Origin of the sequence: Marivita sp. S0852 (assembly GCF_046591575.1) — a bacterium.
GTDB lineage: Bacteria > Pseudomonadota > Alphaproteobacteria > Rhodobacterales > Rhodobacteraceae > Marivita.
In genome coordinates, this window is sequence record NZ_JBIQWA010000001.1 from 1 (window position 1) to 113,563 (window position 113,563).

Genomic DNA, 113,563 nt, shown 5'->3' on the forward strand with positions numbered 1-113,563 from the left:
ACGCGTTGAAAGACAAAGGGATACGCGCCTGTATCCGTGGCCGAAAGCAGCGCACGACGAAGGTGAAATATGACAAGCGCCGATACAAACGGCGCAACCGCATCGAGATCATGTTTGGCAGGCTCAAAGATTGGCGGCGCGTGGCGACACGCTATGACCGCTGTCCCAAGGTCTTCCTCTCAGACATCGCCCTCGCTGCAACGGTCATCTACTGGTTATGTATTCTGACCCTAGGCTATATTGGGGCAATACTGTGAACAAGCGCTTGACAGGGTGTGCATGCAGAAACGCCATTTCGTGCATGCTTATGACACATCTACAAAAACAGGTTAATGGCGATCCCTGAAGGACTCGAACCCTCAACCTGCTGATTAGAAGTCAGCTGCTCTATCCAGTTGAGCTAAGGGACCGCTGGGCTTTATGTGCAGACTTTCGCGCGTCAGGGCAAGAGAGGGTCAGAGCGATCGGGTCATAAAAACGCTATATGGGTCTTCGACGTAGTCTCCGAACGGCGGGCATTCGACGAAACCGTGGCGTTCATAGAGACGGCGTGCAGGTGCAAATGCGTCATCGGAGCCGGTTTCAAGGCTGACCCGGGACATTCCCATAGACCGGGCAGCGTTCAGCATATGTTCCAAGAGCGCATTGCCGATACCCCGCCCGCGTGCCTGGGATATTGTGTGCATCGACTTCAGCTCTGCATGGTCGTGCTGCAAGGGTTTGATTGCCCCCATTCCAAGGGTTTTTTCGTCTGCCTTGAGCACGAACAGGGACGCGTCGGACGCAAACAGGTCGTCTGCCCGCATTGCGTGACAGCTTTCTTCGGGTGTTTCCGAGGCCATTGCTTGAACGTGGCGGGTGATCAGGTCCAACACGTCTTGCGTCGGCTGCGCCACGCGCTCGATCCGGTAGGTCACTAATGCGTCCATGCACCTTTGCGATCAACGGCAAAGTTTTCGGCATAGCCGCGGGGCCGGATATTGGGTTTGCGCTTATTGGGCGCGAACTGGACCACCGTGATGCCGTGTTCCTTGGCATAGGCTTTTGCGGCGTCAAGCGTGTCGAATGTCAGTTGCACCTGGGTTTGTGTGTCCGATGACGAGGTCCATCCCATCAACGGATCGATTTCCCGCGCGGTGCGGGGCGCAAATTCAAGCACCCAGTGTTTTGTCTTGGCGGTGCCGGAAGACATCGCCGTTTTGGAAGGCTGATAAATTCGTGCAAGCATGTCGGTCACCTGATCCATCGTTGGTGCAGATATGCGTAAAAACATGCGCTCGTGCAAGCGTTTCAGCGGCTTTGAATTGTCGCATGTCTGTCAGGTTTTAGTGCAAGCAGGGAACCAGGTGCTCCGAGCCGCGGGGAGCGAGGGGTGGGTGTGTGCGACCCGAACTTCCATGGTTCCAACTGCTTGCCTCTGAAAGCTACCCCTTAAATACAACTTTGGGAAACGAAAAAGGCGGCTTGCCTGACTTTCTGCCCGCGCCCCGAGACAGCGCGCAGTGTAAGGTTTTGTTTACAGTCACCTTTTTTGTGTCATTGACGGCAGTGCGACAAAGGTTGCAATCGGCGTGAATAATCCCCATTTTCACAGTCCCCCGGTCAGGGTGAGGCAGATTTGCCCATTCTGCGATTCTTTGTGGTGGTTTATGTCCGATATTGCCGTTCTTCACTCTCCTGCCCCTGATGTCCGCAGTCGCGAAAAACTGGAAGGCGGCATTCGCTTTCGCATGGCGACCGATTTTGAACCGGCGGGCGATCAACCGACTGCCATCAAAGAGCTTTCTGCCGGTGTCATTCAGGGCGAACGCGATCAAGTGCTGCTTGGAGCGACCGGGACGGGCAAGACCTTTACGATGGCCAAGATCATCGAGGAAACGCAGCGACCTGCAATCATCCTTGCACCCAACAAAACGCTCGCCGCGCAATTATACGGCGAGTTCAAGGGGTTCTTTCCGGACAATGCGGTCGAATACTTCGTAAGCTACTACGATTATTATCAGCCAGAGGCATATGTGCCGCGGTCTGACACTTATATTGAAAAAGAATCGCAAATTAACGAACAGATTGACCGCATGCGGCACTCGGCGACGCGCGCGCTGCTGGAACGCGATGATGTGATCATCGTGGCGTCGGTGTCGTGCATATACGGCATCGGGTCTGTGGAAACCTATGGGGCGATGACGCAGGATTTGCATGTTGGCAAAGACTATGATCAGCGCAAAGTGATGGCCGATCTGGTGGCGCAGCAATATCGGCGCAACGATCAGGCCTTTCAGCGCGGTGCCTTCCGTGTGCGGGGTGACAGCCTTGAGATTTTTCCGGCCCACCTGGAAGACCGCGCCTGGAAGCTGAGCTTTTTTGGTGAAGAGCTTGAGAGCATCACCGAATTTGACCCGCTTACCGGCGAAAAGACCGGTAGTTTCGAGCGCATCCGCGTCTACGCCAATTCGCATTATGTCACTCCGAAACCAACAATGCAGCAAGCCATGATCGGCATCAAAAAAGAGCTGCGCACACGGCTTGATCAGCTGGTGGCCGAGGGCAAACTGCTCGAAGCGCAACGGCTGGAGCAGCGCACGAATTTCGATCTTGAGATGCTTGAGGCAACCGGTGTCTGCAATGGCATCGAAAACTACAGCCGCTATTTGACCGGGCGCGCCCCAGGCGAGCCGCCGCCCACCCTGTTCGAGTTCATTCCGGATCATGCCATTGTTTTCGCGGATGAAAGCCATGTGTCTGTGCCGCAAATCGGCGGCATGTATAAAGGTGACTACCGGCGCAAGTTTACATTGGCCGAACACGGGTTCCGCCTTCCGTCCTGCATGGACAACCGGCCTCTCAAGTTCGAGGAATGGGACGCGATGCGCCCGCAATCCGTGTTTGTGTCCGCGACCCCTGCCAAATGGGAAATCGAACAAACTGGGGGGGTGTTTACAGAACAGGTGATCCGTCCAACCGGATTGCTGGATCCCGAGGTCGAAATCCGACCGGTCGACATGCAGGTTGACGATCTTCTTGATGAGATCCGCAAGGTGACAGCCGATGGATACCGGACATTGGTGACAACGCTGACCAAACGAATGGCAGAAGACCTGACCGAATACCTGCATGAACAGGGCATCAAAGTGCGGTATATGCATTCTGATATCGATACGATCGAACGCATAGAAATCCTGCGCGATCTGCGGCTGGGCGCGTTTGACGTGCTGATCGGCATCAACCTGTTGCGAGAGGGTCTGGACATTCCGGAATGCGGTTTGGTGGCCATTCTTGATGCGGATAAAGAGGGTTTTCTGCGGTCAGAAACATCGCTTGTCCAAACCATCGGACGGGCCGCACGAAACGCCGACGGTCGGGTCATCATGTATGCGGATCGGATCACCGGGTCGATGGAACGGGCCTTGGCCGAAACCAACCGGCGCCGTGACAAGCAGATTGCCTATAACGAAAAGCACGGAATAACCCCGGAAACGGTCAAAAAGAACGTCGAGGATATTTTGGCCGGGCTTTACAAGGGGGATGCGGATATGAGCCGTGTCACCACCAAGATTGACACCAAACATTCCGGGTCCAATCTGGCAGCGGTGCTGGATGGTCTGCGCACAGATATGCGCAAAGCTGCCGAAAATCTGGAGTTCGAAGAAGCCGCCCGGCTTAGAGACGAGGTGAAACGTCTTGAAGCTGTTGATCTGGCCATCGCAAACGATCCATTGGCGCGCCAGTCGGCTGTTGATGCCGCCGCCGAAGCGGCGGTCGCGTCTTCGGGACGATCAACAGCAGGGCGTCCGGGCCAGCGGGGCGGGAATGTGAAACGGCGCAAGAAGCGGTAGGCGTAAAATGTCTCAATCAAAGGAGATCGTTGCGCATTCACCATTTGGCATCTTTGTTGCTACAATACCGACAGCCTCATGAAAATTACGCCCTGAAGCCAAAGTTTCGACCCTTTTGGAGGTGATCAGATCACGACATCACCAAAAGGAGTTTTTCTAGAATGTGGAAACGAACGAGCGGAGTGCTAAGCCTTCTGGTTTTGGCAGGCTGTATGCAGCCTCCGCATGAGCCAGCGATGCCTATCGACGGGAGTAGAAGCGACGGAATGGTTGTGTCTCAAATGACGCACAATCCCAACCTGGGGTATCGACCTGATTATTCCCAGCTGCGAAATTCCGCAAAGCAAGCTTGCATGCGCTGGGGTTTCAGAAGCGCTGCACCCTTTGGCACGCCGCAGCAATTTTGCGATCAATATGGTCAGAATGGGCGGTGCGACGCGGTCCTGATAACACAAAAACACCAGTGCAGTGTTTAACGGAAGACAATGAAATCTTTTCGCATCAGACTAACGGTGGAGGGCAAAACGTCCACCACCCTCAATTTTCCGTAGCATCGAAAATCAACTCACAGGCACCGATGGAATTCCATGCGAAACCAGGATTCAAAAATTAAACAAACGGGACAAAGGGCACACCGCATGCGCCCATTGTCAGGAAAGCCATTACAAAAATCCAGACGCGCATCAAAACCTCCCTAGGTTAAGCGGGTCTGGCCGATCTATCGACAAGTTAGTTAGAAGTCGAACAACTCGTCCAGGAAGCCGCTACGTTTTTTCCTTTTGTGGTAGCGACGGTCGTCATATCCGCGCGATGGTTCTGCCTGTGGGGGCGGTGGAGGTGAAGCGTAGGATTCACTGCGTTCGATAATCTTGTCCAGTTCTCCCCGGTCGAGCCAGACGCCACGGCATTGCGGACAATAGTCGATTTCGACGCCTGATCGTTCGGCAATAACAAGTGCGGTTCCATCGATCGGGCATTTCATAAGACGTCTCCTGTATGTCGTCGTTTAAACTGTTGGAGTTAAAAACATAATAACTGGATATTGGTTTACACCCCCCGAACGTCCGATTTCGTCTGCTCTGCCCGCCTGTCGTGACTGGCCAGCCAGACACAGCACTCTAGATCATCGGTATGCGTAGTAGTTGTTTCGCCCTGTTCCTGCTCTCTGGCCCGGCTGCCGCTTGGGAATTCACACCGTATCCGATCTGCACATTGTTCCATCAAGGCGCAGAAATGGCCGTAGCTGTGACCTATGATGCGCGCGTGCCAGAATACAAAATCCGGCTGTCGCGGGAAGAGGGTTGGCCGGATGGCCCGGTATTCGCGCTACGTTTCGAAGGCGCGCGCAATCTGACGATTTCAACGGATCGCCACATGATTGACCCTCAGGATACGCGCAATCTGGTTGTTCGGGATCGGGGATTCGGGAATGTCCTGAACGGGTTGCAATTCAACACCCGCGCCGTGGCCAGCATTGGGGGGTTGGACATACCGGTGTCTTTGGTCGGAGCGGCCCCAACGGTGCGGGCCTTTCGGGCCTGCCCGCTGGACAATCTGGTCGAGGCCCATTTGAGGTAAGTCCCCCTGGGATATCGCCGCCTTGCCCATTGGTGTCACGCCGACATAGAAACCCATATGATCCAGCTTCCCATCGACGCGGTGCTTCCCGCCTTGATCGACCATTTGCGCACCACCGGCCGGGCGGTTTTGCAGGCACCACCAGGTGCGGGCAAGACGACGCGTGTTCCGCTGGCGATGTTGGACGCCGGGATGACGGATCAGAGGATCGTAATGCTAGAGCCCCGTCGCCTTGCCGCCCGCGCCGCGGCCCATCGCATGGCCCAAACCCTGAACGAACCGGTCGGCGTGCGCGTCGGATACAGGGTTCGCGGCGATACAAACGTATCCCGCGATACGCGGATCGAGGTGGTGACAGAGGGTATTCTGACCCGCATGATCCAGTCCGATCCGGAATTGACCGGCATTGGGGCCATCATATTCGACGAATTTCACGAACGGTCATTGAACGCGGATCTGGGATTGGCGCTGTGTCTGGAAATCGCGGATGCCCTGCGCGACGATTTGCTGTTGCTGGTCATGTCGGCCACGCTTGACGCGGACCCCGTTGCCGATCTGATGAAAGCCCCCATCGTGACGTCCGAAGGCCGCAGTTTTCCGGTGGAAACACGTTGGTTAAAGGCACCTTTGGCCAAAACCAAGCGCTTTGAAGACGCGATGTCCGATCTCATCGGCACCGCGATCCGCGAAACCGAAGGCGGTCTTTTGGCATTTCTGCCCGGAGAAGGGGAAATCCGGCGGGTTCAGTCAGCTTTGGACGGGAAATTGCCTACGGACATCCAAATTCGCCCGCTGTTTGGCGCGCTGCCCTTCAAGGCACAGCAGGACGCCATCCAACCTGAACGCAACGGGCGAAAACTGGTTCTGGCCACTGCTATTGCCGAAACATCCCTGACCATCGAGGACATCCGCTGCGTTGTGGATGGAGGTCTCGCGCGGCGCGCACGGTTTGACCCCGGCTCTGGTATGTCACGCCTGATCACCGAAAAGGTCACCAAAGCAGAAGCCACCCAACGCGCGGGTCGCGCCGGCCGGGTCGCACGTGGCGTCGCGTACAAGCTGTGGAGCAAAGGTGAAGACGGGGCCTTGCGCGCCTTTCCCCCTGCCGAAATTGAGGCGGCAGACCTTGCACAACTGGCGTTAGAGCTTGCTTTGTGGGGCGCATCCGCCGGTGATCTGCCGTTTCTTACGCCACCTCCGGACGCCGCATTGACCGAGGCGCAAGCCTTGTTGCGGCTGCTTGGTGCCTTGGATGACAAAAACCGGATCACCGATCATGGGCGGCATCTGGCCAGGCTTCCGCTGCATCCGCGGTTGGCGCATATGCTGGTGCGTGCCGGACCGCCAGCCGCGCGGCTGGCTGCGCTGTTGGCAGACCGCGATCCGGTCCAGGGGAGCGGTGTGGATCTGGGCTTGCGACTGGAGGCCTTGCATGATCCGAAGAAGTTTTTGGCAACCCGTCACGCCACCGTTCACCGTGCTGCGCTTGACCGCATACGGGCAGATGCAAAACGGCTTCAAAAATCTGCCAAAGCCGCACAGATTGACGGGCTAGGTGCCGCAGAGATGGCTGCATTGGCCTATCCCGACAGAATTGGCCTGCGCCGCAAAGGCGATGCCGCCCGGTTTCAGCTATCGGGCGGCAAAGGGGCCGTTATGGACGATGGGGATGCACTGGCCGGGGCGCGCCTGATCGTAGCAACCGATCTTGACGGCAACCCCAGAGAGGCGCGCATTCGGCAGGCGATCCAGATTTCGGAGGGCGCGCTTCGTAGCCTGTTCGACACCCGGATTGTTTGGGAGCAAAGTTGCGTCTGGTCCCGGCGCGAGCGTCGCGTTCTTTCGCTGCAGCAAGAAAAACTGGGAGCCATCGCGCTGGATCAACGGCTTTGGAAAGACGCGCCGTCTGAAAAGGTTGCGGCTGCGATGCTGGAGGGCGTGCGCGATTTGGGCCTGCAGCCCGCCATGTCAGATGCGGCCCGCCGGTTTATTGCCCGCGTGACCCTTGCGCGGGATGCGGGCCTTGATGTTCCGGACATGTCGGACAATGCGCTGATGGACACGGCGGACACATGGCTGCTGCCCCATCTCTCAGATGTGCGCACCGCCGAGGCCTGGAAACGATTTGACCTTTTGCCGCCTCTGCGTGCGATGCTGGATTGGGGGCAAATGCAGGCTTTGGATCACACCGTTCCCGGCACGTTCAAAACCCCGCTGGGCCGCGATATTCCAATTGATTACTCTGGCGACCATCCCGAGATTGCGCTGCGCCTGCAGGAAATGTTCGGTCAAAAGACACATCCAATGGTGGGAAAGACGCCTTTGCGCGTGACGCTTCTGTCCCCAGCGCAACGCCCCGTTCAAACCACGCTGGATCTGCCGGGTTTCTGGGCCGGGTCTTATGCCGACGTCCGCAAAGACATGCGCGCCGCCTACCCCAAACACCCTTGGCCAGAAGACCCCACCGATGCAGACCCGACCCTGCGCGCCAAATGACGCAAATCTTGATGAAAACATGAGCGGAGCGTTCAATATCCTGGGTTTGTTTGCCCTGCGGTTTTTCGCAAGTTGGTCTAAAATACTGCATGAAAGCTAAACACAGAGCTTTGCTCCCAACAGGACCGGACCGGCCCTCTTGCCGCATGGCGCGGAACACCGTACATCGCCCCTATGTTAGATGATGCTGACGACATTCACCCACTGTTCTACGGTGCCCCCAAAACCACCGAATTCAAAAAGCTGCGCAAGCGCATTATCCAGAATGTGCGCGAAGCGATCGAGCAGTACGGGATGGTTGACCGCGACACCGCGACACCGCCCAAATGGCTGGTCTGTCTGTCCGGCGGCAAAGACAGCTACACGCTTTTGGCTGTGCTTTACGAATTGAAATGGCGCGGTTTGCTACCTGTCGATCTTCTTGCGTGCAATCTTGATCAGGGGCAGCCGGGGTTCCCGGCCACAGTGCTGCCGGAATTTCTTGAGAAAATGGGCGTTCCGCACCGCATCGAATATCAGGATACCTATTCGATCGTCATGGACAAGATCCCGCAGGGCCGGACTTTTTGCGCTCTGTGTTCACGGTTGCGTCGCGGTAATCTTTACCGGATTGCCCGCGAAGAAGGATGCAGCGCTGTTGTGCTAGGCCATCACCGCGATGACATTCTTGAAACCTTTTTCATGAACTTGTTCCACGGAGGCCGGCTTGCCACGATGCCGCCAAAACTGGTTAACGAAGACGGCGATCTGTTTCTCTATCGTCCATTGGCGCATGTGGCCGAAGCCGATTGCGAAAAATTCGCAACCGCAATGAAATACCCCATCATTCCGTGTGATTTATGTGGCAGTCAGGACGGATTGCAGCGCCAACAGGTTAAGGCCATTCTTGACGCCTGGGAAAAGAACAGCCCGGGCCGACGCCAAGTCATGTTCCGGGCGCTGACCAATGCGCGGCCTTCTCATCTTCTTGATCACAAGCTTTTTGATTTCGCAGGTCTGGAAACGATCCCGTTGGATGTTTCGTCAAATTCTACGGATATTCCCAAACTGGATTAAACGCATTCTTTCCCTTTGTGCCCGACATTCACCAAAAGTGCTTTCGGGATGTCGTTGGAATGAAGCTGACACCAGATATCAAGACAATGCAGCGTGCCGTGCAACGCGGCCTGCTCGGCCCACATATGCTGGCCTTTTTACCCGCGATTTGTCTGGCCGCATATTGGGCCGGCGGGGAAATGCTCTTGCTTGCGTGTGCGCTATTTACCCCGCTTTTTTACGCAATCACCGGGGGATTTGCACGCACGACCAGCCCGACCAAAACAGATCCACCTGCCAAGCCGGGATTGGCTGATGTCGCACAGGATTTTCTGGAAACAGCCCTGCAAACCGGCCAGACGACGGCGTGTTTTCAAATCAGGGTCACAGGTTTGCAAGACCTTGCGCAAAGCTTGGGCGACAGCGCCGCGGCCGACGCAAAAAAACAGCTGGTGGCGCGTGTGACATCAATTTTACGTGAAAACGACCATGTTTTTCCAAACGGCGAAACCCGGTTAACGGTTCTGATTGCACCGGGATACCGTCTTCAGCTGGATCAACTTTTGGACATCACCAAACGGATCAGAAAAGCGGCAGAGGAACCTTTGTCCATATCGGGAACCACGCAACATGTTTTTGTGGCGATTGGGGTCGCTTCCTCATTGACTTTCGGTCGAAACGCCACCGGCGAAAACTGGGTCGACAGCGCGACCCAAGCAATGAACGATGCCAGCTCTCATGGGGTGTCGGCGACCCGGGTTTGGTCAGAAAAACTGTCTCGCCAACATGACACGCGACACGCATTGCGCAAAGACCTGGTGACCGCTTTCGATCAGGGCCAGATTCAGGCTTATTTTCAACCCCAGCTCAGTGTCCGGACCGGTTTGGTGTCGGGAATGGAGGCTCTGGTCCGCTGGGAACATCCGGACGATGGCGTTCTGGAGCCTGCATCGTTTCTGCAGGCTCTACAGGACAGTGGTTATATGGACAGGTTGGGACTGATCATGCTCAGGCAAAGCCTGACCGCACTTCGGCAGTGGGATGACGACGGCTGGGCCGTGCCGACCATTGGCGTGAATTTCTCTGCAACGGAACTGCGGAACCCAAGCCTGATTGACCAAATCGCCTGGGAACTCGACAAATTCGGTTTGGCCCCTGCACGGCTTGCCGTTGAAGTCCTTGAAACGGTTTTTTCAAGCGAAACAGATGACATAATTCGACGCAATCTGCAGGCTTTGGCCGACCTGGGATGCCGAATTGATCTTGATGATTACGGCACCGGTCATGCGTCGATTACAACGCTCAGACATTTCCCAATCCAGCGCATCAAGATTGACCGGCTGTTTCTGCGCAACGCGGACACGATACCAGAGCAAAAGCAGATGCTATGCGCGATCCTGAAAATGGCAGAACAGCTTGGACTTGAAACCCTCGCAGAAGGTGTGGAAACGCTGGGCGAACACAGTGTTTTGCAAGATCTGGAGTGTCAGTATGCTCAGGGTTTTCTGTTTTGCGATCCAAAATGTGCGCGGGATATTTCAGATTGGCTTGCTCATCATCATGCAACCCACGCAACTCAACCAGCACCGACACTTCGTCGTATCAATTAAAAGGCCCAAGCGCATCACGCATGGTCAAAACTCACTGAACAAATGCCGCATTCGCCTTTGTTTGCCGTGTTTCCGCTTGACCTTCATGCACTGTGCCTGTTGAACGCTGCGGTAATCCAAAAGCACAGGTGGCGGTTCCCGATGGATGATCAAAACAAGAACCTTCTTATCGCGACAGCGCTAAGCTTTGCGGTCATACTTGGGTGGTTTGTTTTGTTTCCGCCACCAGACCCGGCGCTTGACCCCGAAACATCGCTGCCGCCCGCCACCGAAGCCACGTCGCCGGCGATTGCGACAACTCCGGAAGCGGCGGCAACCGGGGCAACGGGAACCGGCGCAGTGCCAGAGGCCCAGGAAGTGGCCGACGCGCCCCGCGTCCCGATCCAGACCGACCGTCTGACCGGCTCTATCTCGTTGTCGGGGGGGCGAATCGATGATCTTTCGTTGAAAGATTATCGCATCACACTGGATGAAGACGCGGACATCGTACATTTGTTGAACCCGGTAGGTTCAGACAATCCGCATTACGCGGTTTTCGGCTGGGCCCCGGGTGGCGGGCTCACCCTCGATGATGTGCCCAGCGTGATGACCGATTGGTCGCTGGAAAGCGGGGACACCCTTACGCCGTCATCCCCGATCACACTGCGCTGGGACAGCCCGGCGGGTGCTGTGTTCCGGCGGACAATCGAAGTCGACGAAGACTTCATGTTCACGGTGACACAATCTGTTGAAAACACAGGGTCGAACGCCCTGACTGTCGCGCCATACGGGCTTATCGCGCGGCACGGCGAACCCATGGATCTCAAGAATTTCTTTATCTTGCACGAAGGTGTTGTGGCGATGGCCGACGGCACTTTGGCAGAGATCGACTATGACGAAATGCCCGATTTTGCGGTTGTTCCGTCAGAAGGTGCCCGCGCCGAGGTCACACAGGTTGCCGAAAGTGGCTGGATCGGGTTCACCGATCATTACTGGATGACAACGGTCATTCCACAGAATGGCACGCCGTTCCGCCAGGTTGCCAAATATAATGAGATCAGCGACATCTATCAGACCGAAGCGGTGCAGCCGACGATCACAATTGCAGCGGGCCAGTCGCAGGAGGTGACCACGCAGTTGTTTGCGGGTGCCAAGGAATGGGAAACCATCCGGGACTACGAGAATGACGGTGTCGACCGTTTTATCGATTCAATTGACTGGGGCTGGTTCTTTTTCCTCACAAAGCCGATTTTCTGGCTGCTGCATCACCTGAACCTTCTGATCGGCAACATGGGCTGGGCCATTATTGGCCTCACGCTGATCATCAAGGCCGCGCTGTTCCCGTTGGCGTATAAATCATATGTGTCGATGGCGAAGATGAAAGAACTCCAGCCGGAGATGGAGAAAATCAAAGAGCGCGCTGGCGACGACCGTCAGAAGCTTCAGCAAGAAATGATGGAGATGTATAAGAAGGAAAAAGTGAACCCGGCCTCAGGATGTTTGCCAATCCTTCTGCAGATCCCGATCTTTTTCTCGCTTTACAAGGTGATTTTTGTCACGCTGGAACTGCGTCATGCGCCGTGGCTTGGACCGTTTCAGGATCTGTCCGCGCCCGATCCGACCTCTATCTTTAACCTGTTTGGGGCCTTTCCATGGGATGCCCCAACACCCGGGTCACTTCTGGCGTTGATCTTTATCGGTATCCTGCCCTTGTTGCTGGGCATTTCGATGTGGGTGCAGCAAAAGCTGAACCCGGCCCCCACGGACCCGACACAGGCAATGATTTTTGCATGGTTGCCCTGGGTGTTCATGTTCATGCTTGGCGGGTTTGCGAGCGGGCTGGTGGTCTATTGGATTGCGAACAACACGATCACATTCACCCAGCAATATCTGATCATGCGGTCACAGGGCTATAAACCGGATGTGTTTGGAAACATAAAATCAAGCATAAAACGCGGCCCCAAGTCAGATCAGAAATGAAAATTCACCGCACCGACATATGGCGGGCTCCGACAGATAGCCTGGGTTGGACCCCGCTTGCGGCGGTGGTGCAATCCGCTGGCATGTTTGGTAGATCGTGGTGGGCTGTGCCTGTAAATTCTCAAAAAGATAAACCCATTCGGTACCTGGCGGCGTCGCACCATCAGCAGGTGAGGTGACTCGTGTCTGACATGCGCCTTCCCTTTCCGCTCGCTGACGAACCTGACACCGTGGAACGCGAAGTTGGGCGCAAGCTTTTTGCCGGAGAGGTCGATTTCCTCAAAGGTGTTGTGGCCATGGATGGTCTGCCGCCGGATGATCGCATCGAAGTCTGTTTCGCGGGCCGATCCAATGTGGGAAAATCGTCGCTTATAAACGCGGTGACAGGGCGCAAAGCGTTGGCCCGGGCCTCAAATACGCCGGGGCGGACGCAGGAAATCAACTATTTTACATTGGGCGATGACCGCTATGTCGTTGACCTGCCCGGGTATGGCTATGCGAACGCGCCGGTGAAGATTGTTGAAAAATGGCAGTCGCTGCTCAAACATTATCTGTCCGGCCGGGCAAGCCTCCGCCGCGCCTTTGTGCTGATCGACAGCCGCCACGGGATCAAACCCGTGGACGAAGAAATCATGACCCTTCTCGACAAAAGTGCGGTGACATTTCAGGTCGTTCTGACCAAAGCCGACAAGATCAAGCCGGCCCAGCACGACACGCTGTTGCAGCAGGTGCGCGAAAAACTGTCAAAGCATCCGGCCGCCTATCCGGAACTGGTTCTGACCAGCAGCGAAAAAGGTGAGGGCATCCCGACGCTGCGCAGTATCATCGCGTCTATCACCTAGGCTTAGCATCTGAAACGGCTTGTCTTGGCCATCGGCTTGGACCACACAAAGGTAACGTCAGGCCGTGGTCTGACATGGATATAAGAGAACATGAAATCCCAGGATATGGACCAAAATTGGATCGCGACCGCCCGCACCCTGTCTGAGGCGCTTCCCTATATGCAACGCTATGCCGGGGCTGTGGTGGTGGTGAAGTTTGGCGGCAATGCCATGGGCGATGACGCCGCAATGGCGGAATTTGCGCGCGATATCGTGCTGATGCGACAGGTCGGGATCAATCCGGTTGTGGTGCATGGCGGCGGCCCGATGATCAACGACATGCTGAAACGGCTTGAGATCAATTCCACCTTTGTACGGGGCAAACGGGTCACCGACAAACAGACCGTCGAGGTCGTTGAGATGGTGCTGACCGGTTTAGTTAACAAACGTATCGTTCAAGCCATCATGAATGAGGGCGGACGCGCGGTTGGGCTTTCGGGCAAAGACGACAACCTGATGGTCTGCGAAGCGGATGATCCCGAATTGGGCTTTGTCGGCCGACCGGTCAAGATGAACGCCCAGGTTTTGCGCGACCTGTTTGATGCCGGGATCATTCCGGTGGTGGCCCCGGTGTCGACCGGCACTCAGCCCAATGAAACCTATAACGTCAACGGGGATACGGCCGCCGGTGCCATTGCCGGCGCGCTGGAGGCGGACCGGCTGTTGCTGTTGACAGATGTCAGCGGTGTCAAGGACGCGGATGGCAAGGTTGTGACAGCGATGACACCGGAAGACGTAAAACAGATGATTGCGGATGGAACGATTGCCGGTGGTATGATCCCCAAAACCGAGACCGCCTTGAAAGCGATTGAACAGGGGGTGCGCGCGGTTGTTATTCTGGACGGTCGTGTGCGGAATGCCTGTTTGCTTGAACTTTTCACAGAGCATGGCGCGGGTTCCTTGATCCGTCCACTGCGGTGACACTCTCTGAGATTGATACGGCGGCGCGTGATCTTGGCTTGGCTGTGCGTGGCGCGTTTCACCCGGACGCGGATGATCATGCTCCCAAGGGTGCGCAAACCGTGGTGATGTTGGGGCCTGACGAGCCGGGTTTTTGGGCTCTTTTTCAAGCCTCGCCCGAATATGCCGACGGTGCGGATCACCCGCTGGATCGTTGGTCCAAACGGGTCACGACCACGCTCGCAGCACCCTGGAAGGCGACAGCGCTGTTTCCATATGACGGCCCGCCCTACGCGCCATTTTTACGGTGGGCGGAAAAAACCGGCACGCATTGGCCGTCGCCGGTTGGACTGCTTGTTCACGCGACAGCAGGTCTTTTTGTCAGCTTCCGGTCTGCCATTGCCCTGCCACAGCGACTGAAGCTGTCTGACAGCTCTGTGAACCCCTGTTTAAGCTGTGAAGATCAACCCTGCAGAACGGCATGTCCTGTCGGGGCGTTGGTGCCTGGCAAGGACTATGATGTTCCAGCATGTGTGGCGCACATAAAAAGCCCGGCAGGTGCCGATTGTCGAAACGGCTGTCTTGTGCGGCGGTCCTGTCCTGTCTCAAAGTGCTTTGGGCGTGTGCCGGAACAATCTGCTTTTCACATGCGCGCGTTTTTGGGAGACTGAGCAAACCTTTTGGGAAAGGCCCCACGCTTTTGAAACGATTGATCCTCATGCGACACGCGAAATCAGATTGGTCCACCAGTGGGGATGATCACAGCAGACCTTTGAATGCCCGCGGCATGAAAAGCGCTGTAGCGATGGGTGATTGGGTGCGTCAGCACAATTGGGTGCCAGAACAAGCCTTGTGTTCGTCCGCCACGCGCACGCGCCAAACATTGGACCTACTGGGGTTTGACGACCTCCAGACACGGTTCGAACGCGGTCTGTATTTGGCAGAAGCGCGCGACATGATCGGCTGTCTTCAAACGGCACAGGCAGACACGGTGCTTATGGTTGGCCACAATCACGGGATTGCGGACTGCGCGCATCAGCTGGTCGCTGACTGGCCAGACCACCCCCGGTTTGCCGATTACCCGACCTGCGCCACTTGTCTGATCAGCTTTGACATCGCAGACTGGTCCGATGCCGCACCAGGGCTTGGGCGGTGTACGGAATTTGCAATACCGCGCGAGGTTATCGCGGCCGCACAAAAGTAAACCTGCGCAAAAAACCCGGGACATAAGCCCGGGTTTTTCGTTTTGCCCTGCAGCCGGGTTATTTCAGGTCAGTGACCCAAAATCTGGCTCAGGAACAATTTTGTGCGTTCGTTCTGAGGATTGTTGAAGAACTCTTCCGGTTCATTTTGCTCAACAATCTGACCTGCATCCATAAAGATGACGCGATTTGCGACTTGACGGGCAAATCCCATCTCGTGCGTCACGCAGATCATCGTCATGCCTTCTTCGGCAAGCTCGACCATGGTATCCAGAACTTCCTTGATCATTTCAGGATCAAGCGCTGATGTTGGTTCGTCAAACAACATGATGCGCGGACGCATGCAAAGTGACCGCGCGATTGCAACGCGTTGCTGCTGACCGCCTGACAACTGGCCGGGATATTTATTGGCCTGATCAGGGATTTTCACCTTGGTGAGAAAGTGCATCGCGACTTCCTCGGCTTCTTTCTTTGGAGTTTTACGCACCCAGATTGGAGCCAGGGTGCAGTTTTCAAGGATCGTCAGATGCGGAAACAGGTTAAAGTGCTGAAAGCACATGCCCACCTCTGACCGGATCTTGTCGATGTTCTTGACGTCCGAGGAGAGCAATGTGCCATCCACCGTAATCGACCCTTTTTGGTGCTCTTCCAACGCATTGATGCAGCGGATCAGGGTAGATTTCCCGGACCCGGACGGCCCCGCGATGACGATCCGTTCGCCCTGATAGACGGTCAGATCAATGTCGCGAAGAACGTGAAACGCGCCATACCACTTGTTCATGTTTACGATTTGAATTGCCACCTCGTCAGAGACAGCCATCTGTTGGGCTTGATCGGCCATGGATTTCACTCCTTATCTGTGATCGGTGGCGAGCTGCCGCTCGAGCCACTGCGAGTATTTTGAGATGCTGAAGCAGACGATAAAGAACATCAGGACAGCAAAGCCCCACAGTTCCCAATAGACGCCGTTCCATTCGGTGGAGGCAAGGATCGGCCCGCGGATCATGCCGACAAGGTCGAACATCGAGATCACCGACACCAGCGTGGTGTCCTTGAACAGCCCCACCGCGACGTTGACGATCCCCGGAATAGAGATCTTGAGCGCTTGCGGCATGATGATCAGGCGGGTCGCCTGTGCATAATCAAGCCCGAGCGAGTCAGCGGCCTCGTATTGTCCTCGCGGCAGTGCTGCCAAACCACCCCGGATCACCTCGGCGATATAGGCCGATGCAAACATGGTGATCATGATGATCACCCTCAGGATAAGGTCAAATGACGTGCCGGGAGGCAGGAAATAGGCCAAAACCACATTCGCCACGAAAAGCAACGTGATCAAAGGCACGCCGCGGATGAATTCGATGAAGACGATACAGATCCACTTGATGATCAGCATGTCCGACTGCCGCCCTAGCGCCAGCAAAATCCCGATAGGCAAGGACAGCGACACACAGACGGTGCCCAGGATCATGTTGAGCATGAAGCCGCCCATATCCCGCGACGCGACAGGCTCTAGCGCCATCAGGCCAGGGGCAGCACCGGTGATAAACCCACCGATCCACCATGTGATGATTGTCACCACAACGCCTGCGCCAAGCCCCAATGCAAAGCTTTGACGGTCCAGTTGTTTGAAAGCTGAGTATCCCGCAACAAACCCGATCAATGCCACGATCGGAATCAGGATGCTGCCGCCCCAGATCAGCCAGAAGGCGATAAAGGGATAAAGGCCGGTAAAGATCAGAAGTTTACGCGGCGCTTTTGGATACAGCACCGGAGCAAGGGCCACGATCAGCATGAAAAACGCAACCGTTGGACGCCAATACTGATCAGAGGGGTATTTGAACCCGAACAAAAGCTGGTTCCATCGCTCGGTCAAAACCGAGAAACAGGCTCCCGTCATGCCGTCCAGCATTTCACGGCACTCGGCCAGCGAGCTTGTTGTCCAAATCCCGTTTGCGAACCAGGGCCAGGCTCCGGACACGATCTTATAGATGAAATACAGCGACAGAATGGTCAGCGCTGTGTTGAACCACCCCGAGAACAGGTTTTCACGCATCCATTTGATCACCCCGGCCTCGGATGCTGGCGGAGCCTGTTCGGGGATCATGGTGTCGCGCACGAAGGCGACGGTTTGAGCATGTGTGTCACTCATGATTTGCGCTCCTTTGGACCGACCATCTCAGCGCTCCTTCAGCTTAACAGCGTTGTTGTAGACATTCATGAACGCCGAAATCAGAAGCGAAATCGTCAGGTAGAACACCATCAACAGGACGACACATTCAATCGCGCGCCCGGTCTGATTGAGCGTGATCCCCCCCAAGGTTCCGGTCAGGTCCATATAGCCAACCGCAATCGCAAGGGACGAGTTTTTGGTCAAATTGAGATATTGCGAGATAAGCGGCGGGATGATCACGCGAAGCGCCTGAGGCAACACGACAAGGTTCATAATTCGGTTCGGACGCAGACCCAGAGACGCCGCCGCCTCGGTCTGACCTTTGCTGACGGCGAGAATCCCCGCACGGACGTTTTCGGCAATAAACGCAGCGGTATAGATGGACAGGGCAAACCAAAGGGCAATCAGCGAATTCCGCATGAAAATCCCGCCCTGAAAGTTGAAGCCCCTCAGTTCAGGATATTCCAGCCCGATGGGGCGACCCAGAATGAAGTACGCCAAAATCGCAGGAATAAAGAAAAGCCCCAGCGACGGCAAAAAGGTTGGGATCAGTTCTCCCCGGTCGTACAGGGCCTTTTTGGCATAATTGCGCAGTGCAAAAATACCGGCGATGGAGGCCAGAAACACAGCAATGACAAGTCCAGAACCCGGGCCAAAAACAGGGGCCGGAGCGTAAAAGCCGCGTCCGGTAAAAGCGAACGCGTCCAGAACCATAGAGGCTTCGGGCGTGTCACCGCGGAAATCCCGTGGCTGCGGAAGCACCGCAACAAAGACCGCCATGATGATCAGAATCCAGATCAGAACTGGAACATTTCGGAAAATCTCGACATAGATCGACATCAACTGACGCACGAGCCAGTTGTTGCTGAGGCGCAGAACCCCCACGATCACGCCGATGATTGTTGCCATGATACACCCCAGAAGAGCGACCAGCAGCGTGTTCAGCACGCCCACCATCGACGCCTGCCAATGTGACGATTGGCTGGTATAGGGGATCAGTGTTTGATTGATGTCGTAACCTGCGGGTTCGCCAAGAAACTGGTAAGAAATGTTAAGACCAGCCGCCGCAAGGTTTTGCACAAGGTTCATGCCAAGATACGCCATGGCCAGAACCAGAAGAAGCAGTGCTATGAATTGGAATGTATATGACCGATATCGTGTGTCGTTGAGCAGCATAGATAGCTGGAACGACCGCGATGGCGGGTCAGAATATGTCGACATAAGTCTATCCCTGTGTACCTGAATCCAGATGGCGGCACTTTGCGTGCTCTGTTGCCTGATCCGAAGGCTTGTTCGTTGGTTAGAAAAAGGGCGCGGAGTGTTCCGCGCCCTTTTCTAGATCTAGATTTTAGCGGAAGGGCGGGCTGTAAAGCAGGCCACCTTCGGTCCACTGCGCGTTCAGGCCACGCGCCAGACCGATCGGTGTGTTCTCACCGATGTTCTTTTCAAACAGCTCGCCATAGTTGCCGCCAGCGGCAATCGCACGCACGGCCCAGTCAGCGTCAAGGCCAAGCATCTCGCCAAGGGTGCCTTCGGTGCCGAGCAAACGGTTGATTTCCGGGTTGCTACCGGCAGCGGCAGACATTTCTGCGATATTGGCAGAGGTCACGCCCAGCTCTTCTGCTGCAATCAGCGCGTTCAAAACCCAGCGGTTGATATCCGCCCAGTCACTGTCGCCATGACGCACAAGCGGTCCCAGTGGCTCTTTCGAGATGATCTCGGGCAGAACAACGTGGTCGCCCGGGTTTTCGAATGCCGCGCGTGTTGCGGCAAGGCCGGATGCGTCTGTTGTGTAAACATCGCACGCACCTTCAAGATAAAGCGGCTGCGCTTCGGCGTTTGTTTCGATCGGAACCGGCTCATACGAAATGTTGTTCGCACGGAAGAAATCCGCCAGATTCAGTTCGGTTGTCGTTCCTGTCTGGATGCAGACTGTCGCGCCATCCAGTTCCTTGGCGGACGAAACGCCCAGCTCTTTGGGAACCATGAAACCCTGACCGTCGTAATAGTTAATCCCGACAAATTCGAATTTCAGGTCAACATCGCGCGAAAATGTCCAGGTGGTGTTGCGCGCAAGCAGGTCAATTTCGCCAGACGCAAGCGCGGTAAAGCGGGTTTTGCCGGTTGTCGGTACAAATTCAACGGCGTTCGGGTCGCCAAGCACGGCAGCGGCCACGGCGCGGCAGACACCAACGTCAAAGCCTTCCCATTCCCCGTTCGCGTTTGGAGCTGCAAATCCGACGAGACCGGTTGTCACGCCGCAGTTCAGCTTGCCGCGCGCTTTCACGTCGTCAAGTGTGGCGGCCGACGCTACACCAGCCGATAGGCCAGCGGCGGTCATCGCGCCAAGAATTGCAATCTTTTTCATTTTTACCTCTTCCTGTTAGCCCGCGCTTTTGGGCGCAGTTTCTGACAGGCGTATTTACGCCCATGCGACTAAGGTAGGCGCTACCCTACCAAAAGTGTAGGCAATTTTTTGGGGATTCAGGCAAGTAGGTCAAGCAAAATAGGACATATACCTGCCCAAGACCCAAAGTTTCCTTGGCGTCACGTCAAACTTTCATCGCCAATCAAACGCATAAAATGATCGGCATGCAAGAAAGCCGCTTTCTTATGTTCGGCCATTTTCTGGGCTTCTTCATCGATGCCCCATTGTTCTTCTTGCCAAATCTCATCCAGTCGCGACACGGTCCACAGGTCGTCGACGGGAAAACTTGCAAGCTTGGCGGCAAAGCCGATGATCAATGAGCCGCTGATGGACACAAGATCGTGAAAGGCGGCCAGTTCAAAATTTGACATATCATGAACCCGGGCGCGCAGTGTGGTCAACGCCTCTGGCGACTGAGCGACATGGATCACGCCGGTTCGCGGCTCAAGCCGCGCTGACAACTTGTCTTCCGCCCAGTCCAGCAAGGGGTTCCATTGCTGTGCCTGTCGCAACACCAATTCTTTTGGTTGCGCCGCGCGATAACACAGCAGATCGCTGTCCGCATAATCCGCCAGCATGTCCGCCACCTCGGCGTGTTGCACAACCACCTTGTCAATCGCGGCATTGGCCGTGCGCGTAAACGGCATTGTTTTTGGGTCGATCAGGTCGACCTGCGCATCGAATTCGGCGGCAATCCGGGCGCCAAGTGCTCTGGACGGCACCGACAGAACGGCTTTGGCCGGGGTGCGGACAGGTCGGCCATCCAGCAACACGCCAAACCCGTCATCGGTTGCGGTTGTCTCGGCGGTCTTCCAGAAACGTTTCGGGGCCCATTCGCTCATGTCAGGCGCTCCATCCAGGTGGCAAGAGTGGTTGCAAGGTCGGCGACCGTATCCACGATTGCGTCGGCGTCCGAAAGACCCGATTTTGGCTGATATCCCCAACTGACGCCCAACGTCTGAACCCCGGTCGCGCGCTCCATGGACATGTCATAACTGGTGTCGCCGATCATGATGGGACACTTATTCAAGATCTTCGAACGGGTCCGCCGGGACATCGCGGGCATCCCATTGCACAAACTCCCATGTCCGCTCCATATGCTCTGGAAGCGGCGCCGTGATCGAAAGCTTGGCACCTGTCACCGGGTGTTTGAGAGAGATCGAGCGCGCGTGCAGATGCAGCTTTCGGCTTATCGCGCCACCCAGCATCGCCCCCCAGCCATCGCCGAGGTTTTCCTGACCGGACCCGCCATATTTCCCGTCACCGATGATGGGATGGCCAATTTCGGACATATGGGCACGCAGCTGATGCGTGCGTCCGGTGATGGGAACCATGGCAACCCAGGCAGCGCGTTTGCCCAGGGCGCTCAGGACCGCATAATCCGTTGTGGCGTGCTTTGCGCCTTCGGTTGTTGCAACATCTCGCGGATGCACAGCACGCATCTTTTCGTTTTCGCCACCAGATCCGTGACCGGGTGCTTTAACAAGGCCAAACTTGATTGTGCCCATTTGCGGCATCGGAACGCCCGCCACGGCCGCCCAATAGATCTTTCGCGTTTCCCGCGCCCGAAACGCTTCGGTCAGGGCCCCAGCAACCGCGCGGGTCCGCGCAAGCAGCAAAACGCCGGATGTGTCCTTGTCCAACCGGTGCACAAGGCGCGGTTTCTCGTCATAGCCAAACGTCAGAGCTTCGGCCAACCCGTCCACATGGCGCGTCTGTTTGCTGCCGCCCTGGGTTGGCAAACCCGGGGGTTTGTTCAACGCGATGATGTGGTCATCCCGGTACAGGATCAACGCTTTCATCATCGCCGCATCCTTGTCCGACACGGTTGGCTTTGGCCGGGATTGCACATCGCCCGGTTCCGGCAAGGGAGGAATGCGCACATCCTGACCGGTGGCCAGACGGGTGTTGGCTTTGACACGCCCGCCATCGACACGCAGTTCGCCTTTGCGGCACATCTTTTCGATACGCCCCTGCCCCAAATGCGGGAAAAGCCGTTTGAGCCAGCGATCCAGCCTTTGATCGGCATCGCCCGGACCAACAATGATATTCTGAACCCGGCTCATGCAAACACACTCCTTGCCGCCAAAAGGCCTAAGGCCAATGCGCCGACCGATAAAACCACAGACGCCACGACATAAAGAGACGCGAAGCCAATCTGACCGCGTTCGATCAATGTCATGGTCTCAAGCGAAAACGCCGAAAATGTTGTAAACCCGCCCAGGACACCCGTCATGACAAAAGGCGACAGCGGGGTTAGTCCGCGATGCGCCGCGGCGACCACAAACGCCCCCATCAGGAACGATCCGATCACGTTGACGCTTAGAACAGCGATGGGAAACTCTCCATGTCCGAACATCCGCACAACGGCCACCCCGGCCAAAAACCGAAGGCAGGCCCCGATGGCACCGCCAAGCGCAACAAGAGACAGGGTGGTCAACATGCGCGGTCTGTCGCGCGCGCAGCATAAAGAGTCAAGTTTGGCGCTTGGACCTGAGCTTGGCAAAGTAATCGACACGCTTTTTCAGATCCCGTTCAAACCCGCGTTCCACCGGTGCGTAAAAAGCGGCGCGGTCCATATCTTCGGGGAAATAATCCTGCCCGGAAAACCCGTCTTCGGCATCGTGATCATAGGCATAGCCTGATCCGTATCCCTGATCTTTCATCAGCTGCGTTGGCGCATTCAGAATGTGTTTTGGGGGCGCAAGCGATCCGGTCTTTTTCGCCGCAGAGCGCGCGGCCTTGTAGGCGACATAGGTTGCATTCGACTTGGGCGCGAGCGCGAGATACACCAAGGCTTGGGCAAGCGCCAATTCGCCTTCCGGGCTGCCCAGGCGTTCAAATGTGTCCCAGCCTTGCAAACACATCGCCTGCGCCTGTGGGTCGGCAAGGCCAATATCCTCGACCGCCATGCGGGTGATGCGCCGCGCAAGATAACGCGGGTCTTCTCCGGCATCCAGCATGCGCGCGAACCAGTAAAGCGCGGCGTCCGGATCTGAGCCGCGCACCGATTTGTGCAGCGCAGAGATCAGGTTGTAATGCGAATCGCCCGATTTGTCATAATGCACCGCGCGTTTCATCAGGCGCTGCGCCAAGGCGGCGCTGTTCAACGGCGCATCAACGGTCCAGGCCATCACCTGCTCGATCAGGTTGAGCAAGGCGCGTCCGTCGCCGTCTGCCATCTCCAACAGATTTTCCCGCGCGGCACCATCCAGCGGCAGGCTGCGCCCCAACTCCACTTCGGCCCTTTGAGCGAGCCGTTCCAGATCACTCAGCGCCAGCCGCTCCAGCACAAGCACCTGCGCCCGGCTCAGCAACGCGGCATTCAATTCAAAAGATGGGTTTTCGGTCGTCGCCCCCACCAACAGGATGGTGCCATCCTCCATATGCGGCAGAAACCCGTCTTGCTGGGCTTTGTTGAAACGATGGATTTCATCGACGAAAAGCAACGTCCCCTGCCCGCTTTTTCGCCGCAGCTTTGCCGCTTCGAACACTTTGCGCAGTTCTGGAACACCGGAGAAAATCGCGCTGATTTGGACAAAGTGCAAATCGGTCTCGTCCGCCAGAAGCCGCGCAAGCGTTGTCTTTCCAACACCCGGCGGACCCCAGAAAATCACCGATCCAAGACTGCCCGCCTTGAGCATGACCGTCAGCGGCGCGTCTGGGCCAATCACCTGGCTTTGGCCGATCACCTCGGACACGCTTTGCGGGCGCAACCGGTCTGCCAGTGGGCGTGGCACGCTGTCTGCCGCAGTATCGGTGTCAAACAGATCCGCCACGCATCACGCCCTGAACCGCAGGATCAGGCGTTGTCCGCCCCGTTCTGCCTCAATCGCAACATTGGGTGCCGCGGCACGCAGCGCAGGCCCCACATCGCCGGGCCCTTCTACGACAAAGCGGTCAATGCGGCGCAGGATATCCCCCCGCCGCAAACCAACCCGCTGCCCGAACCGGCCCGGATCTAAAACAACCACACCCTCAAGGTTCAGTGGCAAGCCCAGCTCTGACAGGACCGCCGGATTGATCCGTGCAACGGTCATCCCGGTCAGGACCTCCCGGTCATCCAAAACGCGGGCGTCGCGTGGAGGGTCTTCGGGCGGCAAGATAAGCGACACTGTCACAACGGTTTCGGCCCCGTTCCGCAAAAACGCCATTTCGACATCACGCCCGGGTCCTTGAACCGACATGCGAAACAGCATTTCAGCCGGTGTGTTGACAGGATGGCCCGCCACCGTGACCACAACATCCCCAACCCGCAGCCCCGCCTGCAACAACGGGCTGGCCGGATGAAACGCCGTCAGAACCACACCTTCGGGGCGCGATAGGCCCAGACCGTCCAACAGCCCGGCGTCCACGGACTGACCGGTTGCCCCGGCCCAGGGACGTTCGAACGCTGTTTTCCCCTGCCGTGCCTGATCCAGAAACTGGGCCACCAACGCAGCCGGAATTGCAAACCCGATCCCGTTTGAGCCGCCAGAGCGGGTCAGGATGGAGGTGTTGATCCCGATAAGCCGTCCCGCCACGTCAATCAAAGCCCCACCCGAGTTGCCCGGATTGATCGGAGCATCCGTCTGGATGAAATATCCGCGCGCATTGCCTGCCGCCGCTCCGGACCGCGCCAGCCCGGATACGATACCCGATGACACCGTTTGTCCAACGCCAAACGGATTGCCAATTGCCAACACCAGTTCTCCAACCTCGACCGTATCGCTGTCGCGCAGATCAAGATGTGGCATGTCTTCGGCTTCGATCTTGAGGATCGCGAGATCGCTTTCCTCGTCACCGATCAAAACCCGTGCTTCATATTCGCGCCTGTCGTTCAAAACGACCCTGATCTGATCCGCCTGACCCACGACATGGTAATTGGAAACGACAAACCCATCTGCCGAAACAATGACCCCTGAACCCAACGAATTCTGGACGCGCGGGCGCGAGGTACCGAAATCCCGGAACAGGTTTCCAAAGAACGGGTCATCCTGAAACGGGCTGCGCGATTGCACAACGCGACGCGCATAAATGTTCACAACAGCCGGTGTGGCCTCTTTCACCAGCGGGACAAACGACAAACTGATATCCGCCCGAGACGTCGGAACCCGCACGTCACCCTCGGCGCGACCCGCATCCGCAGCGAAAGACAGAGCCAAAATGGTCAATGAAAGGTAGCAAAGTTTCAACATGCCCCGCATATGTCCGGCACAACCGGTTTTTGCAAGTCAACGATGTCGAGAAGTGGCAGCCCGTAGGGGGCTTTCACAATCTCCTGAAATCAATGCCTTAGCAAAAGTGGGACACTTCGTTCCTTCTAAGTAAATTCAGGGAAATTCGGGAAAAGCGTCCCACCATTTCAATGGCTTAGGGGGTGCGATTCCGAACAACCGACGAGAGAATCGGAGTGGGAGCTTGTCAGTGGCATTTGGTCAATCGCGAAGATCGTTTGACCACCAAGATCCAAGTACGCCAAGACGAGAAAGGGGCCAGTCGCGGCTATGCAACTGACCCCCTGGACCCTGAGACGTGGCATTCGCCACTTCGCTTTGTCCCGCCACCACACGGAACAGCATGACAACCCACATGAAAAGCAATCACATGAGTAGAAATACTGCAAATGAGACGCAATTGCAATATGAGATCATGCGTCAAACGGCTGACTTGCGCGAGATTAATGCAGCACTCGTGCGCCTGAGGCCGAAAAGCAAGAAGCCCATCGAAGATAAATGGACCACGCAACCGGCGCTGACCGGGGATGCGTTTCTGGCAACCTTGAAGCCGGGCGAGAACGTAGGCATTCGCCTTGGTGAACCGTCCCTGACCGCCTTTGGCTACCAAGGCGGACTCGACCTCGACGTGAGGAAGACCGAAGCCAAGGCTGAGGCATTCGCGGCATTGCTACGGCACTGCCCGAACGCGATGGAACTGCCGAGCGTCATTTCCGGCAGTGGTGGGGACTCCCGTCAAATCCATTTCTTCACGCCCGTACCCTTGGACTCCTGGACCATTGCCAAGGGCGACGGCTGGGAACTCGCTGTGAAGGGCACGGGGACTCAGCTTGTGGCGCCGGGCAGCATTCATCCCGACACGGGGCAGCCCTATCGCTGGGAACGCCGCTTCGATCTTGGACTTTGGGAATTGATTGGTGCGCCCGTGGTGGACGTGTCGCTGTTGCAGAGACCGGAACGCATGGCACCGGCTGCACCCGCTGACCCTGTGCCCCTGGACCGGCTGGAAGCGGCGTTGCGCGGTATTGACCCCAAGGAACTTCACGGCGACGAATGGCGCAACGTGGGCATGGCGCTCTGCTACGAGACCGGCGGCAGTGAAGCCGGGTTCCGGGCCTTCGATGCGTGGTCGCAGCGTGACCCCGAACGCTACAAGGGTGAACGCGATACCCGTTCCCAGTGACGTTCTTTCGGCAAGAGCAACAGGGGCGAACGGATCAAGGGTGCCACGATCCTTTTTATGGAACGGGAAGCCTACGCCCGCGCGATAATTGCCAGCTGGGAGGAAGAACTGGAAGACCTGCCCGAACCCTTCGAAGACCTCTTGGGCGAAGATGAACCAACCCTGAATGACCGTTACGCAATGGTGCGTGTCGGCAAGGACGTGCAGATTGTGGACCGGCACGCCGATGGGCTGTCGCTCATTTCTGTGCGTGCGTTCCGAGACCTTCACGCCTTCCAAGGGCGCGGCGATAAATGGATCAAGTCGGAAAAGCGCACCACCTTCGAAGGGGGACTGACCTTCGATCCGTCCGGCCGCGTTCACAAGGACCAGCTGAACCTCTGGAAAGGCTTCGCGATTGAGCCGAATGAGACCGGCAACTGCGACCTGATCCTGAGCCATATCCGAGACGTTTGGGGGTCCGGTGATGCAGCGCATTTCGATTACATCGTGTCATGGTTGGCAGACATTGTGCAGAACCCGGCGAAGAAGCCGCGTGTGGCGCTGGTGTTGAAGGGCGGCAAAGGGGCGGGCAAAGACTCGCTGGTGGACCTGATGCGCCGGATCGTCGGGCCGCGCCACTACGCCTTGGCGAATTCGCCAGACGTGCTGACCTCGAATTTCAATGGCCTCTATGACACGGCGCTGTTGATCCATGCCGAGGAAGCGAGTTGGGGCGGCGACAAGAAAGCCAAGGGCATTCTGCAATCGCTCATTACGAATGACACGATCCGCATTGAACGCAAGAACGTGGACGCGGTGCAAATCCCGTCTTTTCACCGGGTCATTTTCAGCACGAACGAAGACTGGGCCGTGCCTGCGACTGCGGATGAAAGGCGCTATGCCGTGTTTAACGTGTCGGATCACAGGATCGGGGACCACGACTATTTCGATGCGCTGCACCGGCAGATCAAGGCGACGGGACAGCGGCCTTCATGGCCTTCCTCATGGCTTGGAAAACGCCAGACGGCATCAGGATCGGCAAGCCCCCTCAGACGCGCGGACTCCTTGACCAGAAACTTGCCGGGCTTCGCAATGTGGAAGCGTGGTGGTTCGAGAAACTGTGTGCCGGTTTCACGGGCAGCGAAGAATTCGGGGATGACAGCGAATGGCGCAGTGGGCCGCTGAAAATCACCAAGACCGACCTTCACAGCGACTATTGCAACTGGATGCACAGGCAGAGGCACCACGGGGATACCAAAGGGCGGGAAGCCTTCGCGACGGCGCTGAACGCAATGTGTCCCATGATGCGAAGCACGCGACCCAGAAGGGCGGGGGCCGAAGGGGCAAGCCGTCAACGCGCATACAGCATCCCGCAACTGGATGAATGTCGCAGGGCCTTCGCCGGATACATGCAATCGGATGAGGCGCATTTCAGTTGGAGTGAAGACAATGGCTGAGTTTGGTGGTCCAGGTTCGGCTTGCGCTGGTCCATGTGCTGGTCCACGTTCGGAAGCCCGTAACCCATTGAAAATACTGGGGTGGCCCAGGTGGTCCGGGTGGAAAACTCAGAGTAAGACACTTGGGACGCGTGGAAGCACTGCCGACCGCTGCATCCCAATCCAACGAAAAGTTCCAGAGAGACTCAACGTGGACCACCTGGACCACCCGTTGAAATCATTGAGCTTTTCGGACTCGCCAACGTGGACCGAACGTGGACCGCACCTGGACCATCCTCGCTCCGTCACTCAACCGCATCATGCATCCTGTCGCATCATGGCTTCCAAGGGTCCTTCCCAAGGGGGACCGGCAGCGGGGGGCGCTGACCCCGATTCTTCACGCTTTGCAGAATTTTTGAAATGGGGCAACCATGCTGACCTATCAAGATGACGATTTCGAAGACCTGCTTGGCGACGAAGAAACCGATGACCCGCCTTCCGAGGCGATCCCTGGGCTTGCCACGGAATCCGAGATGGCGCAGCTGCTGGGCATCACGGCGAACCGGGTGCGCACCCTCGCACGCGACGGGATGCTGCATCGCCCTGTCCGGGGCCGCTATGACGTGCGGGCCTCGCTCAAGACCTATATTGGAGATTTGCGCGACAAGGCGTCCCGGCTTGGCTATGCGGGCGGCAAGCAGTCCAGCAACTCCCAACTGAGTGCGGAAAAGCTGCGCCTCACCAAAGCTCAGGTCGATGAACGCGAGATCAAGAACGCTGCGGCGCGGGGTGAGTTGATCCCTGCCCAAAAGGTTCGCACCGCCTGGACCTCATACACCATCGCCTTGCGTCAAGCAGTGCTGGCAGCCGCGCCGCGCGTCGCCACGCAAGCCGGACTGGACCGGGCCGCAGCCGCGACCCTGGACGCGGAATTGCGCCTTGCCCTTGAACAGATTGCCGATAAAAGGACCGTGAACGATGGCTGACCTCGCACAAATCGAGCGGGAAGCGTGGGCGTCGCTGCGTCCCCCTGCCAAGATCCGCCTGTCCGAATGGGTCGAAAAGAACGTGGTCCTGCCCGCCTCGATCGCAGCGGCACCGGGTCTCATGCGGCTTTTCCCGTATCAGCGCGAGATGGCCGACTCGATGGGGGACCCGGCGGTGGAGCGGGTTTCCGTCCTCAAGTCGGCGCGCATCGGGTATTCGCAATTGCTAACCGCGCTCATGGCGCATCATGTCGTGAACGACCCCGCTTCGGTCTTAGCCGTGCTTCCGACCGATTCCGATGCGAAATACCTCATGACATCTGTCATTGAACCGACCTTCGCTGCGTCCCCATCCCTCGCATCCGCCCTCGAAGCCGACACGAGGGGCCGCGACACGATGCTGTCTCGCCACTATCCCGGCGGCACGCTCGCGCTCATTCCCGCCTCGACACCGCGCGCCCTTCGCGCCCGGACTGCCCGAGTCATTCTCATGGACGAATTGGACGCATGGGAACTGGACGCGCGCGGAGAGGGAGACCCAGTCACATTGGCTGAAAAGCGCAGCTTTACGTTCTCTGACAGGAAGATCGTCGCAGGCTCGACCCCCGTTGATGAGGACACGAGTCATATCATGCGGATGTATAATCGAAGCGACATGCGCTTGTGGGAATGCCCCTGTCAGCATTGCGGCGAGTATCACCCCATCGAATGGAAGGACATTCGGTGGCAGCCGGATCGTCCCGAGACTGCGGCCTGGGCCTGCCCGTCCTGCGGTTCGAATACGGAAGACCGCGAGAAGGCACCGATGCTGACCGCCGGCCGCTGGCGCGCAACCCGTCCCGAGGTTCGGGGGGCATCACGGTTACAAGATCAACGCCCTTTCATCGCTCCTGCCCAACGCCGCTTGGCCGCTCTTGGCGGCTGAATTCGTGGAGGCGAAGCGGGGCGGGCCGGTGACGCTCAAGCCATGGGTCAACACGGTCCTAGGCGTGGCGCGGCGAAGGCGACGACCTCGACCCGGCGGCACTCGCCAAGCTGCAACGCCCCCACAACCTTCAATCCATCCTTCCTAAGATTGTCTGTCTGACTGCGGGTGCGGATATTCAGGGGGACCGCATTGAGCTTTCGACTTGCGGATGGGACCGGGACGGCAACTGCCGAGTCCTTGCGCATGAGATCGTATGGGGCGAACCGCTGGAAGATGCGACATGGCTTGAACTCGACCAGCTGTTGACGCGCCGCTTCAAGCATCCGAACGGGGGTGAACTCAGAGTCGACGCCGCTGTGATCGACTCGGGCAACTGGTCCGATGCGGTCTATGCGTTCTGCCGACCTCGCACGTCGCGCCGCGTGATCGCGGGCAAAGGTATGCCGGGCATGGGTAAGCCCTACCTCGCATGGGGGGCGTCGCGCCAGACGAAGCTAGCCTTGATCGGGACTGAGGCAATCAAGCTGCACCTGCACCAGCGGCTTAGGAGCGGGGAGACCGTGACGTACTCCGATGAACTGGGGCCGGACTATCTGGACCAGATTGCAGCCGAAAAGCTGATTACGAAGTATCGTCGCGGGCATCCGGTGCGCCAATGGGACAAGATATCGGGGAGGCGCAATGAAGCGCTTGATACGCTAGTTTATGCGACGGCTGCGCGGAGGCTGGTGGCCTTGAACCTTGATGCTCGTGAAGCCGAACTGGCATCGCCCGGTGCCCCAAAAAAAGCGCCCGTTGTGGTCAAAAGTCGGTGGCTCGGAAATTAGCTTCAACCGCCAGCGAGATAACAACTCCTTGCCCACTCGTTAGCGAACTCAGCAGCTGCACGTTCTTGATTAGAGTGTGATCGCCACGCGGGACGAGAATATGCATCTCGCACAATCTGTTCGATCAATTCACCCGCTGCACGATCAGAAGCGTTCCTTGCCCCAGCAATCAATAGGTGCATGGGGTGTTGATCTTGTCGCTTCAACATGACGTCTTGCGCTATAGTATGCATTGCGGCGCATGTTTCGTTTGCCAATAGAGGCGGGGCAGACAGCGCAACAGCGAGAGCAAGAATTGTTCTCATGAAACATCCTCCAAGATCGTCTGTCCTTATATGAACTGGAAAACTGTGGAGGAAATTTGACGTTCAAGCGGCTGCCGCGTCACCCTGATCGAAAAGAACATCGGCGCGAAGAACAAGGGCCATGTGTGCGGCGCTTTGCGCCGTGTCGAAGGTGGGACTTCCAAAGTCCCAGAGCGGGCCGCGTCGCCAGTCACCGAAGCGTAGCGCCGCCCGGAAGCAAGCCGAACCCTCCTGAATAATCATCGGATACACAAGGGGGTTTCCCATAGGTTTTCCGACCCAAAGTATTTCTGGAATCATTTCCCGTTTTCCTGTCATAAACTGCCCGCCCGGTGGCGACGAAATAAGATATTTCCAATTTCGTCAACGCATGAAAAACGCGAAAAAGGTTCTATCCCATTTCGCATGACTTTCTGCTTTACTGTGGTGTTCAATGCAAGACGCATGGCGGCGAAACTGCCTTCATCCATTCCACAAATTCGGGCGGCGTCATTTCGCCGTGCCCCTGCATTTTCATAAAGTCGCGAACGACGGCGAAGGCGACCCGCGCATCTCGTGTTTGCGCCATAGACTCGGTGAACAGGTTCCCAGCCATTTGGCGGCGTTCCTCGACCGGCCAAGGAACGTTTGGGTCTTTTTCGAAGTGAATCAATGCTTTCATGGTTTCTTCCCTCAAGGTTCTATGGTGGATGGGGGCGGGCAAACGTTTGGCCCTGAAAACCCGCCCCCGATGCGCCGGGGGAGAACAACCCGGCCGCTTTGGCGACCGGACGCCCCGTCCGGCGAATCTTAAGGTGCCGTATTTCCACCCATTGTTTCAAGAAGTTTCGTGAATTAGTTTCCAAATACAACCGCAATATATTTCACAATAAATGTGAAACTATAACCAAGAGAAAACGAGGTAATTTCGCCACATAGAGTTTCACATTAAACGAGTATGAGACAAGAAATAGGCGCTCAGATTATTCCTAAATAGAAATCCACGAATCGGGAATACCGCCATGACCGCCGAAACAATCGAAATTGAACCTGTCCCTTTTGCTTATCCCCAGTGCGGGCCATTGCTGCGAAAGAAAGACGTTGCGAACTGCATCGCAGCGGCGGGAGTTCCGTTGGACCTCGCACGGGGCCGCGCTCAGACCTACGCCCGCAAAGGGCTGATCTTCACACGGGAACGCGGGGAAAACGGCTGGGACTCGCGCCTCTATGAATTCCACGACGCCGCAACGGCTATTGTCCTGTCGGCACTCCATGACGCGGGCATTTCGGACTCGGACGTGACCGCACGGGCGGCGGAAGCCTGTTACGCCTGGAACCCGGATGCGGCGTCGCGGGATGCGAAATACAAGCGCGACGGTGGGCACCTTCCGCCCCATCCCATCACGCGGGCCGTTGTCGGAACCGCCTTCGGTGGCGAAAGCTGGATTTTCAACCTTGATGTGTGGCGCTGCGCGCAGACCGAAGAACGCCTGATCTGCGCGGACCTGTTGCGGTGGGGCGATGAATACCAGCCGTTCCCGAACCCGCCGGAAGGCTTCCTGCCCATGTGCGCGGTTTCCATGACGCTGGACCACCTGCTTGCGCCGGTGGCGCGGCTGCTGCGGCCGGAAGGGCTGCACTGATGGGTCTCTTGGATATTTTCAAACGCCGCGACGAAGGGCCGAAGGCTGTCCGGTCCTATGAAGCTGCAACAGGCGTCCAGCGGCGCTTTGGTGGCGGGTCGCAGTCCTTTGGGCCTTGGGCCGCTGAGGCATCCGCAGCGCGGGAACCTGTGCAGCGCCGCGCCCGTCATTTTGCCGCCAACAACCCCCTCGCACATTCGGGCGTGACCGCCTGGACCACGGCTGCGGTAGGGGCGGGCATTACGGCAACGTCGCAGCACCCGAACCCGGAAACCCGCAAGCGCCTGGACGCGGCTTTCAAAGCGTGGACTCGCCGCGCTGATCTGGAAGAACTGACGGACTTCAACGGGCTGCAAGCCGCTGCGGTGCGTTCTGAGCGTATCGACGGCGAAGCCCTGTTCCGGTGGGTCGGGGACCAGCTGCAAGCGATCCCGGCGGAAATGCTGGATATGGCAATGACCCGCGACCTCGCGGGCGGTGCGCTTATCGCGAACGGAGTCGAACTGGACACCTTCGGAAGGCGCGTTGCCTATTGGGTGAATCCCGCGAAACCGTCCGACCAATTCCCGACCTACGCGCAGCCAATCCGCATTCCTGCGGAAGACGTGCTGCATGTCTATCGTCCGACCGGGCCGGGGGCGGTGCGTGGCGTGTCTGCATTGGCGAATGTCCTGCTGCGCCTTTCCGAACTGGATGGCCTTGAGGATGCGCTGCAAACGAATGCCAAGGTCGCGGCGCTGCTGTCTGTGATTCTGACCAATGAAAACGCGATGGACGATGGCAGCGACGAACCGTTCGCAGAAGGGCAGAGCCTCGAACCCGGCGCAATGTTCAAGATCCCCGGCGGATGGAAAGTCAACACGACGGCGCCGCAGCAAACGCAGCAAGTGGCGGAATTCCTGTCGCACATGACCCGCACCATCGCGGCGGGCCTAGACGTGCCGGAACATCTGCTGACGGGTGATCTGCGGCAGGCGAACTATTCCAGCCTTCGCGCGGCGCTGGTCAGCTTCCGCCAGAACGTCGAAGCCTACCAATTTCACACGCTGGTTCCGCAACTGCTGAACCCCGTCTGGCGGCGCGTGATGACCAATGCCGTTCTGTCCGGTGAAATCGACGCGGCGTTGAATGACGACCTGTTCGCCGTCGAATGGATTCCGCCCGCGCAGCCGTGGGTGGACCCGCTTAAAGACGCGGAAGCCACGCTGAAACTCATGGGCGCCGGTCTCATGTCGCGCCGTCAGGCGGTGGCAAGCCTTGGCTACTCTATTGACGAACTGGACTCGGAAATCGCCGTAGACCGCGACCGCAAAACCGCGCTGAACCTCACCTTTGGAGAATCCGACAATGACAACGCTTGAACTGCTGACCCGGCATATGCCGGTCACGGCACACGGCGGCGCGTCCGAAGGGCCGCTGACCATCACGGCAACCGTGGCAACAGCAACGCCCGTCCGGCGACGTGACCAGCGCGGCGCTTATCTGGAAGTCCTGGACCCGGCCGCGCTGGATCTCGGAACCCTCGATGTGCCGTTGCTGGACTCCCATGACCGGCACCGTGCAACCGCAACCATCGGACGCGCCCGCAACTTCCGGCTGGAAGACGGGGCCGTGGTCGCGGACCTCACATTCAGCACCGCGCAGGACGTGTCCCCCATCGTGGACCGCGTGCGCGACGGCACCCTGACCAGTTTCAGCGTCGGTTACAGCGTCGCCGCGTGGCGCGATGGCGTCACCGAAGGCACCCGAACCCGAACCGCGACGACATGGACCATCCAAGAGGTTTCGCTTGTCGCAATCCCCGCAGACCCAAATGCCAAAAAGCGAGGTAAGAGCATGGCACTTGATGAAACCAACGACCGGGCAGAACTGGTCGAAAACCTGCGCACGGCATGCGGCCTGTCAGAAGACTGGGCAACCCGCATGGCTGACGCCGAGATGACCGACGAAGAAATCCGCGAGTCGGCGCGTGAAGAAATGCTGAAACGCAGCACCGATGCGCCGCGCATTCGTGTTCACGTTTCCAGCGAAGATCCGGCAACGATCCGCACCCGGCAGGCTGACGCAGTCGCCTTCCGCATGGCGGGTGGCGAATTGCCGGAAGCGTCCCGTGATTTTGTGAACATGACGCTGCGCGACATGGCGCTGGACTCGCTGCAGCGCGCAGGTGAAGCGACCCGTGGTCTTTCGACGGATGAAATCTTCACCCGCGCGGCGCATGGCACGTCCGACTTCCCGCTGGTGGTCAGCAACGCAATGGGCAAGGTCGCGCTGGACAGCTACCGCGCCGCAGAGTCGCCGCTGAAACGTCTGGCACGGCAACGCACCCTTCCCAACTTCAAGCCGTCGCAATCCATTCGCCTGGGCGAGATGGGCCGTCTGGAAGAAATGTCCGAACAGGGTGAATTCACCCATACCAGCCGCGCGGAAACCGGCGAGTCCATGTCGCTCAAGACCTTTGGTCGCGCCATTTCGGTTTCGCGCAAGCTGCTGATTGACGACGATTTGAACATGCTGGGGGATATGACCTCTGCCATTGGTCAGGCTGCGGCGCAAACCGAAGCGGACGAACTGGTCTCGATCCTGACCAGCAACCCGAACATGGCTGACGGCAACCCTGTCTTCTACGCCGCGCGGGGCAATCTCGCAGGCGCGTGTACCTCGATCGGCAGTGCTGGTGTCCTTGGAGCACTGGACTCCGCACGGCAGGCAATGCGCAAGACCAAGGGGTTGGACGGCAAAACCATCGTAGACGCCAAGCCTCGCTTCCTGCTGGTCGGGCCAGACTATGAGACCGCAGCCGAACAGCTGCTGGCGGAAATCTATCCGGCGAAGATTGAAGACACGAATCCCTTCGCGTCGCGCCTGCAACTGATCGTGGAATCGCGTCTTGAAGACTCGAACGATTGGTGGCTGTTTGCTGATCCGGAAAGGGTTCCGGCGCTGCAATTCGCCTATCTGCAATCCGCGCAGGGCGTCCAGATTCAACGCAAGGAAGCATGGACCACGCTTGGCATGGAATACCGGGCATTCCTCGACTTCGGCTGCGGCTGGACCGACTGGCGCGGCGCATACAAGAACCCCGGTGACAGCTGATGGCTACCTTGGCCGAACGGCTTGGCGAAGGCGAAAATGCCCTCCACGACCTGCTGCTAGGGCAACAGGCCGTGGAGGTTCGCGACAGCAACGGCGAGTCCGTTCGCTTTACCCCAACAAAGCGCGAAGAACTGCGCCGGTATATCCGCGAACTCACTGATGAAATCGCAGGCGCTCAGAAGCGCGCCCGCATGATCCAATTCCAGACGTGCAAAGGAGCCTGATCCAATGGCAACAAACTTCATTCAACGTGGGGACAACCTGACCATTCCCGCCCCCGCAACCGTGACAAGCGGCGCACCGGTCATTGCCGGTGAAATCGTCGGCATTGCGCTTGGCGATGCTGCAAGCGGCGCTTTCGTGGACGTGGCAACATCCGGCGTATTCGAAATCGCCAAGGTTGCAGCTGATGACGTGGCGCTTGGCGACGTGATAAATTGGGACGATTCCGTGGAACTCGCCACGATCACTGCAACCGACAACACGAAACTGGGCGTCGCCGTTGCTGCGGCCGGCACCGGCACGGGTGCGGTCAACGTGCGTCTGTCAGGCTTCTGATACAATGGCTGTCGCTTCCAATGATACCGGTGTTCTGCCTTTGCCCTGCAAACGGATGCTGTCTCGCATGGAGGCGGCAGCCTATTGCGGTATCAGCCCGACGACCTTTGACAAGCTGGTATCGGACAGGCTCATGCCCGCAGCAAAACGCATCTATTCGAGGAACCTGTGGGACGTTCGCCAAATCGATTCCGCAATCGAAGACTTGCCGGGCGGCGCAGAAGATGCCCGTCTCGAAACCTCTGAGGATTGGTAATGACAGAGGGAGATTCGATGCGAATGAAATTGAAATACGTAGTGGAGGATACCGACCGGCACGGCAACTTGCGCCTCTACTACCGGCGGAACGGACGCAAAGTGCACCTTCGAGGTCCAGTCGGTTCGCCGGAGTTTCTGACGGACTACCGGCGTGCAGCCGCAGGACCGAAGGCACCGCGAAAGAAGTCAGCGCCAAAAGCTGGCATTCTGCGCGCGGGCACGCTGCATTGGCTTTGCGCTCAATACTACAAGTCAGCGATGTTCGCAGAACTTGGCGCTGGAACACAAAAAACGAGACGCTCAATCCTCGAACGGTTTTGCGCTCGAAAAGGCGACGGGGAAAAGCGTTTCGCGGACCTGACACCGCGCGCCATTCGTAAGGTGCGAGACGAGATGCTGCACATCCCCGAGGCGGCAAACACGCTCATAAAGACGCTTCGCCAACTGTATCGCTTCGCCGTAAACTATGACCACTGCGAAACGAACCCCGCGACAGGCGTTGAGCTACTGCGGTCGAAATCCGAAGGGTATCACTCCTGGACGCTGGACGAGATCGAAGCCTTCGAACAGAAACACCCTGTCGGCACAACTGCGCGCCTCGCGCTTGCCCTCGCCCTCTATACCGGGCAACGCCGTTCTGACCTTGTTCTGTTCGGCAGGCAACACGTCCGCGATGGGTGGCTGATCTTCACGCAACAGAAGAACAAGAGCCGGAATCCTGTGAAACTTGAACTGCCAATCATACCCGAGTTGCAGCGCATCATTGATGCCAGCCCGACCGGCGATCTGGCGTTTCTGGTGAACGGTTACGGGCGCCCATACACAAGCGCGGGATTCGGGAATCGGTTTCGAGCGTGGGCTGATGAAGCCGAATTGAAACATTGCAGTGTCCACGGCCTGCGCAAGGCTGCGGCGGCAAGACTCGCGGAGCTTGGCTGCACGGAATTCGAGATCATGGCGATCACCGGGCACCAGACCTCGAAAGAAGTCACGCGATACACCAAAGGCGCGAACCAACGTGTCCGCGCTGAGGCGGCAATGAAGAAGATGGGAGGACAGAACTAGAACGAAAGTGTCTCACTTTTGTCCCCCGTGATAGCGGGTGGGACAAAACCGTGTTTTAAGGCGCTGGTTTTTCAAGAAGAAAAAAGCAAGTGGCAGCCCGTAGGGGAATCGAACCCCTCTTTCCAGGTTGAAAACCTGGCGTCCTAACCGATAGACGAACGGGCCATGCTCTGGCGTGGGGTGTATCTAGGCAAACCAGCGTGGCCTTGCAAGCGGAAATTTGGCCCGCAGCATTGTTTTTTTGAGCCATGGTTTCAGCGCTAAATCCGGGTAAAATGCCAAATTTCTCTGACACTTACCGATCTAAAGCGGCGTGACGGGTGCTGCGTCCTCTAACCGAAGCTGAACCGTGCGGCGTCCTCCCCATTCATTTATTTCCAATCGACCGGCCAGATGGAATCGCGCGCCGCCGTGTTGCTCCAACGCCGGTCCAATTGGGCCATCGAACGCCCCAAAGCAAATGGCGTCGATCCGCGCGCCCACACCATCGCCAAAGCTCAGCTTGAGATGTGACTGCCCGACGCGTTTGGCAAAGCCGATCTGAACGTCGGGAAACACAAATCGCGGCGCTGCCGCGCCCGCGCCGAACGGGCCTGCCGCATCCAATTGTTCGATCAATTCAGGTGTCGCAGCACCGGGCATCAACGGGCCATCCACACGCAGATCAGATGCCCCAAGTTGATCTGCCCCCTGTTTGGCAAGAAGTTCAGAAAGCCGCGCCATGGCGGGTTCAAGCTGATCGCGTGACACTGACAGCCCGGCCGCCATCTTGTGCCCGCCACCTTTTTGCAAAAGCCCTTCTGCCACCAGCTTTTGGATGGACGCTCCCAGATCAATGCCGCTGACCGACCGTCCCGAACCCTTGCCATTGTCGCCCTCAAAACCGATTACAAGACACGGGCGGTTGGTCCGTTCTTTCAAACGCGAGGCAACGATGCCGACCACGCCGGGATGCCACCCGTCACCGGCAGCCCAGACCAGAGGCGCGTCAAGGCCGCGATTTTCGGCCTGTTCAAGCGCCTGCGCGCGCACCGCTTCCTCGATCTCCCGCCGTTCTGTGTTCAACGCATCAAGCCGGTCGGCAATTGATTTGGCCTCGTTCGGGTCGGTACAGGCCAGCAACCGCGCGCCAAGATCTGCCTTTCCAATGCGCCCGCCTGCATTGACCCGAGGCCCCAGGACAAAGCCCAGATGATAGGATTTAGGGGCCGTATCCAGACGCCCCACATCCGATAGCGCAACCAGACCGGGGCGCGCGCGCTGCGCCATCACCTTGAGTCCCTGGCGCACCAGCGCACGGTTCACACCCGTCAACGGCGCAACATCCGCAACCGTCGCCAGCGCAACCAGATCCAGCAAACGCATCAAATCCGGCCCGGCCTGCCCGGCCACGCGCAATTGGCGACCGGCTTCGACCAAGGTCAGAAAAACCACACCAGCCGCGCAGAGATGACCCAGATCACCCGTTTCGTCCTGACGGTTCGGATTGACCACGGCACAGGCATCGGGCAGTGTTTCTCCCCCCAAATGATGATCCAGAACAATCACATCCGCGCCAACGGCCGCGGCAATCGGGCCATGCGACAGGGTTCCGCAATCCACGCAAATGATCAGGTCGTGATCCCGGGCAAGCGACTGCATCGCGGCGTCATTCGGGCCATAACCTTCGTCAATTCGGTCAGGCACATAAAGCGTCGCAGTCCGGTCCATGTGGCGCAACCAGTCCAGCAACAAGGCAGCCGACGCACCACCATCCACATCATAATCCGCAAAAATCGCAATCTTTTCTCGCCGCGACACGGCCGACAGCACCCGTTTCGCCGCCTGCTCCATGTCTCGAAGGCTGCGCGGGTCCGGCAACAGCGCGCGAAGGGTGGGTTCAAGATATGTCTGAACATCGTCCGCCGGAACGCCAAGCCGGGCAAGTGTCTGGCACAGCGCCGGAGGCAGACCGGTTTGCTGCACCATCGCTTCGGCATGTCGGGTCGTCTCGGCCGAGGGACCGCGCCAACGCCGCCCCGTGAGGGACCGATCAACGCCCAGATAGCCCGTCACAGGCGACCCATCACTGTGTCGGATTGCGGTAGGTCATGCGCCGCACAGAGCCGGTTTTCGAGCGCATCAGCAAAGTCTCGGTTGTGTAAAATCCGATCTCGCGCTTGATACCGGCCAATAATGATCCCCCGGTGACCCCTGTCGCTGCAAAGATAACGTCTTCGGTGACCATATCGTCACGCGTGTAGATCTTGTCCAGGTCCGTGATCCCTGCCTTGGCAGCGCGGCCTTTTTCATCGTCGTTCCGGAACACCAGGCGGCCCTGAATCTGGCCCCCCATACATTTGAGCGCCGCCGCCGCCAGCACGCCTTCGGGCGCACCTCCGGTGCCCATATACATGTCGATCCCGGTTTGCGAAGGCTCCGCGCAATGCATGACCCCGGCCACATCACCATCGGTGATCAGGCGGATTGCGGCACCGGTCGACCGGATTTCGGCAATCATCTCTTCGTGGCGCGGGCGTTCAAGCACACAGACCGTGATATCGCGTTCCCGACAGCCTTTGACCTTGGCCAAAGCGGCAACCCGTTCGCGGGGCGACATGTCGAGGGTCACAAGATCCGGGGCAAATCCCGGACCGATCGCCAGCTTTTCCATATACACATCCGGAGCATGAAGCATCGAGCCACGCGGCCCCATTGCAATCACCGTCAACGCGTTTGGCATGTCTTTCGCAGTCAGCGTTGTGCCTTCCAGAGGGTCCAGGGCGATGTCGACACCCGGCCCGTTGCCGCTTCCGACTTCTTCGCCGATATACAACATCGGCGCTTCGTCACGCTCTCCCTCGCCGATAACCACAACACCGGCAATGTCCAGCAGGTTCAGCTGTTCGCGCATCGCGTTCACCGCGGCTTGGTCTGCAGCCTTTTCGTCGCCGCGACCAATCAGATCGACGGTTGCAATTGCGGCCTGCTCGGCCACGCGCGCCAGTCCAAGGGACAACATGCGGTCGTTGAAATCAGAGCGCGTGGTCATAAAAGTCTCCAGTCAGAATATGGTCATGCCTTCGGCGTGTTAAGCGCCGGCCCCTGCGCTGGCAAGGATGGTTGCGCTACCGCTGTCAGAGCTGTTCGATTCGCAGCGCCACCGGATCGCCCTCAACCACGCCTGTGCCGACCATCGCCGACAGCGCATTGTCCAGTGCAGCGCGGGTGGTTTTGTGCGTCACGATCAAGACAGGCGCGGTGTCCTGATCATGGCTGCGCTGGCGCATCCGGTTGATCGACACACCCGCCTCGCCCAGCACCGCGGCCACTTTGGCAAGCGCCCCCGGCTTATCAAGCAGCAAAAGCCGCAGATAATAAGGGGCAGGAGTGGCGGTCTTTGCCGCATCCGCCTGGACCAGAGTGCTGGACGGCTGCCCAAATGTCGTCACCCGCGTTCCGCGCGCGATATCAATTACATCGCCAAGAACCGCACTGGCTGTCGGGCCTTCGCCCGCTCCGGCCCCACGCATCACGATCTGCCCGACTTGGTCGCCCTCGACCACAACCATGTTGGTCCCGCCATCCAACTGCCCCAAAGGCGATGTCGCAGGCACCAGGCATGGCGACATCCGTTGTTCAAGCCCGCGCCCCGTGAGTTGGCAAACACCAAGAAGCTTGACCTTGTAGCCCATATCGGCGGCTTGCCGGATGTCTTCGATGCTGACCCGGCCGATACCTTCAAGCTCTACCGCGTCAAACGCAACCTGCGTGCCAAACGCAATCGACGCCAAAAGCGCCAGCTTGTGACCGGCATCGATACCGCCTACGTCCAGCTCTGGATCAGCCTCAAGATATCCCAGCGCATCTGCTTCTGCGAAAGCTTCCTCATAGGTCAGACCAGCTGATTCCATTCTGGTCAGGATGTAATTACAGGTGCCATTCATGACACCCATGATCCGTTCGATATCATTGCCCGCCAGCCCTTCGGTCAGCGCCTTGACGATGGGAATTCCCCCGGCCACCGCCGCTTCAAAGCGCAATACCGCGCCAGATGTCTCGGCATCTTGAGCCAGCGCCTGACCGTGATGGGCCAAAAGCGCCTTGTTGGCCGACACCACATCTTTGCCCGCACGCAATGCGGCTTCGGTTGCGGCTTTGGCCGGGCCATCGCTGCCGCCCATCAATTCAACAAACACGTCGACGTCGTCACGCTGTGCCAAAGCGACCGGATCGTCTTCCCAGGCGTAACTGTCCAACGGCACGCCGCGATCCTTGACGCGGCTGCGCGCGCAAACGGCCGAAATCGCAATGGGCCGACCGCCGCGCGCTTCGAGCAACGCGGCTTTCTGGCGAACAATCTTGACAACGCCCGCACCAACGGTGCCCAGACCTGCAATTCCAAGACGCAGAGGTTCAGTCATCGAGAGCATTCCTTTTCGAAATCCAGCGTGGTTTTGCCCGCAATAGCGCCTTGGCGTAGCGCCTGCAACGGGGCCTGTCAGGGTTGTTGAACCCCGTCCTCCATCCGCTCTCGGGTGTCACGATCAATCACCGCAGGCCGCAACCCTTCGGCGCGCCTGCGCAGATCATCGGCACGCGCTTGCAAAGCCGCGTCCTCGGTATCGGGCAATTTCGGGTCTTCGGCGGACAAAAGTGCTTCAAACGGAAGCAACTCGGGATATTCGGCGTCGGAATTACCCTTTGCGAGCGCTGCGTCCACGTCCGGAAACTGCGCACATGCGCTGACTGTAACACCCAATACGATCCACACGCGCCACATCGAACTGCTCCTACCGAGACAGCCCCGTCATGACGCAGCTGTCGGGATCACGCAAGCACGGGCTTGATTTGAACGCTTGTTCAGTTACGCTCTGGACATGGCACGCACAGCAGGATCTCATTCGGATATCACGGGTCCGCGCGTCCGCGAGACGGCGCTGAAACTGTTTGCACAACATGGCTATGCCGCTGTTTCCATGCGCCAGATCGCCAAGGATGTCGGCGTGCAGGCAGGCGCGCTTTACAATTACACGCCTGACAAACAGTCTTTGCTGTTTACCCTGCTCAAAGGCCACATGGACGACCTGTTGGACGCTCGATCCCGGCAGCACCAAAGCAGCGATGCGCACGCGCGGCTCGAAGCGTTCACGCGATTTCACATCCGGTTTCATCTGGAGCGACCAGAGGCAGTTTTTATCTCGTATATGGAACTGCGCAATTTGACGGCCGAGAACTTTGAAGTGATCGAGGGATTACGGCGGCAGTATGAACGCGAATTGGAAACAATCCTGCAATCGGGGCGCACGAAAGGTGTATTCGATGTGCAAGACACAAAAATCGCCACGCTGGCAATCATCGCAATGTTGACCGGTGTGAACACCTGGTATCGCAGTGGCGGGCGGTTGTCTCAGGATCAGGTGGAAATGATCTACTGGGACATGGTACGCAAAACAGTAACCTAGCTGCGGTCTCTCACCCTTGGCCTGTGCCAGTTATCTGTCTTGTGTGATATGCACATACGGTCGAACCCAACCTGTGCACAAGTAGCGACCCGCGCGGTTGCACAAATGGGGATGGTGCGGGCGGTGGGACTCGAACCCACACGGCGCTAAGGCCTTCGGATTTTAAGTCCGATATGTCTACCATTCCATCACGCCCGCATTGCTGTATCCCTAAACGGCGAAAAGCCTGAAAACAATGCACGGAAACCGGCAATTTTTCGTTAACGCAAAAGCGGTGTCAAAGGTCTTCGCCATCCGGCTCTGTGATCAACGCGCGTTCGCCCAACCAGGGGTTCAGCGAAACGGCTTCTTTCAGAACACGCTGCGCCTCTGCATCGCGGCCCAAAGCGATCAAGGTCATCGCCTTGCCCGTTAGCGCGCCGGTGTGCCGGGGGTTCAGTTCAAGTGTTCGGTCCACGTCAGGCAGCACCGCTTCGAAATCGCCACGCAGAAAATTCACAAACGCGCGTTGATTGTACCCTTCGGCGTAGAACGGACAATAGGACACAAGCTTGTCCAAACGATCCGTGGCGCGCAGGTAATCGCCCACCCGCAAGGCGCGCATCCCTTCATCCAGCATCGACTGCGACGGCTCATCCGGCGCATCAAGCCAAAGCTCCCACATTTGCCGCGAAAAGGTGCGGGCGACCATTTCGTTCGGTGCCTGCTGAACCTGGCTGTATAGCTGATCCAAAGCGTCAGTATGATCGGGTGCAACCGGGCACCCATCCGCCGCCGCGATCTGGGCGGCACATATAGCGGGGATCAAAAGTGCATATCGCATGACAGCACTTCGCCACGCCACAAGCACCGGGTCAAGTCACAGTCGCGAAAGCATCTTCCTTGACCGCCTGCATCGCCACATAGGTGGATGTGGCCGCGATATGGGGCAAGGTCGAAATTTTGTCAGCAAGCACTTGTCGGTATTCCCGCATATTTGCGGTGCGGACCTTGAGCAGATAGTCAAAGTTGCCAGCTATAAGATGCGCCTGTTCGATCTCTGGAATTTTCGCAATCGCCTCGTTAAAGGCAGCAATCGCCGTTTCACGGGTATGGGTCAGTTTGACCTCGACAAAAGCGATATGATCCAGACCTAAACGGATCGGATCAAGCATGGCGCGATATCCTTGAATTGCGCCAGCCTCCTCAAGCCGCCGAAGCCGGGCCTGGGTTGGTGATTTCGACAACCCGATCCGTTTTGACAGGTCAACGATCGAGATGCGCCCATCCCGTGCCATTTCCTGCAGGATCGCGCGGTCGAATCTGTCAAGCTCTGAAATGTCCATTTCGCCCGCCTTTCGCACATAAATCAGATCATTCTAACTGCATATCGCAAAATATCCGTCCCTATAACTGTAATTTTCGCGATACTGAAGGCTATCTGACTGGAGATTGCCATGACTCGTGACACGCCCCTTGGTTTCCGCACTGCGATTGACGCCAATACATATGCAGACGAACAAAATGTCCTTGCCGAACTGCGCGCGACGGCTGCTTTGTCTGGATCAGATCGCACACAGATCACCCAACACGCCGCACAGCTGGTCACAGACATTCGCAACGATGCCCGCCCCGGTCTGATGGAGGTATTCCTCAGCGAATACGGCCTGTCCACCGATGAAGGCATTGCGTTGATGTGTCTTGCCGAGGCGTTGTTACGGGTGCCAGACGCGGCAACGATTGATGCTTTGATCGAGGATAAGATCGCACCCTCCAATTGGGCCAGGCATCTGGGCGAAAGCACGTCGCCGTTGGTGAATGCGTCCACCTGGGCGCTGATGCTGACGGGGAAGGTCTTGCAGGACGACACGCCGGGTCCGGTTGGCCACCTGCGCGGAGCGATCAAGCGACTGGGAGAACCGGTCATCCGCACGGCCGTGGGCCGCGCAATGAAAGAGATGGGCGCGCAATTTGTGCTGGGAGAAACGATCAAATCCGCCATGACGCGCGCCGCCAAGATGGAAGCGCAGGGATATACCTATTCCTACGACATGCTTGGCGAAGCGGCTCGGACCGACGCCGACGCACGGCGCTACCACCTGTCCTATTCGCGCGCGATCAGCGCAATCGCAGACTCCGCGACATCCCAGGACATCCGCGACAATCCCGGCATATCGGTAAAACTTTCGGCGCTGCATCCGCGGTACGAAGATATGCAGCACCAGACGGTCATGGAAGAAGTTGTGCCGCGCCTGCGCACCCTGGCACAGTTGGCACGCTCCGCCGGTATCGGGCTGAACGTGGACGCCGAGGAGGCCGACCGTCTGTCTGTTTCGCTGGACGTGATCGAAGCCGTCCTGTCCGAACCATCGCTGAAGGGCTGGGACGGCTTTGGTGTTGTGGTGCAGGCCTACGGGCAACGTGCGGGGTATGTGATCGACTGGCTGTATGAACTGGCCGACCGCCTTGACCGAAAAATCATGGTGCGCCTTGTGAAAGGAGCCTATTGGGATACGGAAATCAAACAGGCACAGGTCGCCGGTTTGCCGTGCTTTCCGGTCTTCACCGCCAAGCATCACACTGACATCAGCTATATCGCCAACGCACGCAAACTGCTTGGCATGACCAATCGGATTTACCCGCAATTCGCAACGCATAACGCACACACGGTCGCGGCCATCCTTCATATGGCGGAAGACCGGTCCTCATTCGAATTCCAGCGCCTGCACGGCATGGGCGAAGCGTTGCATGACATCGTCAAAGACGCAGAGCACACCCGCTGCCGCATCTATGCACCTGTTGGCGCACATCGCGATCTGTTGGCCTATCTGGTACGCCGCTTGCTGGAAAACGGGGCCAATAGTTCCTTTGTGAACCAGATCGTTGACACTGATGTTCCCGCCGAACACGTCGCCGCCGACCCATTCGATATTGATGACACGCCCGGGCTTTTGACCGGTCCGCAACTCTTTGAACCAGAGCGCCGCAACTCAAAAGGCTGGGATCTTGCAGATCGCCCGACACGCGCCGCACTTGAACAGGCGCGTGCGCCGTTTGCGCAGCATCAGTGGCAGGCACAGCCGCTGATTGCCGCTGATCAAACTCCTGGCCCACGCGACAACATCCCCAATCCGGCGCGCCCCAAAGACACCGTGGGCACGGTTGCTTGGTCAAATCCCGACACCGTCCGCCTTGCGTGTGACGCAGCCAAGACATGGGATGCCCCCGCCAGGGACCGCGCACAGGTTTTGAACCGGGCCGCGGACCTTTATGAGCAGACATACGGAGAACTGTTTGCCCTGCTGGCACGAGAGGCCGGGAAAACCCATATGGATGCCATCGCAGAGCTGCGCGAAGCCGTAGATTTTTTGCGCTACTATGCCGCCCGCGCAGAAGGCGCGCCGCCCTGTGGCGTGTTTGCGTGTATCAGCCCCTGGAATTTCCCATTGGCCATTTTCACCGGCCAAATCGCAGCCGCTTTGGCAACGGGCAACGCGGTCGTGGCCAAACCGGCCGAGCAAACACCGTTAATTGCTTACCGCGCCACCCAGCTGTTGCATGACGCCGGTGTGCCGATATCAGCACTTCAACTGTTGCCCGGTGCCGGCGACGTCGGTGCCGCGCTGACCGCCCATTCCGCCGTCACGGGCGTGGCGTTTACCGGGTCGACCGAAACCGCCCAGATCATCCATCACAGCATTGCGAAACACCTGGCCCCGGGTACGCCCTTTATCGCCGAGACCGGTGGCCTGAACGCGATGATTGTCGACAGCACGGCGCTGCCGGAACAGGCGGTTCAAGCGATTGTCGAATCAGCCTTCCAATCCGCCGGACAGCGTTGCTCCGCATTGCGTTGTCTTTACGTCCAAGACGACATTGCACCAGATTTCATCAAAATGCTGACCGGCGCAATGGACGCGTTGGTGCTTGATGATCCGTGGACCTATGGCACGGATGTGGGCCCCGCAATCGACACCACCGCGCGGGACGGGATCATCGCCTACATTGATGCCGCCGAAGCCGAAGGGCGCGTCCTGCACCGGCTTGCTGTGCCTGAGGCCGGGACATTTGTTCCTCCGACACTGATCAAAGTGACCGGCATCGCCGATATGGAGCGCGAGATTTTTGGACCGGTCCTGCATGTTGCCACGTTCAAAGCGCATAATATCGACGCGGTGATCGACGCCATCAATGCCACGGGATACGGGCTGACCTTTGGCCTGCAAACTCGGATTGACGACCGGGTTCAGCATGTTTCCGACCGTATCGAGGCCGGAAATATCTATGTGAACCGCAACCAGATCGGGGCCATCGTTGGCAGCCAACCCTTCGGAGGAGAGGGTCTTTCCGGCACCGGCCCCAAGGCAGGCGGACCGCATTATCTTGATCGCTTTCGCCTGCACGACCCCCAGTTGACACCCGAGGATTGGGACGGTGCCGACACGTTGGATCGTCTGAAGACAGCTTTGGCCCAAATGCCCCCCGCCGCAGAGGTGCAAGCACATAGCTTGCCAGGACCCACCGGTGAGTCAAACGTTCTGACAACATCGTCCCGCGACCCAATTCTATGTCTTGGGCCGGGACTGGCCGCTGCAAAGGCGCAGGCACAGTCCGTCCAAAATCTGGGAGGCCGCGCGGTTGTTGCCGAAGGCGCTATTGACGCAGAGTGGCTTGTCACTCTGGATGTCAGCGCTGTGATCTGGTGGGGCAATCCACAAGAGGGACGGACCTATCGCAACGCGCTTGCACGTCGTCGCGGTCCAATCCTCCCAATGATTACCGGCTTGCCCGATATCGGACATGCCGTACGGGAACGCCACGTCTGTGTGGACACCACGGCATCGGGCGGAAATGCCCAACTCTTGAGCGGCGTGTCTTGACGCGCCCCTCAATCGCAACAACTGTCGCGTCATGTTTCCAATTCGCGATCACAATCCATCGGGCCGCATACCCTATGTCACCTATGCCCTGATTGTCGCGAATGTTGGCATCTTTCTTAGCTATTGGACGCTGATGCAGGATGACCGCGCGATCATGCGGTTTTACTTTGATTGGGCGCTGATCCCTGCACTGGTGAGTGACGGGCAAGGCTGGACCGGGTTCTTTACCTCGCTGTTTTTGCATGGCGGATGGATGCATTTGCTGGGAAACATGCTGTTCCTGTTCATTTTCGGGGACAACATGGAAGACAAGATGGGGCATCTTGGCTTTGCAGTTTTCTACCTCATCGCCGGAATTGGGGCCGGGCTGGTCCACTACATTGCTGCGCCGGGGTCTCCGGTGCCGACTGTGGGCGCGTCCGGGGCGATTGCCGGCGTTATGGGGGGGTATCTCTTGCTTTTTCCCAAAGCAAAGGTTGATATTCTGATCATCATTGTTGTGTTCTTCAAGATTTTCCCGATCCCCGCCTTTATCATGTTGGGACTTTGGTTTGCGATGCAGGTCTTTGGCGGGTTCGGGTCCGCAGCGGACGAGGCCGGCGTCGCATATTGGGCGCATGTCGGTGGGTTTGTGATTGGTCTTGGACTGACAATTCCAGTGTGGCTCAGGCTGGGTGCGATACGCTTTTGGAACCGCACCGACGGCCACCCGGCGCATCCTGCGGCAAAGTACAGAGTGTCACGCTCTCGGATTCCGGTGGTCAAACGCAAATGACACGCCCGGTGAAAATCACCTGCCATTGTGGCGCAGTTGAGTTGGAGGCCTACCCCAGCGACCGGCTTGAGAACGCGGCGCGGTGCGATTGTTCGTTTTGCAAGCGGCGGGGCACGCCCACGCTGTCGGTGCCGCTGAACCAGCTTCGGATCATAAAGGGTGCCGAAAATCTGAGCATCTACAGCTTTGGCACGCATACAGCCAAGCATCATTTTTGCAAGACATGCGGGATTTACACGCATCATCAACGCCGATCTAACCCAAATGAATACGGTATAAACATGGGTGCGATCGAGGGCGTGAACCCAAGCGATTACGAGCCAATCCGTTGGCATGACGGTATAAACCACCCCTCAGATCAATGATCCCGACAGCGTTACGCGCCAATTCCTAAGAAACCGCAAACCCGCATGATTGCACGGCATCAAACGCCCGTGTATCTGTGCGTCAAACCCAAGTTGTGAAGGACGAAAAGCATGGCTGCCTATCAATATGTTTACCACATGGAAGGTGTCTCCAAGACCTATCCTGGCGGTAAGAAGTGCTTTGAAAACATCCGCCTAAGCTTTCTTCCCGGTGTGAAAATCGGTGTCGTCGGCGTTAACGGTGCGGGTAAATCGACGCTGATGAAAATCATGGCAGGTCTGGACACCGATTTCTCGGGCGAAGCCTGGGCGGCTGAGGGTGCCAAAGTCGGTTATCTGCCGCAGGAGCCGCAACTGGATGGCGCGCTTAACGTGCGTGAAAATGTTATGCTGGGCGTGGCCGAGAAAAAGGCCAAACTTGACCGGTTCAACGAACTGGCAATGAACTATTCGGACGAAACCGCCGACGAAATGGCTGCGTTGCAGGACGAAATTGACGCCAACAACCTTTGGGATCTGGACAGCCAGATTGACGTCGCGATGGAGGCCTTGCGCTGTCCTCCAGATGAGGCGGATGTCAACTCTTTGTCAGGTGGCGAAAAGCGCCGCGTGGCGCTGTGCAAGCTGTTGCTGGAAGCGCCGGACATGCTGCTTTTGGACGAACCGACCAACCACCTGGACGCCGAGACCATTGCGTGGTTGCAGAACCATCTTATTGAATACAAAGGCACAATCCTGGTCGTGACCCATGACCGGTATTTCCTGGATGACATCACTGGCTGGATTCTTGAACTCGACCGGGGGCGTGGCATTCCATATGAAGGCAACTACTCCGCGTGGCTTGAGCAGAAGGCCAAACGGCTGGAGCAGGAAGCCCGCGAAGACAAGGCCAAGCAAAAGACGCTGGAGCGCGAGCTGGAATGGATGCGGCAGGGCCAGAAGGCGCGACAGGCCAAATCCAAAGCGCGTATCCAGGCCTATGAGGAAATGGCAGGCCAGTCCGAGCGCGAGAAACTCGGGCGTGCCCAGATTATTATTCCCAATGGTCAACGGCTTGGGTCAAAGGTGATCGAGGTTAATGGCTTGAAGAAAGCCATGGGGGACAAGCTGTTGATCGAGGATTTGTCCTTTAGCCTGCCACCGGGCGGCATTGTCGGCGTGATCGGCCCCAACGGTGCGGGTAAATCGACACTTTTCAAGATGTTGACGGGACAAGAAGAACCTGACGAAGGGTCCGTTTCGTACGGTGACACCGTACAACTCGCTTATGTTGACCAGTCACGCGATGATCTTGAGACGAATGCCACGGTGTGGGAGTCCATTTCCGGCGGTGCCGAGGTTATTGAACTGGGTGATGCGCAGATGAATTCGCGCGCGTATTGTTCGGCCTTCAATTTCAAAGGCGGGGACCAGCAAAAGAAGGTTGGTCAATTGTCCGGCGGGGAACGCAATCGCGTTCACATGGCACGACTTTTGAAAGAGGGCGGAAATGTCCTTTTGCTTGACGAACCGACCAATGATCTGGATGTGGAAACGCTTCGCGCCCTGGAAGACGCCATCGCGGATTTCGCGGGCTGCGCGGTGGTCATCTCTCACGACCGGTTCTTTCTGGACCGGCTGTGTACGCATATTCTTGCGTTTGAAGGCGAAGCGCATGTGGAATGGTTCGAGGGCAATTTCGAAGACTACGAAGAAGACAAGAAACGCCGTCTTGGAGATGCGGCGCTGAATCCGACGCGGGTCAAGTTCAAGAAATTCGTGCGGTAAATGCCCAGTCCTTGGCCGTCGCCTCAATGCATGGGTGCGGCTGTCAAGGATGTGGCTGCACACGGGGCCGTTGCCTGGCCAGCGTAAAGATCTGTGATACCCGACGCGCGTCATGGACCGCCCACATTGGCGAAAACGCAAAAACCAGCGGTTTTGCCATAAATCTGCCGCTTGTGGCGTTTATTGGTGGCGGTAAGCCTTATTGAAACGGGTAAAGCCAGATCCGGTAGTCATCCACGAGCTTTTGCGCATGATCAATTTGCTGCGGCGTCATTTTTTTGATCACCTCCTCAACCGAGAGGGCCGCGTCGGGGTCACCGCCGATGGTAGAGAGTTGGTACCACAAAAACGCCCGCACCAGATCGGGCGCGGGCAAACCAAGCCCCGTTTCATAATACCAACCAATGCCGGATTGCGCCCCGGCATGACCTTTCATCGCGGCGCGCAGATACCAATCAAAGGCGCGGACGTAATCCTGTTCCACCCCGAGGCCAAGCGCATACATGACACCGATCAGTTCCTCGGCCTCGGCATTGCCAGACCGAGCGGCAGGCCAAAGCGCCTCGCGAGCCTCTTCAAAGCGGCCGTCTTCCATCAGATCGCGCGCATCTTCGATATCGGCAAGCGCCGGGGTGGTGATCAGGGCAAGAACGGCAATCGTACGAAGAAACATCATATGGGTTTGCTCTTTGCATGTAGCGTGGCCGCGCCTGCTGCGATTGCGCAGCCCATCACGGCAGAGGATTTCATTGCTTTCGATGCGGATCAGGCGCGGATCGGTCAACTGCTTTTTTATGACAAGGTCTTAAGCGGAAACCAGAACATTTCCTGTGCCACCTGTCACCATCATGATTTGGGTGGCACAGATGGTCTGTCATTGGGGATCGGTGAAGGCGGTGTCGGCCTCGGACCGGACCGCACGCCAGGCGATGGCCGGGACAGAATTCGCAAGCGTATCCCACGCAACGCCCCCGCGCTTTGGAACCTTGGACACAAAGACATCCGCGTGATGTTTCATGATGGCCGTCTTGTACCGTCTGACATGTATGGCAACGGTTTTGACAGCCCGGCCGAGGAATGGCTGCCGCAAGGGCTTGGATCATTGCTGGCCGCACAAGCGTTGTTTCCGATGACCGCACCGTTTGAGATGGCCGGCAATGTGGGCGAAAACGAGATTGCCGGCGCGGTGAACAATCGGGTTGATCTGGCCTGGCCGATCATCGCCAAACGGGTGCGCACAATCCCGGCCTATGGCGAGATGTTTGTTCAGGCGTTTGACCATATCGACCGGCCCGAGGAGGTGACGATTGTCGAGATCGGCAATGCTCTGGCTGCGTTTATTGGAACGGAATGGGCGAATTACGACAGTCCTTATGATGATTTCCTGGTGAACGGCACGCCCCTGCCCGCCGCGGCAGAACGCGGGCGGCAGCTTTTCTTTGGGGCTGCGAATTGTGTGCAATGCCACAATGGCCCCTTGTTCACTGATCAGGACTTTCATGCCGTCGCCCTGCCCGCCTTCGGCCCGGGACGCACGCGAAAATGGGACCCGCTGCCACGCGATGTGGGCCGGATGGGGGCGACAGATGATCTGGAAGATGCCTACAGGTTCCGCACGCCATCGCTGCGCAACGTGACGTTGACGGCCCCTTACGGGCATAACGGGGCCTATGCCAACCTGCGCGATATGGTGCGTCATATGGCAGATCCGCTGACGTCACGGAACAGCTGGACACCAGAGCTTGCCGGATTGCCGGATGTGCCCTGGCTGGACGATTTGGATTTCATCATTCAGGCGGATGCGCTTGAGATGCGGCGTCAGGCGGCGTTTCTGGATGTGCGTCCGGTGGCCCTGTCCGATGCAGAAATTGATGACATCGTTGCATTCCTGCAAAGCCTGACCGGCAAAACCGCCCTGTCGCGCCCGATGGGACGGCCAAACACCGTACCAAGCGGTTTGCCTGTGGATTGACCGGCACCTACGGAAGCCCCTGTGACTGGTCACCAGCCCCTTAAGAGGCTTTCAGAAACTCCCGGATCACCGGCTGTTTGGCGGGCTTGTTTGCCAAGGTTTGCAAAAGCTCTGCCAATTCCGGTTCACTCACGCGCTTGGCGGCACCCTTGGCGCTGAACCATTTGCGTTTGCGTTCAGATCTTTCTTTCCAATTGCGTTTCAGACGTTCCACAATCATCGGGTAGACGTCCACTTCGCACATCACCGACAGCCCTTTAGCCATCTTTTTCTTGTAGGTGTACTGACCGATGATTTCATGACCGATATAGCCCAGCGCGCCCGCCTCTTCGAGAGCTTCAATCTCTGCTGCGGCCCAGGGTTTTTTGCCATTCATCGTCCAGCCCTTGGGCATAATCCACCGCCCGGTGTCGCGTGACGTGACCATCAAAACCTGAAATTTTCCACTCTTGGTCCAGCGCATGGGAAGCGCCGCAATCTGTTTGCCAATTTCTGCCATTACTACTGCACAATGTTTTGTTTTTATTACTGCTATTCATACTACATAGAGCACATGACCGAGTTCTGCAAATACGGCTCTTGCGAAAGTTGCGGCTTTTAAGCGGAGTCGACGCCAAAACTATCAATACTTTGACGCAAATTGTCATTTTTGGTGCGTTTTACTGCATCGGCTGGCCGGTTTTAGCGCATGTGCCCAACCAACCGGTCACACGGTCGCGCGACGGTCGGATCGCGGGTGGCAGTTCCTGCAGGGTTTCGTCCAGCACATCGGTGCTGATCACCGCCACTTCACAGGAGTAATCAGCAAAGGTGCCATTTGGGTTGTCGGTTTTCCACTCCTGAAAATCCTGCGCCTCGAACGCAAGCGCGGCCCCGCCGCCCAGTACGGGAACCGCGACCAGCATGCGGCGCAGGCGGGCCTTTGCTTTGGTCTTGGACACCGCTTTTGCCATCTCTTTGCGGTGCTTGGCTGCAGTGGCGGCGGCATGGGTGGTCAAGGTGGCAACCTGCGCGGACAGGGTCAACGCCTGTGCCGCCAAGGCAACCGTACTGACCGCAAGCGCCGCGCAAAGCCATACGAGCACAAGCGTCGATCTGAAAAACCTGAACATACCACTCATTCCGCGCCTGTGTCCTCTGCCCGTGTCCGACGATCTTATCCGTCGGATCGTTTTATGAAATCTTACAACAGGACGACATTGCTGGCCAATCCCACGCCTGCCCGGGTTGGATCTATGGTCGTGAGCAGGGTGAAAAAGCGCTAAAATGCGCGCGTTGAAGATTTGGGTTGACCAATCCTACTTTTACGCGCGTAAACTTAGGGGCAAGAATCCGGGGTTACACGACATCACACAACCGCAGACACGTCGATCAGAAAGCCAGGTTATGAACACGAACAAGGTCAGAAACATGGAAGAGTTCGCCGCACTCAGCGGGATCTCCCGACCGACATTGTCGAAGTATTTTCACGACCCCGACAGTGTACGCCCGTCGACCCGTGATCGGATTGAGAAGGCTTTGTCACAGCACGATTACCGGCCGAACATCTATGCGGTGAACCAGAACCGGCGCATGACCAAGAACATTGGGATCATCGTGCCGTATCTTGCCGATCCGTTCTTTGCCGAAATTGCCCGCAATCTGGAACGGAAGGTGATTGATGCCGGGTATTCGCCCGTGTTGTTCAGCGCGCATGGAGACCGCAACCAGGAAAACGAAATTCTTGATACGCTTCGGTTGCAAAAACCTGCGGGTGTCTTGCTGGCACCGCTTGGGCGGATTTCGGATCGGGCGCATATCGAGACGTTCTGTTCGGACGTCCCAACCGTCTTGTTCGACAGCAATCTAGAGGGGCTGGGCGACGCGTTTGTTGGATCGGACAATTTCAGTTTTGTGTCTCAAAGCGTCAGCTATCTGCAATCCACCGGCGGGCATCCCTGCTTTCTGGAAATGGCGAACCCGGCCAACCCGAACGCCAATAAACGCAGGCGCGCCTATCTTGCCTCCATGGAACGGCTTGATCTGGAACCGCATGTGATCAGCGTGCCGGGCGAAGGATGGGGCTTCGAGGAAATCGGGTATCAGGCCGGTCTGAGCCTGTTGAACCATCGCGACCTTCCAACCAGAACCGTATTGTGCAGCAATGATCGCCTTGCCATCGGCTTTCTGGCCGCTTGTTACGAATGTGGCGTGCGTGTCGGCAAGGACGAGACCTGTGAACTCAGGGTGGCCGGCCATGACGGGCATCCGTTTTCGCGCTATACCGGCCCATCCCTGACAACCGTCGCGCATGATTACGAGGCTGTTTCGAATCGCACGGTCGAATTGCTTTTCACGATGATCGAGAACGGTGGACATCTGAGCACGCGGGAGGAAATCCTGTATCCTGCCCGGCTTCTCTTGCGTATGTCTGCGTAATTTAACCAAAGTTTACGCGCGTAAAATATTTATTGACTCGCGTAAACTTTCGTCGTTTCTTAGCCTCAACGTCCAACCAAGGGAGGAACCTGGATGAAACTGAAAACGCCGCTTTGCATGGCAAGCGCCGTCGCGCTTATGGCTGCGACCGCTGCTCAGGCCGAAACCATCACCATCGCAACAGTGAACAACGGCGATATGATCCGGATGCAGGGCTATACCGACACGTTCACCGAACAGACGGGGATCGAGGTCGAGTGGGTGACGCTGGAAGAGAATGTTCTTCGTCAGCGCGTGACAACGGACATCACCACCAAGGGTGGTCAGTTCGACATCATGACAATCGGCATGTACGAGACGCCGATCTGGGGGGCCAATGATTGGCTTGTCCCGTTGAACGACCTGTCAGACGAGTATGATGTCGACGACATCCTGCCTGCAATGCGCAATGGTCTGTCCCATGACGGCACGCTTTATGCAGCCCCGTTCTATGGCGAAAGCTCTATGGTCATGTACCGCACAGACCTTATGGAACAAGCGGGTCTGGAAATGCCGGACGCACCGACCTGGCAGTTCATCCGCGAAGCGGCCGCTGCGATGGACAATCCCGAAGAAGAGATCAACGGCATTTGCCTGCGTGGCAAAGCCGGTTGGGGTGAAGGTGGTGCATTCATCACGGTGACCGGCAATTCTTTTGGCGCGCGTTGGTTTGACGAAGACTGGAATGCGCAGTTCGATCAGCCGGAATGGGCAGATGCGCTTAACTTCTACGTCAACCTGATGAACGATTACGGACCCGAAGGGTACGCGACAAACGGCTTTAACGAAAACCTGAACCTGTTTCAGCAGGGCAAATGCGGCATGTGGATTGACGCGACGGTTGCGGCATCTTTCGTAACAAACCCGGATGATTCAACCGTTGCTGACAGTGTCGGGTTCGCTCTGGCCCCGAACAGCGAAGGTGTTGAAAAGCGGTCAAACTGGCTTTGGGCCTGGGCGCTTGCGATCCCGGCGGGCACCCAGAAAGAGGCAGAAGCCAAGCAGTTCATCGAATGGGCCACCTCCAAAGACTATATCGAGCTGGTGGCTGCCAACGAAGGTTGGGCAAACGTCCCTCCGGGTGCGCGTGCGTCCCTGTATGACACGCCCGAGTATCAGGAAGTGCCCTTCGCGCAAAAGACACTAGAGTCCATCAACGCGGCCGATCCGACAAATCCAACCGTAGATCCGGTGCCTTATGTCGGTATCCAGTTTGTGGCGATCCCTGAATTCGCAGGCATGGCAACCGAAGTCAGCCAGGAATTCTCTGCCGCCTATGCCGGGCAGCAGACCGTTGAAGAAGCGCTTGAGAAAGCTCAGGCCATCGCCAACGAGACAATGGAAGCCGCTGGCTACCGCTAAGCGTCTGCTTTGATCGACAGAGGGCGGTCCTGCGCCGCCCTCTGGCCCCAAAGACCCCAATATTTCACACACGAGTTGTCGAAACGTGACAGCGCCGTATCCTGCGGCGGGCTGGCAACGGAGGAGATGTATCCAATGGCGACGAAGGCTTCGCGATCTGCGGCCCGACTGATGATGGCCCCCGCGGTGGTTCTGCTTCTGGGGTGGATGCTGGTCCCACTGACCATGACACTCTGGTTCTCGTTCCGCACCTACCTGCCCTTGCGCGGTGGCGATCTGGGATGGGCCGGCTTTGACAACTACGTGCGTTTCGTCAGTTCAAGCGCCTTCTGGCCCGCCGTTCAGACAACGCTGGTGATTGTGCTTGGTGTTTTGGTTATCACGGTGTGCCTTGGCATCTTGCTTGCGATCCTGCTTGATCAACCCATGTGGGGCCAGGGCATGGTGCGCATTCTGGTCATCGCCCCTTTTTTCGTCATGCCAACCGTGTCTGCCCTTGTTTGGAAAAACATGTTTATGGACCCGGTGAACGGTCTGTTTGCCCATCTTTGGCGCTTTTTCGGGGCTGATCCTGTCAGCTGGTTGTCGGATGCCGCAACACCGTCGATCATCATGATCGTCAGCTGGCAGTGGCTTCCTTTTGCGACGCTGATCCTTTTGACCGCGATCCAGTCTTTGGACAGCGAACAGCTGGAAGCCGCTGAAATGGACGGTGCGCCGCATCTGAAACGGTTTTGGTACATCATTCTTCCACATCTCGGCCGCGCGATCACCATTGTGATCCTGATCCAGACGATTTTCCTTTTGGCCATCTTTGCCGAGATTTTCGTCACCACAGGTGGCGCGTTCGGAACCCGCACTTTGTCTTACCTGATCTTCCAGCGTGTGCTTGAAAGTCAGAACGTCGGACTTGGCTCAGCCGGTGGTGTCTATGCCATCATTCTCGCAAACATCGTCGCGATCTTCCTGATGCGGATCGTTGGCAAGAACCTGGACAACTGATCATGGCCCGCGCTGTTACATCCCAACGCAAACTGATCAACACGGGCCTTGCCTGGGCGATCGGTCTGCTGATTTTCTTCCCGATCCTCTGGACGATCCTGACCAGCTTCAAAACCGAAGCACAGGCCATCGCCAGCCCGCCGATCTTTCTTGGCTTCGACTGGACGCTCGAAAACTACGGCGTCGTGATGGAGCGGTCGAACTATGCCCGCTTCCTCTGGAACTCGATCCTGATCGCGGGCGGGTCCACCATCATAGGCCTGATCATCGCCGTTCCCGCCGCCTGGTCGATGGCATTCGTGCCCAGCAAACGGACAAAGGACATCCTGCTTTGGATGCTGTCCACCAAGATGTTGCCGGCAGTGGGCGTGCTCTATCCGATCTACCTGCTGTTCATTCAGCTTGGTCTGCTGGACAGCCGCGCGGGTCTGATCATTGTGATGATGCTGATCAATCTGCCGATCATTGTCTGGATGCTTTACACCTATTTCCGCGAAATCCCGGTCGAGATCCTTGAAGCGGCGCGGATGGACGGCGCGACGCTCAAGGAAGAGGTGCTCTATATCCTCACGCCCATGGCGATCCCCGGTATTGCCTCTACGATGCTGCTGAACTTCATCCTCGCCTGGAACGAAGCGTTCTGGACGCTGAACCTGACTGCCGTCAACGCGGCACCTTTGACCGCGTTCATCGCCAGCTACTCCAGCCCCGAAGGTCTCTTCTTCGCGAAACTCAGCGCGGCCTCAACAATGGCCATCGCGCCGATCCTCATCCTTGGCTGGTTTAGCCAAAAGCAACTTGTCCGCGGCCTGACATTTGGCGCGGTGAAATAAAGACCTGATAGTAAGGAACCTGACCCATGGGACAAATTCAACTGAAGCAGGTCACCAAGAGCTTTGGCGACGTGCAAGTCATCCCGCCTTTGGACCTGACCATTGAAGACGGTGAATTCACGGTTTTCGTCGGCCCCTCTGGCTGCGGGAAATCCACTCTTCTGCGTCTGATCGCCGGGCTTGAGGACATCACAACGGGCCATATCGAGATTGACGGCAAAGACGCCACAGACCTGGTGCCCGCCAAACGTGGCCTTGCGATGGTGTTCCAGTCCTACGCTTTGTACCCACATATGTCGGTGCGCAAGAACATCGCCTTCCCTTTGAAAATGGCGGGGATGGACAAGGCCGAGATTGACAAGCGCATCGAAGGGGCTGCGTCTGTTCTCAACCTCACGGATTATCTTGACCGTCGCCCCGGCCAATTGTCCGGCGGTCAGCGTCAGCGTGTGGCCATTGGTCGTGCGATTGTGCGCGAACCGGCGACGTTCCTGTTTGATGAACCGCTGTCCAACCTTGATGCCGCTTTGCGCGTTGGTATGCGTCTGGAAATCAGCGAACTGCATGAACGCCTGAAAACCACGATGATCTACGTCACACATGATCAGGTCGAAGCCATGACTATGGCCGACAAGATCGTCGTTCTGCGCGCCGGATATATCGAGCAGGTCGGCAGCCCGCTTGAGCTGTATCACAAACCGCGGAATGAATTTGTTGCCGGGTTTATCGGATCGCCAAAGATGAACATCTTTGGTGGGGCGGATGCACAGAAACACAATGCCGCAAAAATCGGCATACGGCCCGAACATATCGACGTGTCGATGACGGATGGCCTGTGGAAAGGCCGGGTCGGGGTGGCCGAGCATCTGGGATCAGACACGTTCATCCACGTACATGATACCGGGCTGGCCGACATGGTCACTGTGCGGATCACCGGCGATATTTCGGTGCGCCATGGCGATACCATTTACCTGACCCCCCACACCGATCAGATCCACAGGTTCGATGACAAGGGGCTTCGGATCGAATGACCTGTCATGTTGGAACGCCAGCTGCGGCCAACCGTCCGCAGCGCCGGGTGGGTGTCGTGCGGTGCCTGAATATGGATCGGGCCGATGGATAAGCTGACACCATTAAGCAACGCAACGCTGGCATCTTTTGCACCGGATGTGCGTGTACCACGTTATGACCGTGCCGCGCTAACGCCGGGAATTGTGCATATCGGATTGGGTAATTTCCACCGCGCGCATCAGGCCTGGTACTTGCACAGGCTGTTCGACCAAGGGCTGTCGATGGATTGGGCCATTGTCGGGGCCGGGGTCCGTGCCGCCGATGCGGCGCAACGCGAAAAGCTGTTGGCGCAGGATTGCCTGACCACGCTGATTGAGCTTGATCCGTCTCATCTGTCCGTCGAAATCACCGGCGCTATGATAGATTATGTTCCGGTCGAAGCGCAGAACACGGCGCTGATCGCCAAGATGGCGGACCCGGATATCCGCATTGTTGCACTGACTGTGACAGAGGGGGGATATTACCTGAACAGCACAACTGGCGGGTTTGATGCGGCACATCCGGATATCCTTCATGATGGCACGAACCCAGAGACACCCAAGACAGCGTTCGGAGCAATGGTCGCGGCGTTGAAGATCCGTCGCGCATCGGGGCTGGGGCCGTTCACCGGGATGAGCTGTGACAACCTTCAGGGCAACGGGGCCATTCTGCGCCAAACAGTTGTCGGGCTGGCACGTCTGTCTGATCCGGATTTGGCTGACTGGATTGACGAGACCTGCACATTTCCGAATTCGATGGTCGACTGCATTGTTCCGGCCACGGGCCCAACAGAGCTGGCCATTGTCCAATCGCTTGGCATTGATGACAAAGCGCCTGTCACGCACGAGAATTTTCGCCAATGGGTGATCGAAGACGCGTTCTGCGCGGGCCGGCCCGACTGGGAAAAAGTGGGAGCCACGCTCACATCGGATGTGCATGATTACGAGGCCATGAAAATCCGAATGTTGAATGGCGGGCATCAAGTGCTGGCCAATGCCGGAGAGATCATGGGGATCAAGACGATCTCTGCCGCAATGGCGCATCCGGCCATAGACGCGCTGTTCACCAAAGTACAAACCGAGGAAATCGCGCGATATGTCAAACCGGTGCCCGGATGTACGCCGGACGGGTATCTAAGGCTGATCATGCAACGGTTTGCCAACCCCCGAATTGTCGACACAACCCGCCGCGTGGCGTTTGACGGATCGTCGCGACACACCGGGTTTATCGTGCCAAGCCTCCGTGATGCGCTTGCCGCAGGGGGCACTGTCGAAGGGCTGGCGCTTGTCGAGGCGCTATGGGCGCGGATGTGTTTTGGCGAACGCGAGGACGGAACTGTCATTGCACCAAATGATCCACATTGGGCGGCTTTGAATGCCGCGGCTATTGATACGCGCACCGCCCCTCTGACCTGGATCAATCAGCCGGGCCTCTATGGCACTCTGGCCGACGCGCCCGCGTTCACCGACGCCTTTGAGCGCTGGCTGACCATGTTATGGGCCGAAGGCTGCGAGGCAACGCTCAAAGCCTATGCAAAACCCAACGGTCAATCCGCACGCCAGACCGCCTGAACGATCAGCGCAGGCTATCAAGCAGCGCTTGCGATGGTGTGCCTGTGACCGGCATCCCACGGCTGGTTTGATAGGCACGGATGGCGGCTTCGGTGTTTGACCCGATGACGCCATCTGCACCTTGTGTGTCAAACCCGCGTGAGGTGAGCCGTTGTTGCAAGCTTATCCGGTCAGCTTTGGTTAGGCCATTCGCGTCTGGCGGGAATTGCGCACGCAATGGCCCTGCCCCGCCGATGCGATCCGCCAAATGCCCGACGCCAATCGCATATGCATCGGAATTGTTATAGCGTTTGATCACCCAGAAATTGCGTGTTGTGTTGAAACGGGGGCCTCCGGCTTGCGGCTGGATCACGGAGCCGCTTGGTCCACCCGCGCCAACTTCGCCGCCCCATTGCAGTCCGCGCACCCAGCCATTGCGCTCAAGATAGGCTGCTGCGGACGCCAAAGCATCGCTTGGATCGTCGGACCAGATGTCGCGACGGCCGTCACCGGTATAATCCACCGCAAACTGTAAATAAGAGGTCGGGATGAACTGCGTGTGTCCCATGGCCCCGGCCCAACTGCCGGTCATGCGCGACGCGGGAATGTCGCCGTTTTGCAGTATGCGCAATGCGGCCACCAGCTGTTGCTCGAAAAAGCGTCCGCGTCGCCCGTCAAAGGCCAATGTAGAGGTGGCCGAGATCACCGGAACCTGCCCGCGCCGTTCCCCGTAAAAGCTCTCCAGCCCCCAGATCGCCGTAATGATACGGGCATCGACGCCATATTCACGCTCTAACGCGTCCAATGTCCTGCGGTGCCGCGCAAAAGCCGCGCGGCCTTTGCGAACGCGTTCGTCTGACGCGGCGATTGACAGGTAATCTTCGAGTGAACGCTTGAATTCTGTCTGATTGCGATCCCGTTTGACCACACCTGGCAGATACCCGGTGCCGCGAAAGGCAGAAGCAAGCGTGTCCTGAGAAATACCCTGCGCCGCAGCGCGGTCCTGAAAGGATGCAACCCACGCCCCATATTGCGCATTTGGCACGGGCCTGAGATCAGGCGGCAAGCCGCCGGCAACAGAGCCTGTGCCGGTTCCGGACATCCCCCGAGAGCAACCGGCCACGGTAAAGCTGGCAAGCGCCAGGCCAAAAAATCGTCTGTTCATCTGCATCGGTCTGCTCACCTCTGGATGATTTTTTCGCCATTGTGCGGTGAAGTTGCGCTTTACACAATGCAAGACATCGTGTTGCCGCGAATTGAGCAATGGACAGCAGGTCTGGCCATCCAAGACGACGGGACCGCATGTTTGTGCCAATCTTGGCTTTTCTTTTGATCAGAACCGGGCCAGTCTTTTCATGTCATAAAGAGGAGGGATCAATGGACGCCAGTTTTTCGCGCCGCAAATTGCTGACCCCGGCAGAGTTGCGCAGTTTGTCGGAACGGTCCGACACGCGCGGGGCGCTGCAAATGGCCAGCCATGTTGGAGCGATTGTGCTTGTCGCAACTCTTCATGCGCAGGCCATGGGCACTGCGTGGGTTTGGGTGACTGGGTTTGCGCTGGGTGTTTTATTGAATTTCCTCTACGCCGCGCAGCACGAGCTTAGCCATTCAACGGTGTTCAAGACCCGTGTCCTGAACGAAGTGTTTGGCCGGATCATTGGATTTATCCAGATTTTTCCACGCGATTTTGATCAGATCATGCATTTTGCCCATCATCAGCACACCCAGGACTGGGAACGCGACGGCGAGCTGGTGCGAGAACCCTATACGCTGACAACCTATCTGCTGTGGCTGAGCGGAATAACCTACTGGCGCAATCGCGTCTTTGGCGTGGTGCGCCGGGCCCGTGGGGTCATTGTTGAGCCGTTTATCCGACCGGAAGAAGAAGCCAAGGTCATCCGTGAAAGCCGCCTGCATCTGGCGGGATACGCCGGGATTGCGTTGATCTCATGGATCACCGGCAGTTGGGCGGTGCTGACGTTTTGGCTGATCCCGATGGTTCTGACCAAACCGGTCCACCAGTTGCAAAACACGATCGAACATCTGGGCCTGAGCCATGAAAGCGACATTTTCGAAAACACCCGATCGACACGGGCCAACGGATTTATCCGCTGGTTGTGCTGGCAGATGCCCTATCACACCGCCCATCACACCTTTCCGGCCGTGCCGTTCTGGAAGCTGCGTGAGTTGAATGACAAGATCGAACACAAGGCCGGGGACGTTCACCGCATGGGATGGATCGAGTTTCAAATCGAAGTGATCAAAAAACTGATGGCCCAGGATGAAAGCCAGTATCCGATGAACGAAGTATGGATCGTTCCGGCCTCGGGCGGGCGCACCCGCCGCGTGCCTGCCGAATGAGACGGCTTCAGGTCTATACCTCGCTTTGGGCCATGCAGCCACATGATCAAAGCGGGGTCAAACTGCCTTATGATCAGGTCTGTGAGATGGTCGCGGCGGCCGGATTTGATGGCATGGCCATTGATCTGGGTGCGTCAGACGTGGCGGTGGCCCATGCGGTTCGACCGTTTCTGCAGGCCAACGGACTGACGCCGCTTGTCGTGGCGTTTCCGAAAACCATGGAAAGTCTGGACGACACGCTGCATATGGCGGCCGATTTCGGGGCTCCATTTGTAGATGTGATCGGTCAGGTCATGCCGATTGCGCTGGATGACATGGTGCCGGTGATCGACACCTGGATGGCAATGTCGGATCGCATTGGCGTTCCGATCCAGTTTGAAACGCATCGCAACTGCATCACCAACGATCTGTATGTGACGCTTCAATTGCTGGAGCGGATACCGGAAATGCGGCTATGTGCCGATCTTTCGCATTATGTTGTAGATCGGGAATTCTGGTTCCCGATGTCCGGACATGACCTTGGTCTGATCTCGCGGATTTTGAAACGCTCTGACAGCTTTCAGGGCCGCGTGGCGAGCCGACAGCAAATTCAAGTGCAACTCGATTTTCCCCAGCATCAGAAATGGGTCGACCTGTTCAAAACATGGTGGCGCGAAGGTTTGGCGGACTGGCGATTGCGCAATTCCTCCGGCGACTGCATTTTCGTCTGCGAATTGGGCCCGCCGGAATACGCGATGACCGGCCCGGATGGGCGCGAAATGTCCAATCGCTGGCACGAGGCGCAGGTCATCAAGCGCTGGATTGAAGACATTTGGGACGAACTGGGCGGGGACGGTTGATTACTTGATTGCCGTGCGCCCCAGGAAAGATGTCACATTCGAGACCTGCAAGCGGTCTGACCAGTATTGTTGAAACTCAAGCCTCGCGGTTTGATCCGATCCTCTCGATCTGGCCAAGCAGGGTTTCTGCATGACGCAATGCAGCGCCCGTCGCTTCGAGCATCGGAGGCAACAGCATCCATTCCAAGGCCCAGCTTGCGCCCGATCTTTCCTGTTCGTGGATCATTGCTTGCGTCAACCCGCCTTGCTGCGCGCCAACAAATCGGGCCAGTGTGACCAATGCCTCGGCCAAAACCGGATTGGCTTTGTGCGGCATTGCGGATGATCCGCCCCCGCCGGCAAGTTTGATATCGTCAATCCCCTGCTGCGCCATCAGCGCAATATCCTGACCCATCTTTCCAAGCGATCCCGTCACAAGTGTCAGCCAATGGCCGACATCCAGAATAGGTGTGCGATTGCTGTGCCAGACCGGGCCCATCCGCAATCCCAGACGACGCGCCAATTCGGTGGCTGCCGCATCCCCCTGCCCGTCCGGCACGTCGCGCAATCCCACTGGTCCGCCCAATTGCACCTGACCGACATGGGCGCGCAAGCCGTGCAGGCGTTCATGGTGATCGCGCAACGGGGCGGCCCAGCTTTGCAAGCGGACGGACACCGGAAGCGGCAACGCGGCTTGCATCCGTGTCCGCGCCATCAGGGTTCCGTCAGCGTCCTTGTCCAGTTGCGCCAGCACCGCAATGACGCTGATTAAGCGCGCTTCAAGCCGATCAAAGACATCCATCAATGTCAGCACAAGGACCGTGTCGAGAACGTCTTGGCTTGTGGTGCCTGTGTGGATCGCTTTGGCATTCGGTTCCTTAAGACCCGCGCGCATCTGGTCAACCAGACCCGGCACCGGCAAGCCATTGATATCGCTGCTTGAGGCAATGGCCTCCAGATCCGGGTCAAAATCCCGCAACGCCGCCAAGGCGGTCTTGGCATCCTTGGGCGTGATGGCCCCAAGAGACAGGAGCGTTTCCGTCCAGGCCGTTTCAAAAACCACGGCATGTTGCAAGACCACAGACGCCGCAAACTGTGCGGCAATCGCCGGATCCTGGAACATATCACCAAAAAGCCCAGAGGACGTGAAAGCATTTGTCATAACCATACCGTGGCGACAAAACTCTGCCTAAACAAGGCCTTGAAAAATACGCGCAGAAAATCGCCAAAAAAAGAAGCCCCCCGCGTCTGGTGACGCGAGGGGCCGTGTTTCACAATCGAAATCGGGTTTAGTCGTCGCCCTTGAGGGCGGCACCCAGAATATCGCCAAGCGATGCGCCAGAGTCGGACGAGCCGTACTGCTGAACCGCTTCTTTCTCTTCCGCGATTTCAAGCGCTTTGATCGACAGACCCAGACGGCGGGTCTTGCTGTCCACGTTGGTCACGCGGACGTCAACCTTGTCGCCGACATTGAAACGCTCGGGGCGCTGATCGGCACGATCCCGCGACAGATCAGAGCGGCGGATGAAGGATTTCATGCCTTCATATTCCACTTCGATGCCGCCATCTTCGATGGCAGTGACCTGAACGGTGATGACAGAGCCGCGCTTGGTGCCGCCAACCGCTTCGGCAAACTTGTCACCGCCAAGGGCTTTGACGGACAGCGAGATACGCTCTTTTTCCACATCCACTTCGGTGACAACGGCCTGAACCATATCGCCCTTGCGGTAGTTCTGGATCGCGTCTTCACCACGCTCGTCCCAGGACAGGTCGGAGAGGTGCACCATGCCGTCGATGTCGCCGTCGAGGCCAACAAACAGACCGAATTCGGTGATGTTCTTGACTTCGCCTTCGACCTCTGTGCCCTCGGGGTGTGTTTCTGCGAACACTTCCCATGGGTTGCGCATGGTCTGCTTGAGGCCCAGCGACACGCGGCGCTTGGCACCGTCGATTTCCAGAACCATGACTTCGACTTCCTGAGAGGTCGAAACGATCTTGCCCGGGTGCACGTTCTTTTTGGTCCAGGACATTTCCGAGACGTGGACCAGACCTTCAACACCTGGCTCAAGCTCAACAAACGCGCCGTAATCGGTGATGTTGGTCACGCGACCTGTGTGCACGGATTCCAGCGGATACTTGGCAGCTACCAGATCCCATGGATCTTCCTGCAGCTGCTTCATGCCAAGGCTGATGCGGTGGGTTTCCTTGTTGATCTTGATGACCTGAACCTTGACGGTTTCGCCGATCGACAGGATCTCGGAGGGGTGGTTCACACGGCGCCATGCCATATCCGTGACGTGCAACAGGCCGTCAACGCCGCCAAGATCCACGAAGGCACCGTATTCGGTGATGTTCTTGACGACACCGTCGACTGCCTGACCTTCGGTGAGGTTGCCGATAACTTCTGCGCGCTGTTCGGCGCGGGACTCTTCGAGGATCGCGCGGCGCGAGACAACGATGTTGCCACGGCGGCGGTCCATCTTGAGGATTTGGAACGGCTGCTTGAGCCCCATGAGCGGGCCAGCGTCGCGTACCGGGCGCACGTCAACCTGAGAGCCGGGCAAGAAGGCCACGGCACCGCCAAGATCAACGGTAAAGCCACCTTTAACACGGCCAAAGATCGCGCCTTCGACGCGGGCGTCATCTGCGTATGCCTTTTCAAGACGGTCCCATGCCTCTTCACGGCGGGCCATTTCGCGGCTGATAACCGCTTCTCCGCGCGAGTTCTCTGCAGCGCGCAGGAACACCTCGACTTCGTCACCGACAGAGATGTCGGGCGCTTCGCCGGGATTTGCAAATTCTTTAAGATCAACGCGGCCTTCCATTTTGTAGCCTACGTCGATGATGGCCTGGCCTGCTTCGACAGCAATAACCTTGCCTTTGACAACGGACCCTTCATCGGGCGTGTCCATTTCGAAGCTTTCGTTCAAAAGTGCTTCGAATTCTTCCATAGATGCGTTCTGAGCCATGTGGCGTCTGTTTCCTTTACGTATCACTTTAACTGGCCGTGCGGTTGTCTCCGCCGGTCTGGGGTGTGTGCCCGCACGTTTTGTGAGGCGATTGGTCAAGGCATCCGTAAAACAAAGAGGGCCGGTGCGTGCCGACCCCTGCTCGATCTTTGTCTTATGGCATTTGTGCCTTATGCGACGCCTGCGCTATAGCCTGCGTGGTTTCGCATATCAACCCTGTTTGGCACTCTCAGGCAGGTCCTTGCCGGTATCGGGCCAGATCATACGAAGGCCGCGCGATGCAGGGCAGATAAGCGCAGCTGAGCAAACGAATGAAGGGTCAGCAATATCGCTCTGGTCCGATCCACTGCGCATCAGAGTACCTGTCGCCATGCGCCCACCCGACAGGTAAAACGGCCTCGATGCGGTGTTGGTCGGCGTCGGACAGTTTGATCTGCGTGCCGCGTAGAAGCTCTGTGAAATGCGTGACAGATCGAGTTCCGGGAATTGGCACGATGTGCAGCCCTTGATGCAAGACCCAGGCAATGGCCACCGCCGCAGTCGGTTCGCCCATATCCCGCGCAAGGGCGCGAAAGGCCTCGGTTGCCTTGAGATTGGCCGCGTGGTTGGGTGTCATGAATCGCGGGTTGCCGGACAGAAACGGGAGGTCTGCGACTTTTTCGTCGGTCAGCGGCGCATCGGTGAGAAGCGACCGACCAACCGGCGAGAACGCAACGAGCGCTGTACCAAGCTCTTTGCAGGTCTGGATCAGACCAAGCTCCGGCGCGCGCGTGGCAAGGGAGTATTCTGATTGAACCGCCGCAATCGGATGCACCGCAGCCGCGCGGCGCAGCGAACTTGGGGCGATTTCAGAAAAGCCGATGGATTTTGCCTTGCCCTTTTCAACGAGCCGCGCCAACGCACCGGTGGCCTCCTCTATCGGCATCTTGGCCTGACGGCGGTGGATGTAGAACACATCAACCGCGTCGATGCCTAAGCGATGCAGACTTTGGTCAAGCTCGGCTTCCAAATGGTCGAAATCATTGCGGTAGATGCGGTTGCCATCGGCGTCTTTCGTGATCCCGGCTTTGGTGGCGATATGGAAATGGTCTTTCGCAGACGATCCGCGCGCCTTGAAAAAAGTCCCGATCGCGGTTTCTGACCCGCCCATGCCGTAGACGTTGGAGGTGTCGATATGGGTGACACCCATCTGCATGGCATGCTCCAGGATCGCATGGGAATTGGCCTGGGTTGTGGGGCCGTAGAAATTGCCAAAGGACATTGCTCCGATACCAAAGCGGATCGGTTGATCGCATAAATCTGACATGGTTCCTCGGGCCGTCTTGTCAGCCGGGGTCAACGACGTGCCTCTACGGCAGCGATGGCTTGGGCAATCGCGGTTTCGATGGACAGGTCTGATGTGTCCAGAAGGATGGCATCATCAGCCGGTTTCAAAGGAGCATCCGCACGTCCGGTGTCGCGGGCGTCGCGGGCTTTGACATCGGCAAGCACGGTGTTGAATTCCGTTTCCGATCCGCGCTGCTGCATTTCCAGAAACCGCCGCTTTGCCCGGATTTCAGGGCGGGCGGTCACATAGAGTTTCACTTCGGCCTGCGGACAAATCACCGTCCCGATATCGCGCCCGTCCAACACCGCGCCACCGGCGCGACGGGAAAAGGCGCGCTGAAAATCAAAGAGTGCGGCACGGACATCGGGGATCACCGCAACCCTTGATGCCGCCTGCGCCGCGTCTGCGCCGCGCAATTGAGCGTTTTCAAGATCGTCCGCGACAAGCGTTTGCGCGGCCACAACCGGATCTTCTCCTGCCAGCATCCGCGCGCCCACCGCGCGATACAGCAGGCCAGTATCGAGATACGCAAAGTCGAAATGCGCCGCCACAGCGCTGCTGATGGTGCCTTTGCCTGCCGCTGCCGGTCCGTCGATGGCCACTGTGAAAGGTTCTGTCATGCAGGTTTCCGGAATGTCATATAATGCGGCGTGCGGCCTTCGCGCAGCGCCTTTTGTTCATAGCGGGTCGATATCCAATCCGCCCAGGGCGCACGCCAGTCGGCAGGGCCCTCTGCACGCCATTCAAATCCGGCTTTGGGCACTTCGATCAGGGTCTGGCGGACGTAATCGGGGATATCGGTGGCAACCCGGAACTCGGCACCGGGGGCAAGACAGTCAAACAGCGGATCAAGATGTTCGGGCGTGACAAACCGACGTCGGTGGTGGCGCTTTTTGGGCCAGGGATCGGGATACAGCAAAAAGGCTTTCTCGACCGATCCGGACGGCAGAACATCGAACATATCGCGCGCGTCGCCGGGGAAAACCCGCAGGTTTTTGACGCCGGCCTCGCGGATCTTTCCCAGCAGCATCGCAACACCATTGATGAACGGCTCGCATCCAATGATGCCAACGCCGGGGTTCTGCAAAGCTTGGTGGACCAGATGTTCGCCCCCTCCAAAGCCGATTTCCAACCAAAGGGGCCGACCCTCGAACAACGCGGTTGTGTCCAGCTTTGTGCGCTCGGGGTTGTCCTCCCAGGACACGGGGCCTGGGCTCAGCGCATCAAGGTCGGTGTCCAGATAGTCTTTTTGGCTGGGGCGCAGCGTTTTGCCTTTGAACCGGCCATAAAAATTGCGCCACGGCGCGCCAGAGGGGTGTTTGGTATCGGTCATACAGAAGCGTCTACCGCCTAGCCCTTTCTGATTCAACGGGCGCGGGCGAGGCACAGCCTCGCCCGTTTGCCTCCGGCGGAGGTATTTTCAGCCCAAAGAAACCCCGAAACCGGGTCTCAGACAGAGGATTTCAGGGCGTCGGCCAAATCGGTGCGTTCCCAGCTGAACCCACCATCGGCATCCGGAGCACGACCAAAATGGCCATATGCAGCGGTCCGCTGGTAAATAGGTTTGTTCAGCTCCAGATGAGTCCGAATGCCGCGCGGACTTAGATCCATGACCTTGGGAATGGCCGCTTCGATATCCGCGGGAGCAACATCACCGGTGCCGTGGGTGTCGGCATAAATGGACAGCGGTTTTGAAACGCCGATCGCATAGCTGAGCTGAATCGTGCAGCGTTCCGCCATCCCGGCTGCAACCACGTTCTTGGCAAGGTAGCGCGCGGCATAGGCCGCGGATCGGTCCACCTTGGTCGGGTCTTTACCCGAGAATGCCCCGCCCCCATGCGGGGCTGCACCACCATAGGTGTCGACGATAATCTTGCGCCCGGTCAGGCCCGCATCGCCATCCGGTCCGCCGATCACGAAAGTGCCGGTGGGATTGACCCACCATTCGGTATCGGCATCGATCCAGCCATCCGGCAGAACTTCGCGGATATAGGGTTCAACGATCGCGCGGATGTCGGCCGAGCTCTGGCTTTCATCGGCGTGTTGCGTGGACAAAACGATAGAGGTCACGCCGACCGGTTTGCCATTTTCATAGCGCACGGAAATCTGCGATTTGGCATCGGGGCGCAAAAGCGGCTCCTGCCCGGATTTCCGCACCTCGGCCAGACGGCGCAGGATCGCATGGCTGAACTGGATCGGCGCGGGCATCAGCGCGTCGGTTTCGTTGGTTGCGTACCCGAACATGATGCCCTGATCGCCGGCACCTTCGTCTTTGTCTTCACCGGCGTCGACGCCTTGGGCGATATGCGCCGATTGCGGATGTAGCAGGTTGGTTATTTTGCAGGTTGCGTGATGAAACTTGTCCTGCTCATAGCCGATATCCTTGATGCAGGCGCGGGCAATGTCGGGGATGCGATCCATAAACGTGGCAAGTTTGTCTTTGTCCGACAACCCCACCTCTCCGCCAATCACAACGCGGTTGGTTGTTGCAAAGGTCTCGGCGGCAACGCGCGCTTCGGGTTCTTCGGTCAGAAACGCGTCAAGCACGGCGTCTGAGATGCGATCACACAGCTTGTCTGGGTGTCCCTCGGACACGGATTCCGAGGTAAAGATGTAATTCTGTCGGGACATGGTTGCTCCAATAGGGTCTGCCGTCACGTCAGGAAGCCGTTGTGACGGGGGTGTAAAGATGCCGTTACGCCCGTCGCTTGCCGGGGTCAATGGGCACGTCTGTACTTCCGCCCGATCAGCGCTGCAAAAGCCACGATCAGCGCCGCCACCGCAGACCAATCCCGCGTGATGCTGTAGAGGGTTGCATCCCCCCCCGCAGGCACCGGGACATCGAGAAACCCGGCGCGGCCCAAGGGCAGCGCGTCAATGACGCGCCCGGCTGGATCGATCACTGCCGAAATACCCGTATTTGCGACACGGATCACCGGCAGACCCTGTTCGATGGCGCGCAGGCGGGCCTGCTGCAGATGCTGCTGCGGTCCGGCATAGGTGCCAAACCAGGCGTCATTGGTGATCTGCAAGACCACATCGGGGCGGGACGGGCTTGCATTCACGTCTTGCGGGAAAACGGCTTCGTAGCAGATCAGCGGCAACGCTGATCCAAGCACACCCAGATCAATCAACATTGGACCCGGTCCGGCAGAATAGCCGGTATCCGCACGCGCCGCCAGGCCGAGGATATTGAAACGCGAGAACAGGCTGGCCAACGGCATATACTCCCCAAACGGCACCAAATGATGTTTGTCATAGAGCTGGTCCTGCTGACCGTCTTTGTTCAGGGTCACCAGGGAATTGTAGTAGCGGCCTGCCTCTTCTCGTTGAATCCCCAGAACAACCGGCGTGCCTGCGGCGGCCTCGGCAATGACTTCAAAGGCGGGGACCGCGTTGTGCAACAGGTTCGGAACCGCCGTTTCCGGCCAGACAATCAAATCCGGTGGGGGCATCTGCGCGGTAAAGTCGACCTGCCGCGCAAAGAATGTGGGGATATGGTCCGGGTGCCACTTTTGATCTTGCGGCGCGTTTGGCTGGATCAGGCGCACCACAGGCCGGTCCTCAAGATCGGGCGGCGCGGGTGTCAGATAAAAAGCACCGGCCGCGCCGACAACCGCGATCAATCCAACAGCGATCAGCCATTTGCGAACCGTTAGTCCGACCGCAAACAAGGCAGCGACCATCAGCGTGGCAAATGTCAGGCCATGCGGCCCGATCACCGCATGCCATTGCGCGATGGGTGTCGAGGCCCAGACATAGCCCAAAAGGCCCCAGGGAAACCCTGTAAGTACGTAAGCGCGCAAAAACTCTGCCGTGGCCCAGCATACCGCGATGGCGAAAGGTGCCGCGCTGATGCGACGTCCGACCCAAAACGCGGCGGCCCAGAACACGGACAATCCGGCGGCAAGCCCCACAAGCGCAAATGGGGCCATCCACCCTGTTGCGGCGGCATCTACCTGAAACGGCTCCAGTATCCACCGCAACGAAAGGGCAAAATAGCCCACTCCAAACAAACCGCCCGTCCATGCGGCCGATGCGGCGCTTTGATCAGCCCGCACCAATATGAAAACCGCCACAAGTGCCGACACGGCCACCCACCACAGATCATAGGGCGGCTGACCAAGGGCAAAAAGCCCGCCAAGACTTAAGGACGCCGCGCGGCGCAAGACGGTCATGCGACTAGGATGAAGAGGACGCCACAGGCTCTGCCGGGTCCCGCATCCGTGCGCGATTTGCATGCGCGGTTGATGTCAGATGCACCCGCAGTCTTTTGATCCGGCGGGGATCGGCATCCACGACTTCAAATTCGGGTCCTTCGGGATGTGGGACCACTTCGCCCCGGGCGGGGACATGACCGGCAAGCATGAACACCAACCCGCCAAGAGTGTCGATTTCCTGTTCATCAATATCGTCATGGTCCGTCAGGGTTACGCCGATTTCCGCTTCGAATTCGTCGAGCGGCGTTCTGGCAAAGGCCATATAGACCCCCGGTTTTTCCTTGGTGAAATTGCTGTCCTCATCAAGATCATGCTCGTCCTCGATCTCTCCGATAACCTGCTCAATCAGGTCTTCGATGGTCAGCAGGCCATCAACCCCCCCATATTCGTCAATCACAAGCGCCATATGCCGGCGTTCAGTCTGCATCTTGGTCAACAGCACGCCGATCGGCATGGAGGGCGGCACAAAGAGCAACGGGCGCAGGAGTTTTGTCAGATCAAAGCTGCTGGATGATTTGCCGTTGAAACCATGTTCCAGCGCCAGATCCTTGAGATGGGCAAAGCCAATGGGCGTGTCCAGCGTGCCGCTATACACCGGCAAACGTGTCAAACCACTTTCGCGGAACACCTTGACCAGATCGCTTTTGGTGATTGTGTCCGGAACCGAGGTGATGTCGGCGCGCGGCACTGCAACATCTTCAACCCGCATACGACGCAGGTTCATCATTCCTGGAATGGAGGTCTGTGTTTTTGCAACCTCGGGTGACGGCTGTGCCTGAGGCGCGTCTGCCGTGCCTCGGACCCATCTTGCCATTCTGGCAAAAACATTGCCTCTGGAGTTCGTGTCTGTCGTCTGCTGCGCGCTGTGCGCCGCGTTAGACGAGTCGTCTGTGTCGCCCATTTTTTCCTGTTCCGGTGGTGGCCAAATGGCCCTTATCATTCCCTATATGGGTCGGAGAGACCCATTTTGCCAAGTATTTCCGTTTCCAAACGTTCCATCAGCGTGGCATCGCCGTCACGGATGTGGTCATAGCCCAAAAGATGTAACACCCCGTGAACGATCAAATGTGTGACATGGTCGGCCAAGGGTTTGCCCGTATCCCGTGCCTCTTTTAGACAGGTTTCATAGGAAATCGCGATGTCGCCCAAAGCTTCGCCCATCACCGGGTCAGGGTCCGGCGGCGGGTGCGGAATTGCGCCGTCAACCTCGGGCGCAAGGCTGTTGGCGGGCCAGCTGAGCACATTTGTTGCAGTGGGTTTTTCGCGGAATTCTGTGTTGAGTTCGGCGATCCGCGCATCGTTACAGGCCAGGATCGCAATCTCGTAGCCCTCGGTCGGCAGGTCGAGATGCGCGAGAGTGTATTGCGATGCGGTTTCCGCCAAAATGGCCATCGATGTGTCCCGCCAGCGATCCTCTTCAATCAAAATGTCCGTCAGTGTGGTCACGGCATACAATTTGGGGGCCAGCCCCCAAACCCCCGGCATATTTGTAAAAAGAAGACGATCAGGGTGTTTCGGCGTCTTTTTCGTAGGCTTCGATAATCGCCGCCACCAAAGGGTGCCGGACGACGTCTTTGGCGGTGAAATAATTGAAGCTGATCTTCGGGATATGGGCAAGCAGGCGTTCCGCGTCCCGCAATCCCGAGGCGACGCCGCGCGGCAGGTCGATCTGGGTGCGGTCACCGGTGATCACCATCCGCGAGCCTTCACCCAGACGGGTGAGGAACATCTTCATCTGCATCGACGTGGCGTTCTGCGCCTCGTCCAGCACCACAAAGGCGTTGGACAATGTGCGGCCGCGCATGAAGGCCAGCGGTGCGATCTCGACCGTTTTTTCCTCGATCATGCGGGCCAGTTGTTTGCCGGGCAGGAAATCGTTCAGCGCGTCGTAAAGCGGCTGCATGTACGGGTCGACCTTGTCCTTCATGTCGCCCGGCAAATAGCCCAGTTTTTCGCCAGCTTCGACAGCAGGGCGGCTAAGAATGATTTTGTCGACCTGACCGGTGATAAACATGTTCACGCCAACCGCGACTGCAAGATAGGTCTTGCCGGTGCCTGCCGGGCCAATTCCGAAGGCAAGTTCGTTTTCAAAAAGGGCGCGGACATAGGCTTTTTGCGCGTCGGTGCGCGGTTCGACCAGTTTTTTGCGGGTTTTTATTTCGACCGGGCCGCCTTCGAACATTTCGATCTGGTCATCCGGTTTGGTCTCTTCCGGGGCCATACGCAATTCGCGATCGATATCGCTGGGATTGACACTGCGCCCCTGTTCTAGCCGGTGATAGAGCGACATCAGGATCTCGCGCGCGTCCTCTTGCGCCTCGGGGTCACCATGGATCGCCAATTGATTGCCACGGCGCAGGATCTGCACGCCGAGACGATTTTCGATCTCGCTTAGGTTGCGGTCATATTCGCCGCAAAGATCTATGAGCAAGCGGTTGTCGGGGAATTCAACAAGCGCTTCGGACAAAGTGTCTGCGGTCACGCGGGTCTCCGATACAAGGATGGCAGGTCAAGCGTGGCGATTTTTGTCGTCCGGTGCAAGCCGTGCTCTTGTCTGTCACAATGAATCGCCGATAAGGGAACTAGACCCCCCTTTGAAATCGCCAATTGCGGTGTTTCTTTCGATATGCGTGCCCGAGCAGACAGGCCGCCCATGATGATCGAGTCGAGGTGACAGGTATCCTTCGACGCCATCGTCAATGATCCAGTGATCGCATCCATTCGGATCAATCCAGATCCCGGCTTGCAGCTCGCTCAGGTGTTTTTTGTCCCATCCGCCATCATAGCTTTTGTCAGCATTGGGGGTTTCGCAGCCTGTCGCCATCAGCACGGCACAGAATGCGGCGGTTTTCCCAAGATGTATCATCAATCATCACTCCGCCGCAGACACAGGATTTCCACACGTCGATTCTTGGCCATGCCGGACGCGCTTGCATTGCTTGCGATGGGGCGGCGTTCGCCGAATCCTCGCACCGAATAAACCCGCGCACCGACCTGTTGTGCGACCTGCGCCACCGCGCGCGCGCGTCGTTCACTGAGCGCCAGATTGTATTGGTCAGATGCGCGGCTGTCGGTGTGGCCTTCGATGACAAACCCGTTGGCTGCGTTTGCGGCAAAGAAGGTCCGCAAGCCACTGATCCCGCCCGGCGCAATCTGCGCACTGCCGGTTGCAAACATCTGGTCGGTGGGAACAACCGCACACCGGCTGACCTTGTGACACACGGGCGTTCCGTCACGGCGCAGATGCGGGCTCATAAAGCCTTCGACACCGTCATCCATCACCCAGTGTTCACAACCATCCGGGTCGATCCACACGCCCGGGATATATTGTTCGCCTTGCTGTGCGACCGACGGGGACGGCATCGCCATCACAACACCCAGCAGCACAGCGGACAACCGCCTCATCATATCCAAATTCCCCCGGCACATTGCGCGGCACAGAATTTGATCTGCCGCACCCGATTCAGCGGCATACTACCAGAGACAGCGGTTGTGGAAAGGGTCAACCTCAAGATATCGCGGTCAGGACAACATCTTTGCACTAGGCGATCAATTCACCCGCAAGTGAATTGCGCTGGCTTTCAAGGATGCGGACAGGGCGCAAATCGCCGGGTTTGACATCGGTGGTCTGCACATGAACGGCATGCAAGTGTTCCGATTTGCCCACCATCTGCCCCGGATCGCGCCCTGGTTTTTCAAAAAGCACAGTGACCTCTTTGCCCACCATCGCATCCTGCACCGCCTTTTGCTGTTCGGTGATCAGGCCCTGAAGACGTTGCAGGCGATCGTCTTTTACATCTTCGGCGACTTGATCCCGCTCGGCCGCCGGAGTGCCAGGGCGGGTGGAGTATTTGAAGCTGTAGGCATACCCGTATTTCGCGGCACGGATGATATCGAGCGTTGCCTGAAAATCTTCTTCGGTTTCTTCGGGAAAGCCGACGATAAAGTCACCGGACAAAAGCAGATCGGGCCGAATCGAACGCAGCTGTTCAATGATCTTGAGATAGCTTTCTGCGGTATGCTGGCGGTTCATCCGCTTGAGAATACGATCCGAACCGGACTGAACAGGCAAATGCAGATAGGGCATCAGCTTGGGGCATGTCCCGTGCGCCTCGATCAGGTCGTCGGTCATGTCATTGGGATGCGAGGTGGTGAACCGAATACGCTCCAGACCATCGACATCATTCAACGCCCAGATCAGCTTGGCAAGCGACCAATCACTGCCCGCGCCGTCTGTGCCTTTTGGGGCCGCACCGTGATAGGCGTTGACGTTTTGACCCAGCAAGGTGATGTCGCGCACACCGCGTTCTACCAGATCACGGGCCTCATCAAGGATGCGGTCCGCAGGACGGGAAACCTCGGCTCCGCGGGTGTAGGGAACGACACAAAAGGCACAGAATTTGTCGCATCCTTCTTGCACGGTCAGAAAGGCCGTGGGACCACGTTTTGCTTTGGGCCGGTTTTTCAGAACCTCGAATTTGTCTTCTTCGGGAAAATCCGTGTCGAGCGCTTTTTCCCCGGACCGGGTTTTCGCCTCTAGTTCTGGCAGACGGTGATAGCTTTGCGGGCCGACAACCAGATCGACCATCGGCTGGCGGCGCATGATTTCCGGGCCTTCGGCCTGTGCGACACAGCCCGCCACGCCGATTTTCAGATCCGGTTTCGCCGCTTTGAATTTCTTGTACCGGCCCAGTTCGGAATACACTTTCTCCGCCGCTTTTTCGCGGATGTGGCACGTGTTCATCAGGATCATATCGGCATCCGCCGGGTCTGACGTTTCGACATAGCCTTGCCCGCCCAGCGCTTCGGCCATGCGTTCGCTGTCATAGACATTCATCTGGCAGCCATAGGTCTTGATGAAAAGCTTCTTCGGTTCGGACACGGGGCCAATCCTCCGGACAGGTTTCAGGCTGTGCGGATACCGCAAGTTACCCCCATCTTGCAATGCACGGTTTTTTCATTGAGTCTGGGGCAAACTCCGCAGGGAAAATCTCATGCGTTATGCAGGCATTAACGATCTTCTTTCCAAAAACCCGGCAGCTGTTGCCAAGGGGCCCATTGCGCTTGTCTTCATCGAAGACAATGTTGAAATCGACTCAACCCTGCGTCACAATCTGCAACTCGGCTTCAAAACCGTGATCGCCTTCATGATGCCGTCATTCGAGCTCGCGGCGGATGTTGCAGAGCGTGTGGTGCGGGTCGACGCCAATATTGCGCAGAACGACGACCGCGAAGAGATCGTCAATACCGTGATCGCCAAGGCCCCCGGCGTCTGGATGTATGTCTGCTATAACGCAGAATACTTGTTCTTTCCGTTCTGCGAAACGCGCACCATCGGAGAGCTTTTGGCATTTCACACCGAAGAACGGCGCGACGCAATGCTGTGTTACGCCGTTGATCTGTATGCCGGCGACCTTGATCGTAATCCCAGTGCGGTGAACATCGAAGAGGCCTATCTGGACCGGTCGGGATATTACGCGCTTGGGCGGCCGGACCCGGACACCCATCATCCCCGGGATCGGCAACTCAACTTTTTCGGCGGGTTGCGGTGGCGCTATGAGGAACATGTCCCGCCAGAGCGCCGCAAGATTGACCGGATCGCCCTTTTTCGGGCCAAGCCCGGTCTGAAATTGCAGGACGATCACACATTCAACGATCAGGAATACAATACCTATGCGTGCCCTTGGCACAACAATCTGACGGCGGCTGTTGCGTCGTTCCGAACGGCAAAGGCGCTCAAGCGCAATCCGGGGTCGGCCTTTGAAATCGAGACATTCCGCTGGCACAATTCGGTGCCGTTTCAATGGCATTCGCGGCAATTGCTGGATTTGGGACTGATGGAAACCGGGCAGTGGTTCTAGGGCGCACCGGTCACCTTTTAGAGGTTGTCGTATTGAGGCATCCCAAGCACATGAAAGCCGCCATCAACACGAATGGTTTCCCCCGTGGTGCAGGCCCCGGCGTCTGACGCCAGATAGACGGCTGTTCCACCAACCGCCTCAAGGCTCGCGTTAGAGCGCAAAGGGGCGTTGGTGTCGGTGTGTTTATAGGTTTTGCGCGCCCCGCCGATCGCGGCTCCCGCCAGGGTTTTCATCGGGCCGGGTGAGATTGCATTCACACGAATGCCTTCGGGGCCCAGATCGTTCGCCAGATAGATCACCGACGCTTCCAATGCGGCTTTGGCAACACCCATGACATTATAATTCGGGGTGACGCGGCTGGACCCCATATAGGTCAACGTCAACAAGGTGCCGCCATTGTCGACCATCAAAGGATGGGCACGGCGCGCCACGTCGATGAAGCTGTAGGCAGAGATATCGAGCGAAGTTTTGAAATTGTCGCGCGATGTGTTCAGAAAACGGCCCGTCAATTCGGATTTGTCCGAAAACGCAATTGCATGAACAACAAAATCAATCGTCGGCCAACGTGCCGCCAATTGTTCGAACGCGGCATCCAGAGAAGCGTCGTCAGTGACATCGACATCCACCATGAAGTCCGACCCAACCGAGGCCGCGAGCGGTTCCAGCCGTTTGCCAAACGCCTCCCCCTGATAGGTAAAGGCAAGCTCTGCGCCTGCCTCTGACATCGCTTTGGCGATCCCCCACGCGATAGAGCGTTCATTGGCGACGCCCATGATCAGGCCACGCTTGCCTTGCAGTTGTCCGCTCATGATCAGTCCCGATACTGTGACATCAGCATTGACCCGTTGGTGCCGCCGAACCCGAAAGAGTTGGTCATCACCGTGTCGAGACCTGCGTTTTCAACCAATTCGGTGGCGATCTCTTCCGGTTTCAGCGCCGGGTCGAGAGTTTCCACGTTGATCGACGGAATGATAAAATCGTTTTGCAGGGCAAGCAGGCAGTAAATCGCCTCTTGGGCGCCGGTGGCACCCTGGCTGTGCCCGGTCATGGACTTGGTCGAACTGACAGGCGGTGTCTGCCCGTCACCGAATACGCGCCGCACGGCCTCTATCTCGCCCACGTCGCCCACAGGGGTCGAGGTGCCATGCGCGTTGATGTAACTGACGCTGCGGCCTTCGGGCAGTGTGGCCAACGCCCCGCGCATTGCGCGTTCCCCGCCTTCGCCAGAGGGCGCAACCATATCCGCGCCGTCAGACGTAGCGGAAAAGCCGGTAACTTCGGCGTAGATATGCGCGCCGCGCGCCAAAGCCCTCTCCAGCGGTTCAAGCACCACAATTGCGCCACCACCGGAAATGACGAACCCGTCACGGTCGGCATCAAACGCACGCGAGGCACGCTCGGGCGTGTCGTTATATTTCGACGACATCGCACCCATGGCATCAAACAGGCAGGACAGCGTCCAGTCCAACTCCTCGCCGCCCCCGGCAAACATGATGTCCTGCTGGCCCAGTGCCACTTGCTGCGCCGCCATGCCGATACAATGCAAGGATGTTGAACAGGCAGAGGTGATCGAAAAGTTCATGCCTTTGATCTGATAGGCCGTTGCAAGATTTGCACTGACGGTCGAGGACATGGTTTTGGGTACGGCAAAAGGCCCAATCCGTTTGGTCCCACCGGTTTTCAAAACAGTCTGATGCGCGGCCAGCATTGCAGAGGTTGACGGCCCCCCGGAGCCGGCAATCAAGCCGGTCATCGGGTTCACCACCTCGGCATCTGTAAGACCTGCATCCGCAATCGCCTGACCCATCGCGATATGCGCATACGCGGCACCCGGCCCCATAAATCGAAGCGTGCGCTTGTCGACATGTTCACTGAGGTCCAGATCAATCGCGCCTGCGATCTGAGACCGGAACCCATGTTCCTGCATATCGGCATTTGCCGTTATCCCTGACGTCCCCGCCTTGAGCGAGGCCAGAACGGCGTCTTTGTTGGTTCCGATGGACGAGACAATTCCCAATCCGGTTACGACAACTCGGCGCATCACGGCTCCTTACAATTGTTACAAGCGTGTGTAGGGGATTGTGGGGGGGCGGGGCAAGCAGATTGCCCACGCTTTTTGGCTTTTCCAAAGTGCGAAACACGAGGCCCAACCGCTTGCACGATTGGGCCTTTGCATGGTCTCGGGTCAGACAAGCGGGCCTAACACCCGGCTTATTCCGCCGCTTCTTGATAGCTTTCCATCGGCGGGCAGGTGCAGACCAGATAACGATCCCCATATGCGTTATCGACACGGTTGACCGGCGGCCAATATTTGTCGACCCGGAAGGCCCCCGGAGGGAAGCAGCCCTGCTCACGCGAATACGGGCGGTCCCAATCCTTGACGAGATCCTCCATCGTGTGCGGGGCAAGTTTGAGGGGGTTGTGTTCCGCATCAACCTCGCCCTCTTCAATGGCGCGTATTTCGTCGCGGATCGCCAACATCGCGTCACAGAACCGGTCAAGCTCGGCTTTGGTTTCGGATTCGGTTGGTTCGACCATCAATGTCCCGGCCACGGGCCAGCTCATGGTGGGTGCGTGAAAGCCACAATCAATCAGACGCTTGGCAATGTCTTCAACGGTGACGCCCGCCGATTTTTCGAACGGCCGCACATCCAGAATACACTCATGCGCGACACGGCCTTCATCACCGCGGTAAAGGACATCATAAGCCCCCTGCAACCGGGTTGCGATGTAGTTCGCGTTCAAAATCGCAACGCGCGTCGCCTGCGTCAGGCCTTCACCGCCCATCATCAGACAATAGGCCCATGAAATTGGCAGCAATGACGGCGACCCGAACCGGGCCGCGCTGACCGCACCTTGCCCGTCAAGCGGGTCAGAAGGCAGATGCGGTATCAAGTGTGCCTTGACCCCAATCGGCCCCATGCCCGGACCCCCACCCCCATGCGGGATGCAGAAGGTCTTGTGCAGGTTAAGGTGGCTGACATCGCCGCCCAGATCACCGGGACGGGACAATCCGACCATGGCGTTCATATTGGCACCGTCGATATACACCTGCCCGCCATGTTGATGCGTGATGGCGCATACCTCTTTGACCGTGCCTTCGAACACCCCATGCGTCGATGGATATGTGATCATCGTCCCGGCCAGGTTGTCAGAGTGCTGTTCGGCCTTGGCTTTGAAATCGGCCAGATCGATCGAGCCCTGATCATCGCATTTCACAGGAACCACTTTCCACCCGACCATTTGCGCCGACGCCGGATTGGTGCCGTGCGCATTCACCGGGATCAGACAGATGTTGCGATGCCCCTCGCCCTTGGCGTGGTGATATCCGGCGATGGACAACAGGCCCGCATATTCGCCTTGCGCACCCGAATTCGGCTGCATGGAAATCGCATCATAGCCAGTGATGTCACATAGTTTGGCGTTCAGATCGCCGATCATTTCGTGGTATCCAACAACCTGGTCATCGGGAACATAGGGATGGATATCCGCAAATTCCCGCCAGCTGACCGGCATCATCTCGGCCGCCGAATTCAGCTTCATCGTGCAAGACCCAAGCGGGATCATCGCACGATCCAGCGCCAGATCGCGGTCTGCCAGACGGCGCATGTAGCGCATCATTTCCGTTTCGGCGCGGTTCATGTGGAACACATCGTGCTGCAGGTAATCGGAGGTGCGCAAAAGGGTCTCCGGCAGTCTGTATTCAGGGGTCAGAACGGTGTCGGTCTGCAACAGACCGAACGCGCGCCACACGGCTTCGATGGTGGCAGGTCGCGACCGTTCATCCAGGGTGATCCCCACCTTGGTGTTGCCCACCGGCCGCAGGTTCAGACCTTCGCGGACCGCTGCCCGCAGGACACCCTGTTGAAGCAAACCAACATCGACCGTGATGGTGTCGAAATACGCTTCTGGCTCTACCCGGAACCCTGCGGCCTCAAGCCCTTTGGCCAGACGCACGGTCTTGCGATGGATACGCTGGGCGATGGCGCGAAGGCCCTTCGGCCCGTGAAAGACCGCGTAGAACCCTGCCATGACCGCCAGCAACGCCTGCGCCGTGCAAACATTCGATGTCGCTTTCTCGCGGCGAATATGTTGTTCGCGCGTCTGCAAGGCCAGACGGTAGGCTTTGTTGCCGTGACTGTCGATCGAGATCCCGACAATGCGTCCCGGCATTGCGCGCTTGTACGCATCCTTCGTCGCCATGTAAGCCGCGTGCGGCCCACCGTACCCAAGTGGTATCCCAAAGCGCTGCGTCGAGCCGATCGCAATATCCGCGCCCATCGCGCCCGGTTCTTTCAGCAAACACAAGGCCATCGGATCAGCCGACATCACGGCAATCGCCTTGGCTGCGTGCAAGGCTTCGATATCCTTGGTGAAATCGCGCAGATGGCCATATGTGCCGGGGTATTGGAAGATCGCGCCAAACACAGCCGACGGGTCCATATCGGCCACATTGCCCACGATAATTTCGATCCCCAACGGTGCCGCGCGGGTTTTCATGACCGAGATATTTTGCGGATGGCAGTTTTCATCAACAAAGAATGCAGTCGCTTTCGACTTGGCAACACGTTGCGCCATGGTCATAGCCTCGGCACAGGCGGTCGCCTCGTCCAGCAAAGACGCATTGGCGATTTCAAGTCCGGTCAGATCGCTGACCATCGTCTGATAATTCAGAAGCGCCTCAAGCCGGCCCTGCGAAATCTCGGGCTGGTAAGGCGTGTAAGCCGTGTACCACGCCGGGTTTTCAAAAACATTGCGCTGGATCGCCGGGGGCGTGACCGACCCGTGATACCCCATCCCGATCAACGATGTCAGGACTTTGTTCTTTGATGCCGTTTGGCGCATGTGCCACAGCAATTCGCGTTCTGACAGCGCCTTGCCAAAATCCAGAGGCGCGTCCTGTCGGATTGCGGCAGGAACCGTCTGGTCGATCAAATCGTCGATTTTCTCCACGCCAAGCACGGCCAGCATGTCGGCCATTTCCGCTGGCGATGGGCCGATATGCCGTCGATTGGCGAAATCATAGGGTAAATAGTCGATAGCATCGTAACCCATGTCACTCTCCTTGGGGTTGGAAACGGGACATCGTTTCCTGCGTCAGGTCCAAAGACGGGCGCAGCCTGACCGCGCCCGTATATTTTCGCCTCAGGCGATGAATTTCTTGTAGGCGGCTTCGTCCATAAGATCGTCAAGCGCCGACATGTCCTCGATCTTCATCTTGAAGATCCACGCATCGCCTTCTGGATCTTCGTTGATCTTGCCCGGTTCATCAGCAAGCACGTCGTTCACTTCGGTGATTTCACCATCCAGCGGGGCAAGGATATCCGACGCGGCCTTCACGGATTCGATCACAACGACCTCGTCATCCTTTCCAACCGTGGTGCCAGCATCTGGCAGTTCGACAAAGACAACATCGCCCAACTGTTCGGCGGCGTGGGTGGAAATGCCAACGAAAACTTCGTCTCCATCAACGCGAAGCCATTCGTGTTCTTCAGTGTATTTCATAAGTCCCTCTTTGATAGATTATCGTTTGAAACCGGGTGCCACGAAGGGCAATTTTACTACCGCCACAGGCAGTCGCTTGCCTCTGACGTCGCCGAACAGAGCGGTGCCGATTTGGGCGTGATCGGCAGTGACATACCCCATTGCGACAGGGGCTTCGGCGCTGGGACCAAACCCGCCCGATGTGACCGTTCCGATTGGAGTTTCTGCTTCGGCCGTGGCGTATATCGACGTGCCTTCGCGCATGGGTGCGCGGCCTTCCGGCTGCAATCCGACACGTTTACGCGCCGTGCCGTCAAAAAGTTCGGCCAGAATCCGTGCGGCCCCCGGAAACCCGCCTTCACGGTCTCCGCCAGAGCGGCGGGATTTCTGGATGCTCCAGCCCAACCCGGCTTCTATTGGCGAGGTGGTTGCGTCAATGTCGTGCCCATAAAGGCAAAGGCCGGCTTCCAAGCGCAGAGAATCACGCGCGCCCAATCCAATGGCTTCGATATCGTCATGTGCCAAAAGCGCCTTGGCCAAATCTGCGGCAGCGGCAATCGGGACGGAAATTTCGTATCCGTCCTCGCCAGTGTATCCGGATCGCGTGACCCAGCACTCTGCCCCCGCCAAAGGCACTGTGGCGACATCCATGAACCGCATGTCGGCAACCATCGGATGATGTTCGGCCAGGACCGCTTCGGCCTTCGGGCCCTGCAGCGCCAGCAAGGCCCGGTTTTCCAACAGCTTGACTGTTACATCTGGTTCAAGCGCGGCGCGCATCCGCGCGACATCGGCATGTTTGCAGCCTGCGTTCACAACAACGAAAAGATGATCGCCGCGATTGGCAAACATCATATCGTCTTCGATCCCGCCCGCGTCATTGGTGAAAAAGCCATAGCGTTGCCGCTCGGTGCCAAGCGACAGAACATCTTGGGGAATAAGGGTTTCCAGGGCGCGCTTTGCCATTTCGGGATCGCGCGCGCGCAGCACAACCTGACCCATATGGCTGACATCGAACAAACCTGCAGCGGCACGACAGTGCAGGTGTTCTTTCATCACGCCAAGCTTGTATTGAACGGGCATCTCGTAACCCGCAAATGGCACCATTTTCGCGCCCAGCGAAACGTGCAAATCGTATAGCGGCGTGCGCTGTAATTCACTCACGCGACATCCCTTCCCAACGGGCCGGATGTTTAAGCAAAGCGACAACCGGCATATTCAAAATCGCGCAACAGCGCGTTCGTCCTATGCCCCCTCTGTCCTTTTGCCTGAGATCGTTATCCCTTCGGCGCCTTGGACCTTTCCAAGATCTCTCCAGAGTTTATGTCCGCGACGGTCCTTAGGCCTGAGAGTTTCCGGGGGCGGTTGCTCCTTCGGCACCGGCAAAGCCGGTTCTCCCATCGCAGTTGTATGCAATTGTAGACCGAATTCAAATTCGGCACAATACGTCAAACAGCTAAAGCGGCCTCTCGATCAGAGCATGCTTTGGCCGGGTTCAGAATATCCAGCAGAGCATGGTTTTGACATATCAACGCATCCAGCGTGATTGGGTCGAGCGATTTGTAAAATGCCTCGACAGCATCGGTCAGTGCGGTGCGCAAGCGACATGATTCGGTCAGCGGGCAGGTGTTGTCGACATCCGCAAAGCATTCTGCAATCGGCACCGGAGCCTCAAGCACGCGAAAGACATCCCCGATTCGGATTTCTTCGGCCGGCCGGCCAAGCGACAGCCCGCCATTGCGTCCGCGCTGGGTATGCAGAAACCCAAGCTGACCCAATTGATTGATAACCTGCGCAAGATGATTTTCTGATGCGTTACAACACTCGGCAATTTCAGACTTGGTGACGAGCCGCCCGACATTCGCCGCGCAAAACATCAGGACGCGCATTGCGATATTGGTCCGTTTGGTGACACGCACTGGAAGCATCCTTTTTGATAAGTTAGCAAAGGCTAACGCTTCGTGCAAAGCTGTCTTTGACATATATCAACTGAGCCTTCTGTGTCCAATTCCATAAAACAACCACATTTTTTCGGGTATGGGTCGCTGGTGAACCGCAATACTCATCGTTTTGAGCCCACGCATCCGTCACGGATCACCGGATGGCGGCGAGTGTGGCATCGCGCGCCTGTCCGGCCCGCCGCGTTTCTATCCGTGGTCCCCGATCCGGACGGCACCATCGACGGGGTCATTGCGCCGGTGCCGGATCATGACTGGGCCGCACTGGATGCGCGGGAATACGCGTATGACCGCATCCTTGTAACAGATCATGTGCACCATGATGCACATGCCGTACGCGATATCTCGATCTATGCGATCCCTTCGGGCACCGCCGCTGCACCGGACGAGGCGCATCCAATCCTGCTAAGCTATGTAGATGCGGTTATTCAAGGGTATCTGCATCATTACGGTGAAACCGGGGCTGCGCAGTTTATGCAGACAACGGAAGGGTGGGATACATGTGTGTTGAATGATCGTGCCGCACCGATTTATCCGCGTGCCCAAAGGCTGTCTGTGGAGGAAGAAAGATTTGTTGATGATATGTTAAGCACGATCCGCGCCAAGGTCCTGGTCTGATGCGGGAACGTATCTGGCTTTGGATCAAACGCCTGTGGCATCGTCCGGGTTTCCGTATCTCCGCATTCGGAGCGACAGCGCTGCTGGCTGCCTTGGTGGCACCGCTTGTCGATCGGTCGCTTCCCGACGCCTTGGTGGAACGCTTCTCGCGTGAGGCGGTGCTGCCGGTGCTCAATATCCTGGCGTCCTCAATGCTGGCTGTGACCACCTTTTCGCTTGGGAACATGGTGCAGGCGTTCCGCTCGGCGGCTGGACAGGCAACGCCACGGGTTTACCAGCTTTTGATGCAGGACATGACCACGCTTAATGTAATGTCCATTTTCGTCGGGGCGTTCCTGTTTTCGCTGGTGTCCATTGTGATGTTCCAAACCGGGTTTTACGGCGACACGGCAGCAGTTGTGGTGTCCGGCCTCACCATGGTGTGCATCGTCATGATCGTGATCGCGATGTTGCGCTGGATCGCCCACCTGAGCCAGTTGGGCAGCCTTCATCACACTTTGAGCCTTGTTGAAGCTGTGGCCAAACCACCGTTGGAGCGGCTGGCAGATGAACCGAACTTTGGCGCACGCCCGGCCAGCCATTCACCGCGCGCCCCCGAAGATGCAAGACCCCTATACGCCCCCAAGACCGGGTTTGTTCAGTTTATTTCCGTGGAAGAACTCAACTCTCAGCTGGAAACCGAAGACGCCACACTGTGGGTTTTTGCGCCTCCGGGCCGCTGGGTTCTGAAAGGCACGCCGCTTGCCTTTGTCGACGGCGATTTCGACACCGAAGGCCTGCTTGGGAATTTCACGCTGGGCGACGAACGCACCGCGGAACAGGACGCGCGTTTCGGGCTGGTGATCTTGTCAGAGGTGGCATCTCGGGCGCTGTCACCCGGTGTGAATGATCCAGGAACTGCGATTGATGTCATCCACCGCGTGGAACGGATTCTGTGGGATCTGGGTCAACGCATGTGCAACGAAGGGCGGGACACAACAATTCACTACCCCCGCGTGATCATCGGCAGCGTGTCTGCCGAGAACCTGATCCAAGATGGGTATTCCACGCTCATGGAGGATGGCGGCGACCGATTTGATGTGATGGCCCAGGTGTTGAAAGCGACAAGCCGTCTAAGCCAAAGCGAGTGGCCTGAACTGGCCCAAGCCGCCGAAGCGGCACGGGACAGCGCATTCGAAATCATTGACAGACGGATTGATAACCCGTCGTCCGTTGCGACGCTGCGCGAGAAGGCAGCAGAGGTTTAGGAGCGCGCGAGCTTGCGCGCCGGGATGGTTTGCATCAACGGCAAAAGATCTGACATTTCTGGCCCGCGCTCCTGCCCGGTGATCGCTTTGCGCAATGGCATGAACAGGTTTTTGCCCTTCCGCCCGGTGGCGTCCTTGACTGCGGCTGTCCAGGTGCTCCAGGCGTCGGCTGGCAAGGGACCGTCCGGCAAAAGCGCCATAGCTTCGGCAATAAATTCGGCGTCTTCTTCGGCGACAAGCGGCTCTGTTCCTTCGGAAACCAGCGCCCACCACTTAGCAATATCCTTGCGGGTGGTGATGTTGTCGCGGGCGACATTCCAGAACGCTTCGGCCTTGTCGTCGGGCACGCCCAATGCGGACAGTTCGTCCTTCATCACCGCATAGTCCAATCCGTGCAACTTGCGGGCCGTGAGCGGAAACAGATCGGCGACATCAAATTTGGTGGGCGCAGAGCCGAATTGGTCAAGGTCAAATCCGTCCGCAATGTCATCCAGCGACATGCGCAATTCCACCGGCTGTGACGAACCAAGCCGCGCCAGCAGGCTTAGCAAGGCTTCGGGTTCAACACCCTGTTCGCGCAAATCCCGCAACGCCAGCGTTCCAAGCCGCTTGGACAGGGATTCGCCCTGCGGCCCGGTCAAAAGCGAATGATGCGCAAAGGAAGGCACAGTTCCGCCAAGCGCATCAATGATCTGGATTTGGGTGGCGGTATTGGTCACATGGTCAGACCCGCGCACCACATGCGTGACCCCCATTTCGGTGTCGTCCACCACCGACGCGAGTGTGTAAAGCACCTGACCATCGGCCCGGATCAGAACAGGGTCCGAGACCGAGGCCGCGTCAATCGAGATGTCCCCCAGGATGCCATCGGTCCATTCGATGCGCTCGTGATTTAGCTTGAACCGCCAGACGCCAACGCCCCGCTCGGATCGCAAGGCTGCCTTTTCATCGTCTGACAACTCTAGCGCGGCCCGGTCATAGACGGGCGGCTTGCCCATGTTGAGCTGCTTCTTGCGCTTGAGATCCAATTCCACCGGGGTTTCAAACGCCTCGTAAAAGCGCCCCATGTCGCGCAGTTTATCGGCGGCCTCGGCATAACGGTCCAGCCGCTCGGACTGGCGTTCGATCCGGTCCCAGGTCAGACCCAGCCATTCCAGATCCTCTTGGATCGCATCAACATATTCTTGCTTCGACCGCTCGGGATCGGTGTCGTCGATACGCAGGATGAACGTCCCGCCGGATTTACGGGCAATCAGATGATTGAACAGCGCAGTGCGCAGATTGCCGACATGGATGTAACCGGTGGGCGACGGGGCAAAACGGGTGGTGGTCATGGGATGTCTCCTGTTGGCGCGGCTTTCCCATATGGCGCGGGCTTTGTCCAGAAAACCATGCCCGCGACCCCGGCCAAGGCGGTTAAGATGCTGCACAGGCCATCACGACACCGTGATCCGGACCTGCCCCGCGACATGCTGCCGCTATGTATTTATCAAACATTCAAGGAGCACGACCACCATGACCACCCTTCCCGTTTCCCGCCGCGCCGCTTTGGCAGGGCTTGTCGCCGCGCCCGCGCTCAGCCTTTCGGGCGCGTCTGCAACAGCACAAATCGCTGCAAACCAGGGCCCGCAAGTGCCGCGCGTCAACCGGTTTGGCGTTGGTGATTTCGAGGTCACCACAATGCTGGTCGCGACACGCACAGCCGAGGACCCGCAGGGCACGTTCGGCATGAATGTCAGTGCAGAGGACTTTGCCGCCGCATCCGCTGCCGCGCTGATACCGGCCGACAAATCCCAGTTTTTCTTCCACCCCACCCTGGTTAACACCGGGGCCGAACTGATCCTGTTCGACACCGGACTGAACGCCGCAGCAATGACACAAGCGATCGAGATGGCAGGCTATTCCGCCGACGCAGTGACGCATGTTGTGCTGACACATATGCACGGTGACCATATCGGCGGATTGATGAATGACGGGGCCGAGACATTCGCAAATGCCGCCTACATCACGGGACAGGTGGAATACGATCATTGGGCGGCTGCCGGAAATGAACGGTTCGACAGCATGGTCAAACCTTTGGCAGAGAAGATGACGTTTATCGGCGATGAGGCCAGCATCGCGTCCGGCATCACCTCGATCGCAGCGTTTGGGCACACCCCCGGACACATGGCGTATCGCCTCGAAAGCAATGGGCAGCAATTCGTCATTTTCGCAGACTTGGCCAATCACTATGTCTGGTCGCTGGCCCATCCCGATTGGGAAGTCCGCTTTGACATGGACAAATCCGCCGCCGCCGCGACACGCCGCCGGCTGTTGGGTCTGCTGGCCACTGACAAGATCCCTTTCGTTGGCTACCACATGCCCTTCCCCGGTGTCGGCTATGTCGAAACCCGCGGTGACGGGTTTCATTATGTGCCACACAGCTATCAGCTTTTGCTTTAAGGCGTCTTGACGCCGGTCGCCGCTGTCAGGCTCATGCGCATATGGATATGAGCAGCGACATCGATGACATCACACGCTACGCCGAGGCGGCCCTGTCTGGGCTGCCTCAACCATTCCGCGATCTGTGCGCCGATGTGGTGTTGAACGTCACCGATTGGCCCAGTTCAGACATGTTGGCCGAATTGAACATTTCCGACCGCGCTGACTTGACCGGGCTTTATGAGGGAATTCCTGTCACATTAAAGTCCAACGTCGATCCATCGCCGTTTCCCGACATGGTCTGGCTGTTTGCAGAGCCAATCCTTGCCGAATGGCGAGACCGCAAACATGATACGTTGGAAGCACTGGTGCATCACATCGTTATCCATGAAATCGCGCATCATTTCGGTTGGACCGACGAGGAGATCGCGCAGATCGATCGGTGGTGGGAATAACCCCCGATTCCGAGGCGCGCCCAATTTAAGGCAATGCAGCCCTAACTGTCATCCCGCCAGCGATTGACGAGCGGGTATCTCCGATCCAGCCAGAACGCGCGTTTCGACAGACGGGCACCGGGTGCGGATTGGAAGCGTTTGTATTCACTTATGTAAATCAGATTTTCGATTTTCTTGGCATCGGCGCGATCATAGCCAGCCGCGACGCAATCCGCGATAGAGCCGTCTTGATCCACAAGGATTTCCAGAATGCCATCCAGCACCGGATAATCCGGCAACGAATCACTGTCTTTCTGATCGTCCCGCAATTCGGCTGATGGTGGTTTGGTGATGATCCGATCCGGGATCACCTCGCCTGAGGGGCCTTTCATCCAGTCACGATGATTTTCATTGCGCCAGCGGCAGGCCTCGAAAACTGCCGTTTTATACATGTCCTTGATCGGATTATAACCGCCCGCCATATCGCCATAGATGGTGGCGTAGCCCACCGCGACCTCTGATTTATTGCCCGTCGTCAAAAGCATTTCGCCGAATTTGTTCGACAGCGCCATGAGCAACAGACCACGAATGCGCGATTGCACATTTTCTTCGGTCAAACCTTCCTGGGTGCCCTCAAACAAAGGCGCAAGCGTATTGGTCGCCGCGGTGCGCATTTCGGTGATTGGAACGGTGTCATACCGGCAACCCAATGCGTCAGCGACGGCTTTGGCATCATCCAAAGACGCTTGGGACGTGTATTCAGACGGCAGCATCACACAATGCACATTGTCCGCGCCCAGCGCATCCACCGCGATGGTCGCCACGATGGCCGAGTCGATGCCGCCGGACAGGCCCAGCAACGCTTTCCTGAAGCCGGTTTTCGCCATGTAATCGCCCAACGCGGTGACCATCACACGGTAATCTTGCTCCATCTCCTCGGGATGCTTGGTGAAATCACCCTGTTTAGCGCGCCAGCCCTGTGCCGTGCGCTCAAGGTCCACATGGCTGATCACCTCGTCAAAAGTCGGCAATTGTACCGCAGGTGCGCCGCCGGGGTTCAGCACAAAAGACCCGCCATCGAAGACCTGATCATCCTGGCCGCCCACCATATTCAAATAGATCAAGGGCAACCGGGATTCGATCACACGGGACACCATGTGGTTCAGACGCGTTTCGAATTTGTCGCGAAAATATGGCGATCCATTGGGGACAAGAATAAATTCGGCCCCGCTTTCTTCCAACGCTTCGACAACGTCAGGATACCAGGCATCTTCACAAATCGGCATTCCGATCCGCACACCATTTATCGCGACTGGCCCCTGCATCATATCGCGGGAAAAGTGGCGCACCTCATCGAAGACATTGAAATTGGGCAGAAAGTATTTGTGAACAACCGCTGAGATTTTTCCATCCTGAAGCGTGAAGTAGCTGTTGTGCAACTTAAGATCTTCGCCAACGCTTGGACCGCCGATGCACATAGCAGGCCCATCTGCGCAGGCTTTCGCCAAAGCTTCGATTTCGGCCGTTGCCGCGGCAATGAACGCGGGTTTCACAATCAGATCCTGTACCTGATATCCCGTGATGAACATCTCGGGCAGCGCCACCAGATCAGCACCCACTGCCTTGCCGTCTTCCCACGCCTTGCGCGCCTTGGCCGCGTTACCGGCAAGATCGCCGACCGTTGGGTTTAACTGCGCGAGCGTTATACGAAACCGGTCCGTCATTCAGACGTCTCCCTTTCCCGACATCGCCGGTGACATAGCAGAACACCGCGCGAGGGAAAGCACTTTGTCGGATAAGACATTGTCTGACACCGCCCCGTCGCATAGGTTTTCAAGGACAGGGTCATGGCAACGAACATGAGTGGGATACCAAGCACATGAGATGCGGCACATCAGTCTTTTTGGGCACAGCCTTCGCGCTTGTCAGCGCGGGCGCGGGTCTGACGCAGGACGGTGACATCCAAACCAAGCAATACGATGATGGTGGCGTTTACGAAGGCACCTTTCTGAACGGATTGCAGCACGGTACCGGGACATACCGCCTGCCCAATGGCTATGAATATACCGGTGACTGGGTGGATGGCGAGATCCGGGGCAATGGCGTTGCGCGTTTCCCGAATGGGTCGGTCTATGAAGGCCAATTCGCCAAGGGCAAACCGGCCGGGATCGGCAAAATCGTGTTTGCCGACGGATCGACCTATGAAGGGTCGTGGCTGGACGGCAAGATCACAGGTCAAGGCGTGGCGCTGTATGCCAATGGTGTGCGTTACGAAGGCAGCTTCCGCAACGCGTTGCACCACGGGCGCGGCACGATGCAAAGCCCCGGCGGCTATGTCTATGAAGGCGACTGGGTGAATGGCGTCAAACAGGGCAATGGCACCATCAGCTATCCAGACGGGTCAATCTACGAAGGCCGTGTCGCTGATGGCGATCGCGACGGTCAGGGCAAGCTGACGATGCCCGATGGCCTGATCTATGAGGGCACCTGGAAAGACGGTCAGATCGACGGCTCAGGCACGCTGACGCAGGCCAACGGTGACATTTACGAAGGACAGCTGGTCGCGGGGCGCCGGAATGGTCAGGGCAAGGTCACATACGCCAATGGCGACGTCTACGAGGGGCAGTTCAAGGATGATCTGCGCGAAGGCGAAGGTATGTTCCTGGGAACCGACGGCTATCGCTATGAAGGGGCCTGGGTGGCCGGTCAGATCGAAGGGCAAGGCAAAGTTACATATCCGGACGGGTCGGTCTATGAGGGTCAGTTCCGGGGCGATCTGGCCAATGGAGAGGGCAAGATCACCTATCCTGATGGGTCCACCTACGAAGGCACATGGGTCGATGGGGTGATCGACGGGAAAGGCAAGGCAGTCTATGCCAACGGGTTGACCTATGAGGGCGAGTTCAAAAATGCCCGCAACCACGGGGTTGGCATTATGACCTATCCGGACGGCTATAGATACGAAGGTGAATGGCAGGACGGCCAACGCCACGGTCAGGGCACCGCAACCTACACGGATGGAACCGTCTACGTCGGGCAATTTCTGGAGGGTCAACGCCATGGCCAGGGCGAGATCACCATGGCAGACGGGTTCAAATATTCCGGCGAATGGTCCAATGGCGAAATCAGCGGCACGGGAACCGCCACCTACGCCAATGGTGATGTCTATGAAGGTGCCTTTCTGAACGGCAAACGCCAAGGCACCGGCACGATGCGATACGCCTCGGGTGAAGAAGCGACCGGAGAGTGGATCAACGGCGCGCTGACGGACGGGTAAGCGGGACGCGTCTTGAAAGACGCGTCCCAAGGTCTTTGCAAAGACCTTGGCACCGTCCTAACCGGCTTTCAGAACACCGCGTTCGATTTGATCTGCTTCAATGCTCTCAAACAGCGCTTTGAAATTGCCTTCGCCAAATCCGTCATCACCCTTGCGTTGGATAAATTCGAAAAAGATCGGCCCGATTACGGTCTTTGAGAAGATCTGTAACAAGATCCGCGTCTCACCACCGCCAACAACACCTTCCCCGTCAATCAGAATGCCATGTTTCATCATCCGGTCCAGCGGCTCTTGATGACCAGCAACGCGGTCCTTGCTTTGTGCGTAATAAGCCGGCGGTGGCGCGGGCATGAACTTTAATCCCCGAGACGCGATTTCATCGACAGACCCATAGATGTCCTGCGTGCCAACCGCGATATGCTGAATGCCCTCACCTTTGTAGCGCTTGAGATACTCGACAATCTGCCCGGTTTCGCCGCGATCTTCATTGATCGGAATCCGGATGCGGCCACAGGGCGACGTCAATGCGCGGCTTAAAAGACCGCTAAACTTGCCTTCGATGTCGAAAAAGCGAATCTCCTTGAATCCGAAAATATCGCCATAAAACTTGAACCAGACATCCATATTGCCCTTGTGGACGTTGTGCGTCAGGTGATCGAGATAGTGAAACCCGACACCTTTGGGATGCGCGGCCGAGACCCAGTCGAACGCGTCATTGTAGGGATTTGCCTCATAATAGGTGTCGATGAAATAGATCAGTGATCCGCCAATTCCGACAATCGCCGGAACATCCATGGATTTCCCGGGGCCTTCAAACGGAATGGCCCCCTTGGCGACGGCATGTGCAAAAGCATGTTCTGCATCCACGACCCGCCATCCCATCGACGGCGCGCAAGGGCCATGTTCGTCGACAAAGCGGGTGGCGTGGCTGTTTGGTTCATTGTTCAAAAGATAGGTGATGTCGCCCTGTTGCCAAAGCTCAATAGCCTTTGTCTTGTGGGTTGCTGTGTGCGTATAGCCCATCTTGGCAAACACATCGCGCAGCGCATCTGGATCTGGATGTGCAAATTCAACAAATTCAAAACCGTCTGTTCCAGCCGGGTTGTCGGTGGAAATGGTGGCTTTCGGTGCGTTATGTGGAAATGGGCCCATGTCGTCCTCCTAGATTGACCCATGTCTAAGCCGTTTTGCACGCAGTACGGGCGCAAATACATACAGCAAATCCGCATCTTTTGCGGGAATCTTGCATATTGCTTTCAATTTCTGAAAAATTAATGCATGATCCAGCTTGACCCCAAAGATATTCAGCTTCTTGCCTGTCTCCAGAAAAATGGCCAGACATCCGCGCTTGAGTTGTCAGAGGTGCTTGGCATGTCGGCATCCCAGATCGGGCGCAGACGTCAACGGCTAGAGGCAGAGGGGTTCATCCTGGGAACACCCTGTAGATTGAACCCGGCCAAACTTGGCCTGACTGTGCAGGCGTTTATCCAGATCCAGACCAATTCCCAAGACGGCGACACCCACCAATCTGTTACACATTTGGTCAAGTCACATCCCGAAATCATTGCCGCATGGACGCTGACCGGGGACGCCGACTACATCTTTCGTGTCTATTGTCAGGATTTGTCGGCGCTGAACCGGCTGGTGCAGGATGTCTTGCTGCCGCATCCCGCAATCGGCCGGGTCCACAGCCAGATTGTGATGGATCAAATGAAAGATGACACCGCGCTTCCGCTTCCGCGCTAGCCGAAAACCGGCCTATCCGCCCGGCTTTACAAACCGCGCCCCTCCGTTCGAGCGCTGACCGACTATGACGCGCTTTGCCCCTTGCGATACGGGTGTACGCGCGGCATCATTCCGCATTTCGCGTTTCATGTCACTTACGACACCTGGCAACGTCATGCCAATCGCCTCTTTTTCAGATCCGTCGCGGGACATCATTGAAATAACCGACAAAATACGCAGACGCCCATCAATTCGAGTAAAGACCGGCGCACCGGACGATCCGAATGTCACGTCACAATCGAATGTCATAAGACCACCACGATAGGTTTGTTTGTGGCGGCAGCCGGATTCACGCTGCAATGACGCGTTGCGCCCGCGCCCGTAGGACACAAGCGTCACCTTGTTGGATTGAACGGTATCGGAATGAACCCTGAACGGTTCCGCCTCGGTGCTGTAAATCTCTCGATCCAGGCGCAAAAGCGCCAGATCCGTCATGACTTTCTGCGTCAAAGAGGCATTGCGAAGCGTTTGATACCCCTCCGCCAAAACGATCTTGGTAATCCGACGACTGGCTGCAGTTTGGCCATGCGTGTAGCCCGCGTGAAATCGCATTTTGCTTTTCGGCAAAATCTCTCCAGACGCATCATCAACGACGCAATGCGCTGCGGTCAGAACAAGATTGCGCGCGATCAATGTCCCGGTACATGTCCCGGCCCCAAGATCAAGCCGACCGACACCTTCCCACCCCAAAAGCTCCCCACGATCATCCAGCCGGTCGCGTTCCTGGCCAAAGGCCACAGTTCCAGACCATAGGGAGATCATGATTAAGACAATCGCAGACCAATGCATCGGGGCCACCTCGACGTTCAAACCAGTTGCCGGCGTCACCCCGGCAGATACGTGTACGTATTGGGTCTGCATGGCTAAAACGCGGCACCAAATCGTCGGGGATATGGCCTTGCGCTCGCGATAGGCATCAGGACGGCAAGACTGACCGCATCACACAAATTGTTCCCGGATCAACCGTTCTTCCAATCCGTGGCCGGGATCGAAAAGAACCTTGTGGGCGATCGACGGCTCTGAGCGAATGTCCACCCGCACCACATCCCGCACAGCGCGACCGTCAGCCTCTGCCATCACGGGGCGCTTTTGCGCCTCCATCACCTCGAACGTGACTTCCGCCGTTTTCGGCAAAAGCGCCCCGCGCCATCGCCTTGGGCGAAACGCCGCCACCGCAGTCAGCGCCAGCACATCGGACCCGATCGGCAAAATAGGCCCATGCGCGGAATAATTGTAAGCTGTCGATCCAGCAGGCGTGGAGACCAGCGCACCGTCGCAGACCAGTTCGGACATGCGGACCTTTCCGTCAACAATGATCCGCAATCGCGCCGCCTGCGGCCCGGCCCGCAGCAACGACACTTCATTGATCGCCAATGCGCGCTGTTCACCGCCATCTTGCGTTGTGGCTTTCATGGACAGCGGATTGATGACTTCCTGCTCTGCCTGCTCCAGCCGCTCTGGCAGCCCATGATCGGAATATTCGTTCATCAAAAACCCGACCGTGCCCCTGTTCATACCGTAAACCGGAGCCGGCAGATTTTGCGTGCGATGCAATGTGTCCAGCATAAAGCCATCGCCGCCCAGGGCCACAATGACATCCGCTCCATCTTCGTTGTGATCTCCGTAACGGCGTGTCAGCCCCGCTTTCGCGGATTGCGCAATCGGCGCGGAACTGGCGGCAAAAGCAATACGCAAAGACATGGGGTTGGTGGTCCTATCGGGTTATTTCAAGCAGACACAATCACACCGCGCCTGCCGGCACCACCCATTGCGTAATTTTGTTGCGTCAAACACCGGCGCAACCTTTGCCTTTTCGCCGAACTCCCTTAGGTAAGGCATATCACAAATTCGCTTTCAGGAGCCTGGCATGAACGCGCCTCACCGAGACACTGGTTTTTTCACGAAATCCCTTTCTGACAGCGATCCGGAGCTGTTTGGGTCGATCACCGATGAGCTGGGCCGCCAGCGGGACGAGATTGAGCTGATCGCATCCGAGAACATCGTCAGCCGCGCGGTGATGGAGGCGCAGGGGTCGGTGATGACCAATAAATACGCCGAAGGCTATCCGGGTCGCCGCTATTATGGCGGGTGCCAGTTTGTGGATGTGGCCGAGAACCTGGCGATCGAGCGGGCGTGCCAGCTTTTTGAATGCGACTTTGCAAATGTGCAGCCAAATTCAGGCAGCCAGGCCAATCAGGGCGTGTTCACCGCTCTGCTGCAGCCGGGGGATACGATCCTGGGCATGAGCCTTGATGCCGGGGGGCACCTGACGCATGGGGCCAAGCCGAACCAGTCGGGCAAGTGGTTCAACGCCATTCAGTACGGTGTGCGCCGCGAGGACAACCTGCTGGATTACGATCAGGTGCAGGCGCTTGCCACGGAACATCAGCCAAAGCTGATCATCGCCGGTGGCTCTGCCATCCCGCGCCAGATCGACTTTGCCCGCATGCGCGAGATTGCCGACAGCGTGGGTGCCTATCTGCATGTGGACATGGCGCATTTCGCCGGGCTGGTGGCGGCGGGCGAACACCCCAGCCCGTTCCCGCATGCGCATGTGGCGACGACGACGACGCACAAGACGCTGCGTGGGCCACGCGGCGGCATGATCCTGACCAATGACGAGGCGCTGGCGAAAAAGTTCAACTCTGCCATTTTCCCCGGCATTCAGGGCGGGCCGCTGATGCATGTGATCGCGGCCAAGGCGGTGGCCTTTGGCGAGGCGTTGCGCCCGGATTTCAAGGTTTACCAACAGAACGTCATCCGCAATGCTCAGGCGCTGTCGGATCAGCTGATCAAAGGCGGTCTGGACACCGTGACCCACGGCACCGACACGCATGTGGTGCTGGTGGATCTGCGCCCGAAAGGCGTGAAGGGCAATGCCACGGAAAAGGCGCTGGGACGGGCGCATATCACCTGTAACAAGAACGGAGTGCCGTTTGATCCGGAAAAGCCGATGGTCACGTCTGGCATTCGCCTTGGCACACCCGCAGGAACAACCCGAGGGTTCGGCGAGGCGGAATTCCGTCAGATCGCCGATTGGATCATCGAGGTGACAGAGGGTCTGTCTGCCAATGGCGAAGACGGGAACGCGGCGGTTGAGGACGCGGTCCGAGGTAAAGTTGCCGAGCTTTGCGCCCGGTTTCCGATCTACCCCTACCTCTAGAATTTACTGCCCCGGTCAAAGATTCTTCGTACGAAGAATCTTGCCAACCAACAGTAAATAATTGGTGCAAAAGGAAAATAGATGCGCAACTTCATGCGCATCTTTTTCCTTTTATCCGCTTTTCATTCAAGTTTTGCGCGGTATAGTCCAACCCATGACACTTTTGGTCCATATCACATCTGCCTCGCAGATATTTGCGCATCTTGCGTTGACCACCCGTCTTCTCCTAATCCGCCTCTGAGCGCGGCCGTTCCGGCGCGACCGCTCAGAGGGAGACCGCTTCGCGCCGACGATTGGGACGAGACAAGAAAGATCAAAGACATGGCACAAATAGACAAGAACCGGGTGGTCATTTTCGACACCACCCTGCGCGACGGCGAACAATCGCCTGGCGCAACAATGACTCATGACGAAAAGCTGGAGATCGCCGAACTGCTTGACGATATGGGTGTCGACATCATCGAGGCCGGCTTTCCGATTGCGTCCGAGGGCGACTTTCGCGCCGTCAGCGAAATCGCCGAACGCAGCAAAAACGCTGTCATCTGTGGCCTTGCGCGCGCGCAACTGCCTGACATCGACCGATGTTGGGAGGCCGTAAAAAATGCCGGCAAACCGCGTATCCACACGTTTATCGGCACGTCACCACTGCACCGCGCGATCCCGAATCTTAGTCAAGATGAAATGGCCGAGCGGATTGAACAAACCGTCACCCACGCCCGCAATCTTTGCGACAATGTACAATGGTCACCCATGGATGCCACCCGCACCGAATGGGACTATCTGTGCCGCACGGTTGAGATTGCGATCAAAGCCGGGGCAACCACGATCAACATTCCCGATACAGTCGGTTATACCGCACCAGTCGAATCCGCAGACCTGATCCGGCGGTTGATCGAAACGGTTCCGGGCGCGGATGACGTTGTTTTTGCCACACATTGCCACAATGACCTTGGCATGGCGACCGCCAACGCACTGGCCGCCGTCGAGGGCGGTGCGCGGCAGATCGAATGTACGGTCAACGGTCTTGGCGAACGCGCTGGCAACACCGCGTTGGAAGAGGTGGTCATGGCTCTCAAGGTGCGTTCGGACATCATGCCGTATCATACCGGGATCGACACGAAAAAAATCATGCACATCTCGCGTCGGGTCAGCACCGTGTCCGGCTTTCCAGTGCAATTCAACAAAGCCATTGTCGGCAAAAACGCCTTTGCTCATGAAAGCGGCATCCATCAGGACGGCATGCTGAAAAACGCCGAAACCTTCGAGATCATGCGCCCAGAGGATGTGGGCATCGCGGGCACATCCTTGCCTTTGGGCAAACATTCCGGACGCGCCGCATTACGCGCCAAGTTGAAAGATCTTGGCGTGGATGTTGGCGACAACCAGCTCAAAGACATTTTTGTTCGGTTCAAAGACCTGGCTGACCGCAAGAAAGAGGTGTTCGACGATGACATCCTGGCCCTGGTGTCGGCGGCTTCGGATGAGGACGACATCTTGCAGCTGGTGAACCTCAAGGTCATTTGCGGCACAGGTCCAGCAGAAGCAACGCTGGAGATGGAGATTGACGGCACCGAGCAGACCGCTGTCAGCGAAGGTGATGGGCCTGTAGACGCGACCTTCAAGGCCATTCGCAGGCTGCATCCCAATAAGGCGCGTCTTCAGCTGTATCAGGTGCATGCGGTGACCGAAGGCACCGATGCGCAGGCCACGGTCTCTGTGCGGCTGGAAGAGGATGGCATGATCTCGACAGGCCAATCCGCAGATACCGATACGGTTGTTGCCTCGGCGAAAGCGTACATCAACGCCTTGAACCGGCTGCTGGTCCGGCGCGGAAAAACCGGCAAGGATGTCAAGGAAATCTCGTATCGCGACGTGACTTGATCAGCGACAACTCCGTCGGATTTCCAGAGCATTCACACATAAGGTCGGGCCTCACGCCCGGCCTTTCTTGTGTCTCGCGCGCCGATGCGCAAACTGTAGCCAATTGGCTGCCCAGCGGATCAGGCACCAGGCAGGACGATCAGGGTCGATGTGCCACAAACCCGGATATCAACCATCAGAAGGGCACGCGCCATTTCGGTTGGCTTGGTTTCACATCAACCTGTGCCAGACCAGACGCTTCCATCAGTCGGGTAACTTCTTCTTCCAGCAACCGTTCATCCGCCGCTCCGCGAACGGGCACGCGACCGGGCTCAAGAAACAGCGGCGCGGCCAAAGGTGTGACGCGCTTCAGACGCACCAGGTCGATCCGATCCTCCACACGTTCAGTCATTTCGCGGATACGGCTGAAATCCACCAGACCGCGCATCGCCTCTTCCTGGGTGATCTGCATCAAAAGATGGTCAGGGTCGTATTTAAGAAGCGTATCATAAAGAATGTCCGATGACATTGTCGCCTGTCGTCCGGTTTTGCGCTGCCCGCCAAGATTGCGTTCGATCAGCCCGGCAATGGTGGCCGAGGCGCGAAATGTTCGTTTCATCACGGCGTTGCCCGCCAACCATGTTTCCAGCCCTGCCTCCAGTGCCGCAATGTCAAACAACGGCGCAGGATCAACCACAGCATCCAGCCCCCAAATCAAAACCGCATAATCTGTGGCAACAAACCCCATTGGGGCAAGGCCTTCTTCTTCCATCCGCTTGGTCAGCAAAAGACCCAGCGTCTGCATCGCGTTGCGACCGGCAAATCCGTAAGCCACCAATTGTTCGCGCCCGTCATGCGGAAAGCTCTCGATCAACAAACGGCCTGGCTGGGGAAGGCGGCTCACACGGCGCTGCATCTGCAGCCAATCCCGGGTGTGATCCGGCAAATCGGGCCAGTCACTCTGCTGCAGCAGATTTACGATGCGATGCGACAGCTGTGTGGATGTGGCGAACTTCGTCCCCATAAAAGTGGCAATTTTGGGTTTCCTGCCGGCATCTCTCGTGACCTCGACCGTAAGTTCACGCAGACCTTCGTATTTCACAATCTGCCCGCCGATCAGAAACGTATCACCCCGCGTCAATGTCGCGGCAAAGCCCTCTTCGATTTCGCCAAGAGGCGCGCCGCCGCGGCCCCTCCATCGCACTTTCAAGGTATCCGTGTCTTGGATCGTTCCAATGTTCTGACGGATTCGGGTCGCAGATCTGGGATCACGCAACTGCCATCGGCCGTCAGCGCGCTGCTGCAGGCGTTGCCACTGATCATAGGCCCGCAGTGCATATCCTCCGGTCGCACAAAAATCGAGACATGCCTGAAACTCTTCTCGGCACAGATCTGCATAGGCCCCCGCGGTGGTCATCTCGGCAAACAGGTCATCTGCATCAAAGGGCCCCGAACAGGCCGCAATCAGAATATGCTGGCACAACACATCACGCGGACCGCGACCGCGCCATTCCCCATCCAGATCATGGGCCCTGACCGCATCCAGCGCCGCCACACATTCGACAACTTCAAAACGATTGGCCGGAACAAGCAGCGCTTTGGACGGGGCGTTATACCTGTGATTAGCACGACCGATCCGCTGCACCAATCGTTTAACATTTTTCGGCGCACCAATCTGAATGACCAGATCGACATCACCCCAGTCAATGCCAAGATCAAGACTCCCGGTACAGACAATCGCCCGCAGATCACCACGCACCATGGCCGCTTCAACCTTTTCGCGCTGTCCACGATCCAAAGATCCGTGGTGAATCCCAATCGGCAAGGCCTCCTCGTTGGCCAGCCAAAGATTGTGGAAAAAGATCTCTGCCTGCGCGCGGGTGTTGTGAAAAATCAACGTGGTCTTATGTTTTTTGACTTCTTCCAGAACGGCAGGAATGGCGTATTTGGCGCCACCTCCGGACCAGGGCGGCGCGTCCTGTGTAACCAGCATCGAAATGTCAGGCTCTGGCCCCGGATCGGCCAAAACGATGTCGCAGGGGTCCGGGTGTTTTGCCAACAATCGCGCGATTGCACCGGGGTCTTCGACAGTTGCCGAAAGACCGACCCGTCGCAAATCAGGGCACAGAAATTGAAGCCGGGCCAGCGCCAGCATGAGCTGATCTCCCCGTTTGCTTTCGGCCAAGGCATGAATCTCGTCCACGATCACCCGTTGAACACCTGCAAACATCCGGTGAGCATCGTCATAGCTTGTCAGCAAAGCCAGGGATTCCGGCGTGGTCAAAAGAATATGCGGCGGGTCCGCACGTTGGCGTTTCTTGATATGCGCCGAGGTGTCACCGGTGCGGTCTTCGACACGGATCGGCAAACCCGCCTCTTCGATTGGCGTGCGCAGGTTTCGCTTGATATCAGCGGCAAGCGCCTTGAGCGGGCTGACATAGAGCGTGTGCAATCCATCTTTCGGCCTGTCCGCCAGTTCTTTAAGCGTCGGCAGAAATCCAGCCAGCGTCTTGCCGCCACCGGTGGGCGCAATCAACAGAAGACACGGTTCAGCCGAGCGTTCCAGCATGTCTTGCTGATGCGGATGAATGGTCCATCCGCGCGCATCAAACCATGATTGAAGAGAAGCAGGTAAAGCTGTCATGGGCTGTTAAATAACCTGCTTGTGCCAGAATAAAAACGGCCGACGGCATTGCGGGCCGATTGCCGTTCCGTCACTAGTCGCATGGGCCATGAAAGGGCTGGCATGACACATCCGCTTGTCATCACAGGGGTGATTTATCTTGCAGGATTGGGCGCTGCAGGCCAGTTCTCCAAACTTGCCGTGAGCTTTGTCGCGTTGACCGAGCTTTACCATGGGCGCGAGGCGACCTTGGGGTTGACCGTGTCGCTGATCAGCCTGGTTGGTGTTGTGCTTGGGCTTGTGGCGGGGATGGTTGTAAACCGTATCGGTGCGCGTCGCGCGTTGATCTGGGCCTTGGCATTTGGTGCGGCAATATCTGCTTGGCAGGTCAGCCTGCCTGCGCTGCCAACATTGATGGCAAGCCGTATCCTCGAAGGGCTGTCCCATCTGTTGATTGTAGTTGCTGCGCCGACCCTGATTTCGGAAATGACGCCGGACCGTTTACGCCCTGCCGCCCTGACGCTGTGGAGCACGTTTTTCGGGGTTGCCTTTGCATTAACCGCGCTGATTGCGCCCGGTCTGATCACCTTTGGCGGCTTGTCAGCGTTGCTGGCTGCGCATGGTGTTTGGATGGCACTGGCTTGTGGTCTGTGCGTTGCCGTCCTGCCAAAGCCCGAAACACAACAGGATTTCGCCCAACCACCCGGCTCTGTCTTCGCCAGACATCTTCGCGCCTACGCCACACCGGGCATCGCGGCACCTGCCCTGGCGTGGCTTTGTTATACACTGACCTTTGTGTCTGTCCTCACCGTGCTGCCATTACTGACCGGGCCAACCGATGCGGTCTGGCTGGCCAGCTTGGCACCTCTTGTCTCGATCAGTGTCGCTTTGACCGCGGGCATCTTTTTGCTGAACAGGATACGCGCCTTGCCCATCGTCATCTGGGGGTTTTTCGCCTGTCTTGTGGCATCGACACTTGCGCTTGCAGCTGACTTTTCACCGCTGAGCATCCTGATCCTATTTGCCGCAATGGCATTCGTTCAGGGGTCGGGCTTTGCCGTTGTGCCGCAACTCAATCCCGATCCGAACGCCCGCGCTTTGGCGAATGGTGCGCTGGCGCAGATGGGCAATGTTGGAAACCTGGCCGGCACGCCGCTGTTGATCGCCATTTATCAGGGCGCGCCGACATTCGGCCCATTTGTTTTTCTGGCCGTCGCCTATGCCGGTGGGCTGTGTCTGACATGGATCATCGGCCGCCGTGCAATGGCCGCGCTGTAGAAAACACGACGGTTCCGCAACACGTTCAAACGCCAGCCGGAATTACCCCTGCATCTCGGCAAGGCGGGCCACATATCGCGCCAGCGTGTCTATTTCCAAGTTCACCTTATCGCCTGTTTTGCTGCCGCCCCAAGTTGTCACTTCCTGGGTGTGCGGGATCAGGTTCACGCCAAACCGGCACCCATCGACCTCGTTAACCGTCAGGGACGTGCCATCAAGTGCCACCGACCCTTTTGGCGCGATGTACCGGGCCAGTGCCTCTGGTGCCTCAAACGTATAGCGGATGCTGTCACCCTCGGCCCGCATCTCGATGATTTCAGCCAATCCATCGACATGCCCGGACACGATATGTCCGCCCAGCTCGTCTCCGACTTTCAACGCGCGCTCAAGGTTGACTTTGGAGCCCACGGCCCAACTGCCCAGGGTGGTCTTGTCCAGTGTTTCGGCGCTGATTTCGACATCAAACCAATCCGGACCCAACGCCACAACCGTCAAACAGGCCCCGCTGCACGCGATAGATGCGCCAATGTCGATCCCATCCGTGTCATAAGAGGTGCCGATACGTGCGCGCAGATCGCCGCGATGCTCAAGTTCGCGAACCTCTCCGATATCCGTCACAATCCCTGTAAACATGATCCTGCCCCTATTTCCGGCATACCCACCAAATCTTGCGGTCTGGCATTCCCACACAAAGTCTGTGTGTGCTAACCTATCTCAAGCCGAGGGATACTGCGCAGATATGGCAAACACAACGGTCAAGCCAACACGGCGGGTGTTCCTGTTTTTGCAGGGCCCACATGGGCCGTTCTTTTCCGAACTTGCCGCAAAACTGTCAGAAACCGGTGCCGCCTGCTGGCGGGTGGCGTTTAACGCCGGCGATGGCGCGCGATGGACGGATCGCGATACATTATTGCCCTTTCGCCAGTCCGAGGACGCATGGATTGACCAGTTTTCACAGTGGATCACCGAAACAGGCGCAACCGACCTGGTGCTTTACGGCGACACCCGCCGCCGTCACGCTGACGCGATCAAGTTGGCCCGCAAAGCGGGTTTGGTCATTCACGTCTTTGAGGAAGGCTATCTTCGCCCCTATTGGGCCACTTACGAAAGAAATGGATCAAACGGCAATTCGCGCCTGATGGACATTACTCTGGATCAGATGGAACGCGCGTTGCTGGAACGATCAGCCTTGCCAACGATGCCCCCGGACCGCTGGGGCGATTTGCGCCAACACATGGTCCATGGGGCACTGTATCATTGGCATGTTTTATTCAGAAACCAGAGCTTCCCGCATTTCCGGCCGCATCGCGATCAAACCGTCGCCCAGGAATTCCGCCTTCAGGTGCTGCGATTGCTGCGGCGGCCGCGGCATATGATCGAACGCCGATGGACAACGCAACGCATCCGCAAGGGCGGCTGGCCCTATCACGTCGTTCTTTTGCAACTGGAACATGACGCAAGCTTTCGGGCGTTTTCGGATTTCGCGTCGCAGACAGAGTTTGTAAATCTGGTGGTGGACGGCTTTGCCAAAGGGGCCGCATCACACCACAGATTGGTGTTCAAGGCCCATCCGCTAGAAGACGGGCGCGCACCGCTGGAACAGACGATTCGCAAACGCGCGGCCAAACATGGCCTGTCAGATCGGGTCTTTTTTGTGCGCGGCGGAAAACTGGCTTACCTGCTGCAAGCGGCACGATCTGCGGTTACGGTAAATTCAACAGCCGCGCATCAAGCCCTGTGGCGCGGCCTGCCGGTGCGCAGCTTCGGCACCAGCGTCTATGACAAACCGGGATTGGTATCGCATCAACCTTTGCCGGATTTCTTCACATCTCCGAAACCGCCCGATCCGGAGGCGCACGCGATTTATCGCCAGTTTTTATTGGAAACGAGCCAGCTTCCAGGCGGGTTTTATTCATCAAAGGGCCGTGTTCAGCTGCTGCGTCACGTGGTGGACCGTATTTTGGCCCCGCATGATCCGTACGAAAACCGCTTATCCGCGCACGAGTCCAAGACGCAACAGTTGCGGGTTGTTCGGTAGGCGCCACTAGTCCTAGTACTGGTCAAACTGTCGGGATTCCGGTACTTTACCAAAAAAATATAAACCGAGGCAGACAATAACTGGTCGAGGAGACCGAGCAGTGTTCAGTTCAAAATTCCGATGGGGCCGCCCCATCGCCATGGTGCTGTGCGCATCAGCTCTTGCGTCGTGCACCCTGCCCGGCGTCGGACCAAGTAAAAACCAGATTTTTGCGGGCTCTGTTCAGCGCGAAGGCGACGCCTTTATCGTCGCAGTGGATGACCGCGTCACGCGGACAACCGCAGTGGTGCCAGCGTTAGGGTTTTCCGACCAGCTGAAGAATGCCAGCCTTCAAGGCGCGGACATCATTCGCCCCGGCGATACATTGGGTCTGACGATTTGGGAAAATGTCGATGACGGTTTGCTGGCGGGCGAAGTGTCCAACGCAACTGCCCTTGAAAACGTTCAGGTTGATGGATCGGGCTTTATCTTTGTCCCCTATGCCGGTCGCATCAAAGCGGCCGGGAACACCCCCGAGGCGATCCGGCGTATCATCACCAGCAAACTGGAAGACCAGACGCCTGATCCGCAAGTGGAAGTGCGCCGCCTTGCCGGGGATGGTGCAACCGTAGCGATCCTTGGCTCTGCCGGTACGCAGGGCGTATTTCCAATCACCCGACCGACCCGCACGCTGGCCTCCATGCTTGCCAGTGCTGGCGGCGTCGGCATGTCACCGGAAATCGCACAAATCACCCTGACACGGGGCGACCATAGCGAAACGATCTGGTTCGAGGATCTGTATGCCGATCCAACGCTCGATGTGGCGCTGCGAAATGGCGACAGAATTCTTGTGGAAGCCGACCAACGGTCGTTCACGGCTCTGGGGGCAGCCGGGTCTCAGACTCAATTGACCTTTGACAGCCGCACCCTGTCTGCTGTTGAGGCGCTGGCACAATTGGGCGGCCTGGTTGCGACAACCGCCGATCCCACCGGTGTTTTTGTTTTCCGCAATGAACCGGCCGAGATCTCGAATGCAGTGCTGGGTCGGTCTGATTTGGTTGGGGCACAGCGGTTGATTTATGTTCTGGACCTCACCGAACCCAACGGATTGTTCATTGCCCGCGATTTCCTGATCCGGGACGGCGATACGATCTATGTGACAGAAGCCCCAATCGTACAGTGGAACCGTACAATTGCAGCGATCACGGGAACTCTTGGCGGTGCCCAGGGCCTTGCGACCGCCGCGACCGGCGGAACGGCATTGGGCGAGTAAGCAAAAGCGTGCCACACGCGCCCAACCCTTCAAACGCCGGGGCCGGACCGCCCCGGCGTTTACGTGTCTACAACACCGGGTTTCTGACGCAGAGCAGGATCAAACGTATCCTGCACCTTTGCGGCTGGGATGTGTCTGTCGGACGCCCCAGGGACACGGACTGGGTTGGCGTTTGGGGGGACGCCCCAAGCGCGCAGCGCGGACTGTCTGTTGCACAGGATCGGGATGTATCAGTCCTGCGGGTCGAGGACGGGTTTCTGCGCTCCCTGCATCCGGGACGGATTGCAAAAGAACCGCCGCTTGGCCTGCTTCTGGACCGCACCGGCATTCACTTTGATGCCAGCCGTCCCTCGGATCTTGAAACACTGTTACAACAGGCACCGCTGGACGACACGTCACTTTTGGACAAGGCACGCGATTTAAGTGTGCAAATTCGCCAGAAAAAATTGTCGAAATACAGCGCTTACGATCCCGAGCTTGATTTGCCAGAACCGGGATATGTGCTTGTTGTCGATCAGGCAGAGGGTGATGCATCAGTGCGCGCCTCGGTGCCCGGAGACGAAACCGCGCGCGCCCGGTTTGCAGAAATGCTCTATTATGCGCAAACCGAACATCCCGGCGCGCAGATCCTGATCAAGTCACATCCCGAAACGCAGTCAGGCAAACGTGGAGGGCATTTCACCGATTCGCATGTGTCTGACAGGATTTCGTTTATCGACGGGCCTTTTGCGCCTTATGATCTTTTGGATGGGGCCATCGCGGTATACACGGTTTCATCGCATATGGGGTTTGAGGCGATCCTGGCCGGACACAGACCACGGGTTTTTGGCACTCCGTTTTATGCCGGTTGGGGCCTAAGTGAAGATGAGCACCATTTCGTCCGACGCCAGCGCAGCCTGACGCGGGCACAGCTTTTTGCCGGTGCCATGATACAGTTTCCAGTCTGGTATGACCCCTATCACGATAGACTGTGTGATCTGCAGAGGGTGATTGATACTCTGGATGCCCATCAAAGGGCGTGGCTGCAAGACTGTCACGGGTGGACCGGACAGAATATCAGCATGTGGAAACGGCCCCACATGCAAGCGTTCTTTGGGCAGCACAGACCGATGAAATTCGGCACAGACACTCAGGACGGGGCACGGCGTGCGATGGTCTGGGGGGCGTCGCAAGACGCGGATGTCTGGAGCGTTGAAGACGGGTTTCTTCGGTCCAACGGGCTTGGCGCGCAATTGGTGCCGCCTGTGTCACTCGCCTTGGATGATCTGGGCATCTATTATGACCCCACACGTCCATCGCGACTGGAAAAGCTGATTGCGCAAAGCGCCCAACTTTCTGACGCAGAGCGCGCGCGGGCCCGCGCTTTGATCGACAGGATTGTCGATCAGGGCATCACCAAATACGCAACTGCAACCACACCCGGCCGATTGCTTGATCAGGATAACCGCCCGATCATTCTTGTTCCCGGTCAGGTCGAGGATGATGCCTCTATCCGCATGGGAAGCCCCGAGATCAAAACCAACGCGGCACTACTAGAACGTGTTCGCGATGAAAATCCGAACGCGTGTATTGCCTACAAGCCGCATCCCGATGTTGTCGCGGGCTTGCGCCCTGGTGACGTGGACACTGCGGACAGCTGGGCGGATATCGTGCTGCCGGACAGCCCCATGGCTGGCCTGCTGTCTCAGGTTGATGCGGTCTGGACGCTGACGTCCTTGACCGGGTTCGAAGCCCTGCTGCGCGGGGTTCCGGTCACGACACTTGGCATTCCGTTTTATGCGGGGTGGGAGCTGACAACGGATCTGTGCCCCATGCCAAAGCGACGTGAGCGTCCCGTCACCATTGAAGCTTTGGTGCATGCCGCCTTGATCCTTTATCCGCGGTATCATGATCCCGTAACCAACGCGCCCTGCCCGGTTGAAATTGCGTTGGATCGGCTGTCGACAGGCAAGATACGTCAACCAAGGCGGTTGCGTTTATTGGCCAAGGCGCAGGGGCTTTGGGCGACTTATTCCACGCCAGGACGGCGCTGACGCGACCAGCTTTGCACGACATCCTCGCCAATTTGGCAAACCGAGGTCAGCGCAAACCGTGGTGCGTCCGCCAGTCTGCTCAGGCCCAAAGCACCCAAAGCGGGCCGCCCCTCGGCACCGATAACGATCCCGCCGGAATGAAGCTCCAGACGGTCGACGATATCGGCAGCAAGCAAACTGGCAGCCAGATCGCCGCCGCCTTCGCAAAAGACCCGCGTCATCCCTTCGGTCCCCAAGGCCAAAGCCAGTTTCGCAATGTCCAGACGCTGTCCCTTGGTCGAAACCGGAATAAGTTTCGCGCCCAAATCCCGCCATTGCGATTGCAGTTCGTGCGGCGCATCGTCTGCATGACACAGCCAAAGCGGCGCGTCTGACAAAGTGTCCACCAACTTGCTGGTTTGGGGAATGTCCAGGCCACGCGACACAACGATGCGCACGGGTTGCTGTGGCACATGCACGCCACGCACGGTCAATAGCGGATCATCCGACCGCGCCGTCCCTGCGCCCACCATCACCGCGTCATGGCAGGCGCGCAGCGTGTGAACATAAGCGCGCGTCTGGGCACCGGTGATCCACTGGCTGTCACCCGTGGCTGTGGCAATGCGCCCGTCCAGACTGGTTGCAAGTTTCAGCGTGATCAAAGGCCGCCCGGTTTCAACCCGCTGAAAGAACCCGGCGTGATCAAGCGCGGCTGCCTCTTTTCCGACACCGGTTGTCACCTCGATCCCGGCGGCGCGCAGTTTGAAGAACCCTTTGCCAGACACGCGCGGATCGCTGTCGGAAAAGGGGGCGACAACACGCGTCACCCCGGCAGCGATCAACGCATCCGAACAGGGCGGCGTCTGGCCCTGATGGGCACAAGGCTCAAGCGTCACATAGGCTGTCGCGCCAGCCGCCGCTGATCCGGCCTGCGCCAATGCCTGGGTTTCGGCATGGGGCCGCCCGCCGGGTTGCGTCCATCCTTCGCCGACGATCGTAGTGTCGCGCACCAGAACGCATCCCACCGCAGGGTTGGGCCAGGTATTGCCCATCCCCCTGCGCCCCAGATCCAAGGCCCGGTCCATGTAGAACGCGTCATCCCGCTGCATGGGGGTCGATCACTCTTCGGGTTTGGATTTGTCTTTTTCGATCGGCCGCAATTCACTGACGAATTTGTCAAAGTCGTCTGCTTCCTGAAAGTTCTTATACACGCTGGCAAAGCGCACATAGGCGACGGTGTCGATCCGCGCGAGGGTCTCCATCACGATCTCGCCGATTTGCTTGGACGCGATGTCGGTTTCCCCCAGGCTTTCCAAGCGGCGCACGATTCCTGAAATCATCTGGTCGATCCGTTCCGGATCAATCGGACGTTTCTGCATCGCCATGCGAATAGAGCGTTCCAGTTTGTCACGGTCAAAATCTTCGCGCCGTCCATTTGATTTGATCACCACCAGATCACGCAACTGAACGCGTTCATACGTGGTGAAACGGCCTCCGCAGGCCGGGCAAAACCGTCTGCGCCGGATGGCAACATGGTCTTCTGCCGGACGGCTGTCTTTCACCTGAGAGTCAATATTTCCGCAAAACGGGCAGCGCATTGGCCGTCCCCCTCTTTTTTCGTCTCTGCCTCAATCTGTGGGTTTTCCCCACTTATCCACAGTCACTATAGGTCAGGCCCGAAGTTTTGGGTAGAGGTGAATTCACACCGCAATCAGTGGTGGGGCCGTCATGCCAAATGCGCAACAACCTTGCGTGTGTGGGCGGCATTCCGGTGTTCGAACACATAAATCCCCTGCCATGTGCCAAGCGCCATGGTTCCGTTGACGACCGGAATGGACAGGCTGACCGGAAGCATGGACGCCTTGATATGCGCAGGCATGTCATCCGGGCCTTCATAGGTATGCGTCAGATAGGACATCGTCGGGTCGGTTGTTGGTGGCGCAAGCCGATGGAAATATTCGGTCAGATCTGTGCGCACCTCGGGATCGGCGTTTTCCTGGATCAAGAGACTGGCGGACGTGTGTTGAATGAACAACGTCAAAAGTCCGGTTCCCTGCACCCACGCAGCAACCTCTGACGTGAATTCGTAAAGGCCTGGTCCAGTTGTGTGAATGTGAAAGGTGGTCTGCACCGCTGCTATCCTTGGTGTGAGACAAGTTTCTGACGCCATCCTGAGCGTCGCGGCACCCCAGTGCAACCAATCCGGTGCCGATGCGTTGGGTTGGCAGAACAAACAAGAGGTCTGGCATATGTCCAAGACGATTTTCATTACCGGTGCCTCAACCGGCATCGGAGAAGCCACGGCTCGCGCGGCGGTCAACGCGGGGTGGAATGTGGGGCTGTTTGCGCGATCCGAAGACAAGTTAAAGGCGCTTGCCGACGAATTCGGCGACACCGCGCTGGCCCTGCCCGGTGACGCGACGGATCTTGCGTCTCAGACGCAGGCGCTCAAGGCGTTGGCCGACGCGTTCGGGGCCATCGACGCTGCCTATGCGAATGCTGGAACAGGATTAAGCGCATCGGGTACTCAGGCCGGTGATCCCGATGAATGGGAGCAGATGATCCGCCTTAACATCATGGGCTTGTTATGGACGACAAAGGCCGCGATGCCATATCTGAAGGAGACCAAAGGCCACCTTCTGATGACAGGCTCTGCCGCCGGGCGGGTTCATATCAAAGGTTCCGTCTACGGTGCGTCCAAGTGGTTCGTCCACGGTTATGGTGGAAACATCGCCGAGGAAATGCGGGCGTTCGGTGGCCGATGCACGGTGATCGCGCCCGGCATGGTCGACACGCCGTTTTTCGATGAAGGAAAACCGGACAAGCTCCAACCCGAAGATGTGGCCCGCTCGGTGCTTTTCGCGCTCGACGCGGAAGCGCGTGCCAGCATTCAGGAAGTGTTCCTGATGCCAACCCATTAAGGAGGCAAGATATGACAACTGAGGAAAATGATCCCAAAACCGGGCCGGGTTCAACATCGGACCCCAATCAGGCCGACCGCACAGGCGACCCCAGACCGGACAAGTTCAAGGACGTACCGGATCAGCCCAAAGGGCCCAAGCAGACAAATCCCGACCCGCAAACCGGACCGGGCACGACCAGTGATCCCAATCAGGCGGACCGGACTTGAAGCATTCCCCTGCCCTTTTGGCGGGGATTTTTTACGAGCTGGGTGACCCGTTTCCTACCAAACCCTTGAGGAGTAAAAGCACCCATGGTGCGCCGTGAAAAAGCAAGTCGAAGATATCGACGAGACGGCCCAGCTGACCGGTGAAGAGCATCTTCAACTTTTCCCAGACATGCGGTTCCGGGGCAAAGGGTGCCAGACCAAGCGTTGCGCAAAGGATAAGCAAAATGGACCACGGCAAGCGGTTCAGCATCACGCGCAGAGATATCATGGCGGGGCCGAACAGGCAGTCGGGCGTTCACCCAAAGATCGTTTCGCCCTGCTGATCAATCAGCATTTTGGCTTTTGCCAAAGACGCCTTGACCGCGTCTTCATGGCTTTGGAGTGTGTCAGCGCGCATCATCTGATGGGTCTTTACAGTGCCATCAATGTCTTTCTCG

109 protein-coding genes, 3 tRNA genes, 1 pseudogene and 3 riboswitches (1 of these 116 cut by a window edge) are annotated in these 113,563 nt (G+C 57.7%); of the genes and pseudogenes, 53 read left to right on the plus strand and 60 right to left on the minus strand.

Translation table 11 applies throughout. The features are described 5' to 3' along the window. A partial coding sequence (locus tag ACG74X_RS00005; protein WP_411231808.1) for a transposase occupies positions 1-257 on the plus strand: 257 nt, incomplete at its 5' end. Between the two features lie 76 nt (positions 258-333). On the opposite strand, the gene ACG74X_RS00010 is transcribed toward ACG74X_RS00005, so the two are convergent. From ACG74X_RS00010 to ACG74X_RS00020, 3 genes are all read right to left on the minus strand, one after another. Then, positions 334-410 (minus strand) — tRNA-Arg (locus tag ACG74X_RS00010). 45 nt (positions 411-455) lie between these two features. Beyond that, positions 456-929: a GNAT family N-acetyltransferase gene (locus ACG74X_RS00015; RefSeq protein ID WP_411231809.1), complete on the minus strand. Its 474-nt coding sequence runs from the start codon at positions 927-929 to the stop codon at positions 456-458. Next, on the minus strand, positions 917-1,228 hold the full coding sequence (locus ACG74X_RS00020; protein ID WP_411231810.1) for an ETC complex I subunit: 312 nt from the start codon (positions 1,226-1,228) through the stop codon (positions 917-919). Before ACG74X_RS00020 ends, ACG74X_RS00015 begins: the two co-directional genes overlap by 13 nt. A gap of 421 nt (positions 1,229-1,649) precedes the next feature. On the opposite strand from ACG74X_RS00020, the gene uvrB reads away from it, so the two are divergent. Both uvrB and yecR read left to right on the plus strand, forming a co-directional pair. Next, positions 1,650-3,833, plus strand: a complete 2,184-nt coding sequence (uvrB, locus tag ACG74X_RS00025) for an excinuclease ABC subunit UvrB (RefSeq protein ID WP_411231812.1) — start codon at positions 1,650-1,652, stop codon at positions 3,831-3,833. A 236-nt stretch (positions 3,834-4,069) separates the two neighbouring features. Continuing rightward, positions 4,070-4,309 (plus strand): YecR family lipoprotein, encoded by a 240-nt coding sequence (yecR, locus tag ACG74X_RS00030; protein WP_411231813.1) that lies wholly within the window; start codon positions 4,070-4,072, stop codon positions 4,307-4,309. A gap of 257 nt (positions 4,310-4,566) precedes the next feature. On the opposite strand, the gene ACG74X_RS00035 is transcribed toward yecR, so the two are convergent. Continuing rightward, positions 4,567-4,815 carry a zf-TFIIB domain-containing protein gene (locus ACG74X_RS00035; RefSeq protein WP_411231814.1) on the minus strand — a complete coding sequence of 83 codons (249 nt, stop codon included), beginning with the start codon at positions 4,813-4,815 and terminating at the stop codon, positions 4,567-4,569. 149 nt (positions 4,816-4,964) lie between these two features. Between ACG74X_RS00035 and ACG74X_RS00040 the strand changes: the two genes are divergently transcribed. From ACG74X_RS00040 to ACG74X_RS00080, 9 genes are all read left to right on the plus strand, one after another. Then, positions 4,965-5,411 (plus strand): excinuclease ABC subunit B, encoded by a 447-nt coding sequence (locus tag ACG74X_RS00040; protein WP_411231816.1) that lies wholly within the window; start codon positions 4,965-4,967, stop codon positions 5,409-5,411. A gap of 57 nt (positions 5,412-5,468) precedes the next feature. Then, a complete protein-coding gene (gene hrpB / locus ACG74X_RS00045; protein ID WP_411231817.1) occupies positions 5,469-7,907 on the plus strand; it encodes an ATP-dependent helicase HrpB in 2,439 nt (812 codons plus the stop codon). A 174-nt stretch (positions 7,908-8,081) separates the two neighbouring features. After that, positions 8,082-8,963, plus strand: a complete 882-nt coding sequence (gene ttcA, locus ACG74X_RS00050; protein ID WP_411231818.1) for a tRNA 2-thiocytidine(32) synthetase TtcA — start codon at positions 8,082-8,084, stop codon at positions 8,961-8,963. A 59-nt stretch (positions 8,964-9,022) separates the two neighbouring features. After that, on the plus strand, positions 9,023-10,552 hold the full coding sequence (locus tag ACG74X_RS00055) for an EAL domain-containing protein (protein WP_411231819.1): 1,530 nt from the start codon (positions 9,023-9,025) through the stop codon (positions 10,550-10,552). 141 nt (positions 10,553-10,693) lie between these two features. Then, positions 10,694-12,511 carry a membrane protein insertase YidC gene (gene yidC / locus ACG74X_RS00060; protein WP_411231820.1) on the plus strand — a complete coding sequence of 606 codons (1,818 nt, stop codon included), beginning with the start codon at positions 10,694-10,696 and terminating at the stop codon, positions 12,509-12,511. 191 nt (positions 12,512-12,702) lie between these two features. Continuing rightward, complete coding sequence (yihA, locus tag ACG74X_RS00065) at positions 12,703-13,353, plus strand: ribosome biogenesis GTP-binding protein YihA/YsxC (RefSeq protein ID WP_411232863.1); 651 nt, start codon at positions 12,703-12,705, stop codon at positions 13,351-13,353. A gap of 90 nt (positions 13,354-13,443) precedes the next feature. Next, positions 13,444-14,313: an acetylglutamate kinase gene (gene argB, locus ACG74X_RS00070; protein ID WP_411231822.1), complete on the plus strand. Its 870-nt coding sequence runs from the start codon at positions 13,444-13,446 to the stop codon at positions 14,311-14,313. Then, the gene (locus tag ACG74X_RS00075; protein WP_411231823.1) at positions 14,310-14,963 is read left to right on the plus strand and encodes a ferredoxin; all 654 of its coding nucleotides are present in this window, start codon (positions 14,310-14,312) and stop codon (positions 14,961-14,963) included. The genes argB and ACG74X_RS00075 overlap by 4 nt, the downstream gene beginning before the upstream one ends. Before the next feature lie 47 nt (positions 14,964-15,010). Continuing rightward, a complete protein-coding gene (locus ACG74X_RS00080) occupies positions 15,011-15,496 on the plus strand; it encodes a SixA phosphatase family protein (RefSeq protein ID WP_411231825.1) in 486 nt (161 codons plus the stop codon). 68 nt (positions 15,497-15,564) lie between these two features. Here the strand turns inward: ACG74X_RS00080 and ACG74X_RS00085 are convergent, their stop codons facing one another. From ACG74X_RS00085 to ACG74X_RS00130, 10 genes are all read right to left on the minus strand, one after another. Beyond that, complete coding sequence (locus tag ACG74X_RS00085) at positions 15,565-16,335, minus strand: amino acid ABC transporter ATP-binding protein (RefSeq protein WP_411231827.1); 771 nt, start codon at positions 16,333-16,335, stop codon at positions 15,565-15,567. A gap of 12 nt (positions 16,336-16,347) precedes the next feature. Beyond that, entirely contained in the window at positions 16,348-17,643 is a 1,296-nt protein-coding gene (locus ACG74X_RS00090; protein ID WP_411231828.1) for an amino acid ABC transporter permease, read from the minus strand. A gap of 27 nt (positions 17,644-17,670) precedes the next feature. Further along, the gene (locus tag ACG74X_RS00095; RefSeq protein WP_411231830.1) at positions 17,671-18,885 is read right to left on the minus strand and encodes an amino acid ABC transporter permease; all 1,215 of its coding nucleotides are present in this window, start codon (positions 18,883-18,885) and stop codon (positions 17,671-17,673) included. A 127-nt stretch (positions 18,886-19,012) separates the two neighbouring features. Beyond that, positions 19,013-20,032 (minus strand): amino acid ABC transporter substrate-binding protein, encoded by a 1,020-nt coding sequence (locus ACG74X_RS00100; RefSeq protein ID WP_411231831.1) that lies wholly within the window; start codon positions 20,030-20,032, stop codon positions 19,013-19,015. A gap of 179 nt (positions 20,033-20,211) precedes the next feature. Then, positions 20,212-20,934 (minus strand): ATP12 family chaperone protein, encoded by a 723-nt coding sequence (locus ACG74X_RS00105; RefSeq protein ID WP_411231833.1) that lies wholly within the window; start codon positions 20,932-20,934, stop codon positions 20,212-20,214. Further along, the gene (locus ACG74X_RS00110) at positions 20,931-21,104 is read right to left on the minus strand and encodes an HAD family hydrolase (RefSeq protein WP_411231834.1); all 174 of its coding nucleotides are present in this window, start codon (positions 21,102-21,104) and stop codon (positions 20,931-20,933) included. The genes ACG74X_RS00105 and ACG74X_RS00110 overlap by 4 nt, the downstream gene beginning before the upstream one ends. Before the next feature lie 10 nt (positions 21,105-21,114). After that, a complete protein-coding gene (locus ACG74X_RS00115) occupies positions 21,115-22,158 on the minus strand; it encodes an RluA family pseudouridine synthase (protein ID WP_411231836.1) in 1,044 nt (347 codons plus the stop codon). Then, positions 22,155-22,535 carry a fluoride efflux transporter CrcB gene (gene crcB / locus ACG74X_RS00120; RefSeq protein ID WP_411231837.1) on the minus strand — a complete coding sequence of 127 codons (381 nt, stop codon included), beginning with the start codon at positions 22,533-22,535 and terminating at the stop codon, positions 22,155-22,157. Before crcB ends, ACG74X_RS00115 begins: the two co-directional genes overlap by 4 nt. A gap of 31 nt (positions 22,536-22,566) precedes the next feature. Continuing rightward, complete coding sequence (locus ACG74X_RS00125) at positions 22,567-23,871, minus strand: replication-associated recombination protein A (protein WP_411231838.1); 1,305 nt, start codon at positions 23,869-23,871, stop codon at positions 22,567-22,569. 3 nt (positions 23,872-23,874) lie between these two features. Further along, a complete protein-coding gene (locus ACG74X_RS00130) occupies positions 23,875-25,269 on the minus strand; it encodes a trypsin-like peptidase domain-containing protein (RefSeq protein ID WP_411231840.1) in 1,395 nt (464 codons plus the stop codon). A 394-nt stretch (positions 25,270-25,663) separates the two neighbouring features. Here ACG74X_RS00130 and ACG74X_RS00135 point away from each other — a divergent pair, with 394 nt between their 5' ends. The 5 genes and pseudogenes from ACG74X_RS00135 (at position 25,664) to ACG74X_RS00155 (ending at position 30,650) form a co-directional block, all read left to right on the plus strand. Further along, complete coding sequence (locus tag ACG74X_RS00135; RefSeq protein WP_411231841.1) at positions 25,664-26,491, plus strand: bifunctional DNA primase/polymerase; 828 nt, start codon at positions 25,664-25,666, stop codon at positions 26,489-26,491. Between the two features lie 57 nt (positions 26,492-26,548). Beyond that, positions 26,549-27,658: a primase-helicase family protein gene (locus ACG74X_RS00140; protein ID WP_411231843.1), complete on the plus strand. Its 1,110-nt coding sequence runs from the start codon at positions 26,549-26,551 to the stop codon at positions 27,656-27,658. A gap of 682 nt (positions 27,659-28,340) precedes the next feature. Continuing rightward, positions 28,341-28,895, plus strand: coding sequence for a hypothetical protein (locus ACG74X_RS00145; RefSeq protein WP_411231844.1), 555 nt, complete (start codon positions 28,341-28,343; stop codon positions 28,893-28,895). Next, complete coding sequence (locus ACG74X_RS00150; RefSeq protein WP_411231846.1) at positions 28,888-29,820, plus strand: phage terminase large subunit family protein; 933 nt, start codon at positions 28,888-28,890, stop codon at positions 29,818-29,820. The genes ACG74X_RS00145 and ACG74X_RS00150 overlap by 8 nt, the downstream gene beginning before the upstream one ends. Further along, positions 29,810-30,650, plus strand: a pseudogene (locus ACG74X_RS00155) (terminase gpA endonuclease subunit). The gene ACG74X_RS00150 and the pseudogene ACG74X_RS00155 overlap by 11 nt, the downstream one beginning before the upstream one ends. Before the next feature lie 368 nt (positions 30,651-31,018). On the opposite strand, the gene ACG74X_RS00160 reads toward ACG74X_RS00155, so the two are convergent. After that, entirely contained in the window at positions 31,019-31,255 is a 237-nt protein-coding gene (locus tag ACG74X_RS00160; RefSeq protein WP_411231847.1) for a hypothetical protein, read from the minus strand. 130 nt (positions 31,256-31,385) lie between these two features. Beyond that, on the minus strand, positions 31,386-31,616 hold the full coding sequence (locus ACG74X_RS00165) for a hypothetical protein (RefSeq protein ID WP_411231848.1): 231 nt from the start codon (positions 31,614-31,616) through the stop codon (positions 31,386-31,388). Between the two features lie 340 nt (positions 31,617-31,956). Here ACG74X_RS00165 and ACG74X_RS00170 point away from each other — a divergent pair, with 340 nt between their 5' ends. From ACG74X_RS00170 to ACG74X_RS00200, 7 genes are read left to right on the plus strand one after another with little or no spacing between them, the layout of a single operon-like run. Further along, entirely contained in the window at positions 31,957-32,577 is a 621-nt protein-coding gene (locus ACG74X_RS00170) for a hypothetical protein (protein ID WP_411231849.1), read from the plus strand. Next, entirely contained in the window at positions 32,577-33,938 is a 1,362-nt protein-coding gene (locus ACG74X_RS00175) for a phage portal protein (RefSeq protein WP_411231851.1), read from the plus strand. Before ACG74X_RS00170 ends, ACG74X_RS00175 begins: the two co-directional genes overlap by 1 nt. Continuing rightward, a complete protein-coding gene (locus ACG74X_RS00180; protein ID WP_411231852.1) occupies positions 33,925-35,673 on the plus strand; it encodes an HK97 family phage prohead protease in 1,749 nt (582 codons plus the stop codon). The genes ACG74X_RS00175 and ACG74X_RS00180 overlap by 14 nt, the downstream gene beginning before the upstream one ends. Then, positions 35,673-35,897, plus strand: a complete 225-nt coding sequence (gpW, locus tag ACG74X_RS00185) for a gpW family head-tail joining protein (protein WP_411231853.1) — start codon at positions 35,673-35,675, stop codon at positions 35,895-35,897. Before ACG74X_RS00180 ends, gpW begins: the two co-directional genes overlap by 1 nt. A gap of 4 nt (positions 35,898-35,901) precedes the next feature. Continuing rightward, positions 35,902-36,231 carry a DUF2190 family protein gene (locus ACG74X_RS00190; RefSeq protein ID WP_411231854.1) on the plus strand — a complete coding sequence of 110 codons (330 nt, stop codon included), beginning with the start codon at positions 35,902-35,904 and terminating at the stop codon, positions 36,229-36,231. 4 nt (positions 36,232-36,235) lie between these two features. Continuing rightward, entirely contained in the window at positions 36,236-36,487 is a 252-nt protein-coding gene (locus ACG74X_RS00195) for a hypothetical protein (RefSeq protein ID WP_411231855.1), read from the plus strand. Continuing rightward, positions 36,487-37,554 (plus strand): tyrosine-type recombinase/integrase, encoded by a 1,068-nt coding sequence (locus tag ACG74X_RS00200; RefSeq protein ID WP_411231857.1) that lies wholly within the window; start codon positions 36,487-36,489, stop codon positions 37,552-37,554. The genes ACG74X_RS00195 and ACG74X_RS00200 overlap by 1 nt, the downstream gene beginning before the upstream one ends. Before the next feature lie 90 nt (positions 37,555-37,644). On the opposite strand, the gene ACG74X_RS00205 is transcribed toward ACG74X_RS00200, so the two are convergent. The 5 genes from ACG74X_RS00205 to ACG74X_RS00225 form a co-directional block, all read right to left on the minus strand. Continuing rightward, positions 37,645-37,719, minus strand: a tRNA-Glu gene (locus ACG74X_RS00205). A 138-nt stretch (positions 37,720-37,857) separates the two neighbouring features. Next, positions 37,858-39,609 carry a single-stranded-DNA-specific exonuclease RecJ gene (recJ, locus tag ACG74X_RS00210; protein ID WP_411231859.1) on the minus strand — a complete coding sequence of 584 codons (1,752 nt, stop codon included), beginning with the start codon at positions 39,607-39,609 and terminating at the stop codon, positions 37,858-37,860. A gap of 10 nt (positions 39,610-39,619) precedes the next feature. After that, complete coding sequence (glpX, locus tag ACG74X_RS00215) at positions 39,620-40,585, minus strand: class II fructose-bisphosphatase (protein ID WP_411231861.1); 966 nt, start codon at positions 40,583-40,585, stop codon at positions 39,620-39,622. 85 nt (positions 40,586-40,670) lie between these two features. Further along, positions 40,671-41,957 carry a homoserine dehydrogenase gene (locus tag ACG74X_RS00220; protein ID WP_411231863.1) on the minus strand — a complete coding sequence of 429 codons (1,287 nt, stop codon included), beginning with the start codon at positions 41,955-41,957 and terminating at the stop codon, positions 40,671-40,673. Positions 41,958-42,034: 77 nt separating this feature from the next. Next, positions 42,035-42,316, minus strand: coding sequence for a hypothetical protein (locus ACG74X_RS00225; RefSeq protein ID WP_411231864.1), 282 nt, complete (start codon positions 42,314-42,316; stop codon positions 42,035-42,037). Between the two features lie 97 nt (positions 42,317-42,413). Between ACG74X_RS00225 and ACG74X_RS00230 the strand changes: the two genes are divergently transcribed. Next, positions 42,414-42,998, plus strand: coding sequence for a TetR/AcrR family transcriptional regulator (locus ACG74X_RS00230; RefSeq protein ID WP_411231866.1), 585 nt, complete (start codon positions 42,414-42,416; stop codon positions 42,996-42,998). Positions 42,999-43,110: 112 nt separating this feature from the next. On the opposite strand, the gene ACG74X_RS00235 is transcribed toward ACG74X_RS00230, so the two are convergent. The 3 genes from ACG74X_RS00235 to ACG74X_RS00245 all read right to left on the minus strand — a co-directional run bounded on the left by ACG74X_RS00235 (position 43,111) and on the right by ACG74X_RS00245 (position 44,323). Further along, positions 43,111-43,196, minus strand: a tRNA-Leu gene (locus ACG74X_RS00235). Between the two features lie 79 nt (positions 43,197-43,275). Continuing rightward, positions 43,276-43,821, minus strand: coding sequence for a tetratricopeptide repeat protein (locus ACG74X_RS00240; protein WP_411231867.1), 546 nt, complete (start codon positions 43,819-43,821; stop codon positions 43,276-43,278). Between the two features lie 31 nt (positions 43,822-43,852). Continuing rightward, a complete protein-coding gene (locus ACG74X_RS00245; RefSeq protein WP_411231869.1) occupies positions 43,853-44,323 on the minus strand; it encodes an Lrp/AsnC family transcriptional regulator in 471 nt (156 codons plus the stop codon). Between the two features lie 111 nt (positions 44,324-44,434). Between ACG74X_RS00245 and putA the strand changes: the two genes are divergently transcribed. Together putA and ACG74X_RS00255 are read left to right on the plus strand one after the other, a co-directional pair. Then, the gene (gene putA, locus ACG74X_RS00250) at positions 44,435-47,857 is read left to right on the plus strand and encodes a bifunctional proline dehydrogenase/L-glutamate gamma-semialdehyde dehydrogenase PutA (protein WP_411231871.1); all 3,423 of its coding nucleotides are present in this window, start codon (positions 44,435-44,437) and stop codon (positions 47,855-47,857) included. A 31-nt stretch (positions 47,858-47,888) separates the two neighbouring features. Further along, on the plus strand, positions 47,889-48,632 hold the full coding sequence (locus ACG74X_RS00255; protein WP_411231872.1) for a rhomboid family intramembrane serine protease: 744 nt from the start codon (positions 47,889-47,891) through the stop codon (positions 48,630-48,632). A gap of 49 nt (positions 48,633-48,681) precedes the next feature. On the opposite strand, the gene ACG74X_RS00260 is transcribed toward ACG74X_RS00255, so the two are convergent. Continuing rightward, a complete protein-coding gene (locus ACG74X_RS00260; protein ID WP_411232885.1) occupies positions 48,682-48,810 on the minus strand; it encodes a hypothetical protein in 129 nt (42 codons plus the stop codon). Here ACG74X_RS00260 and ACG74X_RS00265 point away from each other — a divergent pair. Beyond that, positions 48,761-48,997: a GFA family protein gene (locus ACG74X_RS00265; protein WP_411232864.1), complete on the plus strand. Its 237-nt coding sequence runs from the start codon at positions 48,761-48,763 to the stop codon at positions 48,995-48,997. The two genes, ACG74X_RS00260 and ACG74X_RS00265, sit on opposite strands and share 50 nt — an antisense overlap. Positions 48,998-49,108: 111 nt before the next feature. Then, positions 49,109-50,764 (plus strand): energy-dependent translational throttle protein EttA, encoded by a 1,656-nt coding sequence (gene ettA, locus ACG74X_RS00270; protein WP_411231874.1) that lies wholly within the window; start codon positions 49,109-49,111, stop codon positions 50,762-50,764. Positions 50,765-50,963: 199 nt separating this feature from the next. On the opposite strand, the gene ACG74X_RS00275 is transcribed toward ettA, so the two are convergent. Then, positions 50,964-51,440: a tetratricopeptide repeat protein gene (locus ACG74X_RS00275; protein WP_411231875.1), complete on the minus strand. Its 477-nt coding sequence runs from the start codon at positions 51,438-51,440 to the stop codon at positions 50,964-50,966. On the opposite strand from ACG74X_RS00275, the gene ACG74X_RS00280 reads away from it, so the two are divergent. Then, the gene (locus tag ACG74X_RS00280) at positions 51,441-52,736 is read left to right on the plus strand and encodes a cytochrome-c peroxidase (RefSeq protein WP_411231877.1); all 1,296 of its coding nucleotides are present in this window, start codon (positions 51,441-51,443) and stop codon (positions 52,734-52,736) included. Positions 52,737-52,776: 40 nt separating this feature from the next. Here ACG74X_RS00280 and ACG74X_RS00285 read toward each other — a convergent pair whose 3' ends face one another. Together ACG74X_RS00285 and ACG74X_RS00290 are read right to left on the minus strand one after the other, a co-directional pair. Further along, complete coding sequence (locus ACG74X_RS00285; protein WP_411231878.1) at positions 52,777-53,199, minus strand: NUDIX hydrolase; 423 nt, start codon at positions 53,197-53,199, stop codon at positions 52,777-52,779. 196 nt (positions 53,200-53,395) lie between these two features. Beyond that, a complete protein-coding gene (locus tag ACG74X_RS00290; protein WP_411231880.1) occupies positions 53,396-53,857 on the minus strand; it encodes a hypothetical protein in 462 nt (153 codons plus the stop codon). Between the two features lie 265 nt (positions 53,858-54,122). Here ACG74X_RS00290 and ACG74X_RS00295 point away from each other — a divergent pair, with 265 nt between their 5' ends. From ACG74X_RS00295 to ACG74X_RS00320, 6 genes are all read left to right on the plus strand, one after another. Then, positions 54,123-55,154 carry a LacI family DNA-binding transcriptional regulator gene (locus ACG74X_RS00295; RefSeq protein ID WP_411231881.1) on the plus strand — a complete coding sequence of 344 codons (1,032 nt, stop codon included), beginning with the start codon at positions 54,123-54,125 and terminating at the stop codon, positions 55,152-55,154. A 93-nt stretch (positions 55,155-55,247) separates the two neighbouring features. Further along, positions 55,248-56,555, plus strand: a complete 1,308-nt coding sequence (locus ACG74X_RS00300) for an ABC transporter substrate-binding protein (protein ID WP_411231882.1) — start codon at positions 55,248-55,250, stop codon at positions 56,553-56,555. A 135-nt stretch (positions 56,556-56,690) separates the two neighbouring features. Continuing rightward, positions 56,691-57,557 (plus strand): carbohydrate ABC transporter permease, encoded by an 867-nt coding sequence (locus tag ACG74X_RS00305; protein ID WP_411231884.1) that lies wholly within the window; start codon positions 56,691-56,693, stop codon positions 57,555-57,557. Positions 57,558-57,559: 2 nt separating this feature from the next. Continuing rightward, positions 57,560-58,390, plus strand: coding sequence for a carbohydrate ABC transporter permease (locus tag ACG74X_RS00310; RefSeq protein ID WP_411231886.1), 831 nt, complete (start codon positions 57,560-57,562; stop codon positions 58,388-58,390). Positions 58,391-58,416: 26 nt separating this feature from the next. After that, on the plus strand, positions 58,417-59,421 hold the full coding sequence (locus tag ACG74X_RS00315) for an ABC transporter ATP-binding protein (protein ID WP_411231888.1): 1,005 nt from the start codon (positions 58,417-58,419) through the stop codon (positions 59,419-59,421). 84 nt (positions 59,422-59,505) lie between these two features. Further along, entirely contained in the window at positions 59,506-61,011 is a 1,506-nt protein-coding gene (locus tag ACG74X_RS00320; RefSeq protein ID WP_411231889.1) for a mannitol dehydrogenase family protein, read from the plus strand. A gap of 4 nt (positions 61,012-61,015) precedes the next feature. Here the strand turns inward: ACG74X_RS00320 and ACG74X_RS00325 are convergent, their stop codons facing one another. Beyond that, on the minus strand, positions 61,016-62,161 hold the full coding sequence (locus ACG74X_RS00325; protein ID WP_411231891.1) for a lytic murein transglycosylase: 1,146 nt from the start codon (positions 62,159-62,161) through the stop codon (positions 61,016-61,018). 206 nt (positions 62,162-62,367) lie between these two features. Between ACG74X_RS00325 and ACG74X_RS00330 the strand changes: the two genes are divergently transcribed. Together ACG74X_RS00330 and ACG74X_RS00335 are read left to right on the plus strand one after the other, a co-directional pair. Further along, on the plus strand, positions 62,368-63,351 hold the full coding sequence (locus ACG74X_RS00330; RefSeq protein ID WP_411231893.1) for a fatty acid desaturase: 984 nt from the start codon (positions 62,368-62,370) through the stop codon (positions 63,349-63,351). Next, the gene (locus tag ACG74X_RS00335; protein ID WP_411231895.1) at positions 63,348-64,190 is read left to right on the plus strand and encodes a sugar phosphate isomerase/epimerase family protein; all 843 of its coding nucleotides are present in this window, start codon (positions 63,348-63,350) and stop codon (positions 64,188-64,190) included. Before ACG74X_RS00330 ends, ACG74X_RS00335 begins: the two co-directional genes overlap by 4 nt. 76 nt (positions 64,191-64,266) lie before the next feature. On the opposite strand, the gene ACG74X_RS00340 is transcribed toward ACG74X_RS00335, so the two are convergent. The 13 genes from ACG74X_RS00340 to miaB form a co-directional block, all read right to left on the minus strand. Then, positions 64,267-65,331: a 3-carboxy-cis,cis-muconate cycloisomerase gene (locus ACG74X_RS00340; RefSeq protein ID WP_411231897.1), complete on the minus strand. Its 1,065-nt coding sequence runs from the start codon at positions 65,329-65,331 to the stop codon at positions 64,267-64,269. Positions 65,332-65,458: 127 nt separating this feature from the next. Next, entirely contained in the window at positions 65,459-67,165 is a 1,707-nt protein-coding gene (gene rpsA / locus ACG74X_RS00345; protein ID WP_411231898.1) for a 30S ribosomal protein S1, read from the minus strand. Between the two features lie 292 nt (positions 67,166-67,457). Then, complete coding sequence (locus ACG74X_RS00350; protein WP_411231899.1) at positions 67,458-68,444, minus strand: aldo/keto reductase; 987 nt, start codon at positions 68,442-68,444, stop codon at positions 67,458-67,460. A gap of 29 nt (positions 68,445-68,473) precedes the next feature. Next, positions 68,474-69,085 carry a (d)CMP kinase gene (locus tag ACG74X_RS00355; RefSeq protein WP_411231900.1) on the minus strand — a complete coding sequence of 204 codons (612 nt, stop codon included), beginning with the start codon at positions 69,083-69,085 and terminating at the stop codon, positions 68,474-68,476. After that, entirely contained in the window at positions 69,082-69,798 is a 717-nt protein-coding gene (gene trmB, locus ACG74X_RS00360) for a tRNA (guanine(46)-N(7))-methyltransferase TrmB (protein ID WP_411231902.1), read from the minus strand. Before trmB ends, ACG74X_RS00355 begins: the two co-directional genes overlap by 4 nt. Before the next feature lie 116 nt (positions 69,799-69,914). Next, positions 69,915-71,096 (minus strand): methionine adenosyltransferase, encoded by a 1,182-nt coding sequence (gene metK, locus ACG74X_RS00365; RefSeq protein WP_411231904.1) that lies wholly within the window; start codon positions 71,094-71,096, stop codon positions 69,915-69,917. A gap of 3 nt (positions 71,097-71,099) precedes the next feature. Beyond that, a riboswitch (SAM-SAH riboswitch) is annotated at positions 71,100-71,147 on the minus strand. A gap of 35 nt (positions 71,148-71,182) precedes the next feature. Then, complete coding sequence (gene lnt, locus ACG74X_RS00370; protein ID WP_411231906.1) at positions 71,183-72,643, minus strand: apolipoprotein N-acyltransferase; 1,461 nt, start codon at positions 72,641-72,643, stop codon at positions 71,183-71,185. A gap of 4 nt (positions 72,644-72,647) precedes the next feature. Further along, positions 72,648-73,586 (minus strand): hemolysin family protein, encoded by a 939-nt coding sequence (locus ACG74X_RS00375; RefSeq protein ID WP_411231907.1) that lies wholly within the window; start codon positions 73,584-73,586, stop codon positions 72,648-72,650. A gap of 35 nt (positions 73,587-73,621) precedes the next feature. Next, complete coding sequence (gene ybeY, locus ACG74X_RS00380) at positions 73,622-74,077, minus strand: rRNA maturation RNase YbeY (protein ID WP_411232865.1); 456 nt, start codon at positions 74,075-74,077, stop codon at positions 73,622-73,624. A 112-nt stretch (positions 74,078-74,189) separates the two neighbouring features. Beyond that, positions 74,190-75,167, minus strand: coding sequence for a PhoH family protein (locus tag ACG74X_RS00385; RefSeq protein WP_411231908.1), 978 nt, complete (start codon positions 75,165-75,167; stop codon positions 74,190-74,192). A 75-nt stretch (positions 75,168-75,242) separates the two neighbouring features. Then, on the minus strand, positions 75,243-75,509 hold the full coding sequence (locus tag ACG74X_RS00390) for a hypothetical protein (protein WP_411232866.1): 267 nt from the start codon (positions 75,507-75,509) through the stop codon (positions 75,243-75,245). 41 nt (positions 75,510-75,550) lie between these two features. Continuing rightward, complete coding sequence (locus tag ACG74X_RS00395) at positions 75,551-76,090, minus strand: OmpA family protein (RefSeq protein WP_411231909.1); 540 nt, start codon at positions 76,088-76,090, stop codon at positions 75,551-75,553. A gap of 136 nt (positions 76,091-76,226) precedes the next feature. Then, positions 76,227-77,567 (minus strand): tRNA (N6-isopentenyl adenosine(37)-C2)-methylthiotransferase MiaB, encoded by a 1,341-nt coding sequence (gene miaB, locus ACG74X_RS00400; protein ID WP_411231911.1) that lies wholly within the window; start codon positions 77,565-77,567, stop codon positions 76,227-76,229. Positions 77,568-77,679: 112 nt separating this feature from the next. Between miaB and ACG74X_RS00405 the strand changes: the two genes are divergently transcribed. Then, a complete protein-coding gene (locus ACG74X_RS00405; RefSeq protein ID WP_411231913.1) occupies positions 77,680-78,546 on the plus strand; it encodes a glycosyltransferase family 2 protein in 867 nt (288 codons plus the stop codon). A gap of 17 nt (positions 78,547-78,563) precedes the next feature. Here the strand turns inward: ACG74X_RS00405 and ACG74X_RS00410 are convergent, their stop codons facing one another. The 6 genes from ACG74X_RS00410 to ACG74X_RS00435 form a co-directional block, all read right to left on the minus strand. Beyond that, on the minus strand, positions 78,564-79,355 hold the full coding sequence (locus ACG74X_RS00410; protein ID WP_411231914.1) for an enoyl-ACP reductase: 792 nt from the start codon (positions 79,353-79,355) through the stop codon (positions 78,564-78,566). 2 nt (positions 79,356-79,357) lie between these two features. Continuing rightward, entirely contained in the window at positions 79,358-80,587 is a 1,230-nt protein-coding gene (locus tag ACG74X_RS00415; RefSeq protein WP_411231916.1) for a beta-ketoacyl synthase N-terminal-like domain-containing protein, read from the minus strand. Positions 80,588-80,757: 170 nt separating this feature from the next. Next, on the minus strand, positions 80,758-83,601 hold the full coding sequence (gene gcvP / locus ACG74X_RS00420; protein WP_411231917.1) for an aminomethyl-transferring glycine dehydrogenase: 2,844 nt from the start codon (positions 83,599-83,601) through the stop codon (positions 80,758-80,760). A gap of 90 nt (positions 83,602-83,691) precedes the next feature. Then, entirely contained in the window at positions 83,692-84,051 is a 360-nt protein-coding gene (gene gcvH / locus ACG74X_RS00425) for a glycine cleavage system protein GcvH (protein WP_411231918.1), read from the minus strand. A gap of 18 nt (positions 84,052-84,069) precedes the next feature. Further along, complete coding sequence (gcvT, locus tag ACG74X_RS00430) at positions 84,070-85,194, minus strand: glycine cleavage system aminomethyltransferase GcvT (RefSeq protein ID WP_411231920.1); 1,125 nt, start codon at positions 85,192-85,194, stop codon at positions 84,070-84,072. 90 nt (positions 85,195-85,284) lie between these two features. Then, positions 85,285-85,350, minus strand: a riboswitch (glycine riboswitch). 3 nt (positions 85,351-85,353) lie between these two features. Beyond that, positions 85,354-85,440: riboswitch (glycine riboswitch) on the minus strand. Between the two features lie 38 nt (positions 85,441-85,478). Continuing rightward, the gene (locus ACG74X_RS00435) at positions 85,479-85,949 is read right to left on the minus strand and encodes an RrF2 family transcriptional regulator (protein ID WP_411231921.1); all 471 of its coding nucleotides are present in this window, start codon (positions 85,947-85,949) and stop codon (positions 85,479-85,481) included. Positions 85,950-86,030: 81 nt separating this feature from the next. Here ACG74X_RS00435 and ACG74X_RS00440 point away from each other — a divergent pair, with 81 nt between their 5' ends. Further along, positions 86,031-86,606 (plus strand): gamma-glutamylcyclotransferase family protein, encoded by a 576-nt coding sequence (locus tag ACG74X_RS00440; protein WP_411231922.1) that lies wholly within the window; start codon positions 86,031-86,033, stop codon positions 86,604-86,606. Next, positions 86,606-87,853, plus strand: coding sequence for a DUF2254 domain-containing protein (locus ACG74X_RS00445; RefSeq protein ID WP_411231923.1), 1,248 nt, complete (start codon positions 86,606-86,608; stop codon positions 87,851-87,853). The genes ACG74X_RS00440 and ACG74X_RS00445 overlap by 1 nt, the downstream gene beginning before the upstream one ends. On the opposite strand, the gene gltX is transcribed toward ACG74X_RS00445, so the two are convergent. Then, entirely contained in the window at positions 87,850-89,187 is a 1,338-nt protein-coding gene (gltX, locus tag ACG74X_RS00450) for a glutamate--tRNA ligase (RefSeq protein ID WP_411231924.1), read from the minus strand. The two genes, ACG74X_RS00445 and gltX, sit on opposite strands and share 4 nt — an antisense overlap. A gap of 181 nt (positions 89,188-89,368) precedes the next feature. Here gltX and ACG74X_RS00455 point away from each other — a divergent pair, with 181 nt between their 5' ends. Both ACG74X_RS00455 and ACG74X_RS00460 read left to right on the plus strand, forming a co-directional pair. Beyond that, positions 89,369-90,295, plus strand: a complete 927-nt coding sequence (locus ACG74X_RS00455) for an MBL fold metallo-hydrolase (RefSeq protein WP_411231925.1) — start codon at positions 89,369-89,371, stop codon at positions 90,293-90,295. Positions 90,296-90,336: 41 nt separating this feature from the next. After that, positions 90,337-90,729: a metallopeptidase family protein gene (locus tag ACG74X_RS00460; RefSeq protein WP_411231926.1), complete on the plus strand. Its 393-nt coding sequence runs from the start codon at positions 90,337-90,339 to the stop codon at positions 90,727-90,729. A gap of 41 nt (positions 90,730-90,770) precedes the next feature. On the opposite strand, the gene ACG74X_RS00465 is transcribed toward ACG74X_RS00460, so the two are convergent. After that, a complete protein-coding gene (locus tag ACG74X_RS00465) occupies positions 90,771-92,432 on the minus strand; it encodes an NAD+ synthase (RefSeq protein ID WP_411231927.1) in 1,662 nt (553 codons plus the stop codon). A 155-nt stretch (positions 92,433-92,587) separates the two neighbouring features. On the opposite strand from ACG74X_RS00465, the gene ACG74X_RS00470 reads away from it, so the two are divergent. Then, positions 92,588-93,985, plus strand: coding sequence for an MORN repeat-containing protein (locus ACG74X_RS00470; protein ID WP_411231928.1), 1,398 nt, complete (start codon positions 92,588-92,590; stop codon positions 93,983-93,985). Between the two features lie 57 nt (positions 93,986-94,042). On the opposite strand, the gene hppD is transcribed toward ACG74X_RS00470, so the two are convergent. Further along, positions 94,043-95,137 carry a 4-hydroxyphenylpyruvate dioxygenase gene (gene hppD, locus ACG74X_RS00475; protein WP_411231929.1) on the minus strand — a complete coding sequence of 365 codons (1,095 nt, stop codon included), beginning with the start codon at positions 95,135-95,137 and terminating at the stop codon, positions 94,043-94,045. Positions 95,138-95,263: 126 nt separating this feature from the next. On the opposite strand from hppD, the gene ACG74X_RS00480 reads away from it, so the two are divergent. After that, positions 95,264-95,731 (plus strand): Lrp/AsnC family transcriptional regulator, encoded by a 468-nt coding sequence (locus tag ACG74X_RS00480; RefSeq protein WP_411231931.1) that lies wholly within the window; start codon positions 95,264-95,266, stop codon positions 95,729-95,731. Between the two features lie 12 nt (positions 95,732-95,743). Here ACG74X_RS00480 and ACG74X_RS00485 read toward each other — a convergent pair whose 3' ends face one another. Beyond that, positions 95,744-96,532 (minus strand): trypsin-like serine peptidase, encoded by a 789-nt coding sequence (locus tag ACG74X_RS00485; protein ID WP_411231932.1) that lies wholly within the window; start codon positions 96,530-96,532, stop codon positions 95,744-95,746. A 177-nt stretch (positions 96,533-96,709) separates the two neighbouring features. Then, positions 96,710-97,471, minus strand: a complete 762-nt coding sequence (locus ACG74X_RS00490) for an NAD kinase (RefSeq protein WP_411231933.1) — start codon at positions 97,469-97,471, stop codon at positions 96,710-96,712. A gap of 166 nt (positions 97,472-97,637) precedes the next feature. Between ACG74X_RS00490 and glyA the strand changes: the two genes are divergently transcribed. Both glyA and ACG74X_RS00500 read left to right on the plus strand, forming a co-directional pair. Beyond that, the gene (gene glyA, locus ACG74X_RS00495) at positions 97,638-98,933 is read left to right on the plus strand and encodes a serine hydroxymethyltransferase (RefSeq protein WP_411231934.1); all 1,296 of its coding nucleotides are present in this window, start codon (positions 97,638-97,640) and stop codon (positions 98,931-98,933) included. A 321-nt stretch (positions 98,934-99,254) separates the two neighbouring features. After that, complete coding sequence (locus tag ACG74X_RS00500; protein WP_411231936.1) at positions 99,255-100,814, plus strand: 2-isopropylmalate synthase; 1,560 nt, start codon at positions 99,255-99,257, stop codon at positions 100,812-100,814. 175 nt (positions 100,815-100,989) lie between these two features. Here ACG74X_RS00500 and ACG74X_RS00505 read toward each other — a convergent pair whose 3' ends face one another. Continuing rightward, the gene (locus ACG74X_RS00505) at positions 100,990-103,437 is read right to left on the minus strand and encodes a ligase-associated DNA damage response DEXH box helicase (protein ID WP_411231937.1); all 2,448 of its coding nucleotides are present in this window, start codon (positions 103,435-103,437) and stop codon (positions 100,990-100,992) included. A gap of 102 nt (positions 103,438-103,539) precedes the next feature. On the opposite strand from ACG74X_RS00505, the gene ACG74X_RS00510 reads away from it, so the two are divergent. Beyond that, positions 103,540-104,694 carry an MFS transporter gene (locus ACG74X_RS00510; protein ID WP_411231938.1) on the plus strand — a complete coding sequence of 385 codons (1,155 nt, stop codon included), beginning with the start codon at positions 103,540-103,542 and terminating at the stop codon, positions 104,692-104,694. A 42-nt stretch (positions 104,695-104,736) separates the two neighbouring features. Here the strand turns inward: ACG74X_RS00510 and ACG74X_RS00515 are convergent, their stop codons facing one another. Next, positions 104,737-105,327 carry a riboflavin synthase gene (locus ACG74X_RS00515; protein ID WP_411231939.1) on the minus strand — a complete coding sequence of 197 codons (591 nt, stop codon included), beginning with the start codon at positions 105,325-105,327 and terminating at the stop codon, positions 104,737-104,739. Between the two features lie 106 nt (positions 105,328-105,433). Between ACG74X_RS00515 and ACG74X_RS00520 the strand changes: the two genes are divergently transcribed. The 3 genes from ACG74X_RS00520 to ACG74X_RS00530 all read left to right on the plus strand — a co-directional run bounded on the left by ACG74X_RS00520 (position 105,434) and on the right by ACG74X_RS00530 (position 110,017). Further along, positions 105,434-106,732 carry a capsule biosynthesis protein gene (locus ACG74X_RS00520; protein WP_411231940.1) on the plus strand — a complete coding sequence of 433 codons (1,299 nt, stop codon included), beginning with the start codon at positions 105,434-105,436 and terminating at the stop codon, positions 106,730-106,732. Between the two features lie 139 nt (positions 106,733-106,871). Next, a complete protein-coding gene (locus tag ACG74X_RS00525) occupies positions 106,872-107,984 on the plus strand; it encodes a polysaccharide biosynthesis/export family protein (protein WP_411232867.1) in 1,113 nt (370 codons plus the stop codon). Positions 107,985-107,992: 8 nt separating this feature from the next. Continuing rightward, positions 107,993-110,017 (plus strand): capsular polysaccharide biosynthesis protein, encoded by a 2,025-nt coding sequence (locus ACG74X_RS00530; protein WP_411231941.1) that lies wholly within the window; start codon positions 107,993-107,995, stop codon positions 110,015-110,017. Here ACG74X_RS00530 and ribD read toward each other — a convergent pair. From ribD to ACG74X_RS00545, 3 genes are all read right to left on the minus strand, one after another. Further along, positions 109,993-111,105, minus strand: a complete 1,113-nt coding sequence (ribD, locus tag ACG74X_RS00535; protein WP_411231942.1) for a bifunctional diaminohydroxyphosphoribosylaminopyrimidine deaminase/5-amino-6-(5-phosphoribosylamino)uracil reductase RibD — start codon at positions 111,103-111,105, stop codon at positions 109,993-109,995. The two genes, ACG74X_RS00530 and ribD, sit on opposite strands and share 25 nt — an antisense overlap. Positions 111,106-111,114: 9 nt before the next feature. Continuing rightward, positions 111,115-111,594, minus strand: a complete 480-nt coding sequence (gene nrdR, locus ACG74X_RS00540; protein WP_411231944.1) for a transcriptional regulator NrdR — start codon at positions 111,592-111,594, stop codon at positions 111,115-111,117. A 128-nt stretch (positions 111,595-111,722) separates the two neighbouring features. Further along, the gene (locus tag ACG74X_RS00545) at positions 111,723-112,127 is read right to left on the minus strand and encodes a secondary thiamine-phosphate synthase enzyme YjbQ (RefSeq protein WP_411231945.1); all 405 of its coding nucleotides are present in this window, start codon (positions 112,125-112,127) and stop codon (positions 111,723-111,725) included. Positions 112,128-112,245: 118 nt separating this feature from the next. Here ACG74X_RS00545 and ACG74X_RS00550 point away from each other — a divergent pair, with 118 nt between their 5' ends. Next, on the plus strand, positions 112,246-112,917 hold the full coding sequence (locus tag ACG74X_RS00550) for an SDR family oxidoreductase (RefSeq protein ID WP_411232868.1): 672 nt from the start codon (positions 112,246-112,248) through the stop codon (positions 112,915-112,917). Between the two features lie 11 nt (positions 112,918-112,928). Next, positions 112,929-113,126 (plus strand): hypothetical protein, encoded by a 198-nt coding sequence (locus ACG74X_RS00555; protein ID WP_411231947.1) that lies wholly within the window; start codon positions 112,929-112,931, stop codon positions 113,124-113,126. Positions 113,127-113,157: 31 nt separating this feature from the next. Here the strand turns inward: ACG74X_RS00555 and ACG74X_RS00560 are convergent, their stop codons facing one another. Together ACG74X_RS00560 and ACG74X_RS00565 are read right to left on the minus strand one after the other, a co-directional pair. Beyond that, the gene (locus ACG74X_RS00560) at positions 113,158-113,394 is read right to left on the minus strand and encodes an RND transporter (RefSeq protein WP_411231948.1); all 237 of its coding nucleotides are present in this window, start codon (positions 113,392-113,394) and stop codon (positions 113,158-113,160) included. 27 nt (positions 113,395-113,421) lie between these two features. Beyond that, on the minus strand, positions 113,422-113,563 hold the 3' portion of the coding sequence (locus tag ACG74X_RS00565) for an HlyU family transcriptional regulator (protein WP_411231950.1). It continues 134 nt past the right edge of the window; the window shows 142 of its 276 coding nt (coding positions 135-276); the start codon falls outside the window, past its right edge; it ends in the stop codon at positions 113,422-113,424.

What these genes read in the sequence shown, in the direction of transcription:
- uvrB (WP_411231812.1), top strand. Translation starts at nt 1,650, where the DNA reads ATGTCCGATATTGCCGTTCTTCACTCTCCTGCCCCTGATGTCCGCAGT.
- ACG74X_RS00340 (WP_411231897.1), bottom strand. Translation starts at nt 65,331, where the DNA reads ATGACAAATGCTTTCACGTCCTCTGGGCTTTTTGGTGATATGTTCCAG.
- trmB (WP_411231902.1), bottom strand. Translation starts at nt 69,798, where the DNA reads ATGACCGATACCAAACACCCCTCTGGCGCGCCGTGGCGCAATTTTTAT.
- ACG74X_RS00480 (WP_411231931.1), top strand. Translation starts at nt 95,264, where the DNA reads ATGATCCAGCTTGACCCCAAAGATATTCAGCTTCTTGCCTGTCTCCAG.
- yidC (WP_411231820.1), top strand. Translation starts at nt 10,694, where the DNA reads ATGGATGATCAAAACAAGAACCTTCTTATCGCGACAGCGCTAAGCTTT.
- ACG74X_RS00110 (WP_411231834.1), bottom strand. Translation starts at nt 21,104, where the DNA reads ATGATCGGCGACACCAGTTATGACATGTCCATGGAGCGCGCGACCGGG.
- ACG74X_RS00150 (WP_411231846.1), top strand. Translation starts at nt 28,888, where the DNA reads ATGGCTGACCTCGCACAAATCGAGCGGGAAGCGTGGGCGTCGCTGCGT.
- ACG74X_RS00310 (WP_411231886.1), top strand. Translation starts at nt 57,560, where the DNA reads ATGGCCCGCGCTGTTACATCCCAACGCAAACTGATCAACACGGGCCTT.
- ACG74X_RS00405 (WP_411231913.1), top strand. Translation starts at nt 77,680, where the DNA reads ATGCGTTATGCAGGCATTAACGATCTTCTTTCCAAAAACCCGGCAGCT.
- ACG74X_RS00260 (WP_411232885.1), bottom strand. Translation starts at nt 48,810, where the DNA reads ATGCTCAGATTTTCGGCACCCTTTATGATCCGAAGCTGGTTCAGCGGC.
- ACG74X_RS00240 (WP_411231867.1), bottom strand. Translation starts at nt 43,821, where the DNA reads ATGCGATATGCACTTTTGATCCCCGCTATATGTGCCGCCCAGATCGCG.
- ACG74X_RS00415 (WP_411231916.1), bottom strand. Translation starts at nt 80,587, where the DNA reads ATGCGCCGAGTTGTCGTAACCGGATTGGGAATTGTCTCGTCCATCGGA.
- ACG74X_RS00040 (WP_411231816.1), top strand. Translation starts at nt 4,965, where the DNA reads ATGCGTAGTAGTTGTTTCGCCCTGTTCCTGCTCTCTGGCCCGGCTGCC.
- ACG74X_RS00520 (WP_411231940.1), top strand. Translation starts at nt 105,434, where the DNA reads ATGGCAAACACAACGGTCAAGCCAACACGGCGGGTGTTCCTGTTTTTG.
- gltX (WP_411231924.1), bottom strand. Translation starts at nt 89,187, where the DNA reads ATGACCACCACCCGTTTTGCCCCGTCGCCCACCGGTTACATCCATGTC.
- yihA (WP_411232863.1), top strand. Translation starts at nt 12,703, where the DNA reads ATGCGCCTTCCCTTTCCGCTCGCTGACGAACCTGACACCGTGGAACGC.
- ACG74X_RS00195 (WP_411231855.1), top strand. Translation starts at nt 36,236, where the DNA reads ATGGCTGTCGCTTCCAATGATACCGGTGTTCTGCCTTTGCCCTGCAAA.
- ACG74X_RS00145 (WP_411231844.1), top strand. Translation starts at nt 28,341, where the DNA reads ATGCTGACCTATCAAGATGACGATTTCGAAGACCTGCTTGGCGACGAA.
- ACG74X_RS00515 (WP_411231939.1), bottom strand. Translation starts at nt 105,327, where the DNA reads ATGTTTACAGGGATTGTGACGGATATCGGAGAGGTTCGCGAACTTGAG.
- ACG74X_RS00525 (WP_411232867.1), top strand. Translation starts at nt 106,872, where the DNA reads ATGGTGCTGTGCGCATCAGCTCTTGCGTCGTGCACCCTGCCCGGCGTC.
- ACG74X_RS00015 (WP_411231809.1), bottom strand. Translation starts at nt 929, where the DNA reads ATGGACGCATTAGTGACCTACCGGATCGAGCGCGTGGCGCAGCCGACG.
- ACG74X_RS00170 (WP_411231849.1), top strand. Translation starts at nt 31,957, where the DNA reads ATGACCGCCGAAACAATCGAAATTGAACCTGTCCCTTTTGCTTATCCC.
- ACG74X_RS00550 (WP_411232868.1), top strand. Translation starts at nt 112,246, where the DNA reads ATGTCCAAGACGATTTTCATTACCGGTGCCTCAACCGGCATCGGAGAA.
- ACG74X_RS00350 (WP_411231899.1), bottom strand. Translation starts at nt 68,444, where the DNA reads ATGTCAGATTTATGCGATCAACCGATCCGCTTTGGTATCGGAGCAATG.
- ACG74X_RS00245 (WP_411231869.1), bottom strand. Translation starts at nt 44,323, where the DNA reads ATGGACATTTCAGAGCTTGACAGATTCGACCGCGCGATCCTGCAGGAA.
- metK (WP_411231904.1), bottom strand. Translation starts at nt 71,096, where the DNA reads ATGTCCCGACAGAATTACATCTTTACCTCGGAATCCGTGTCCGAGGGA.
- ACG74X_RS00080 (WP_411231825.1), top strand. Translation starts at nt 15,011, where the DNA reads ATGCGACACGCGAAATCAGATTGGTCCACCAGTGGGGATGATCACAGC.
- ACG74X_RS00355 (WP_411231900.1), bottom strand. Translation starts at nt 69,085, where the DNA reads ATGACAGAACCTTTCACAGTGGCCATCGACGGACCGGCAGCGGCAGGC.
- ACG74X_RS00455 (WP_411231925.1), top strand. Translation starts at nt 89,369, where the DNA reads ATGACCACCCTTCCCGTTTCCCGCCGCGCCGCTTTGGCAGGGCTTGTC.
- ACG74X_RS00510 (WP_411231938.1), top strand. Translation starts at nt 103,540, where the DNA reads ATGACACATCCGCTTGTCATCACAGGGGTGATTTATCTTGCAGGATTG.
- ACG74X_RS00220 (WP_411231863.1), bottom strand. Translation starts at nt 41,957, where the DNA reads ATGACTGAACCTCTGCGTCTTGGAATTGCAGGTCTGGGCACCGTTGGT.
- ttcA (WP_411231818.1), top strand. Translation starts at nt 8,082, where the DNA reads ATGTTAGATGATGCTGACGACATTCACCCACTGTTCTACGGTGCCCCC.
- ACG74X_RS00230 (WP_411231866.1), top strand. Translation starts at nt 42,414, where the DNA reads ATGGCACGCACAGCAGGATCTCATTCGGATATCACGGGTCCGCGCGTC.
- ACG74X_RS00180 (WP_411231852.1), top strand. Translation starts at nt 33,925, where the DNA reads ATGACAACGCTTGAACTGCTGACCCGGCATATGCCGGTCACGGCACAC.
- ACG74X_RS00255 (WP_411231872.1), top strand. Translation starts at nt 47,889, where the DNA reads ATGTTTCCAATTCGCGATCACAATCCATCGGGCCGCATACCCTATGTC.
- glpX (WP_411231861.1), bottom strand. Translation starts at nt 40,585, where the DNA reads ATGACCACGCGCTCTGATTTCAACGACCGCATGTTGTCCCTTGGACTG.
- ACG74X_RS00090 (WP_411231828.1), bottom strand. Translation starts at nt 17,643, where the DNA reads ATGAGTGACACACATGCTCAAACCGTCGCCTTCGTGCGCGACACCATG.
- ACG74X_RS00555 (WP_411231947.1), top strand. Translation starts at nt 112,929, where the DNA reads ATGACAACTGAGGAAAATGATCCCAAAACCGGGCCGGGTTCAACATCG.
- ACG74X_RS00100 (WP_411231831.1), bottom strand. Translation starts at nt 20,032, where the DNA reads ATGAAAAAGATTGCAATTCTTGGCGCGATGACCGCCGCTGGCCTATCG.
- ACG74X_RS00055 (WP_411231819.1), top strand. Translation starts at nt 9,023, where the DNA reads ATGAAGCTGACACCAGATATCAAGACAATGCAGCGTGCCGTGCAACGC.
- ACG74X_RS00190 (WP_411231854.1), top strand. Translation starts at nt 35,902, where the DNA reads ATGGCAACAAACTTCATTCAACGTGGGGACAACCTGACCATTCCCGCC.
- ybeY (WP_411232865.1), bottom strand. Translation starts at nt 74,077, where the DNA reads ATGGCCATTTTGGCGGAAACCGCATCGCAATACACTCTCGCGCATCTC.
- ACG74X_RS00285 (WP_411231878.1), bottom strand. Translation starts at nt 53,199, where the DNA reads ATGCGCTGGACCAAGAGTGGAAAATTTCAGGTTTTGATGGTCACGTCA.
- ACG74X_RS00115 (WP_411231836.1), bottom strand. Translation starts at nt 22,158, where the DNA reads ATGAGCCGGGTTCAGAATATCATTGTTGGTCCGGGCGATGCCGATCAA.
- glyA (WP_411231934.1), top strand. Translation starts at nt 97,638, where the DNA reads ATGAACGCGCCTCACCGAGACACTGGTTTTTTCACGAAATCCCTTTCT.
- ACG74X_RS00315 (WP_411231888.1), top strand. Translation starts at nt 58,417, where the DNA reads ATGGGACAAATTCAACTGAAGCAGGTCACCAAGAGCTTTGGCGACGTG.
- ettA (WP_411231874.1), top strand. Translation starts at nt 49,109, where the DNA reads ATGGCTGCCTATCAATATGTTTACCACATGGAAGGTGTCTCCAAGACC.
- ACG74X_RS00410 (WP_411231914.1), bottom strand. Translation starts at nt 79,355, where the DNA reads ATGAGCGGACAACTGCAAGGCAAGCGTGGCCTGATCATGGGCGTCGCC.
- lnt (WP_411231906.1), bottom strand. Translation starts at nt 72,643, where the DNA reads ATGACCGTCTTGCGCCGCGCGGCGTCCTTAAGTCTTGGCGGGCTTTTT.
- ACG74X_RS00560 (WP_411231948.1), bottom strand. Translation starts at nt 113,394, where the DNA reads ATGATATCTCTGCGCGTGATGCTGAACCGCTTGCCGTGGTCCATTTTG.
- putA (WP_411231871.1), top strand. Translation starts at nt 44,435, where the DNA reads ATGACTCGTGACACGCCCCTTGGTTTCCGCACTGCGATTGACGCCAAT.
- ACG74X_RS00165 (WP_411231848.1), bottom strand. Translation starts at nt 31,616, where the DNA reads ATGAAAGCATTGATTCACTTCGAAAAAGACCCAAACGTTCCTTGGCCG.
- gpW (WP_411231853.1), top strand. Translation starts at nt 35,673, where the DNA reads ATGGCTACCTTGGCCGAACGGCTTGGCGAAGGCGAAAATGCCCTCCAC.
- ACG74X_RS00465 (WP_411231927.1), bottom strand. Translation starts at nt 92,432, where the DNA reads ATGACGGACCGGTTTCGTATAACGCTCGCGCAGTTAAACCCAACGGTC.
- ACG74X_RS00020 (WP_411231810.1), bottom strand. Translation starts at nt 1,228, where the DNA reads ATGCTTGCACGAATTTATCAGCCTTCCAAAACGGCGATGTCTTCCGGC.
- ACG74X_RS00035 (WP_411231814.1), bottom strand. Translation starts at nt 4,815, where the DNA reads ATGAAATGCCCGATCGATGGAACCGCACTTGTTATTGCCGAACGATCA.
- ACG74X_RS00395 (WP_411231909.1), bottom strand. Translation starts at nt 76,090, where the DNA reads ATGAGGCGGTTGTCCGCTGTGCTGCTGGGTGTTGTGATGGCGATGCCG.
- hppD (WP_411231929.1), bottom strand. Translation starts at nt 95,137, where the DNA reads ATGGGCCCATTTCCACATAACGCACCGAAAGCCACCATTTCCACCGAC.
- ACG74X_RS00460 (WP_411231926.1), top strand. Translation starts at nt 90,337, where the DNA reads ATGGATATGAGCAGCGACATCGATGACATCACACGCTACGCCGAGGCG.
- ACG74X_RS00320 (WP_411231889.1), top strand. Translation starts at nt 59,506, where the DNA reads ATGGATAAGCTGACACCATTAAGCAACGCAACGCTGGCATCTTTTGCA.
- ACG74X_RS00140 (WP_411231843.1), top strand. Translation starts at nt 26,549, where the DNA reads ATGGAACGGGAAGCCTACGCCCGCGCGATAATTGCCAGCTGGGAGGAA.
- ACG74X_RS00225 (WP_411231864.1), bottom strand. Translation starts at nt 42,316, where the DNA reads ATGTGGCGCGTGTGGATCGTATTGGGTGTTACAGTCAGCGCATGTGCG.
- ACG74X_RS00085 (WP_411231827.1), bottom strand. Translation starts at nt 16,335, where the DNA reads ATGGCCGATCAAGCCCAACAGATGGCTGTCTCTGACGAGGTGGCAATT.
- ACG74X_RS00490 (WP_411231933.1), bottom strand. Translation starts at nt 97,471, where the DNA reads ATGTCTTTGCGTATTGCTTTTGCCGCCAGTTCCGCGCCGATTGCGCAA.
- ACG74X_RS00300 (WP_411231882.1), top strand. Translation starts at nt 55,248, where the DNA reads ATGAAACTGAAAACGCCGCTTTGCATGGCAAGCGCCGTCGCGCTTATG.
- ACG74X_RS00505 (WP_411231937.1), bottom strand. Translation starts at nt 103,437, where the DNA reads ATGACAGCTTTACCTGCTTCTCTTCAATCATGGTTTGATGCGCGCGGA.
- ACG74X_RS00130 (WP_411231840.1), bottom strand. Translation starts at nt 25,269, where the DNA reads ATGTTGAAACTTTGCTACCTTTCATTGACCATTTTGGCTCTGTCTTTC.
- ACG74X_RS00200 (WP_411231857.1), top strand. Translation starts at nt 36,487, where the DNA reads ATGACAGAGGGAGATTCGATGCGAATGAAATTGAAATACGTAGTGGAG.
- ACG74X_RS00135 (WP_411231841.1), top strand. Translation starts at nt 25,664, where the DNA reads ATGAAAAGCAATCACATGAGTAGAAATACTGCAAATGAGACGCAATTG.
- ACG74X_RS00485 (WP_411231932.1), bottom strand. Translation starts at nt 96,532, where the DNA reads ATGATCTCCCTATGGTCTGGAACTGTGGCCTTTGGCCAGGAACGCGAC.
- ACG74X_RS00095 (WP_411231830.1), bottom strand. Translation starts at nt 18,885, where the DNA reads ATGTCGACATATTCTGACCCGCCATCGCGGTCGTTCCAGCTATCTATG.
- ACG74X_RS00390 (WP_411232866.1), bottom strand. Translation starts at nt 75,509, where the DNA reads ATGGCGACAGGCTGCGAAACCCCCAATGCTGACAAAAGCTATGATGGC.
- argB (WP_411231822.1), top strand. Translation starts at nt 13,444, where the DNA reads ATGAAATCCCAGGATATGGACCAAAATTGGATCGCGACCGCCCGCACC.
- ACG74X_RS00105 (WP_411231833.1), bottom strand. Translation starts at nt 20,934, where the DNA reads ATGAGCGAATGGGCCCCGAAACGTTTCTGGAAGACCGCCGAGACAACC.
- ACG74X_RS00305 (WP_411231884.1), top strand. Translation starts at nt 56,691, where the DNA reads ATGGCGACGAAGGCTTCGCGATCTGCGGCCCGACTGATGATGGCCCCC.
- hrpB (WP_411231817.1), top strand. Translation starts at nt 5,469, where the DNA reads ATGATCCAGCTTCCCATCGACGCGGTGCTTCCCGCCTTGATCGACCAT.
- ACG74X_RS00175 (WP_411231851.1), top strand. Translation starts at nt 32,577, where the DNA reads ATGGGTCTCTTGGATATTTTCAAACGCCGCGACGAAGGGCCGAAGGCT.
- crcB (WP_411231837.1), bottom strand. Translation starts at nt 22,535, where the DNA reads ATGTTGACCACCCTGTCTCTTGTTGCGCTTGGCGGTGCCATCGGGGCC.
- ACG74X_RS00470 (WP_411231928.1), top strand. Translation starts at nt 92,588, where the DNA reads ATGAGATGCGGCACATCAGTCTTTTTGGGCACAGCCTTCGCGCTTGTC.
- ACG74X_RS00325 (WP_411231891.1), bottom strand. Translation starts at nt 62,161, where the DNA reads ATGCAGATGAACAGACGATTTTTTGGCCTGGCGCTTGCCAGCTTTACC.
- gcvP (WP_411231917.1), bottom strand. Translation starts at nt 83,601, where the DNA reads ATGGGTTACGATGCTATCGACTATTTACCCTATGATTTCGCCAATCGA.
- ACG74X_RS00335 (WP_411231895.1), top strand. Translation starts at nt 63,348, where the DNA reads ATGAGACGGCTTCAGGTCTATACCTCGCTTTGGGCCATGCAGCCACAT.
- ACG74X_RS00290 (WP_411231880.1), bottom strand. Translation starts at nt 53,857, where the DNA reads ATGAGTGGTATGTTCAGGTTTTTCAGATCGACGCTTGTGCTCGTATGG.
- ribD (WP_411231942.1), bottom strand. Translation starts at nt 111,105, where the DNA reads ATGCAGCGGGATGACGCGTTCTACATGGACCGGGCCTTGGATCTGGGG.
- ACG74X_RS00500 (WP_411231936.1), top strand. Translation starts at nt 99,255, where the DNA reads ATGGCACAAATAGACAAGAACCGGGTGGTCATTTTCGACACCACCCTG.
- ACG74X_RS00160 (WP_411231847.1), bottom strand. Translation starts at nt 31,255, where the DNA reads ATGATTCCAGAAATACTTTGGGTCGGAAAACCTATGGGAAACCCCCTT.
- ACG74X_RS00375 (WP_411231907.1), bottom strand. Translation starts at nt 73,586, where the DNA reads ATGGGCGACACAGACGACTCGTCTAACGCGGCGCACAGCGCGCAGCAG.
- ACG74X_RS00295 (WP_411231881.1), top strand. Translation starts at nt 54,123, where the DNA reads ATGAACACGAACAAGGTCAGAAACATGGAAGAGTTCGCCGCACTCAGC.
- gcvH (WP_411231918.1), bottom strand. Translation starts at nt 84,051, where the DNA reads ATGAAATACACTGAAGAACACGAATGGCTTCGCGTTGATGGAGACGAA.
- ACG74X_RS00445 (WP_411231923.1), top strand. Translation starts at nt 86,606, where the DNA reads ATGCGGGAACGTATCTGGCTTTGGATCAAACGCCTGTGGCATCGTCCG.
- ACG74X_RS00330 (WP_411231893.1), top strand. Translation starts at nt 62,368, where the DNA reads ATGGACGCCAGTTTTTCGCGCCGCAAATTGCTGACCCCGGCAGAGTTG.
- ACG74X_RS00280 (WP_411231877.1), top strand. Translation starts at nt 51,441, where the DNA reads ATGGGTTTGCTCTTTGCATGTAGCGTGGCCGCGCCTGCTGCGATTGCG.
- yecR (WP_411231813.1), top strand. Translation starts at nt 4,070, where the DNA reads ATGCCTATCGACGGGAGTAGAAGCGACGGAATGGTTGTGTCTCAAATG.
- ACG74X_RS00275 (WP_411231875.1), bottom strand. Translation starts at nt 51,440, where the DNA reads ATGATGTTTCTTCGTACGATTGCCGTTCTTGCCCTGATCACCACCCCG.
- nrdR (WP_411231944.1), bottom strand. Translation starts at nt 111,594, where the DNA reads ATGCGCTGCCCGTTTTGCGGAAATATTGACTCTCAGGTGAAAGACAGC.